At 67.1% G+C, this 110459-nt stretch carries 110 protein-coding genes and 1 pseudogene (2 of these 111 cut by a window edge); 56 read left to right on the plus strand and 55 right to left on the minus strand.

All coding sequences use genetic code 11. The features are described from left to right. Positions 1-354, minus strand: partial view of an ATP-binding response regulator gene (locus ACEN9N_RS19810; RefSeq protein ID WP_495656406.1) — the 5' end (the start) only. Its footprint begins 1476 nt before the window's first position; only the first 354 of its 1830 coding nucleotides appear in the window; its start codon is at positions 352-354; its stop codon lies beyond the left edge, outside the window. 2 nt (positions 355-356) lie between these two features. Continuing rightward, positions 357-1076 (minus strand): response regulator transcription factor, encoded by a 720-nt coding sequence (locus ACEN9N_RS19815; RefSeq protein WP_495654359.1) that lies wholly within the window; start codon positions 1074-1076, stop codon positions 357-359. Positions 1077-1258: 182 nt separating this feature from the next. Between ACEN9N_RS19815 and ACEN9N_RS19820 the strand changes: the two genes are divergently transcribed. Both ACEN9N_RS19820 and rpoH read left to right on the plus strand, forming a co-directional pair. Beyond that, complete coding sequence (locus tag ACEN9N_RS19820; RefSeq protein WP_495654360.1) at positions 1259-1723, plus strand: Mpo1 family 2-hydroxy fatty acid dioxygenase; 465 nt, start codon at positions 1259-1261, stop codon at positions 1721-1723. Positions 1724-1820: 97 nt separating this feature from the next. Beyond that, the gene (gene rpoH, locus ACEN9N_RS19825; RefSeq protein ID WP_007836332.1) at positions 1821-2762 is read left to right on the plus strand and encodes an RNA polymerase sigma factor RpoH; all 942 of its coding nucleotides are present in this window, start codon (positions 1821-1823) and stop codon (positions 2760-2762) included. Between the two features lie 43 nt (positions 2763-2805). Here the strand turns inward: rpoH and ACEN9N_RS19830 are convergent, their stop codons facing one another. From ACEN9N_RS19830 to ACEN9N_RS19855, 6 genes are read right to left on the minus strand one after another with little or no spacing between them, the layout of a single operon-like run. Beyond that, positions 2806-3633: a DNA alkylation repair protein gene (locus ACEN9N_RS19830; RefSeq protein ID WP_413314388.1), complete on the minus strand. Its 828-nt coding sequence runs from the start codon at positions 3631-3633 to the stop codon at positions 2806-2808. 10 nt (positions 3634-3643) lie between these two features. Then, positions 3644-4261, minus strand: a complete 618-nt coding sequence (locus tag ACEN9N_RS19835; protein ID WP_007836335.1) for an SCO family protein — start codon at positions 4259-4261, stop codon at positions 3644-3646. Between the two features lie 10 nt (positions 4262-4271). After that, positions 4272-5177 carry a heme o synthase gene (gene cyoE, locus ACEN9N_RS19840; protein ID WP_413314387.1) on the minus strand — a complete coding sequence of 302 codons (906 nt, stop codon included), beginning with the start codon at positions 5175-5177 and terminating at the stop codon, positions 4272-4274. Then, positions 5174-6394, minus strand: a complete 1221-nt coding sequence (locus ACEN9N_RS19845; RefSeq protein ID WP_007836346.1) for a COX15/CtaA family protein — start codon at positions 6392-6394, stop codon at positions 5174-5176. Before ACEN9N_RS19845 ends, cyoE begins: the two co-directional genes overlap by 4 nt. 17 nt (positions 6395-6411) lie before the next feature. Continuing rightward, positions 6412-7092, minus strand: coding sequence for a redox-active disulfide-containing membrane protein (locus ACEN9N_RS19850; protein WP_007836347.1), 681 nt, complete (start codon positions 7090-7092; stop codon positions 6412-6414). After that, positions 7079-7930, minus strand: a complete 852-nt coding sequence (locus ACEN9N_RS19855; RefSeq protein ID WP_413314385.1) for an SURF1 family protein — start codon at positions 7928-7930, stop codon at positions 7079-7081. The genes ACEN9N_RS19850 and ACEN9N_RS19855 overlap by 14 nt, the downstream gene beginning before the upstream one ends. Positions 7931-7957: 27 nt before the next feature. On the opposite strand from ACEN9N_RS19855, the gene ACEN9N_RS19860 reads away from it, so the two are divergent. Continuing rightward, positions 7958-8188, plus strand: coding sequence for a twin transmembrane helix small protein (locus ACEN9N_RS19860; protein ID WP_007836352.1), 231 nt, complete (start codon positions 7958-7960; stop codon positions 8186-8188). Between the two features lie 80 nt (positions 8189-8268). On the opposite strand, the gene ACEN9N_RS19865 is transcribed toward ACEN9N_RS19860, so the two are convergent. From ACEN9N_RS19865 to ACEN9N_RS19900, 8 genes are all read right to left on the minus strand, one after another. Next, entirely contained in the window at positions 8269-9150 is an 882-nt protein-coding gene (locus tag ACEN9N_RS19865) for a cytochrome c oxidase subunit 3 (RefSeq protein ID WP_007836354.1), read from the minus strand. A gap of 63 nt (positions 9151-9213) precedes the next feature. Further along, positions 9214-9429, minus strand: coding sequence for a DUF2970 domain-containing protein (locus tag ACEN9N_RS19870; protein ID WP_007836356.1), 216 nt, complete (start codon positions 9427-9429; stop codon positions 9214-9216). Then, positions 9426-10052: a cytochrome c oxidase assembly protein gene (locus ACEN9N_RS19875; protein WP_007836358.1), complete on the minus strand. Its 627-nt coding sequence runs from the start codon at positions 10050-10052 to the stop codon at positions 9426-9428. Before ACEN9N_RS19875 ends, ACEN9N_RS19870 begins: the two co-directional genes overlap by 4 nt. 29 nt (positions 10053-10081) lie before the next feature. Continuing rightward, positions 10082-10198, minus strand: a complete 117-nt coding sequence (locus ACEN9N_RS19880) for a cytochrome oxidase small assembly protein (protein ID WP_007836360.1) — start codon at positions 10196-10198, stop codon at positions 10082-10084. Between the two features lie 14 nt (positions 10199-10212). Beyond that, entirely contained in the window at positions 10213-11853 is a 1641-nt protein-coding gene (gene ctaD, locus ACEN9N_RS19885) for a cytochrome c oxidase subunit I (RefSeq protein WP_007836362.1), read from the minus strand. 43 nt (positions 11854-11896) lie between these two features. Further along, positions 11897-13075 (minus strand): cytochrome c oxidase subunit II, encoded by a 1179-nt coding sequence (gene coxB, locus ACEN9N_RS19890; RefSeq protein WP_007836364.1) that lies wholly within the window; start codon positions 13073-13075, stop codon positions 11897-11899. Positions 13076-13134: 59 nt separating this feature from the next. After that, positions 13135-13611 (minus strand): DUF2244 domain-containing protein, encoded by a 477-nt coding sequence (locus ACEN9N_RS19895; RefSeq protein WP_042673895.1) that lies wholly within the window; start codon positions 13609-13611, stop codon positions 13135-13137. A gap of 199 nt (positions 13612-13810) precedes the next feature. Continuing rightward, on the minus strand, positions 13811-14725 hold the full coding sequence (locus ACEN9N_RS19900) for a class I SAM-dependent methyltransferase (protein ID WP_478179987.1): 915 nt from the start codon (positions 14723-14725) through the stop codon (positions 13811-13813). Positions 14726-14778: 53 nt separating this feature from the next. Here ACEN9N_RS19900 and ACEN9N_RS19905 point away from each other — a divergent pair, with 53 nt between their 5' ends. Next, positions 14779-15474, plus strand: a complete 696-nt coding sequence (locus tag ACEN9N_RS19905) for a phosphoribosyltransferase family protein (RefSeq protein WP_495654361.1) — start codon at positions 14779-14781, stop codon at positions 15472-15474. A 31-nt stretch (positions 15475-15505) separates the two neighbouring features. Beyond that, entirely contained in the window at positions 15506-15967 is a 462-nt protein-coding gene (gene trmL / locus ACEN9N_RS19910) for a tRNA (uridine(34)/cytosine(34)/5-carboxymethylaminomethyluridine(34)-2'-O)-methyltransferase TrmL (RefSeq protein ID WP_007836375.1), read from the plus strand. A gap of 20 nt (positions 15968-15987) precedes the next feature. Here trmL and ACEN9N_RS19915 read toward each other — a convergent pair whose 3' ends face one another. Together ACEN9N_RS19915 and ACEN9N_RS19920 are read right to left on the minus strand one after the other, a co-directional pair. Continuing rightward, positions 15988-16449 carry a MaoC family dehydratase gene (locus ACEN9N_RS19915; protein WP_007836376.1) on the minus strand — a complete coding sequence of 154 codons (462 nt, stop codon included), beginning with the start codon at positions 16447-16449 and terminating at the stop codon, positions 15988-15990. Positions 16450-16529: 80 nt separating this feature from the next. Continuing rightward, complete coding sequence (locus tag ACEN9N_RS19920; protein WP_495654362.1) at positions 16530-17150, minus strand: ParA family protein; 621 nt, start codon at positions 17148-17150, stop codon at positions 16530-16532. A gap of 93 nt (positions 17151-17243) precedes the next feature. Between ACEN9N_RS19920 and kefF the strand changes: the two genes are divergently transcribed. From kefF to ACEN9N_RS19955, 7 genes are all read left to right on the plus strand, one after another. Further along, positions 17244-17963, plus strand: coding sequence for a glutathione-regulated potassium-efflux system oxidoreductase KefF (kefF, locus tag ACEN9N_RS19925; protein ID WP_495654363.1), 720 nt, complete (start codon positions 17244-17246; stop codon positions 17961-17963). Continuing rightward, positions 17964-19826, plus strand: a complete 1863-nt coding sequence (gene kefC, locus ACEN9N_RS19930; RefSeq protein ID WP_495654364.1) for a glutathione-regulated potassium-efflux system protein KefC — start codon at positions 17964-17966, stop codon at positions 19824-19826. A gap of 227 nt (positions 19827-20053) precedes the next feature. Beyond that, complete coding sequence (locus ACEN9N_RS19935) at positions 20054-21391, plus strand: MFS transporter (RefSeq protein WP_413333604.1); 1338 nt, start codon at positions 20054-20056, stop codon at positions 21389-21391. A 42-nt stretch (positions 21392-21433) separates the two neighbouring features. Next, the gene (locus tag ACEN9N_RS19940) at positions 21434-22489 is read left to right on the plus strand and encodes an aromatic ring-hydroxylating dioxygenase subunit alpha (protein WP_495654365.1); all 1056 of its coding nucleotides are present in this window, start codon (positions 21434-21436) and stop codon (positions 22487-22489) included. Then, a complete protein-coding gene (locus tag ACEN9N_RS19945; protein WP_495654366.1) occupies positions 22486-23451 on the plus strand; it encodes a PDR/VanB family oxidoreductase in 966 nt (321 codons plus the stop codon). The genes ACEN9N_RS19940 and ACEN9N_RS19945 overlap by 4 nt, the downstream gene beginning before the upstream one ends. A 72-nt stretch (positions 23452-23523) precedes the next feature. Next, on the plus strand, positions 23524-23991 hold the full coding sequence (locus tag ACEN9N_RS19950; RefSeq protein WP_413314376.1) for a MarR family winged helix-turn-helix transcriptional regulator: 468 nt from the start codon (positions 23524-23526) through the stop codon (positions 23989-23991). A 126-nt stretch (positions 23992-24117) separates the two neighbouring features. Further along, on the plus strand, positions 24118-24621 hold the full coding sequence (locus ACEN9N_RS19955; protein WP_007836387.1) for a MarR family winged helix-turn-helix transcriptional regulator: 504 nt from the start codon (positions 24118-24120) through the stop codon (positions 24619-24621). 64 nt (positions 24622-24685) lie between these two features. Here ACEN9N_RS19955 and ACEN9N_RS19960 read toward each other — a convergent pair whose 3' ends face one another. The 3 genes from ACEN9N_RS19960 to ACEN9N_RS19970 form a co-directional block, all read right to left on the minus strand. Next, the gene (locus ACEN9N_RS19960) at positions 24686-26257 is read right to left on the minus strand and encodes an acyl CoA:acetate/3-ketoacid CoA transferase (RefSeq protein ID WP_495654367.1); all 1572 of its coding nucleotides are present in this window, start codon (positions 26255-26257) and stop codon (positions 24686-24688) included. A gap of 61 nt (positions 26258-26318) precedes the next feature. Beyond that, entirely contained in the window at positions 26319-27566 is a 1248-nt protein-coding gene (locus ACEN9N_RS19965) for a thiolase family protein (protein WP_007836392.1), read from the minus strand. 3 nt (positions 27567-27569) lie between these two features. After that, positions 27570-28781, minus strand: coding sequence for a thiolase family protein (locus ACEN9N_RS19970; RefSeq protein WP_007836393.1), 1212 nt, complete (start codon positions 28779-28781; stop codon positions 27570-27572). Positions 28782-28937: 156 nt separating this feature from the next. On the opposite strand from ACEN9N_RS19970, the gene ACEN9N_RS19975 reads away from it, so the two are divergent. The 10 genes from ACEN9N_RS19975 (at position 28938) to ACEN9N_RS20020 (ending at position 41602) form a co-directional block, all read left to right on the plus strand. Beyond that, on the plus strand, positions 28938-29723 hold the full coding sequence (locus tag ACEN9N_RS19975) for a crotonase/enoyl-CoA hydratase family protein (protein ID WP_413314372.1): 786 nt from the start codon (positions 28938-28940) through the stop codon (positions 29721-29723). A gap of 28 nt (positions 29724-29751) precedes the next feature. Continuing rightward, positions 29752-31617: a feruloyl-CoA synthase gene (locus tag ACEN9N_RS19980; protein ID WP_495654368.1), complete on the plus strand. Its 1866-nt coding sequence runs from the start codon at positions 29752-29754 to the stop codon at positions 31615-31617. Between the two features lie 22 nt (positions 31618-31639). Next, positions 31640-32404, plus strand: a complete 765-nt coding sequence (locus ACEN9N_RS19985; protein WP_007836396.1) for an SDR family NAD(P)-dependent oxidoreductase — start codon at positions 31640-31642, stop codon at positions 32402-32404. A 43-nt stretch (positions 32405-32447) separates the two neighbouring features. Further along, positions 32448-33587, plus strand: a complete 1140-nt coding sequence (locus ACEN9N_RS19990) for an ABC transporter substrate-binding protein (protein ID WP_413315738.1) — start codon at positions 32448-32450, stop codon at positions 33585-33587. A 25-nt stretch (positions 33588-33612) separates the two neighbouring features. Next, complete coding sequence (locus ACEN9N_RS19995) at positions 33613-34653, plus strand: branched-chain amino acid ABC transporter permease (RefSeq protein ID WP_413315739.1); 1041 nt, start codon at positions 33613-33615, stop codon at positions 34651-34653. 333 nt (positions 34654-34986) lie between these two features. Next, positions 34987-36798, plus strand: coding sequence for a branched-chain amino acid ABC transporter ATP-binding protein/permease (locus ACEN9N_RS20000; RefSeq protein ID WP_413315740.1), 1812 nt, complete (start codon positions 34987-34989; stop codon positions 36796-36798). Position 36799: 1 nt separating this feature from the next. Further along, entirely contained in the window at positions 36800-37537 is a 738-nt protein-coding gene (locus ACEN9N_RS20005; RefSeq protein ID WP_007833162.1) for an ABC transporter ATP-binding protein, read from the plus strand. A gap of 35 nt (positions 37538-37572) precedes the next feature. Further along, on the plus strand, positions 37573-39312 hold the full coding sequence (locus ACEN9N_RS20010; RefSeq protein ID WP_413315741.1) for a tannase/feruloyl esterase family alpha/beta hydrolase: 1740 nt from the start codon (positions 37573-37575) through the stop codon (positions 39310-39312). A gap of 14 nt (positions 39313-39326) precedes the next feature. Next, positions 39327-41051 (plus strand): acyl-CoA dehydrogenase family protein, encoded by a 1725-nt coding sequence (locus ACEN9N_RS20015; RefSeq protein WP_495654369.1) that lies wholly within the window; start codon positions 39327-39329, stop codon positions 41049-41051. Between the two features lie 59 nt (positions 41052-41110). Continuing rightward, complete coding sequence (locus ACEN9N_RS20020) at positions 41111-41602, plus strand: MarR family winged helix-turn-helix transcriptional regulator (protein WP_007833157.1); 492 nt, start codon at positions 41111-41113, stop codon at positions 41600-41602. Positions 41603-41623: 21 nt separating this feature from the next. Here ACEN9N_RS20020 and ACEN9N_RS20025 read toward each other — a convergent pair whose 3' ends face one another. Further along, entirely contained in the window at positions 41624-42277 is a 654-nt protein-coding gene (locus ACEN9N_RS20025; RefSeq protein WP_495654370.1) for a TetR/AcrR family transcriptional regulator, read from the minus strand. 132 nt (positions 42278-42409) lie between these two features. Here ACEN9N_RS20025 and ACEN9N_RS20030 point away from each other — a divergent pair, with 132 nt between their 5' ends. The 5 genes from ACEN9N_RS20030 (at position 42410) to ACEN9N_RS20050 (ending at position 45791) form a co-directional block, all read left to right on the plus strand. Next, positions 42410-42847: a VOC family protein gene (locus ACEN9N_RS20030; protein ID WP_007833155.1), complete on the plus strand. Its 438-nt coding sequence runs from the start codon at positions 42410-42412 to the stop codon at positions 42845-42847. A 40-nt stretch (positions 42848-42887) separates the two neighbouring features. Further along, a complete protein-coding gene (locus ACEN9N_RS20035) occupies positions 42888-43415 on the plus strand; it encodes an SRPBCC family protein (protein ID WP_495654371.1) in 528 nt (175 codons plus the stop codon). A gap of 18 nt (positions 43416-43433) precedes the next feature. Beyond that, positions 43434-43853: a VOC family protein gene (locus ACEN9N_RS20040; protein WP_007833153.1), complete on the plus strand. Its 420-nt coding sequence runs from the start codon at positions 43434-43436 to the stop codon at positions 43851-43853. Positions 43854-43888: 35 nt separating this feature from the next. After that, positions 43889-45358: a DHA2 family efflux MFS transporter permease subunit gene (locus ACEN9N_RS20045; protein WP_495654372.1), complete on the plus strand. Its 1470-nt coding sequence runs from the start codon at positions 43889-43891 to the stop codon at positions 45356-45358. Between the two features lie 73 nt (positions 45359-45431). Further along, the gene (locus tag ACEN9N_RS20050; RefSeq protein ID WP_495654373.1) at positions 45432-45791 is read left to right on the plus strand and encodes a DUF1428 domain-containing protein; all 360 of its coding nucleotides are present in this window, start codon (positions 45432-45434) and stop codon (positions 45789-45791) included. A 100-nt stretch (positions 45792-45891) separates the two neighbouring features. Here the strand turns inward: ACEN9N_RS20050 and ACEN9N_RS20055 are convergent, their stop codons facing one another. Together ACEN9N_RS20055 and ACEN9N_RS20060 are read right to left on the minus strand one after the other, a co-directional pair. Then, entirely contained in the window at positions 45892-46650 is a 759-nt protein-coding gene (locus ACEN9N_RS20055; protein WP_007833149.1) for a sulfite exporter TauE/SafE family protein, read from the minus strand. 74 nt (positions 46651-46724) lie between these two features. After that, positions 46725-47564 (minus strand): intradiol ring-cleavage dioxygenase, encoded by an 840-nt coding sequence (locus ACEN9N_RS20060; protein WP_007833148.1) that lies wholly within the window; start codon positions 47562-47564, stop codon positions 46725-46727. A gap of 171 nt (positions 47565-47735) precedes the next feature. Between ACEN9N_RS20060 and ACEN9N_RS20065 the strand changes: the two genes are divergently transcribed. Continuing rightward, positions 47736-48665, plus strand: a complete 930-nt coding sequence (locus tag ACEN9N_RS20065) for a LysR family transcriptional regulator (RefSeq protein ID WP_495654374.1) — start codon at positions 47736-47738, stop codon at positions 48663-48665. 115 nt (positions 48666-48780) lie between these two features. Then, the gene (locus ACEN9N_RS20070) at positions 48781-49248 is read left to right on the plus strand and encodes a DoxX family protein (RefSeq protein ID WP_007833146.1); all 468 of its coding nucleotides are present in this window, start codon (positions 48781-48783) and stop codon (positions 49246-49248) included. 118 nt (positions 49249-49366) lie between these two features. On the opposite strand, the gene ACEN9N_RS20075 is transcribed toward ACEN9N_RS20070, so the two are convergent. Next, entirely contained in the window at positions 49367-50110 is a 744-nt protein-coding gene (locus ACEN9N_RS20075) for a Crp/Fnr family transcriptional regulator (protein WP_495654375.1), read from the minus strand. A gap of 29 nt (positions 50111-50139) precedes the next feature. On the opposite strand from ACEN9N_RS20075, the gene ACEN9N_RS20080 reads away from it, so the two are divergent. Together ACEN9N_RS20080 and ACEN9N_RS20085 are read left to right on the plus strand one after the other, a co-directional pair. Continuing rightward, positions 50140-51798: an adenylate/guanylate cyclase domain-containing protein gene (locus tag ACEN9N_RS20080; RefSeq protein ID WP_495654376.1), complete on the plus strand. Its 1659-nt coding sequence runs from the start codon at positions 50140-50142 to the stop codon at positions 51796-51798. A 111-nt stretch (positions 51799-51909) separates the two neighbouring features. Beyond that, positions 51910-52266, plus strand: a complete 357-nt coding sequence (locus tag ACEN9N_RS20085; RefSeq protein ID WP_495654377.1) for an alpha/beta hydrolase — start codon at positions 51910-51912, stop codon at positions 52264-52266. 27 nt (positions 52267-52293) lie between these two features. Here ACEN9N_RS20085 and ACEN9N_RS20090 read toward each other — a convergent pair whose 3' ends face one another. From ACEN9N_RS20090 to ACEN9N_RS20125, 8 genes are all read right to left on the minus strand, one after another. Beyond that, complete coding sequence (locus ACEN9N_RS20090) at positions 52294-53355, minus strand: maleylacetate reductase (protein ID WP_413315752.1); 1062 nt, start codon at positions 53353-53355, stop codon at positions 52294-52296. 136 nt (positions 53356-53491) lie between these two features. Further along, on the minus strand, positions 53492-54529 hold the full coding sequence (rtcA, locus tag ACEN9N_RS20095; protein ID WP_495654378.1) for an RNA 3'-terminal phosphate cyclase: 1038 nt from the start codon (positions 54527-54529) through the stop codon (positions 53492-53494). After that, positions 54522-55370 carry a nucleotidyltransferase domain-containing protein gene (locus tag ACEN9N_RS20100; protein ID WP_495654379.1) on the minus strand — a complete coding sequence of 283 codons (849 nt, stop codon included), beginning with the start codon at positions 55368-55370 and terminating at the stop codon, positions 54522-54524. The genes rtcA and ACEN9N_RS20100 overlap by 8 nt, the downstream gene beginning before the upstream one ends. A gap of 26 nt (positions 55371-55396) precedes the next feature. Then, a complete protein-coding gene (locus ACEN9N_RS20105; RefSeq protein WP_495654380.1) occupies positions 55397-56353 on the minus strand; it encodes a ribonuclease Z in 957 nt (318 codons plus the stop codon). Then, on the minus strand, positions 56353-57006 hold the full coding sequence (locus ACEN9N_RS20110) for a zinc-ribbon domain-containing protein (protein WP_495654381.1): 654 nt from the start codon (positions 57004-57006) through the stop codon (positions 56353-56355). Before ACEN9N_RS20110 ends, ACEN9N_RS20105 begins: the two co-directional genes overlap by 1 nt. A gap of 24 nt (positions 57007-57030) precedes the next feature. Next, positions 57031-58398 (minus strand): hypothetical protein, encoded by a 1368-nt coding sequence (locus ACEN9N_RS20115; RefSeq protein ID WP_495654382.1) that lies wholly within the window; start codon positions 58396-58398, stop codon positions 57031-57033. A 73-nt stretch (positions 58399-58471) separates the two neighbouring features. Next, the gene (locus tag ACEN9N_RS20120) at positions 58472-59695 is read right to left on the minus strand and encodes an RtcB family protein (RefSeq protein WP_007836187.1); all 1224 of its coding nucleotides are present in this window, start codon (positions 59693-59695) and stop codon (positions 58472-58474) included. 290 nt (positions 59696-59985) lie between these two features. Continuing rightward, positions 59986-61137, minus strand: a complete 1152-nt coding sequence (locus ACEN9N_RS20125; protein ID WP_495654383.1) for a slipin family protein — start codon at positions 61135-61137, stop codon at positions 59986-59988. 703 nt (positions 61138-61840) lie between these two features. Between ACEN9N_RS20125 and rtcR the strand changes: the two genes are divergently transcribed. The 7 genes and pseudogenes from rtcR (at position 61841) to ACEN9N_RS20160 (ending at position 67078) form a co-directional block, all read left to right on the plus strand. Continuing rightward, entirely contained in the window at positions 61841-63448 is a 1608-nt protein-coding gene (gene rtcR / locus ACEN9N_RS20130; RefSeq protein WP_495654384.1) for an RNA repair transcriptional activator RtcR, read from the plus strand. 16 nt (positions 63449-63464) lie between these two features. Continuing rightward, positions 63465-63884 (plus strand): annotated as a pseudogene (locus ACEN9N_RS20135) (2'-5' RNA ligase family protein); the annotation flags it as partial. 108 nt (positions 63885-63992) lie between these two features. Then, the gene (locus tag ACEN9N_RS20140) at positions 63993-64322 is read left to right on the plus strand and encodes a low molecular weight protein tyrosine phosphatase family protein (protein ID WP_413315771.1); all 330 of its coding nucleotides are present in this window, start codon (positions 63993-63995) and stop codon (positions 64320-64322) included. A gap of 6 nt (positions 64323-64328) precedes the next feature. Beyond that, positions 64329-64901, plus strand: a complete 573-nt coding sequence (locus ACEN9N_RS20145) for a 3'-5' exonuclease family protein (RefSeq protein WP_495654385.1) — start codon at positions 64329-64331, stop codon at positions 64899-64901. Beyond that, complete coding sequence (locus ACEN9N_RS20150) at positions 64898-65758, plus strand: alpha/beta hydrolase (RefSeq protein WP_413315760.1); 861 nt, start codon at positions 64898-64900, stop codon at positions 65756-65758. Before ACEN9N_RS20145 ends, ACEN9N_RS20150 begins: the two co-directional genes overlap by 4 nt. Positions 65759-65766: 8 nt before the next feature. Continuing rightward, a complete protein-coding gene (lhpI, locus tag ACEN9N_RS20155) occupies positions 65767-66714 on the plus strand; it encodes a bifunctional Delta(1)-pyrroline-2-carboxylate/Delta(1)-piperideine-2-carboxylate reductase (RefSeq protein WP_495654386.1) in 948 nt (315 codons plus the stop codon). 133 nt (positions 66715-66847) lie between these two features. Beyond that, positions 66848-67078, plus strand: coding sequence for a hypothetical protein (locus tag ACEN9N_RS20160; RefSeq protein ID WP_413315762.1), 231 nt, complete (start codon positions 66848-66850; stop codon positions 67076-67078). Positions 67079-67104: 26 nt separating this feature from the next. Here ACEN9N_RS20160 and ACEN9N_RS20165 read toward each other — a convergent pair whose 3' ends face one another. Both ACEN9N_RS20165 and ACEN9N_RS20170 read right to left on the minus strand, forming a co-directional pair. Then, entirely contained in the window at positions 67105-67467 is a 363-nt protein-coding gene (locus ACEN9N_RS20165) for a hypothetical protein (RefSeq protein ID WP_056595274.1), read from the minus strand. A 12-nt stretch (positions 67468-67479) separates the two neighbouring features. Continuing rightward, a complete protein-coding gene (locus ACEN9N_RS20170) occupies positions 67480-68181 on the minus strand; it encodes a TetR/AcrR family transcriptional regulator (RefSeq protein WP_007836204.1) in 702 nt (233 codons plus the stop codon). 102 nt (positions 68182-68283) lie between these two features. Between ACEN9N_RS20170 and ACEN9N_RS20175 the strand changes: the two genes are divergently transcribed. Next, the gene (locus ACEN9N_RS20175) at positions 68284-68796 is read left to right on the plus strand and encodes a DinB family protein (RefSeq protein ID WP_413315765.1); all 513 of its coding nucleotides are present in this window, start codon (positions 68284-68286) and stop codon (positions 68794-68796) included. Between the two features lie 42 nt (positions 68797-68838). Here ACEN9N_RS20175 and pcaF read toward each other — a convergent pair whose 3' ends face one another. The 3 genes from pcaF to ACEN9N_RS20190 are packed head-to-tail and all read right to left on the minus strand — an operon-like array spanning position 68839 to position 71438. Continuing rightward, positions 68839-70044 carry a 3-oxoadipyl-CoA thiolase gene (pcaF, locus tag ACEN9N_RS20180; protein WP_007836207.1) on the minus strand — a complete coding sequence of 402 codons (1206 nt, stop codon included), beginning with the start codon at positions 70042-70044 and terminating at the stop codon, positions 68839-68841. Between the two features lie 48 nt (positions 70045-70092). Continuing rightward, positions 70093-70740 (minus strand): 3-oxoacid CoA-transferase subunit B, encoded by a 648-nt coding sequence (locus ACEN9N_RS20185; RefSeq protein ID WP_007836208.1) that lies wholly within the window; start codon positions 70738-70740, stop codon positions 70093-70095. Beyond that, a complete protein-coding gene (locus tag ACEN9N_RS20190) occupies positions 70737-71438 on the minus strand; it encodes a 3-oxoacid CoA-transferase subunit A (protein WP_007836209.1) in 702 nt (233 codons plus the stop codon). Before ACEN9N_RS20190 ends, ACEN9N_RS20185 begins: the two co-directional genes overlap by 4 nt. A 130-nt stretch (positions 71439-71568) precedes the next feature. On the opposite strand from ACEN9N_RS20190, the gene ACEN9N_RS20195 reads away from it, so the two are divergent. Further along, positions 71569-72354, plus strand: coding sequence for an IclR family transcriptional regulator domain-containing protein (locus tag ACEN9N_RS20195; RefSeq protein ID WP_413315767.1), 786 nt, complete (start codon positions 71569-71571; stop codon positions 72352-72354). 124 nt (positions 72355-72478) lie between these two features. On the opposite strand, the gene ACEN9N_RS20200 is transcribed toward ACEN9N_RS20195, so the two are convergent. The 10 genes from ACEN9N_RS20200 to ACEN9N_RS20245 form a co-directional block, all read right to left on the minus strand. Further along, the gene (locus ACEN9N_RS20200; RefSeq protein WP_413333658.1) at positions 72479-73486 is read right to left on the minus strand and encodes a Bug family tripartite tricarboxylate transporter substrate binding protein; all 1008 of its coding nucleotides are present in this window, start codon (positions 73484-73486) and stop codon (positions 72479-72481) included. 147 nt (positions 73487-73633) lie between these two features. Beyond that, on the minus strand, positions 73634-74647 hold the full coding sequence (locus ACEN9N_RS20205; RefSeq protein ID WP_237726139.1) for a branched-chain amino acid ABC transporter permease: 1014 nt from the start codon (positions 74645-74647) through the stop codon (positions 73634-73636). 14 nt (positions 74648-74661) lie between these two features. Then, positions 74662-75525, minus strand: a complete 864-nt coding sequence (locus ACEN9N_RS20210; protein WP_495654387.1) for a branched-chain amino acid ABC transporter permease — start codon at positions 75523-75525, stop codon at positions 74662-74664. Beyond that, positions 75518-76234, minus strand: a complete 717-nt coding sequence (locus ACEN9N_RS20215) for an ABC transporter ATP-binding protein (protein ID WP_495654388.1) — start codon at positions 76232-76234, stop codon at positions 75518-75520. The genes ACEN9N_RS20210 and ACEN9N_RS20215 overlap by 8 nt, the downstream gene beginning before the upstream one ends. 130 nt (positions 76235-76364) lie before the next feature. Further along, on the minus strand, positions 76365-77084 hold the full coding sequence (locus ACEN9N_RS20220; protein ID WP_413316421.1) for an ABC transporter ATP-binding protein: 720 nt from the start codon (positions 77082-77084) through the stop codon (positions 76365-76367). A 12-nt stretch (positions 77085-77096) separates the two neighbouring features. After that, on the minus strand, positions 77097-78350 hold the full coding sequence (locus ACEN9N_RS20225; protein WP_495654389.1) for an ABC transporter substrate-binding protein: 1254 nt from the start codon (positions 78348-78350) through the stop codon (positions 77097-77099). A 44-nt stretch (positions 78351-78394) separates the two neighbouring features. After that, on the minus strand, positions 78395-79858 hold the full coding sequence (locus ACEN9N_RS20230) for an aldehyde dehydrogenase family protein (RefSeq protein ID WP_495656407.1): 1464 nt from the start codon (positions 79856-79858) through the stop codon (positions 78395-78397). Positions 79859-79991: 133 nt separating this feature from the next. Then, complete coding sequence (locus tag ACEN9N_RS20235) at positions 79992-80999, minus strand: hydroxyquinol 1,2-dioxygenase (protein WP_413314306.1); 1008 nt, start codon at positions 80997-80999, stop codon at positions 79992-79994. A gap of 14 nt (positions 81000-81013) precedes the next feature. Beyond that, positions 81014-81526, minus strand: coding sequence for a cupin domain-containing protein (locus ACEN9N_RS20240; RefSeq protein WP_413314307.1), 513 nt, complete (start codon positions 81524-81526; stop codon positions 81014-81016). A gap of 113 nt (positions 81527-81639) precedes the next feature. Further along, on the minus strand, positions 81640-82602 hold the full coding sequence (locus tag ACEN9N_RS20245; RefSeq protein ID WP_042673880.1) for a LysR family transcriptional regulator: 963 nt from the start codon (positions 82600-82602) through the stop codon (positions 81640-81642). A 127-nt stretch (positions 82603-82729) separates the two neighbouring features. Here ACEN9N_RS20245 and ACEN9N_RS20250 point away from each other — a divergent pair, with 127 nt between their 5' ends. The 16 genes from ACEN9N_RS20250 to ACEN9N_RS20325 all read left to right on the plus strand — a co-directional run bounded on the left by ACEN9N_RS20250 (position 82730) and on the right by ACEN9N_RS20325 (position 99189). Beyond that, positions 82730-83821, plus strand: a complete 1092-nt coding sequence (locus ACEN9N_RS20250; RefSeq protein ID WP_007836233.1) for a nuclear transport factor 2 family protein — start codon at positions 82730-82732, stop codon at positions 83819-83821. After that, the gene (locus ACEN9N_RS20255) at positions 83788-85257 is read left to right on the plus strand and encodes a L,D-transpeptidase family protein (protein WP_495654390.1); all 1470 of its coding nucleotides are present in this window, start codon (positions 83788-83790) and stop codon (positions 85255-85257) included. Before ACEN9N_RS20250 ends, ACEN9N_RS20255 begins: the two co-directional genes overlap by 34 nt. Before the next feature lie 421 nt (positions 85258-85678). After that, positions 85679-85864, plus strand: coding sequence for a Flp family type IVb pilin (locus tag ACEN9N_RS20260; protein WP_495654391.1), 186 nt, complete (start codon positions 85679-85681; stop codon positions 85862-85864). Positions 85865-85880: 16 nt separating this feature from the next. After that, positions 85881-86381 carry an A24 family peptidase gene (locus tag ACEN9N_RS20265; RefSeq protein WP_495654392.1) on the plus strand — a complete coding sequence of 167 codons (501 nt, stop codon included), beginning with the start codon at positions 85881-85883 and terminating at the stop codon, positions 86379-86381. A 73-nt stretch (positions 86382-86454) separates the two neighbouring features. Then, positions 86455-87468: a Flp pilus assembly protein CpaB gene (gene cpaB, locus ACEN9N_RS20270; RefSeq protein ID WP_495654393.1), complete on the plus strand. Its 1014-nt coding sequence runs from the start codon at positions 86455-86457 to the stop codon at positions 87466-87468. 42 nt (positions 87469-87510) lie between these two features. Beyond that, positions 87511-88839 (plus strand): type II and III secretion system protein family protein, encoded by a 1329-nt coding sequence (locus ACEN9N_RS20275; protein ID WP_413314312.1) that lies wholly within the window; start codon positions 87511-87513, stop codon positions 88837-88839. Positions 88840-88877: 38 nt separating this feature from the next. Continuing rightward, complete coding sequence (locus tag ACEN9N_RS20280) at positions 88878-90161, plus strand: histidine kinase (RefSeq protein ID WP_413314313.1); 1284 nt, start codon at positions 88878-88880, stop codon at positions 90159-90161. 4 nt (positions 90162-90165) lie between these two features. Next, entirely contained in the window at positions 90166-91479 is a 1314-nt protein-coding gene (locus ACEN9N_RS20285; protein ID WP_413314314.1) for a TadA family conjugal transfer-associated ATPase, read from the plus strand. Beyond that, positions 91472-92476, plus strand: coding sequence for a type II secretion system F family protein (locus ACEN9N_RS20290; RefSeq protein WP_413314316.1), 1005 nt, complete (start codon positions 91472-91474; stop codon positions 92474-92476). The genes ACEN9N_RS20285 and ACEN9N_RS20290 overlap by 8 nt, the downstream gene beginning before the upstream one ends. Further along, a complete protein-coding gene (locus ACEN9N_RS20295; protein ID WP_413314318.1) occupies positions 92473-93429 on the plus strand; it encodes a type II secretion system F family protein in 957 nt (318 codons plus the stop codon). The genes ACEN9N_RS20290 and ACEN9N_RS20295 overlap by 4 nt, the downstream gene beginning before the upstream one ends. Further along, entirely contained in the window at positions 93426-94316 is an 891-nt protein-coding gene (locus ACEN9N_RS20300; RefSeq protein ID WP_495654394.1) for a hypothetical protein, read from the plus strand. The genes ACEN9N_RS20295 and ACEN9N_RS20300 overlap by 4 nt, the downstream gene beginning before the upstream one ends. Continuing rightward, positions 94313-94669 (plus strand): DUF3613 domain-containing protein, encoded by a 357-nt coding sequence (locus ACEN9N_RS20305; protein ID WP_413314321.1) that lies wholly within the window; start codon positions 94313-94315, stop codon positions 94667-94669. The genes ACEN9N_RS20300 and ACEN9N_RS20305 overlap by 4 nt, the downstream gene beginning before the upstream one ends. A 34-nt stretch (positions 94670-94703) precedes the next feature. Continuing rightward, positions 94704-95177, plus strand: a complete 474-nt coding sequence (locus ACEN9N_RS20310; protein ID WP_413314322.1) for a TadE/TadG family type IV pilus assembly protein — start codon at positions 94704-94706, stop codon at positions 95175-95177. Then, on the plus strand, positions 95174-95707 hold the full coding sequence (locus ACEN9N_RS20315; protein ID WP_495654395.1) for a TadE family protein: 534 nt from the start codon (positions 95174-95176) through the stop codon (positions 95705-95707). Before ACEN9N_RS20310 ends, ACEN9N_RS20315 begins: the two co-directional genes overlap by 4 nt. 58 nt (positions 95708-95765) lie before the next feature. Further along, on the plus strand, positions 95766-97760 hold the full coding sequence (locus tag ACEN9N_RS20320; protein ID WP_495654396.1) for a TadG family pilus assembly protein: 1995 nt from the start codon (positions 95766-95768) through the stop codon (positions 97758-97760). A 10-nt stretch (positions 97761-97770) separates the two neighbouring features. Next, positions 97771-99189: a sigma 54-interacting transcriptional regulator gene (locus tag ACEN9N_RS20325; protein ID WP_495654397.1), complete on the plus strand. Its 1419-nt coding sequence runs from the start codon at positions 97771-97773 to the stop codon at positions 99187-99189. Positions 99190-99193: 4 nt separating this feature from the next. On the opposite strand, the gene ACEN9N_RS20330 is transcribed toward ACEN9N_RS20325, so the two are convergent. The 7 genes from ACEN9N_RS20330 to ACEN9N_RS20360 all read right to left on the minus strand — a co-directional run. Further along, positions 99194-100756, minus strand: coding sequence for a TolC family protein (locus ACEN9N_RS20330; RefSeq protein WP_495654398.1), 1563 nt, complete (start codon positions 100754-100756; stop codon positions 99194-99196). Beyond that, positions 100753-102069, minus strand: a complete 1317-nt coding sequence (locus ACEN9N_RS20335; RefSeq protein ID WP_007838298.1) for an HlyD family type I secretion periplasmic adaptor subunit — start codon at positions 102067-102069, stop codon at positions 100753-100755. The genes ACEN9N_RS20330 and ACEN9N_RS20335 overlap by 4 nt, the downstream gene beginning before the upstream one ends. Positions 102070-102114: 45 nt before the next feature. Next, entirely contained in the window at positions 102115-103929 is a 1815-nt protein-coding gene (locus tag ACEN9N_RS20340; RefSeq protein WP_495654399.1) for a peptidase domain-containing ABC transporter, read from the minus strand. A 75-nt stretch (positions 103930-104004) separates the two neighbouring features. Then, on the minus strand, positions 104005-104175 hold the full coding sequence (locus ACEN9N_RS20345; protein WP_495654400.1) for a hypothetical protein: 171 nt from the start codon (positions 104173-104175) through the stop codon (positions 104005-104007). Continuing rightward, positions 104172-107282 (minus strand): glutamate ligase domain-containing protein, encoded by a 3111-nt coding sequence (locus tag ACEN9N_RS20350; protein WP_495654401.1) that lies wholly within the window; start codon positions 107280-107282, stop codon positions 104172-104174. The genes ACEN9N_RS20345 and ACEN9N_RS20350 overlap by 4 nt, the downstream gene beginning before the upstream one ends. Positions 107283-107391: 109 nt before the next feature. Next, entirely contained in the window at positions 107392-107898 is a 507-nt protein-coding gene (locus tag ACEN9N_RS20355) for an OmpA family protein (RefSeq protein ID WP_007838288.1), read from the minus strand. 85 nt (positions 107899-107983) lie between these two features. Continuing rightward, positions 107984-110459: the 3' portion of a hypothetical protein gene (locus ACEN9N_RS20360; RefSeq protein WP_495654402.1), read on the minus strand. The gene runs 740 nt beyond the window's last position; the window shows 2476 of its 3216 coding nt (coding positions 741-3216); its start codon lies off the right edge, out of view — the gene reads right to left on this strand; its stop codon occupies positions 107984-107986.

Here is a 110459-nt window from a genome sequence, read left to right on the forward strand (position 1 = left end):
CAGGTTGTCGTACGGGACGATGAGCCAGGGCACCACCGCCGTGACCATGCTGACGAGTGTGACCATGCGCGAAATCTTGCGGGCCCAGTACGCGCTTTCGCGCGCTGGGCGCGAGGGGTTCCATCGCGGCGTGAAGAAGACGTAGACATCGACCATCAGCAGACCGGCCAGCCAGAACAGCAGGTTCGGGTTCTTCAGCTGCGAATAGATGATGGCGCCGAACACCACCACGAAGGCCATGTGGGTCAACGTCGAAGTGCGGTAGGTGTCGTAGACCGAGGCGACGTGCTCGCGCAGCACGCGCTGGGCGAGAGCGTGGTCGGCTGGCGGGTCGTTCGGCGCGACGGACTGCACGCTCAATGCAGGGTGCTGATCAACTGGGCGCGGGAACGCATGCCGAACAGCAGCAGGATGGTCGAGACATGGTTCTTCACCGTGCCCTCGCTCAGGTTTGCGAGCTGTGCGATTTCCTTGTTGGCCTTGCCTTCGAGCACCCATTGCAGCACCTGCATCTGCCGCGGCGTGAGCTCCCGCCAGGCGCTGGCGTGCGCGAACTCCGCATAGCCGGCGAGCGATTTGGGCATTGGCGGGGGCGGCAGTTCCGCCGCGTCGGGCGAAGCTGGATCGAGCAGGCCACAGGCGCGGATGAAGCTCACCACCTCCTTCAGGTCGGCCGACTTCGGCAGGAAGGCGGCAGCGCCCAGCGCGAGCACGCCCTGCGCCAGCGTGCTGCTGCCGGTGCCCGAGAGCACCACGATGCGCGCGGCCGGAAAGCGCCGGCGGAACTCCGCCAGCCCGCTCAGGCCGTGCGTGTCGGGCAACGCGAGATCGAGCAGCACCAGGCCGATGGAGGCCTGGTGGGTTTCGTACAGCGCGATCGCATCGGCGGCGTTGGCAGCCTCGAAGACTTCGATGCTCACGCCGGACGAGGCAGCCTGCGCCTGCACCAGCGCGCAGACGCCCAGACGCAGCAGGTCGTGGTCGTCCACGACAAGGATCGCCCCGGGTGCACGGGTGGAGGCGCCGGCCTCCGCGGCCGGTGACAGAGATGCGGATGGAGAGTCGAAGGACGGCACGTGCTGATCTTAGCGACGGGGCCTTTTGGCGACAGTGCACAAAGTCACGGCGTGCACGGCAGCCGTGGTTCCTGATGCTACATTTTTTATAGCAATTTCATGACGGGCGCGCTTGCCATCGGGCTTTGCCATGGGCACCATCGAATATCTCGCCGCATCCCACGGCGTCCCGGAGACCCGCCATGACGCACACCGCCGCCGCCGCCCTTGGATCGAGCGACCGCAAGGTCGACCGGCTGCTCGCCCATTACGAGGAGAGCCACCGCCATCCGACCAACGAACTGATCCATTTCGTGGCCATCCCGGCCATCATGCTGAGCATCGTCGGCTTGCTGTTCGCGCTCCATCCCTGGGTGGCCTACGGTTTCGTGGCCGCCAGCCTCGTCTACTACGCCTTGCTGCGCTCGCCGGCCTTCCTGCTGGCCATGCTCGCCCTGACCGCACTGGCCTTGGCGCTGGTGCATGCGATGGGCGGACTTGCATTGCCGATTTCAGCCGCTATCTTTGTGGTGGCCTGGATCTTCCAGTTCGTGGGCCACAAGATCGAGGGCAAGAAACCTTCGTTCTTCGAAGACCTCCAATATCTCTGGGTCGGACCGTTGTTCGTGCTGTCCAAGCTTTTCCTAAAGCTGGGGGTACGCTGGTAGCCCTGCTCTATCACGGCGATAGAAATTCAAGGGAACCCTTGGTTTAGCACTCCCTCTAATCGAGTGCTAATATGGCCCACACAAAGGAGTTTCCCTGATGACAACGCTGTCTGGAGTCTCTGCCAACCAGCTGGCCGTCGCCAACCCATGGTCGATGGTTCCCCCGCTGGGCAACCTGGACGCCTACATTTCGGCCGCCAACCGCCTGCCGCTGCTCACGCTTGAAGAAGAGCAGGGCTTCGCACGCAAGCTGCGCGACCACAACGACCTCGAATCCGCCGGCGCGCTGGTGCTGTCGCACCTGCGCCTCGTGGTGTCCATTTCCCGCCAATACCTGGGCTACGGGCTGCCGCACGGCGACCTGATCCAGGAAGGCAACGTCGGCCTCATGAAGGCCGTGAAGCGCTTCGACCCCGACCAGGGCGTCCGGCTCGTGAGCTACGCCATGCACTGGATCAAGGCCGAGATCCACGAGTACATCCTGAAGAACTGGCGCATGGTCAAGGTCGCGACGACCAAGGCGCAGCGCAAGCTGTTCTTCAACCTGCGCTCGATGAAGCAAGGCTTCAAGGCCGACTCGGCCGCGGCCGACAACGGCACGCACCGCGAGACGCTGAGCCCCGACGAGGTGTCGCAGATGGCGACCCGGCTGAACGTCAAGCCCGAGGAAGTGCTCGAGATGGAAACCCGCCTGTCGGGCGGCGACGTCATGCTCGATCCGGGCCCCTCCGACGACGGCGACGAAGCCTTCGGCCCGATCGCCTATTTGGCCGACGCCACGCAGGAACCGACCGCCCTGCTCGAATCGCAGCAGCGCGACCGCCTGTCGAGCGACGGCATCGCCACCGCACTCGAAGCGCTGGACGACCGCAGCCGCCGCATCGTGGAAGAGCGCTGGCTCAAGGTCAACGACGACGGCTCGGGTGGCATGACGCTGCACGACCTGGCCGCGGTGTACGGCGTGAGTGCCGAGCGCATCCGCCAGATCGAGGTCGCGGCCATGAAGAAGATGAAGAAGGCGCTCGCGGACTACGCGTAAGCCTTGTCCCTCCAGAAGAAAGCCCGGCACTCCCGGGCTTTCTTCATTTGGAGAGCGTTCGCAGCGCCCGCTTCGCGATGTAGCGGGTTTCGGCCGTGTCCGACTCTGCCACCCACCGCGCGCAGAGCTTGTCGACCCACTCGCCCTGGCTCTTGCTTGCGTCGTTGAGCCAGTTGGCGACCGAGTTCTGCACGTAGCGGCTGGGGTCGGCGCGCAGCGGCTCGATCAGCGGCAACGCCCGCCACGGCTCGGTCTTGAGCGCATCGATCTGCGCGCACCACACGCCGCGCGGCCGCGTGAGTTCGCTCGCAAAGCGGCGGATGTTGGGGTCGGCATCGGAGACCCACGGCTGCAGCAGCGCAAGCGCTTCGTCGAGCGACGCGATGACCTCGTCGCGCACCGCCATCCAGGCGATCTCGCGCACGCCGAAATGCGGATCGGCGGCGAAGCGGCGCACCGCCTCCAGCTGCGCCGCCAGCGGCAGGCCCGACAACGCGACCCATTGCGCGGCCCAGCAGCGGGCCACGTCGCTCGCGTGCGTGGCCAGCCGGTGCGCGACAGCGTCACGCTCGCCGTGCAGTGCCGCCATGTCGTAGAGCGCACGCGCGATGTGCCCGTGCCGCTGCATGGGCTTGAAAGCGCTCAGCATCGCGAGTGTGTCGACCAGCCGCTCGCCCTGCGCGTCGAGCCCGATGTGCCCCGCCACGCTGCGCGCCAGCCGGGGCAGCTCCAGCGCCATGAATTCGTTGAGGTTGACGGTTTCGAGCAGCCCGTCGTTGAGTGCGCTGAGCACCTCGGGCGGGATCAGCGCGATGCGGAAGGCGCCCTTGCGCCCTTTCAGGTGCTCGACCGAGTCCACGGCGGCCAACAAGCGGTCTTCCTCAGGAAGCCAGCAGCGTCTTCAGGTCCGACACCATCGACGGCACGCCCGCGCCATAACGCGCATAGAGCCGCAGCCGCCCCTGCGTGTCGTAGACATAGCTGGCGGCCGAGTGGTCCATCGAATAGCTGGTGGGCGTCTTGCCGTCGACCTTCTTGTAGTAGACCTTGTAGTCCTTCGCGACAGCGGCCAGCTCGTCGGGCGTGGGGATCAGCGCGACGAAGCTCGGGTCGAACGCGCCCATGTAGGCCTTGAGCACCTCTGCCGTGTCGCGCGCCGGATCGACCGTGACGAACAGCACCTGCAGCCTGTCGCCGTCCTTGCCGAGCTGCTGCTTGACCTGCGCCATCTCGGTCATGGTGGTCGGGCAGACGTCGGGGCATTGCGCATAGCCGAAGAACAGCACGACCACCTTGCCCTTGAAGTCGGCCATGGTGCGGACCTTGCCGTCGGCGTCCTTCAGCGAGAAGTCCTTGGCGTAGTCCGCGCCTGTGATGTCGACGGCGTTGAAGTTCTGCCGGGCCTCGCCGCAGCCCGCAAGGCCCAGGCCCAGGGCAGCGGCCACGCCCACCCAGCCGGCGCCCGTGGCCATCAGTCGAAGAGCGTTGCGCTTGTTCATGAAGACTTGGTCAGTGAAGGTAGTGATCGACGAGCAGCGCCAGGAACAGCACGCTCAGGTGGATCAGCGAGAAGCGGAAGGTCTTGCGCGCCAGCGCGTCGGAATAGTTGCGCCACAACGCGAACGCATAACCGGTGAAGCCGGCACTCACCGCGACGGCCACCGCCAGGTAGAGCCAGCCGCTCATGCCGTAGATGAAGGGCATCATGCAGGCCGCGAACAGAATGAAGGTGTACAACAGCACCTGCAGCCGCGTGAACTCGTTGCCATGCGTGACCGGCAGCATCGGCAGGCCGGCCTTGCGGTAGTCCTCCACGCGGTAGAGCGCCAGCGCCCAGAAGTGTGGCGGCGTCCACAGGAAGATGATGAGGAAAAGAATCCAGGCCCCGGGGTCGAGGGATCCCGTCATCGCGGCCCAGCCCAGCACCGGCGGCATGGCGCCCGACGCGCCGCCGATCACGATGTTCTGTGGCGTCAGCGGCTTGAGGATCACGGTGTAGATCACCGCGTAGCCGACGAAGGTGGCGAAGGTGAGCCACATGGTGAGCGGATTGACCGTGAACCACAGCAGCGCCGAACCCGCCGCGCACAGCAGCGCCGAGAAAACCAGCGCCTGCCTGTCGCTGAGTTCGCCGCGCGCCGTGGGACGCCACGCGGTGCGCTTCATCTTGGCGTCGATGCCCTTCTCGACGAGGCAATTGAACGCGGCAGCGGCACCGGCCACCAGCCAGATGCCAATGCAGGCCAGCACCGCGCGCTGTACGTCGGCCCACGAAGGCAGACCGGGGACGGCCAGCACCATGCCGATCAGCGCGCAGAACACGATCAGCTGCACCACGCGCGGCTTGGTCAGCGCGTAGAACTGGCGCAGCACGTTCGCGGTGCTGGTTTGCTGAACGGGGATCGGGGTGCTCACGCGGCGGCCTTCCTCTGGCTATTGTTGTTGGCGGACGCATTGTCACCGGCACGCACGATCAGCGCCGCGGGATCGCGCCGGCTCTCGCACAGCGCCCAGGTAAGCACCACGGCGAGCGCAGCGGCGCCGCCGGTGTGCAGCACCGCCGCGGCCAGCGGCCAGCCCAGCAGCACGTTGCCAAGACCCGTGGCGAGCTGAAGCAGCGCCAGCCCCGCGAGCCAGCGCGCCTGTGGACGCAACGCCGCGATGCGGCGCAGGTGCCATGCGAGCACGCCGAGCGCGACGAACACCGCATAGGCCATCAACCGATGCGCATAGTGGATGGCGGTGAGCGCGGAAAAATCGAGCGGTTGGCCCTCGCCGGTCACACCGAGGTGGCGCCAGATCTCGAAGCCTTGCGCGAAGTTCATGGCCGGCCACCAGCTGTCCTGGCAGATGGGGAACTGCGTGCAGGCCAGCACCGCATAGTTGGTGCTGACCCAGCCGCCGAGCGCGATCTGAAGCCCCAGCAGCACGGTGGTCGCAATGAGCCCGTTGCGCAGTGCAGGCGCTACGGCGGTGGGCAGCCGCTGCGCAGCCGTCTGCCGGTAGTGCACGGCCTGGATGCAGAGCAGCGCCAGCAACACCACGGCACCGAGCAGATGCAGCGTGACGATGGCGGGGAAGAGCTTCCAAGTCACCGTGAGTGCACCGAAGGCGCCCTGCAGGCAGACCCAGACCAGGGTAAATGCCGGCCACCACGCGCTGAGCGTGGCGTGGTGCTCGCCGTCTTTCGACGGCGGCGGCGCGCGGCGCTGGCGACGGCGCGCGATCCAGGTGGCACCCGCGAGCGTGAGGATCAGCACGCCGACACCCGTTGCCAGATAGCGGTGGACCATCTCCACCCATGCCTTGCTGTGCGTGACGGGGCCGGTCGGCTGCGCGGCCTGCGCCATCGCGATCTCATGGCGCGCGCCGGCCGGGCTGGCGTTGCCGTAGCAGCCGGGCCAATCGGGGCAGCCCAGGCCGGAGTCGGTGAGCCGCGTGAAGGCGCCGAACAGCGTGAGATCGAAGGTGAGGAACAGCGTGAGCACGGTCAGCGCATGCAGCCGCCGCGCCGGGCCTGCACCCGCGTTGCGCCGCCAGACCCACACCAGCGGGCCAAGCGCGATCAGGACGCCCGCGGCCATGAGCCAGGCGATGGGCGTCAGATCGTAGAGCGAGGTGGTCGTGTCCATGGGCAAGTCGGAGGCGGTCAGCGGCCCGGTTCGTCCCACGACGCCGAGGCGCGCAGCAGGCGGTCGAGGTCGCGCTTGGCGCGGCTGGCACCGGCCGCGTCCATGCGGGCGGGGAAACGCATCATCCAGTTGCCCATCGGATCGACCACGTAGAGGTGTTCGGCCAGCGAGTGGCCCGGCATGGGAGCAAGCCACTTGGCCAGCTGGTCGGCCGGCACGCGCAGCACCGTCGCGCCATGCAGGCCGTTGTTCAGGCGCTCGGGCACGGGCGCGGCGTCGCTCACGAGCCAGACACGGTCCATGCGGTCTTTCTCGCGGCCCAGGCTCTCGCGCAGCTGGCGCTGCAGGTAGAGCTGCTGCTCGCAAAGCGCGTCGCAGGCTGCATCGGCCACGGCCACCAGCAGCCACTGACCCTTGAGCGTGGCGATGTCCACCGGCGCACCATTGCGGTCGGTGGCCGTCAGCTTCGGCAGCTCGCGCTGCGGCTCGACCAGTTCGCCGTAGACGCTGCGGCCTTCGGGCCGGATCACGTAGTAGGTGAAGTACGAGGCAATGACGGGCGCCGCGCACATCAGCATCACGGCGATCATCTTCCAGCGCCCCATGACCGTGCGCCGGCCTTCCGCGCCGTCGAGCGCCTGGTTGGGCGACGGCATCGAATGCACCGTCAGGCCCAGCGGCTCGTCAGAAGCGGCCATCGCGCGCGCGGCGCCTCGAGCGGCGGAGGGGTGTGATGAATTGGAACCAGACATAGAGGATGACGACGAGGGCCGACAGGCCGAACCACTGGAATGCGTAACCGTAGTGCCTCTCCAGGCCCAGCGCCGGGGCCGGCCAGTCGCGCTGCAGGCCCTCGGAAGCCGGTCCGCTCTGCTGCAGCGACACGTCGGTGCGCAGCGGCAGCTTGGTTTCGGCGCGGAAGGCTTCCAGGTCGAGATTTTGCCGGATGGGCGAATACCCCTCGGCGGCCGATGCCGGAGCGGCCGGTGCGGAGGCCGCCGGGGCAGGCGCCGAAGCAGCCGCGGCCGGTGCGGAGGCGGGGGTGCCCAATTCCAGCAGATGGCTCGGCGGCGGCTCGACCAGGCCCGTGACCTCGACGATGCCGGCGGGCGTCTCGACCGCGCCCAGCCGCGTGCGGTCGACGAAATTTCGCTGGATCCAGCCGCGTTGCACCATCACCGTCTGTTCGGTGCCTTCCAGGGCGAAGGGCGTCAGCACGTAGAAGCCTGGCGTGCCGTGCATCTGGCGGTTGTCGAGAAATACGGTCTGCGGCGTCAGCCACAGGCCGCGCAGGCGCACCGGGCGATGCATCGCGTCGGAGGGCTTCTCCATCGCCAGGAACTCGGCCTGAGTCAGCGCCGGCTTCAGCTTCTGGGCCTCGATGTCGGCCTGCAGCGCTTCTTTCTGCGCGGCGCGCGACAACTGCCAGCGGCCCAGTGAAACGGTGGCTGCCACCGTCAGCACGGCAGCGATGGTGATGAGCCAGAAACGGCCCGGCCGGCGCCGGTCTTCGGAATACAGGGGTTCTGGAGTCACTGGAGGGAACGGGGCGTGCGGCCGATAATGTGGGTCATGAAATATTTCGTCGCCCTGGTGTTCCTGGGCATCTTCGCGAGCCTCGCGTTTGCCCTGTTCTTCATGCTGAAGGACGGGCGCAATGGGCGCGCCAAGAGCGGCGGCATGGCGCGCGCGCTCACCGTTCGGATCGGCCTCTCGGTGTTTTTGTTCCTCTGCCTGCTGCTGGCCTGGAAACTCGGCTACATCCAGCCCACCGGGCTCCCAGTCGGCAAGTAGATGGTGCTCGTTCCACGAGAACCATGAAAAAGGCGCCTTGCGGCGCCTTTTTTCTGGAATGCCGGGACGAGGTTCTTCGCTCAAAGCCAATAGACCAGCATGTAGAGGCCGAGCCAGACCACGTCCACGAAGTGCCAGTACCAGGCCGCGCCCTCGAAGCCGAAGTGACGTTCCGGCGTGAAGTGGCCCTTGCGCAGGCGCAGCGTGATGAACAGCAGCATCAGCATGCCGATGAACACGTGCAGGCCGTGGAAGCCGGTCAGCATGAAGAAGGTCGAACCGTAGGTGCCCGAGCTGAGCTTGAGGTTCAGCTCGGTGTACAGGTGGTGGTACTCGTAGCCCTGCACACTCAGGAAGATCAGGCCGAGCAGCACGGTCAGCCACATGAAGCGGATCGTCTGTGCGCGGTGGCCGGCACGCAATGCGTGGTGGGCAATGGTGAGCGTCACGCCCGAACTCAGCAGCAGCGCGGTGTTGATCGTCGGCAGCCAGAACGGGCCAACGGTCTGGAAGGGCTCGACGATGCCGGCCGGCGAGCCGGTGGCGCCGGCGGCGGCACTGGGCCACACGGCCTTGAAGTCGGGCCAGAGGATCGCGTTGTCCAGGCCGCCGAGCGACGGCAGCGCGTGGGTGCGGGCCCACCAAAGCGCCGTGAAGAACGCGCCGAAGAACATCACTTCCGAGAAGATGAACCAGCTCATGCTCCAGCGGAACGAGAGGTCGACCTTGTGGCCGTACTGGCCGCTCTCGCTTTCGCCGATGGCGGCGCGGAACCACACGAACAGCGTGCCGAGCCAGACCACCATGCCGGCCAGCAGGGACCATGCGCCCCACTCGTGGCCGTTGATCCATTGCGCGGCGCCCAGGATCACGAAGAACAGGCCGATCGCGGCCGAAACCGGATACGCCGATGGTCCGGGCACGAAGTAGTAGGGCGTGGTGCCGTGGGTGGTTGAACTCATATCAGCTCCTGGCTTTCTTTCTTCTCTCGATTCAATGGATTCTGCTTGTCGCGGGTTTCACCGTCAGGCTGCTGCGACCACGTGGCGCACCAGCAGCACCAGCCCGACCACGAAGACGATCACGGCAACGAACGCCACCGCGATGATGTGCAGCGGATTCAGCTTGCCCAGGTCTTCCTGGTAGGCGCTGTTCTTGCGAACGCCGAAGAACGACCAGCCCACCGCCTTCACCGTGTCCCACAGCGAAGCCTTCGGCCGGTTTGACGAGGGATCGGTCACGAGCGCGGCTCATCGGAAGTCCTGGAAACGGCGGCCACCGGTGCCGCAGGCGTCTTGCCGCCCACCTCGAAGAAGGTATACGACAGCGTGATGGTCTTCACGTCCTTGGAAATCTTGGGATCGATCACGAACGCGACCGGCCACTGCTTCTTCTCGCCCGGATCGAGCGTGTACTGGTTGAAGCAGAAGCACTCGAGCTTGTTGAAATAGGGTGCAGCCTGCTGCGGCGCGTAGCTCGGGATGGCCTGTGCGGCCATGCGGCGGTTCTGCACGTTCTGGAATTCGTACATCACCGTGTTGAGCTGGCCGGGGTGCACCTGGATAGTCCGCTCCGCGGGCTTGAAGTCCCAGAGGCCGCCGCGCACGTTGGAGTCGAACTCGACCGTGATGGTGCGGGTCATGTCGACCTGCGTGTTGTCGGGCACGCGCACGTTCTTGCCGCCGCTGGCACCGCCCGGCACCTCGAGCTCGGAGAGCGCGAGGATGTTGATGCCGGTCATTTCGCAGATCGCGCGGTACATCGGCACCAGCGCATAGCCGAAGGCGAACATGCCGCAAGCCACGACGGCCAGCTTGCCGACCATGCGCACGTTGGCGCGGCGAATGCGTTGGCCGAGGCTCATGGTGCGTGCTGCTCCCGTTCGGTTGGCGGTCAGCGGCCGCTGAAGAAGACCATGCGGACGATGAAGCCGATGAAGAAGATCACCGCGATGGAGGCCAGCGTGAGCCCCATGCGTCGGTTGTTCTTTCTTTGTTCAGGCGTCGTCATCGTCGTGCGGCCTGTCAGCCGATCACCTTGGTGGCGGTCGCGTCGAGCTTGGGCGGGGTCTCGAAGGTGTGGAACGGCGCCGGCGACGGCACTTCCCACTCGAGGCCTTCAGCGGCTTCCCATGGCTTCTGCGAAGCCTTCTCACCCTTGCCGCGCATGGTGGGCAGCACGATGAAAAGGAAGAAATACAGCTGAGCGAAACCGAAGAAGAAGGCACCGACCGACGCCAGGGCGTTGAAGTCTGCGAACTGCATCGGGTAGTCGGCGTAGCGTCGCGGCATGCCGGCAAGGCCCAGGAAGTGCATCGGGAAGAAGGTCACATTGAACGAGATCAGCGACCACCAGAAGTGCACCTTGCCGCGCGTTTCGTTGTACATCACGCCGGTCCACTTGGGCACCCAGTAGTAGAAGCCCGAGAACATGGCGAACAGCGAGCCGGCCACCAGCACGTAGTGGAAGTGGGCCACCACGTAGTAGGTGTCCTGCAGCTGCGTGTCGATCGGTGCGACCGCGAGGATCAGGCCGGTGAAGCCACCCATCGTGAACACGAAGATGAAGCCGACGGCGAACAGCATGGGCGTCTCGAAGGTCATCGAGCCCTGCCACATCGTCGCGATCCAGTTGAAGATCTTCACCGCCGTGGGCACCGCGATGAGCATGGTCGCGTACATGAAGAACAGCTGGCCGGTGAGCGGCATGCCGGTCGTGAACATGTGGTGCGCCCACACGATGAACGACAGGATGGCGATCGACGAGGTGGCGTACACCATCGAGGCGTAGCCGAACAGGCGCTTGCGGGCGAAGGCCGGCACCACCTGGCTGATGATGCCGAAGGCCGGCAAGATCATGATGTAGACCTCGGGGTGGCCGAAGAACCAGAAGATGTGCTGGTACATCACCGGGTCGCCGCCGCCGGCGGGGTTGAAGAAGCTGGTGCCGAAGTGGCGGTCGGTCAGCGTCATCGTGATGGCGCCTGCGAGCACGGGCATCACCGCGATCAGCAGGTAGGCGGTGATGAGCCAGGTCCAGCAGAACATCGGCATCTTCATCAGCGTCATGCCGGGGGCGCGCATGTTGAGGATGGTCACGATGATGTTGATCGAGCCCATGATCGACGAGGCACCCATGATGTGCATCGCGAAGATGCCGGCGTCCATCGAGGGGCCCATCTGCAGCGTGAGCGGCGCGTAGAGCGTCCAGCCGGCAGCGGGTGCGCCGCCGGGCATGAAGAACGAACCGACCAGCATCAGCGCCGCGGGAATCAGCAGCCAGAAGCTGAAGTTGTTCATGCGCGCGAACGCCATGTCGGAGGCGCCCACCTGCAGCGGGATCATCCAGTTCGCGAAGCCCACGAAGGCCGGCATGATGGCGCCGAACACCATGATCAGGCCGTGCATGGTGGTGAACTGGTTGAACAGCTCGGGGTTCACCAATTGCAGGCCGGGCTGGAACAGCTCGGCGCGGATCAGCAGCGCGAGCACGCCCCCCACCATCAGCATGGTGAAGCTGAACAGCAGGTAGAGCGTGCCGATGTCCTTGTGGTTGGTCGCGAAGACCCAGCGGCGCCAGCCGGTGGGCGCGTGGTGATCGTGATGCTCGTCGTGTGCGTGGTCGCCGTGGGCGGCGTGACCGTGGGGGTCGAGGACTGCACTCATTTCGTTGTTCCTTGCAATTTCTTCGTCGCGGGACGCTGTCGCATCACTTGCCGCGCAGGGCCAGCACTTCGGCCGGCTGCACCAGCTGGCCGGTCTTGTTCGACCAGCTGTTCTTGGTGTACGTGGCCACGGCCGCGAGGTCGGTATCGCTCAGCTGCTTCCAGGACGGCATCGCGCCGTTGTTCTGGCCGTTGAGCAGCACATGCAGTTGCACCGAGTGGTCGGCATCGAGCACCTTCGGGTCGCCGTCGAGCGCCTTGATCGGGCCCGCGCCCTTGCCGTTAGCCTGGTGGCAGGCGGCGCAGTTGGCGGCATAGACCTTCTCGCCACGAACGAGCATGTCGGGCAGCGTCCAGACCTTGGTCGGGTCGTCGAGCTTGGCGGCGGCTTCCTTGCGCTTGGCGGCCACCCAGGTCGTGTAGTCGGCCGACGAGACCACCTTCACGTGGATCGGCATGTAGGCGTGTTCCTTGCCGCACAGTTCCTGGCATTGGCCGTAGTAGTCGCCCACGGTCTCGGCACGGAACCAGGTGTCGCGCACGAAGCCGGGAATCGCGTCCTGCTTCAAGCCCAGCTGCGGCACGGCGAAGGCGTGGATCACGTCGTTCGCGGTGGTGATGATGCGGACCTTCTTGTTGACCGGCACCACCAGCGGGTTGTCGACCTTCAGCAGGTAGTCGTCGGGCATCGCGCCCTTGGCGCCGGCGTCGGACATCGCGCGCTGCGAGCTGTCGAGCGTGGAGATGAAGGCCAGGCCCTCGCCTTCGCCGTTCAGGTAGTCGTAGCCCCACTTCCATTGATAGCCGGTGGTCTTGATCGTGAGGTCGGCGTTGGTGGTGTCCTTCTGGGCCACCAGCACCTTGGTGGCGGGCAGCGCCATGACGATCACGATGAGGAAGGGCACGATGGTCCAGATGACCTCGACCACCACCGATTCATGGAAGTTGGCCGCCTTGTGGCCGACCGACTTGCGGTGCTTCCAGATCGAATAGAACATGACCGCGAACACGGCGACGAAGATGACCGTGCACAGGATCATCATGATCGTGTGGAGCAGATGCTGCTCCTGCGCGATCTTGGTCACGCCGACCGGAAGATTCAACTGGCGAACCGAAGGGCCGCCGGGCAGATCGTTGACTGCGTGCGCCGCGCTGCTGAAAGCCGCGCCGGCCGCCAGCAACAGATTCGCCGGCCTGTACTTATTGCGCCAAATGCTCTTCATCGTGTTCACGTTTCTTCAATTTATCGACAACCCAACCGTGCAGCACTGCGCGAGCCCCCTCAGGCGCCACGCAACGCCATGCGAATCTCGCGGGCCAAAGCCGCACGCAACTCCGGGCGTACATAGCGCCCCACCCTGACCGATCGACCCTGCCCCGAGACCTCGATCAGCGAGCGATCGCCGGTCTGCGGTTCGATCCGCACCTGATGCGGAAGAAATTCCGTGCGTTCGTAGTGCCCGCCGTTCTCGAGCTCCACGACGAGCCGCCCCTCCTGCAGCGCGATCTTCTCGCCGTCGGTCGCATGCCGTGCGTAGACCATGAACGCAAACCCGACAGCGGCCAGCTCGAGCCAGGCAAAAGGCAGAACCAGCGGCGCACCGTGCAGCCAGAACAGGGTGCCGGTGCCGAGCGATACCACGCACAGCGAGGCGTAGAGCCAGCCCAGCTGGCTCGGCGTCACCGAGCAGTTCCGCCTCAGGAACCAGTGGATGCTCTGGCCTGAAACGGTGGCAAATCGAAACACGGAATTCGACACGGGCGAGTTCAGCAAATCGGTGCGTCGATGGTCGCCCAATCCCTCGTACACCTTCGTACAAACAGGATCCGACACCCGTCGATCGCGGGACAATACCCGCGGGTTCCACGCAACGGCGGATTGTAGCGGGTAGATATCTGCGCCCGCGTTGCGTAGAGGACGCCTACGGGTCACTACTAACTAGGCAAAAAGGCCCGCATCAGGCACCCGGGCGGCCGCGCTGGAGCATCGAGCGCATCTCGCGCAGCGACACCGCGCTTTCGGCCGACAGCGACACGCGCGGCACCGGCTTGAACGCGTGGCCGTAGATGACCTCGAAGGTCAGCGCGATGCGCCCGCCGCCCTCTTCGGCCGGGGCGAGTTCGGGCAACGCCTTCTTCAGCGACCGGTGCCAGGCCTTGCCGCGCAGCGCCGGGAAGCGCGCCGGGTGCAGGTTGCGGCCCAGCGTGCGCAGTTCGGCCAGCGCCGCCTCGGGCGTGGCCCAGGTCAGCACGATGCGCTCCATGTCCATCACCGGTTCGGCGAAGCCGGCGTGCACCAGCATGTCGCCCCAGTCGTGCATGTCGGTGAACTCGTGGCCCGCGGCCGGCCAGCCGAGCCGGGCATGCAGCGCGCGCAGCTCGCGCACGGTGTCGGGCCCGAGGCAAGAGAACATCAGGAAGCCGTCGGTCGCCACCAGCTTGTGCCAGTGCGCAATCAGCGCTTCCGGGTCGGCCGCCATGTGCAGCGACATGTTGGCCCATAGCAGGTCGACGCCGTCTTCGGGCGGCGCGTCGAAGCGCGCCTTGCCGGCCTGCCAGCGGCGCGCGCTCCACCATGGGGCGGCCAGCGCCTGGCCGGTGGCGGCCGCGAGCGCGGGCTCCGGCTCGATCACGAAGGAAGCCGCGTCCTTGTAGCGGCGGGCGACGAGTTCATGCGCCTCGAGGCCGCTGCGCAACGGTGCCCAGTCGGCCCATGTGCGGGGCTGGGCCTTGATCCATTGCAGCCGGTCTTCCATCCGGCGGCCGATTTCCTCATGCAGCCAGGGGGAGCCGTCGGCAGGCGCGAGTTGGCGCCAGCGGGCGGCCGCCGTGGCATCGATGGTCGGCGGTCGTCGTGAGGGGTCGGTGGCCATGGGGCCGTGAGTATATTGAGGCCATGTCCAGCCATCGGGCCTTGTGGCCTTTCATGCCTTTCACCTCGCTGCTCGCACGGCTGCCCAGCCAGTGCGCGGTCTGCCGCGCCTGGCCGTCTCGCCCGGTGTGCGATGCCTGCGTGGCCCGCTTCGCACCGCCGACGGCGCGCTGCTGCAGTTGCGCCCTGCCCGTGCCCGAAGGCGTGAGCCGCTGCGGCGCCTGCGTGACGCACCCGCCGCCGCTGGACGCCTGCCTCGCGGCCTGCACCTACGCATGGCCGTGGCCGGACGCCATTACGGCATTCAAGTTCCGGGGCGAGGCCGGCTGGGCCGGCCCGTTCGCCACGCTGCTTCGCAGCACGCCCTGGGTGGAGCCGGCGCTGGAGGCTTGCGACAGCGTGCTGCCGATGCCGCTGGCGCCGGGCCGGTTGCGCGAACGCGGCTTCAATCAGGCGCACGAGTTGGCGCGGCGGCTGTCGCCCGCCAAGACCGACGCCACCCTGCTTCTGCGCACCCGCGAGACGCCCGCACAGAGCGGCCTTTCGCGCGCCGACCGGCTGCACAACCTGCGCGGCGCCTTCGCCGTGGAACCGCTGCGCGCCGAGAAGCTGCGCGGCCAGCGCCTCGTGCTGGTGGACGACGTGATGACCAGCGGCGCCTCGCTGTTCGCGGCCGCCGAAGTGCTGCGGCTGGCGGGCGCGGCCCATATTACGGCCGTCGTGCTGGCCCGGACCGATCCGCCGCGCTGAATCTCCAAGGCGGCCCGCCGACAATCGGCGCATGTTCCATATCGTCCTGGTCCACCCCGAAATCCCGCCGAACACCGGCAACGTGATCCGGCTCGCCGCCAACACCGGCTGCACGCTGCACCTGGTCGAGCCGCTCGGCTTTTCGATGGACGACCGCCTGCTGCGCCGCGCAGGGCTCGACTACCACGAGTACGCCGAAGTGAAGCGCCACGCCGACTGGCAGGCGCTGCTCGCCACGGAGCAACCGGCCGCCGACCGCATGTTCGCCCTCACCACGCGCGGCACGCGGCCCGTGCACGACGTGCGCTTCCAGCCCGGGGACTGGCTGGTGTTCGGCTCGGAGACCAGCGGCCTGCCGCCCGTCGTGCGCGACGGCTTCGCCGAGCCGCAGCGCCTGCGGCTGCCGATGCGCGAGGGCCAGCGCAGCCTGAATCTCTCGAATGCAGTGGCGGTGACGGTGTTCGAGGCCTGGCGGCAGAACGGCTTCGGCTGAAACGAAAAAAGCCCGACGCCTCAGCGGTAGCGGCGCACCACCGACTCGGCCACGCACGCCGGCTTGGCGGCGCCTTCGAGCTCGATGGTGACTTCCCAGGTCATCTGGAAGCCGTCGTCGGCGATCGGCTCCGAACTCAGCAGCTTCATGCGGGCGCGCAGCCTCTTGCCCACCGGCACCGGCGACATGAAGCGAACCCGGTTCATGCCGTAGTTCACGCCCATGCGCGACTCGACCACGTCGATCGCCGTCTCGAAAAAGCGCGGCAGCAGCGACAGCGTGAGGAAACCATGGGCGATCGGTCCGCCGAAAGGGCCGGCCTTGGCCCGCTCGACATCGATATGGATCCACTGGTGGTCGCCCGTCGCCTCGGCGAACTGGTTGACCTGCTCCTGCGTGATGGTGATCCAGTCGCTCACGGCGACCTCCTGGCCAACGCAGGCGGCGAGATCCTGAAGGGTCTGGAATGTCTTTTTGGTCATGCGGGCATTCTGGCGTGCGGGGTGTACGCCCGGCTGTCGGGCTCGCGACAACCGGGCTCAGGGAAAACCGGGAGCCTGGACTAGGTGTCGAGCCATTCGCGGATCGGCTGCCACTGCTCCAGGTCGCGCTGCACGCGGCCGGGCGCGATGTCGAACAGCGTGAGTCCGCGCGCCGCGAGCTGCACGTAGTTCTGCGTGTCGCGCAGTTCGCCGATCACCGGCACGCCGAGCCCGGCGATGAACTCGTGGAGCCGGTCGGCCGCCAGCGTGCGGGCGTTCACGCGCATGCCGACGAGGCCGATCTTCGTCTTTTCGGCGCGGCGGTCTTCCAGCAGCCGGTCGAGGAAGTCGCGCGTCGCGTAGATGTCGAAGATGCTCGGCTGCAGCGGCACGATCACCCGGTCGGCCAGCGCCAGCACTTCCTTGAAGCGCCAGCCGTGCAGGCCGGCCGGCGTGTCGAGCACCGCGTGCGTGGCGCCGCGCGGCGGCCGCACCACCGTGCTGTCGCCGATGGCCTCCCAGGTGGCGATGGGCCGGGCCATCGGCGGACGCAGGCCCAGCCAGAGCCGCGAGGATTGCTGGCGATCCACGTCGCCCAGCATCACGGCATGGCCGTGGCTTGCGAAGTAGCCCGCGACGTTGGTCGCGATCGTCGACTTGCCTACGCCACCCTTGGGATTGGCGACCAGAACCACCGGCATAGAAGCTCTCCTCCGGAACAGGGACAGCGGGAATGGTAGCCGCCGGCGCCCTTTCGCCCGGCGAACCGGCCTTGACTGCGCTATGTTCGCGGGATGACGACAACAACATCCACGGGAAATTCCGGCGGCATCTACGTGCTCGCGGCCCACCCGCACTGGCGCGACTCGCGCGTCAACCGCCGTATGCTCGCCGCCGCGCGGGCCGTGCCGGGCATCGACGTCAACGACCTCTACGGCAGCTACCCCGACTTCGCCATCGACGTCGAAGCCGAGCAGGCCCGGCTCGCCAAGGCCGACCTGGTGGTGCTGGTGCACCCGATCCAGTGGTACTCGATGCCAGCGCTGCAAAAACTCTGGGTCGACGACGTGCTCGGCTACGGCTGGGCCTACGGCCCCGGCGGCACGGCGCTGCAGGGCAAAGACCTCTGGCTGGTCGCCACCACCGGCAGCCCCGAAGCCGCGTACCACCCTCAGAACTACCACCGCTATTTCTTCGACGCCTTCCTGCCGCCCTACGAGCAGACCGCCGCGCTGTGCGGCATGCGCTTCCTGCCGCCGCTGGTCTTCTACGGCGCGCGCAGCGCCAGCGAGGCGGACGTGGCGTCGCACGTCGCAACCTTTGCCCAGCGCCTCGGCAGCTACCCCGACTGGCCCGAGATCGAGGAGATCGACGCCTGCGTGGCCTGCCCCGTGCCCGAGAGCGACCGGCCAGCCGACACCGACGACATCGGCCAGGTGGTCTCCAGCGCCCTCCAGGCTGCCATGGCCCACGGCCTCGCGGCCACGGCCGCAGACAACGGCAAGGCGGCCTGAATGGAACACGCACCCGCCTGGCTGACCAGCAGCCTGATCTACCTGGGCGCCGCCGTGCTCGTGGTGCCGCTGTCGAAGGCCCTGGGCCTCGGCTCGATCATCGGCTACCTCGTGGCCGGCATCGCCATCGGCCCCTGGGGACTGGGCCTCGTGTCCAGCGTCGAGGACGTGCTGCACTTCGCCGAGTTCGGCGTGGTGCTGATGCTGTTCCTCGTGGGCCTCGAACTCGAACCCAGGCGCCTGTGGAACCTGCGCCGCCCCATCTTCGGCTGGGGCACCGCGCAGGTGCTGAGCTGCGCCACGGTGCTGTTCGCCGCGGGCTGGGCCGTGGGCGCCGAATGGCGCGTGGCGCTGGTGGCAGCGCTGGGCCTCGCCTTGTCGTCCACCGCCATTGCGCTGCAGGTGTTCGGCGAGCGCAACCTGCTGAGGACGCCCAGCGGCCAGGCCGGCTTCTCGATCCTGCTGTTCCAGGACGTGGCCGCGATTCCGATCCTCGCGCTGCTGCCGCTGCTCGCGGGCGCCACCGCGGCCGAGCAGTCCATCACTGGCCTCGAACGCGCGCTGGAGGCCGCGAAGATCATCGGCGTGATCGGCGGCATCATCCTTGGCGGCCGGCTGCTGCTGCGTCCCATCCTGCGCTGGATCGCGCGCAGCGACACGCCCGAGATCTTCACCGCCGCCGCGCTGCTGCTGGTGGTGGCCATCGCCGCGCTGATGCAGGCGGTCGGCCTGTCGATGGCGCTCGGCGCGTTCCTCGCCGGCGTGCTGCTGGCCGAGAGCGAATACCGGCGCGAGCTCGAGACCGACATCGAGCCCTTCAAGGGCCTGCTGCTGGGCCTGTTCTTCATCGCCGTGGGCATGTCGATCAACTTCGGCGTGCTGATCGCGAGCCCCTGGGTCATGGCGATGCTGGTGGTCGGTTTCATGGCCGTCAAGCTGGTGGTGATCTACGCGCTCGCCAAGGCCATGGGCATTGCCTACCAGGAGCGCCCGGTGTTCACGCTGCTGCTGGCGCAGGGCGGCGAGTTCGCGTTCGTGGTGTTCCAGGCCGCGGGGCCCGACGTGCTGCCGCCCGAGATCACCTCGCTGCTGATCGGCGCGGTCGCGCTGTCGATGCTGCTGTCGCCGCTGCTGCTGGTGCTGCTCGACAAATTCGTGCTGCCGCGCTACAGCCGCAACGGCGGCACCCAGCTGGAAGAGATTTCGGAGCAGCAGGACGCCAAGGTGCTGATCTGCGGCTTCGGCCGATACGGCCAGATCGTCGGCCGCATGCTGATGTCGCAAGGCCTGCGCGTGACCGTACTCGACCACGACGCCGACACCGTCGAAGGCTTGCGCCAGTTCGGCTTTCGCGTGTTCTACGGCGATGCCACGCGGCTCGACCTGCTGCGCACCGCAGGCGCGGGCACGGCCAAGGCCATCGTGGTGGCGGTGGACGACATCGAGCAGTCGCTCGAAATCGTCGATCTCGTGCGGGAGAACTTCCCGCAGGCGCGCATCATCGCGCGGGCCCGCAACGTGACGCACCTGTTCCAGCTGCGCGACCGTGGCGTGATGGACGTGGAGCGCGAGGTGTTCGAGTCATCGCTGCGCAGCGCCCGCACCACGCTCGAAGCACTGGGCTGGCCGGCGCATGAAGCGCGCGAGTCGGCCATGCGCTTTCGCCGCCGGAATATCAAGCTCAGCGACGAGATCTATCCGCACTACAAGGACCGCGCCAAGCTGATCGCGGCCAACAAGGCGGGCCGCCAGCAGTTCGAGGAACAGATGGCGCGCGAGCGCGAGGAGCGACAGCGGCGCTCGGGGCGCGACTGGGATCGGATCGACGAAAACGAGGCAACGAAGGAAGAGGCGGACGCGTAGCGCCCTTCCGCTCGCGCCTCCAGGGGCCCCGACATCACGTCGGGCGTGGACCTGCCGCCCCAGCCAAGAAGAGCGGGACCCCATATCGATTTCCATCAGGGTTTCCCCTCAGCAAGCCCCGATCCTTCATTCAGTACACTGATTGTCATATTCAGTGTGCTGAATGTCATATCGCACTCAAAAAGACTTCGTGCGACCGCGCTTGTATTTCCCTTCAGGAGACAACGATGAAACACGCCTTGCGCCGTGACCTGGACGAAGGTCCCATGAGCAGATTCCAATGGAGCGCGATCGCCATCTGCGTCACGCTCATCATGCTCGACGGCTTCGACGTGCTGGTGATGGCATTCACCGCCGCCAGCGTCTCGGCCGAATGGAAGCTCAGCGGCGCCCAGCTCGGCGTGCTGTTCAGTGCCGGTCTGTTTGGCATGGCCGCCGGTTCGCTGTTTCTCGCGCCCCTTGCCGACCGATTCGGGCGCCAGGCCATCATCCTCCTGTGCCTCGTCGTGATCGCGCTCGGCATGGGGCTTTCGGCGCTGGCGCAGAGCAGCACCCAACTGGCGGCCCTGCGCGCACTCACGGGGCTCGGCATCGGCGGAATGCTGGCCAGCGTCGGCGTCATCACTGCTGAATTCGCCTCGAACAAGTGGCGCAGCACGGCTGTCGCCTTGCAGGCGACGGGCTATCCCATCGGCGCGACGATCGGTGGCAGCATCGCCGCGGTGCTGCTCGAGGCCTACGGGTGGCGCTCGGTCTTCGTCTTCGGCGGCCTCGCCACGGTCGCCATGATTCCGCTGGTGCTCTGGCGGCTGCCGGAATCCGTCGACTTCCTCACTTCGAGGCGCCCGGCTGGCGCGCTGCAAAAGCTCAACGCCCTGCTGCGAAAAATGCAGCGCACCGAACTGGCCGAACTCCCGCCGCTCCCGGCCGTTGGCGAACGCCCTTCCAACACGATCCCGGGCCTGTTCAACGGCGGACTGGCCCGCTCGACGCTGCTGCTCTGGGCCGCATTCTTCCTGCTCATGTTCAGCTTCTACTTCGCGCTCAGCTGGACGCCGAAGCTGCTGGTTTCAGCAGGGCTCTCGGCCCGCCAGGGGATCACGGGCGGCGTGCTGCTGAACATCGGGGGCATCGTTGGCGGCAGCCTGTTCGGGCTGCTGGCCGCCCGGCTGGACCTCGGCCGGCTGACGGCTGCCAGCCTGACGATGACAGCCGTCGCCATGGCTGCCTTCGGCGCCTCGACCGGTCACCTCGGTGCGTCGTTCGCGATTGCCTTCCTGATCGGCGCATTCATCTTCGGCTCGATGGCCGGCCTTTATGCGTTCGCGCCGGTCATCTATCCGGCGGCGGTGCGCACGACCGGCATGGGCTGGGCCATCGGCATCGGCCGCATCGGTGCCATCCTCGCTCCGCTGATTGCCGGCATGCTGCTCGACGGCGGCTGGCAGGCACCGAAGCTGTACTACGCCTATGCGCTGCCGCTGATCGCGGCGATGGCGGCAGTGCTGGCGCTGCGCCAAAGCGCCGCGCGGCAATCCACAGGCGCCGTGATCAGTGCGCACTGAGCCGGTTTCTTTTTCTTTCCCGGAAATCTCAAGGAGACACACATGTTCCCGAAAAATGCCTGGTACGTGGCCTGCACCGCCAACGAAATCGACGACAAGCCGCTGGGCCGGATGATCTGCGGCGAGAAGCTCGTGCTGTACCGTGCGGCTGAGGGCAAGGCTGCGGCGCTGGAGGATTTCTGCCCGCATCGGGGTGCACCGCTCTCGCTCGGCTCGGTCGTCGAAGGCAAGCTCGTGTGCGGCTATCACGGCCTGGAGATGGGCTGCGACGGCAAGACGGTCGCCATGCCCGGCCAGCGCGTGCGTGGATTCCCCGCGATCCGGTCCTTCCCGGTGATCGAGCGCTATGGTTTTGTCTGGGTGTGGCCCGGCGACCCGGCCCTGGCCGACCCGGCCAAGCTGCATCACCTCGAGTGGGCCGAAAGCCCGGATTGGGCCTACGGCGGCGGCCTCTTCCACATCCAGTGCGACTACCGGCTCATGATCGACAACCTGATGGACCTGACGCACGAGACCTACGTGCACGCGACCAGTATCGGCCAGAAGGAAATCGACGAGACGCCGACCAAGACCGTCACCGAAGGCGACACCGTCACCACCGCCCGCCACATGGAAAACATCATGGCGCCCCCTTTCTGGCGCATGGCGCTGCGCGGCAACCACCTGGCCGACGACGTCCCGGTCGACCGCTGGCAAATCTGCCGTTTCACGCCGCCGAGCCACGTGCTGATCGAAGTCGGTGTCGCGCACGCCGGCAAGGGCGGCTATCACGCCGACCCGGCGCACAAGGTCTCGAGCATCGTGGTCGACTTCATCACCCCCGAAACGGAAACCTCGATCTGGTACTTCTGGGGCATGGCACGCAATTTTCAGCCGCACGACAAGGCGCTCACCGCATCGATCCGCGAAGGCCAGGGCAAGATCTTCAGCGAAGACCTCGAGATGCTCGAATCGCAGCAGCGCAACCTGCTCGCGCACCCGCAACGGCAGTTGCTCAAGCTCAACATCGATTCCGGCGGCGTGCAGTCGCGCCGTGTCATCGAACGCCTGATCGCACAGGAAGACGAAGCTTCCAGCAAGCAGGGGGTCGCAGAATGAACGCCTCCGAACTCAACGTGCGCGTTGCACGCAAGCACGTCGAAGCGCTGGACATCTGCACATTCGAACTGGTGCGGGAAGGTGGAGGCGCCCTGCCGGCGTTCTCGGCCGGTTCGCACATCGACGTGCACATGCCGAACGGTGTCACGCGCCAGTACTCGCTGTGCAATGACCCGAGCGAGAGCCATCGTTATCTGATCGGCGTGCTGCGCGACCCGAACTCCCGCGGCGGATCGCAAACGATGCACGACCTCGTCAAGGAGGGCGACGCGCTTCGCATCAGCGCACCGAAGAACCACTTCCCGCTGGCGCACGGCGCCGCACACAGCGTGCTGGTTGCCGGCGGAATCGGTGTGACGCCCATTCTGTGCATGGCGGAGCGGCTGGCGGTCGCCAACGCGGCCTTTGAAATGCACTACTGCACGCGTTCGCAGGAACGCACCGCGTTTGTCGAGCGCATCGCGCGAGCGCCATTCGCTTCCCGGGTGCAATTTCACTTCGATGACGGGGATGAAACGCAGAAGTTGTCGCTTCCGGCCGTTGTCCAGGCTCCGAGGACGGGCGTTCATCTGTACGTGTGCGGGCCCAAGGGCTTCATGGACTGGGTGCTCGACGCTGCACGCGCCGCCGGCTGGCCGGTCGACCAGCTCCACTACGAATTCTTCTCGGCCGAGGTGGTCAAGTCGGACGCCGACGCAGCCTTCGAGGTCAAGCTCGCGAGCTCCGGCCGCATTGTTGCGGTGCCCAAGGACAAGACGGTGGTGCAGGCCCTTGCGGCGGCGGGTATCGAGGTCGCCACTTCGTGCGAGCAGGGCGTGTGCGGCACGTGCCTCACGCGCGTGCTCGAAGGCGAACCCGACCACAAGGACATGTATCTGACGCCCGAGGAACAGGCAGCCAACGATCAGTTCACGCCCTGCTGTTCGCGATCGCGTTCGCCGATCCTCGTGCTCGACCTGTAGGGCGCTTGGAGCGGGAGGGGCTCGGTAAGATCGCGGGCTTCTGCGCCGCCGAAGCCGATCTGTTTCTCCATCATGTCCCTCAGCAAGTCCAATACCGCCGCGATCGACATCAACGACCAGCCGGGTCACCTCATCCGGCGCGCCCATCAGATCGCAGTGTCGGTATTCCACGAGACGCTGGGGCGCGACGTCACGCCGGTGCAATATGCCGCGATGCGCGTCTTGCAGGACAAGCCGGGCATCGACCAGATCACTCTGGCCCAGCAGGTGGCCCTCGATACCTCCAGCGCTGCCGACATCGCCGCGCGCCTGGAAACGAAGGGATTGATAACCCGCAAGATGCTGGCGCGCGGACAGCGCGAGTTGCGCCTCACGACCGCCGGCGAGGATTTGCTTGCAGAGATGGTGCCCGCGATGGCGCAGATGCAAGACACTCTCCTGGGTTCGCTGAGCGAGAAGGAGCGCGCGGATTTCATGGCGTTGCTCAGGAAATTCGTCACCGTCAACAACGAAAAGAGCCGCGCGCCGATGCGCGCTTAATGCGGGCGACGGGTCCCTCTTCGGGATGGCGGGGTTGTCCACGAGCGCCGCGGCGGCTTCGCAAGCCGACTGTTGTAATCGGACATGGAACGCCGTGCGAACGCGTCGCCTCGGCACAATCACCCCATGCCCAGCGTCCAACCCATCAAGAAAAAGACAGCCCCTGCGGTCGCAGCCACCCCGGCGCCCATGACCGGGTCCGTGGACACCGCCTTCCTTCGCACGCTGGTGGGCTACAACGCGCGCCGCGCCTCGCTGGCCGTGATCGAGGTGTTCATGGAGCGCATGGCGGTGTATGGCCTGAAGGTGGTGGATTTCTCGGTGCTGTCGCTGATGGCGCACAACCCCGGCATCACCTCGCGCCAGCTGTGCGCCACGCTCGATGTGCTGCCGCCCAACCTGGTGGGACTGATCGCCGCGCTGGAGCGGCGTGGGTTGATCGAACGCCGCCCGCACCCGAGCGACGGCCGCGCCCTCGGCCTGCACCTCACGCCGGCAGGGATGGATCTGACCGCGCAGGCCGAGCAGACCGCCGCCGACCTGGAGGTGGACGCCACCGGGCGCCTGACGGCCGCCGAGCGCAAGACGCTGATCCGGCTGCTGCAGAAGGTGTACTCGCGGGGGGAATGAAGTTCCCTGTGGTTCTGCGTCCGCGCGCAGGGCCGAAGACGATGCGGGCGCTATCGGAGGTACTTCACTCGACGCGCGACCTTTCGGCCATGGCCTTGGCCAGGCCACCCCACTGGGCGCGGAACAGCCCTGGGTCCATGGTCTTCACGTCGCGCATCAGGGGCCTGAACCCCATGTGCGCCAGCACGTCGCGCTCCAGGTCGATGCCCGGCGCGATCTCGATCAGTTCCAGCCCTTCGGTGGTCAGGTGGAACACCGCGCGTTCGGTGACGAACAGCACGTTCTGCTGGCGCCGCGCGGCATCCAGCCCATTGAAGGTGATCTGCTCCACCTTCTCGATGAACTTGCGGGACTTGCCTTCCTTGACGATGGTGAGCTGCCCGTCGACCACCTTCACCTGCAGGCCCCCGGCGGTGAAGGTGCCGCAGAACACCAGATTCTTCGTGGAGCACGTGATGTTCACGAAGCCGCCGCAGCCCACGGGGCGGCCGTTGAATTTGCTCACGTTCACGTTGCCGTGGTTGTCCACCTGGGCCAGGCCCAGGAAGCTGGCGTCCAGGCCGCCGCCGTCGTAGAAGTCGAACTGCAGCGACTGCTCGATGATGGCGTCGGCGTTGTAGGCCACACCGAAGTCGCCGCCCTGCGCGGGAATGCCGCCGGTGATGCCGCTCTCGACACTCAGGGTCAGCTGGTCGGCCACGCCCTCCTCCGCTGCCACCGAGGGCACGCCGGCCGGGATGCCGATGCCCAGGTTGGTGATCGCGCCGGGCGCAAGCTCCAGCGCCGAGCGGCGGGCAATCACCTTGCGCTCGTCCAGCGGCATGGGCTCCAGCGAGTTCACGGGCACGCGCACGTCACCGCACAGCGCGGGGCTGAACTGCGTGGTGATGGTCTGCATGTGGTTCTCGGGCTGGCTGACCACCACGTAGTCCACCGACACGCCAGGCACCTTCACCGACTTGGGGTGCAGGCTGCCGGCCTGGACGATGCGCTCCACCTGCGCGATGACGATGCCGCCGCAGGCCTTGGCCGCATGGGCAATGTTGATCTGCTCCAGCAGCATGCCTTCCTTGTCCAGCGTGATATTGCCGTTCTCGTCGGCCAGGGTGCCGCGGATGATGGCCACGTCGATCTTGGGCGAGGGGTAGAACAACCATTCCTCGCCGTTGAATTCGACCAGCCTGACCAGGTCTTCGGTGGACTTGCCGTTGAGCTTGCCGCCCTCGATGCGCGGATCGACGAACGTGCCCAGGCCCACCTTGGTCAGCAGGCCCGGGCTGCGGCTGGCGATGTGCCGTGTGAGGTGCGACAGGCTGCCCTGCGGGAAGTTGTAGGCCTCGACCTCGCCTTCGAACACCATCTTCATCATCTCGGCGCCGGTCTGGCCGAAGTGGCCGGCCACGGTGCGCTTGATCATGCCGGGGTGGGCGAAGTGCACCATGCCCGCGTCCTTGCTGTTGCCGATGGCGCCGCAGGCCCAGGTGGTCACGTTGCGCGGGTGGCCAGTGTCCAGAAAGGTTTGCTCCACGCCCTTGAGCACTTCCTCGGGCAGGCTGGTGACGGCCAGGCCGCCCAGGAAGATGGTGGCGTCGTCGGGGATGAGGGCCCCGGCTTGGGCGGCGGTGATGATTTTCATGGTGTGTGGTTTTGTGTCGGGAACGGGTTCGGTCGTTCTGGCGTCTTGAGGCCGGCAGCTCTCAGGCTTCGGGGTTTTCGATAAGCAACGCCATGCCCTGCCCGCCGCCCACGCAGGCGCTGGAAATGCCGTAGCGCAGGCCGCGGCGGCGCAGTTCGCGCGCCAGCGTCACCGTGAGGCGCACGCCGGTGGCGGCAAGCGGGTGGCCCAGCGCGATGGCGCCGCCGTTCACGTTGAGCTTGTCGCGGTCGAGGCCCAGTTCGCGCTCCACCGCGATGGTCTGCGCGCCCTGGGCCTCGTTGATTTCGAACAGGCCGATGTCGTCCAGCGCGAGCCCGGTGCGCGCCAGCAGCGCGCGGATGGCGGGGGCCGGGCCGATGCCCATGTACTCGGGCGCCACGCCCACTGCTGCCGCACCGCGCAGGCGCGCCAGGGGCTTGAGGCCGCGCTGCTGCACATACGCATCGCCGGCCACCACCGCGCCCACGGCGCCATCGACCAGGGCCGAGCTGTTGCCGGCTGTCTGCACGCCACCGGGATAGACGGTGCGCAAGCCCGCCAGGGCCTCGATGGGCGAGGGGCGCGGGTGGGTGTCGCGGTCGAGCTGCGCCACCTTGCGCGGCAGCGTGATGCCCCGCGTGGCATAGCCTTCGAGCGCGAATTTTTCGCTCGTCACCGGCACGATCTCGCCGGCCAGGAAGCCATCGGCCTGGGCCTTGAGCGCTCGCTCGAACGAGCGGGCGGCGTAGGCGTCCACGTCTTCGCGGGTGATGCCGTATTTCTTCGCCAGGTTCTCGGCGGTCTCGATCATCGTGACCGGGCCCGCGGTGTCGATCAGCGCTTCCATCAGGAAGTCCTTGAACTCCACCGGCGCGCCCAGCTTGAAGCCCGTGCGGTGCGTGTAGGCGGCAATCGGGTTGCGCGTCATGGACTCGGTGCCCACCACCAGCGCCACGTCGGCATAGCCCAGCGCGATCTGGTCGGCCGCCTGGCGCAGCAGCTCAAAGCCCGTGCCGCAGATGCGCTGCACCAGGATGGCCGGCACACTCTGCGGCACGCCCGCGTACAGGCCGATGTGGCGCGGCAGCACGAAGGCGTCGAAGTCGGCCTGCGCCATCGATCCGGTGATGACCGAGTTCACGTCGGCGGCGGACACGCCGCTGCGCTCCAGCACCGCACGGGCGACCTTGATGCCCATGTCGGTGGGCGACACATGGCCCAGGGGACCGCAGTAGTCGACCATCGGCGTGCGCACGCCGTCGATCAGCCAGGCGTTCAGGGGAGCGGAAAAGGAATGTTCAGTGGTCATGGATCAAGCTTTCTGGGTTCTGCTGTCGGTCACGCGCAGCACGGTGGCATAGCCGCTGTCGCCTGCGGCGCAGCCGGTGAAGAGGCCCACGCCGCCACCGCGCAGCACCAGCTCTTCGATGAGTTCGATGATGGCGCGCAGTCCCGTGGGCGCCTGCGGGTGGCCCCAGATGATGGAGCTGCCGTAGTTGTTCATGCGCTCCCACGCGAAGCCGGTGTCGCGCGCCAGGGCGATGTCGTTCACGGCGAACGGGTTGTGGGTCTTGACGGCGTCCACGTCCTTCATGGCGAGGCCCGCGTGCTTCAGCGCATTGAAGGTGGCGGGCACCGGCGCCATGGGCATGTAGCCCGCCTCCACGCGCGCCATGCCGAAGCCCAGGATCTCGATCTCGATGCCGGGATCGATGGACGCAGCGCGCGCCCGGTCGCGCGTGGTGACGATGGCGCCCGCGTTGCCGTCGGCCGGATGGGTCTGCCCGCCGAAGGTGACGGTGCCGCCCTCCTTCACGGGCTTGAGCCTGGCCAGGCCTTCGGCCGTGGTCGGGAAGATGCCTTCGTCGGTGCCGAGCGTGCCGGTCTGCTTGCGGAATTTCGAGTCGGAGAGCGGTACGTCGGCCATGTAGCGCTTCTGGAACGCGCGGTCATCGGCCAGCGCCTGCTGGTACTGGGTGTAGCGGTGCAGCTTCAGCGCGTGCTGTTCCTCGGTGCTGATGCCATAGCGCGCGGCCACGTTCTCGCCTGTCTGCAGCATCGCGTTCTTGGCGTAGGGGTCGTGCGCCATGTTGTCGGGCACCCAGTGCTCGGTGATGCCATAGCCGCCGGTGCCACTCGAATCCGGGTAGTACACGACCGGCCCGTTGGACTGACGGTCGGCCATCACCAGCAGCGCGCTACCGGCCGTGCCGCAGGCCACTTCCTGCGCGGCCATCTGCAGTGCGCGCACGCTGGTGGCGCAGGCCTGCTGCACGGTGGGGCCGGCCACGCGATCGATGCCCATGAGCCCCGTGACCCACGGCAGTCCGTAGAAGCTGCCCTTCTGCGGATTGGTGATGCCCAGGATGGCCAGGTCCACCGCCGCGAGGTCGTAGCCGCGCGCCGCCAGCGCCTGCCGGCCCACCTTGGCCGCCAGCGGCAGTGCATTGAGGTTGGCCAGCGAGCCCTGCCACTTGGCAAAGGGAGACGACCAGTAGATACCGTAGGGGATGAAGGCGTTCACGGCGGGCTCCTTGTTCCTGAGGTCTGCATTTAGTTATTTATCATAACCATATGATCCACTGGAAAAGCTAGGGAAAGCACCTAGAAAAGAGCCCGGCTTCGACCTTGTTTTAGTTATCTTCAATAACCATAATTCCGCCAACTCACCCACATCACCATGACCCAGTCCACCGACATCTCCCTGGAAATTCGCGGCGAACGCGAGGAAATCGCGGTCATCCGCCTGACCCGCCCCGCCAAGCGCAACGCCTTGAACGACGGCCTGATCCTCGCGCTGCGCGAGTTGATGGAAAGCCTGCCCGCCACTGTGGCCGCCGCGGTGATCGACGGCCAGGGCGAGCACTTCTGCTCGGGGCTGGACCTCAGCGAACTCAAGGAGCGCGATGCCGGCCAGGGCCTGCACCACTCGCGCATGTGGCATGCAGCGCTCGATCGCGTCCAGTTCGGCCCCGTGCCCGTGGTGGCCGCGCTGCACGGTGCCGTGGTGGGCGGCGGACTGGAGCTGGCCAGCGCGTGCCACATCCGCGTGGCCGACGAATCGACCTTCTACGCGCTGCCCGAAGGCTCGCGCGGCATCTTCGTGGGCGGTGGCGGCGCGGTGCGCATCCCGCGCCTGATCGGCACGGCCCGCATGACCGACATGATGATGACCGGCCGCGTCTACAACGCCGTGGACGGCGAGAAGGTCGGCTTTGCGCAGTACCTCGTGCCCGCTGGCACCGCGTTCGACAAGGCCTTCGAGCTGGCCCAGCGCATCGCCCAGAACGCGCCGCTGACCAACTACGCGCTGATGCACGCGCTGCCCCGCATTGCCGAGCAGCCGTCCGACCAGGGCCTGATGACCGAAGCCATGATGGCCGCCATCGCACAGAGCGCACCCGAGGCCAAGGCCCGCGTGCGCGCCTTTCTCGACGGCAAGGCGGCCAAGGTCAAGAAGGACTGATGCACATCGCGCGCACCGAAAGCCCCTGATGACTGCAAACCCCTCCCCCCGCTACCGCCCCCTGCGTTTCGGTGTCACCGAAGTGCGCACCCGCGCAGCGGACAACGGCGTGGTCTATGTCGAAGCCGCGCAGGCCCTGCAGCCGCACCCCGTGCGCCTCACCGAGCGGCTGGCGCACTGGGCGCAGGTGGCGCCCGAGCGCACGTGGATGGCCCAGCGCGTGAAGAACGCCGATGGCAGCCTGGGCGAATGGCGCCACATCAGCTACAGCCAGGCGTGGGCCGCGGCCCGCAGCATTGCGCAGGCGCTGCTGGGCATGAACCTGGGCACCGAGCGGCCCGTGGCCATCCTGAGCGAGAACGACCTGGACCATGCGCTGCTGTCGCTGGGCTGCCTGGTGGCCGGCGTGCCGCAGTGCACGGTGTCCACCGCGTATTCCACGATCAGCCAGGACTACGACAAGCTGCGCCACGTGCTGGACACGCTGACGCCGGGCCTGGTGTTCGCAAGCGACGCCAAACGCTTTGCCCGCGCCATCGGCGCCACGGTGGCCTCCGATGTGCATGTGGTGCTGGGCAGTGGCAGCATCGAAGGGCGTCGCACCACGCCGTTCAGCGAGCTGCTGGCCACCCCCGCCACGCCCGCCGTGGATGCGGCGCACAGCGCGATCACCGCGGACAGCATCGCCAAGTTCATGTTCACCTCGGGCTCCACCAAGCTGCCCAAGGCCGTGATCGTCACGCATGGCATGTGGGCCGCCAACCTGCAGCAGATGAACCAGTCCATGCCCGTGCTGGCCGAAGAGCCGCTGGTGCTGGTGGACTGGCTGCCGTGGAACCACACGTTCGGCGGCAACCACAATTTCGGCATCGTCATCTACAACGGCGGCACGCTGTACCTGGACGAGGGCAAGCCCACGCCCACGGGCATGGCCGAGACCATCCGCAACCTGCGCGAGATCGCGCCCACGGTGTACTTCAACGTGCCCACGGGCTTCGAGGTGATCGCCCAGGCGATGAAGACCGATGACCAGCTGCGCAAGAACCTGCTCAGCCGCGTGAAGATGTTCTTCTTCGCCGCGGCCGCACTGTCGCAGCCCATCTGGGACGCGCTGTTTGAAAGCGCCGAGCGCGAGGTGGGCGAGCGCATCGTCATGAACACGGGCCTGGGCATGACCGAGGGCTGCCCCTTCTGCTTGGCCGTGAACAGCCCCGACGTGCAGGCCGGCGACATCGGCGTGCCCACGCCGGGGCTGCAGCTCAAGCTGGTGCCCGTGGACGGAAAAATCGAGGTGCGCTACCGCGGCCCCAACATCACGCCCGGCTATTGGCGCAACCCCGATGCCACGCGCGAGGCTTTCGACGAAGAGGGCTTCTACTGCTCGGGCGACGCGGTGAAGTGGATCGACGAGAACGACCTCAACAAGGGCCTGAAGTTCGACGGCCGCATCGCCGAGGACTTCAAGCTCAGCACCGGCACCTTCGTGAGCGTGGGCCCCATGCGCGCCAAGATCATCGCGGCCTGCGCGCCCTACGTGCAGGACGCCGTGCTCACCGGCATCAACCTCAAGGAAGTCGGTGCGCTTCTGCTGCCCACGGCCGCCTGCCGCACCCTGAGCGGCCTGCCCGCCACCGCCAGCCTGCAGGAAGTGGTGCAGAGCGCGCCCATCCAGCAGCATTTCCAGAAGGTGCTGAACCAGCTTGCGGCGCAGGCCACCGGCAGCGCCACGCGCGTGGCACGGGCCCACCTGATGGCCGAGCCACCGTCGCTCGACAAGGGCGAGATCACCGACAAGGGCTCCATCAACCAGCGCGCCGTGCTCCAGCACCGTGCGCATCTGGTGAACGCGCTGCACGACGGCAGCCTGCCTTTCACCATCGTTCCCCAACACTGAATTTCACCGGAAGGAATCCACCATGCACATCCAAGGACAAGCCGCCATCGTGACCGGCGGCGCATCGGGCCTGGGCGAAGCCACCGCACGCGAACTGGCGCGCCTGGGCGCGAAGGTGGCCGTGCTCGACCGCAATGCCGAACAAGCCGAGAAGATCGCCGCCGAGATCGGCGGCGTGGCGTGCGCCTGCGACATCACCGACGCCGCCAGCGTGACCGCCGCACTGGACAAGGCCGCCGCCGCCCATGGCCCCGCACGCATCCTCATGAACGTGGCCGGCATCGGCAGCGCCAAGCGCATCGTGCAGCGCGACGGCAGTGCCGCGCCGCTGGAAGACTTCACGCGCGTGGTCACCATCAACCTGATCGGCAGCTACAACGTGAGCCGCCTGTTCGCAGCCGCCTGCGCCAAGCTGCCCGCGCTGGACAACGGCGAACGCGGCGTGATGATGTTCACCGCCTCGGCCGCCGCGTTCGACGGCCAGGTGGGCCAGCAGGCCTACAGCGCCTCCAAGGGCGGGCTCGTGGGCATGACGCTGCCCATGGCGCGCGACCTGGCCCAGCACGGCATCCGCGTGTGCACCGTCGCGCCCGGCCTGTTCGCCACGCCGCTCATGAAGGAGCTGCCCGAAGCCGTGCAGCAGTCGCTGGCCGCATCGATCCCGTTCCCGCCACGCCTTGGAAAGCCCTCGGAGTTTGCCGAGCTGGCCTGCCACATCGTCACCAACGGCCATCTCAACGGCGAAGTGATCCGCCTCGACGGTGCACTGCGCATGGCGCCGCGCTGACTCTTCAAACCCGCTTCCATCCCGCTTCCTTCAGGAGACATCGATGACATTCAAGAAAAAGACCACCCTCGCCGCCGTGCTGGCGCTCATGGCCATGGGCATGGCCCATGCCGACATCACCATCGGCGTGGTGCAGCCCCTCACCGGCCCGGCCTCCGGCCTCGGCATTCCGGTGAAGAACGGCATCATGATCTGGCCCAAGACGATCGCGGGCGAGACGCTCAAGGTGGTGGTGCTCGACGACGCCACCGACCCGACCACCGGCGTGAAGGACACGCAGCGCCTGGTGACGGAAGACAAGGCCGACGTGATCATCGGCTCCAGCGCCACGCCGGTCGCCATTCCGATGGCCGACGTGACCGCCGAAGCCGGCACGCCGCAGATCGCGACCTCGCCCGCCAGCCTGCCGCCGGGCAAGGACAAGTGGTTCTTCCGCATGCCGCAGTCGAACGACGTGATGGCCTACGCAGTGGTCGCGCACATGAAGAAGCAGAACGTGAAGACGGTCGGCTTCCTCGGCTACACCGACGCGTACGGCGAGCTGTGGCTCAAGGCGCTGACCGCCGAGGCCGCCAAGAACGGCATCAAGATCGTCGCGACCGAGCGCTTCGCGCGCTCCGACACCAGCGTGACCGGCCAGGTGCTGAAACTCACGTCGGCCAACCCCGACGCGATCCTGATCGTGGCCTCGGGCAGCGGCGCAGGCATGCCGCAGAAGGCGGTGATGGAGCGCGGCTACAAGGGCAAGGTCTACCAGACGCACGCCGCCGCCACGCAGGACCTGATGCGCACCGCCGGCAAGGATGCCGAAGGCACCTTCGTGGTGTCAGGCCCCGCCACCGTGGCCGAGCAGTTGCCCGACAGCCATCCGTCGAAGGCCGCCGCAGTGGCCTTCGTGCAGGGCTACGAGAAGGTCTACGGCCCCGGCTCGCGCAACCAGTTCGCCGGCCACTCGGCCGACGCGCTCACGGTGCTCGAGAAGGCCGTGCCGGTTGCACTCAAGAAGGCCAAGCCCGGCACGCCGGAGTTCCGTGCCGCGCTGCGCGATGCGCTCGAAGGCATGGGCCGCACGGTGCTCGCGCACGGCGTGCTCAACTGGACGGCACAGGACCACTGGGGCTACACGACCGAGACCGGCGTGATGCTCAAGGTGGTGAACGGCGCGTTCAAGGTCGAGCAGTAACCTTCTTCAATCGCAGCCTCACGCCATGGACTTATCAATCGCCAGCATCCTGACGCTGGACGGCCTCACCAATGGCGCGATCTATGCCCTGCTGGGCATGGGCATCGTGCTCGTCTTCACGGTGACCCGCGTCATCTTCATCCCGCAGGGCGAATTCGTGGCGTACGGCGCGCTGACGCTGGCGATCTTCCAGACCGGCAAAACGCCGGGCACGGTGTGGCTGCTGCTCATACTGGCCGGTGTTGCCGCGCTGATGGATCTGGTCACGACCTGGCGCCACAGCGGCAGCGCGGCGGGCGGGCTGAAGGCGGCAGCGCGCACCTTCGTCCTGCCGGCCATCATCTGCGCGGTGTCGGCGTGGGCCGGCCCGCGCAACCTGCCGATCGGCGTGCAGGCTCTTCTCACGGTGTTCATCGTGACGGCCTTCGGGCCGCTGGTGTACCGCGTGGCGTACCAGTCGCTGGCCGGCGCGAGTTCGCTGGTGCTGCTGATCGTCTCGGTCGGCGTGCACTTCGCGATGACGGGACTGGGCCTGCTGTTCTTCGGCGCTGAAGGTTTTCGCAACCCGCCGTTCTGGGACGAGCGCATGGCGCTGGGCCCGCTGAACGTGAGCGGGCAGGCGCTGATCATCTTTGCCATGTCGGCCGCGCTGATCGTGCTGCTGTACCTGATGTTCGAGCGCAGCCTGTATGGCAAGGCGCTGCGGGCAACGGCCGTGAACCGGCTGGGTGCGCGGCTCATGGGCATTTCCACCCAGGCGGCGGGGCAGCTCACTTTCGCGATGACGGCACTCATCGGTGCGCTCTCGGGGCTGCTGATCGGGCCGACCACGACCGTGTTCTACGACTCGGGATTTCTCATCGGCCTGAAAGGCTTCGTAGCTGCCGTGGTTGGCGGGCTTGCAAGCTACCCGGGTGCACTGCTCGGTGCGCTGGCAGTGGGCGTGATCGAGTCCTTCGGTTCTTTCTGGGCGAGCTCGTTCAAGGAAGTGATCGTGTTCACCATCATCCTGCCGGTGCTGCTGTGGCGCTCGTTGCGCAGCGGGCATTCGGATGAGGAGCATTGATGAGCACACGTTCTTCTTGCCGCTCCAGGGGTCGTTCGGGGTGCGCTCACGCCGACGGGGTACCTTGCTCCGCGAATGTCCCCCGCCCTTCGGGCTCCTCCTTTATTTCGCTGCGCAAGGCACCCCGCCGGCGTGAGCGTTCGGCAGAGCGGTTGAACGGCCAGCACAAGCAGAGCGCCCATCGTGCACAGGGCACCGGGTGCTCCCCGCAGCGAAATAAAGGAGGAGCCGAAGGCGGGGGACATTCGCGGAGGGGAGTACCCGGTGGCCTGTGTACGCGCCCCGAACAAGCGCACCTGAAACAAAACAAACAACCCGCGATGGATCACTGAGATGGAAGCGCTTCTGACCCCTTCTTCGACCCCTGCGCCGGACAAGAGCCTGCTGCGCACCTGGGGCCCGCTCGCACTGATCCTGGTGCTCGTCGCGCTGCCATTCCTGCCGCTGCCCGACTTCTGGATCATCCAGCTCAACTACATCGGCATCTACACCCTGCCCGTGCTCGGCCTCGTGCTGCTCACCGGCGTCGGCGGCCTCACCTCCTTCGGGCAAGCGGCCTTCGTGGGCATCGGCGCGTACACCACCGCCTACCTCACGGTGAACACCGGCCTGTCGCCGTGGGTCACGCTGTTCATCGGCCTGGGGCTCACCGGCCTCAGCGCCGCGTTCATCGGCGCGATCACGCTGCGCATGTCGGGCCACTACCTGCCGCTGGCGACCATCGCGTGGGCGCTGTCGCTCTACTACCTCATGGGCAACCTCGATGCGCTCGGCAAGTACGACGGCATCCTGGGCGTGAAGGGGCTGTCGCTGTTCGGTTTCGAGTTCGGCCAGCAGCGGCTGTTCTACGGCGTGGTCTGGGCTTTCGCGATCCTCGCTGCGTTCGCGGTGATCCGCCTGCTCGATTCGCGCAGCGGCCGCGCCATCCGTTCGCTGGCCGGCGGCTCGCAGATGGCCGAGGCCATGGGTGTGAACACGCTGCGCTTCAAGATCGGCATCTTCGTGCTGGCGGCCATGCTCGCATCGATCTCGGGCTGGCTGTTCGCGCACTTCCAGCGCACGGTGAACCCGTCGCCCTTCGGCCTGAAGATGGGCATCGAATACCTGTTCATGGCGGTGCTCGGCGGCGCGGCGCACGTGTGGGGTGCCATTGCCGGTGCCGGCGTGGTCAAGCTGCTGGAAGACCAATTGCAGGTGCTGCTGCCCAAGCTGATCGGCACGGCCGGCAGCTACGAGCTGATCGTGTTCGGCATCATGATCGTGCTGGTGCTCAAGTACCTGCCCAGCGGGCTGTGGGCCTTCGTCGACCGGCGCCTGCCGCGTCCGCGCCGCAGCGTCGACTGGCAGAACGCCAAGGACCTGCCCGCACGCGCCAAGCCGGCCGCCGGCGAGGTGGTGCTCGACGTGCAGGCCATCCGCAAGACCTTCGGCGGGCTGGTGGCGGTGAACGACATCAGCTTCCAGACACGCGCCGGCCAGATCGTCGGCCTCATCGGGCCGAACGGCGCGGGCAAGTCGACCACCTTCAATCTCGTGACCGGCGTGCTCGGGCTTTCGGGCGGCGCGGTGCGCTTCCGTGGCGAGGCCATCGGCGGGCTGGGCGCGCGGCAGATCGCGCAGCGCGGCGTGTCGCGCACCTTCCAGCACGTGAAGATGGTGGCCGACATGACGGTGCTCGAGAACGTGGCGCTGGGCGCCCATCTGCGCGGCCACAAGGGCGCCATCGCCGCCATGCTGCGCATCGACCGCACGGAAGAGCGCGCACTGTTCCGCGAGGCCGAGCGCCAGCTGCAGCGCGTGGGCATGGGCGACTACCTGCACGAGATCGCGGGCAACCTCGCCATGGGCCAGCAGCGCCTGCTGGAGATTGCGCGCGCACTGTGCGCCGACCCAGCCCTGCTGCTGCTCGACGAGCCCGCGGCCGGCCTGCGCCACAAGGAAAAGGAAGCGCTGGGCAAGGTGCTGCGGCAGCTGCGCAGCGAAGGCATGAGCATCCTGCTGGTGGAGCACGACATGGGGCTGGTGATGGACATCTGCGACCACATCGTGGTGATGGAATTCGGTACGCACCTGATGGAGGGCACGCCTGCCGAGGTGCAGAACAGCGACAAGGTGCGCGCGGCTTACCTCGGAACGGAGCATTGAGATGACCACACCCCCCCTGCTCCACATCCGCGACCTGCACGCCGGCTACGGCCGTGCCGAAGTGCTGCACGGCATCGACCTGAAGGCCGGCCAGGGCAGCGTCGTCACCGTGATCGGCCCGAACGGAGCCGGCAAATCCACGCTGCTCAATGCGCTGATGGGCGTGCTGCCTTCGAAGGGCGTCATCGAGTTCAAGGGCCAGCCCATCTCCACGATGACGCTCGAAGAGCGCGTGATGCTCGGCATCGCGCTCGTGCCCGAGAAGCGCGAGCTGTTCGGCACCATGCCGGTGGAAGACAACCTCGTGCTCGGCGGTTTTCGCCAGGTGCGGCTGCGCAACAAGCAGTGGCGCGACCGCATCGACGAGGTCTACACGCTGTTCCCGCGCCTGAAGGAGCGCCGCACGCAACTGGCCGGCACGCTGTCGGGCGGCGAGCGGCAGATGCTGGCGGTGGGCCGCGCGCTGATGTCGCGCCCCACGCTGCTGATGCTCGACGAACCCAGCCTGGGCCTTGCGCCGCTGGTGGTGCAGGAAATCTTCCGCACGGTCGATGCGCTGCGCGCCACGGGCGTCACCATCCTGCTGGTCGAGCAGAACGCACGCGCCGCGCTCGAAGTGGCCGACCACGGCTATGTGCTCGAGATGGGCAGCGTGAGCCTCGAAGGCGAAGCGAAGAAGCTGGCAGTCGATTCGCGCGTGATCGACACCTACCTGGGCGCGGCAAGAAAAGCCGCCTGAAGAAAGTGCCGCGGCCTGCGCGGCAAGGAGACAACATGAACCGACAGCAGCGCCCCCTTTCCCTCGGCCTGTGCGCGACCGCGATCGGCGTTGCCGCCTTGCTTGTGGCCTGTGCGGGGCGTCCACCCGCAGCGCACGCACCGCTGGCCGCCGCGCGTCCCGGCACGCTGCAGGCCTGCACCGACCTCGCCGCGCGTGCCGCGCTGCCGGGCACGGCCTACACCTCGGCCACCGAGGTGCCTGCGGGCGCCGTCACGGTCGGCGGCGTCGCGATGAGCGCTCCCGCGCACTGCCTCGTGCAGGGCCGCATGAACGAACGCACGAGCCCGGTCGACAACCAGCGCTACGCCGTCGGCTTCGAGATGCGGCTGCCCGTGGCATGGAACGGCCGCTTCTTCTACCAGGCCAATGGCGGGCTCGACGGCGTGGTGGTGCCCGCGATCGGCGGCATCGGTGGTGGCGGCCCGCGCAGCAGCGCGCTGCAGATGGGCTTTGCCGTCATCAGTTCCGACGCCGGCCACGCGGGATCGATGGGGCCGCGCTTCGGGCTCGACCCGCAGGCACGGCTCGACTACGGCTACAACGCCGTCGCGCAGCTCACGCCGATGGCGAAGAACCTGATCGCCAAGGCCTACGGGCGCGGACCCGACCGCTCGTACTTCGGCGGCTGCTCCAACGGCGGCCGGCATGCGATGGTGGCCGCGGTGCGTTCGGCGCAGCAGTACGACGGCATCCTCGCGGGCGACCCCGGCTTCAACCTGCCGAAGGCGGCGGTGGCACAGCTCTACGGCGCGCAGCAATACGCGGCCGTGGCCAGCGCGAAGACACCGGCCGGCCAGCCCGATCTGCAGAGCGCCTTCACCCCGGCCGAGATGAAGCTCGTGGCCGACAAGGTGCTGCAGCGCTGCGATGCACTCGATGGATTGGCCGACGGCATCGTGTCGAACGTGCAGGCCTGCCAGGCACGCTTCGACATCCAGGCGGACGTGCCCACCTGCGCCGCCGGCACGCGCGATGGCATGTGCCTGAGCGCGCCGCAGAAGAACGCACTCGCCAACGTGTTCGTCAAGGGTGCGCGCAACAGCGCAGGCCAGCCGCTCTACAGCAGCTTCCCGTTCGACGCGGGCGTGAGCGGCAGCAACTGGCGCGAGTGGAAGTTCGCAAGTCCGCCGACGCGCGACGCGGGTGCCGTGGGCTTCATCTTCACCACGCCACCGCTGGCCGAGCGGCCGCAGGGCCTGCCCTTCGCGCTGGGCTTCGACATGGACCGCGACGCACCGCGCATCGCGGCCACCGACGGTGTGTTCCACGAGTCGGCGCTATCGTTCATGACGCCGCCGGACGCGGCCAACCTGGGCGCGCTGCGCGACAGGGGCGGCCGCATGATCGTCTACCACGGCACCAGCGACCCGGTGTTCTCGTCCGACGATACCGCCGCCTGGTACGAGCGCGTGCAGGCCGCGAACGGCGGCGATGCCTCTTCGTTCGCGCGCTACTTCCCGGTGCCCGGCATGAACCACTGCGCAGGCGGCCCGGCCACCGACCAGTTCGACATGCTGAGCGCGCTGGTCGACTGGGTCGAGCAGGGCAAGGCGCCCGCATCGGTCACGGCCGCCGCGCGCGGTGCAGGCACACCGGTGCCCAACGCCGAAGTGCCCGCCAACTGGTCGGCGCAGCGCACGCGGCCGCTGTGCCCTTACCCACAGGTCGCCACCTACACCGGCGGCGACACGGAGCGCGCGAGCAGCTTCGCCTGCAAGCCCCCTGCCCCTTAGATTTCCGCTCCCCGATGGACTATCAACCCCGCCCCGAAGACGTTCGTTTTCTGCTCAATGCCGTGCTCGATGCGCCCGCGCGCCTGGCCGCGCTCGCGCCCTTTGCAGAAGTCGACGAGGCGCTGCAGTCGCAGGTGCTCGAAGAAGCGGGCCGCTTCGTCGGCGAAGTGGTGGCCCCTATCAACCGTGGCGGCGACGAAATCGGATGCCGCTTTGCCGACGGCGAGGTCGTTTCGCCTCCAGGCTTTCGCGAGGCGTACCAGGCCTTCGTCGATGGCGGCTGGCCTGCGTTGTCGGCCGCGCCAGAAGACGGCGGCCAGGGCCTGCCCGCGATGCTCGAAGCCGTGCTCTACGAATGGCTGGCCGCCGCCAACCACGGCCTGACGATGGCGCCCGGCCTGTTGCACGGCGCGTATGCCTGCCTCAAGCACCATGGCAGCGACGAACTGAAGCAACGCTACCTGCCGAAGATCGCCACCGGCGAATGGCTCGCCACGATGTGCCTCACCGAGGCGCATGCGGGCAGCGACCTGGGCCAGGTGCGCACGCGCGCCGTGCCGCAGGCCGATGGCAGCCTGCGGGTGAACGGCGGCAAGATCTTCATTTCCGGCGGCGAACACGACCTGACGCCGAACATCGTGCACCTCGTGCTGTGCCGCGTGCCCGATGCGCCTGCCGGCCCCAAGGGACTGTCGCTGGTGCTCGTGCCCAAGCTGCTGCCAGACGGCTCCCGCAATGCGGTGCACTGCGAGCGCATCGAGGAAAAGATGGGCCTGCACGGCAGCCCCACCTGCACGATGCGCTTCGACGATGCCGTCGGCTGGCTGGTCGGCGAGCCCGGCCGCGGTTTGGCCGCGATGTTCGTGATGATGAATTCCGCGCGCCTGCACGTGGCGCTGCAGGGCATCGGCCTGCTCGACGCCGCATGGCAGAAGGCCGACACCTACGCCGCCGAACGCCGCCAGATGCGTGCGCCCGGCCCCGTGCCTGCCAGCCGCGGCGGCGAGCCGGCCGACCTGATCGCCGAGCACCCCGCGGTGCGCCGCATCCTCGACACGCAGCGCGCCTGGATCGACGGCGCGCGCACCCTCGCCTACCGCAGCGCGCTGATGCTCGACGTGGCCACGCACGACGCCGATCCCAAGGCCCGCGAACAAGCGCAGCGCTGGTGCGCGTTCGTCACGCCGGTGCTCAAGGCCGCATGCACCCAGCAAGCCTTCCACGGCGCGAGCGAATGCCTGCAGGTGTTCGGCGGCCACGGCTACGTTCGCGAATCGGGCATCGAGCAGATCGTGCGCGATGCGCGCGTGACCATGATCTACGAGGGCACCAACGAGATCCAGGCCATCGATCTGTTGGTGCGCAAGGTGCTGCCCGACGGCGCCGCCGCCATGTCGGCCGTGCTGCTCGAGCTGCGTGACATGCTCGATGCCTCGCGTGAAGCCGATGCCGACGCGCAGCGCCGGCTGGCGCAGCTGCGCTACCTGGGCACCACGGTGGCGATTGCGGCGCAAGCCGACACCGTGCTGCCGTACGAAATAGCCGACGACTACTTGCGCGTGACGATGCTCGCGATGATGGCGTGGGCCTGGGCCCGCATCGAGGCCGCCGCCCCGCAAGACGCCGCACGGGCGCGCACGGCCGGCGCCTTCCGCCGCTGGGTGCTGCCCGAGTTCGAGATGCGGCTGGGCATCGTCAAGCGGGCCTGCGAGGCCGTGGCGCACACCCAAGCGGCGTAAACGCAAGGTGTCGCACGGTAGGCACCCCGTACGCACGCAGGCGGTTACGCTCTAGTCCCATGGCTTCCTCCTCGAAATCCGTCTCCGCGAAAGGCGAGCAGGCCGCGGCGCCGCAGGGCAGGCCTGAGCGGCTCGATGCCCGCATGCTCGAAACGCTGGTCGGCTACAACGCCCGCCGGGCATGGCTGATCGTCAGCGCCTTCTTCGCGGAGCGCATGGCGCCCTACGGCCTCAAGCAGATCGATTTCTCGGTGCTCTCGCTGCTGGCGCACAACCCGGGCGCCACGTCGCGGCAGCTGTGCAACACGCTGGACATCCTGCCGCCGAACCTCGTGAGCCTGGTGGCCACGCTGGACAGCCGGGGCCTCATCGAACGCCGCCCCCACCCGCACGACGGCCGCGCCGTCGGCCTGCACCTCACGGCCGCCGGCGAAACGCTGATCCGCGAGGCCGAACAGACCGTGGTGCAACTGGAAGCCGACGCCAGCGCCAGGCTCACCTCCCGCGAGCGCGAGACGCTGATCAGGCTGCTGCAGAAGATCTATCTCTAGGCTTCCAAGGCCTCCGAGGCTTCAGAGACCTCGCCCGACCATATCGATCACTTGCTGTCCGAGCGCATAGGCCGCCTCGGCATCCATGCCGCGCAGCGGCCCGTCGATGATGAGCAGCGCCAGCCCATGCACCGCGCTCCATGCGAGGTATTCGGCATTCGGGCGCCGCGCCGGGTCGAGCACGCCCGCGTCCGCCAGCCGGTCGATGGCCTTGCCCAGCAGCTGGAACGGGTCCAGCCCGCTCGCGCCGGCTTTCCCGGCACCGAGTTCACCGCTGCCTTCATCGGAAAACACGAATGCCGTGCGGAACAAACCGGGCTCGGCCTGCGCGAAGCGCAGATAGGCCGTGCCGATGGCGCGCAGCTGTGCGCGCGCGAAATCGGCCGGAGGCTGGTCGCAAGGCAGCACTGCCAGTTCTTTCTCCATCGCGATCGCAGCCGCGGCCAGCGCGGCCGCGCGCACCGCCAGCAAAAGCTCCTGCCGGCTGCCGAAGTGCCGGTACGCCGCGTTCGGCACGACCCCCGCACGCCGCGTGGCTTCGCGCAGCACCACCGCACCCGGGCCGCCGTCGCGCGCCAGTTCGATGCCTGCGTCGAGCAGCGCCCGCCGCAGGTCGCCGTGCCGGTAGGTGCTGCGGGCGGGAGGCAGGCTCTCGGGGACGTTGTTGAGCTTCATTTCATTTCCATGTGGACACTGTCCATTATCCCTGCTATTCTTTGTGGACGGTGTACACAAAGTAATCCGATTGTTTGCGGCCCATGACACCGGGGGCTTTCCGAATCACCTCTCCAGTTCAAAGGAACCGCCATGAAAGTCCAGTCTTACCTCTCGTTCGAAGGCCGATGCGACGAAGCGCTCGGCTTCTACAAGAAGGCGCTCGGCGCCGAGGTCGTACAGCTCATGCGCTACAGCGAAGCGCCTGCCGGAGCCCCTTCGGGCAATGCGGACGCCAGTTGCGGCGGCGCGATGCCCGACGCCAGCAAGGTGATGCACGCGGTGTTCCGCATCGGCGACACCGAGCTGATGGCCTCGGACGGCCGCTGCTCCGGCCAGGCGAAGTTCGAGGGCATCATGCTCGCGCTCACCGCCAAGACCGACGCCGAAGCCGTCAAGTGGTTCAACGCGCTGTCCGAGGGCGGGCAGGTCACGCAGCCGCTGATCCCGACCTTCTTCACCTCGAACTTCGGCATGCTGACCGACCGCTTCGGCGTGGGCTGGCTGCTGGTCGTCGCGCACCCTGCCTGATCGCACTCGCTCGCACAGCCAATCTCCCGAAAGCCCCGCCATGCTAAAGAAAATCGCCCTCGTCGTCGTGCTCGCGATCGCCGCGCTGCTGATCTTCGCGGCCACCCGGCCCGACACCTTCCGCGTCGAGCGCACCGCGCGCATCGAGGCGCCGGCCGAGAAGATCTTTCCGCTGATCGACGACTTCCACCGCTGGAACGCATGGTCGCCCTACGAGAAGCTCGACCCCGCCATGAAGCGCAGCTTCGGCGGCAGCGCGAACGGCAAGGGCGCGACCTATGCCTGGGAAGGCAACGACAAGGCCGGCGCGGGCCGCATGGAGATCGTGGAGTCGGCGCCTTCGTCGAAGGTCGCGATCAAGCTCGACTTCATCAAGCCCTTCGAGGGCCACAACACCGCTGAATTCACGCTGCAGCCCCAGGGCAATGCAACGCAGGTCGCCTGGGCCATGTACGGTCCGAGCCCCTATGTCGCCAAGCTCATGGGCATCTTCTTCAACATGGACCAGATGATCGGCAAGGACTTCGAGACGGGCCTCGCCAACCTGAAGGCCGCCACCGAAAAGTAATTCCCGAAAGGAAAAATCATGCCCCACATCCACGCCTACCTCACCTTCGACGGCAACGCGGCCGAGGCCATGCGCTTCTACGAGAAGACGCTGGGCGGCACCATGCAGATGATGATGACCGTCGGCGAAGCGCCCGACACGGAGCAGTTCCCGCCCGAGGCGAAGAAGCGCATCATGCATGCCTCGCTCGCCTACGGCCAGGGCATCCTCATGGCCTCCGACTCCATGCCCGGCCAGCCGTACGAAGGCATGAAGGGCTTCGGCGTCGCGCTGACCATCGAGACCGTGGCCGAGGCCCGCCGCGTGTTCGACGCCTTCGCCGAAGGCGGCCACGTCGGAATGCCCTTCGAGAAGACCTTCTGGGTCGAAGGCTTCGGCATGGTGACCGACCGCTTCGGCACTCCGTGGCTCATCAACGGCGGCAAGCCGCTGGTCTGAGCCGTCCCCTTCCTGCTTCAAGAAACCCGCTTCCCATGACCAACCAACTCGACAGCCGCAAGCGCTGGCTCGCATTGATGGTGCTGTGCCTCGGCGTCCTGATGATCGTGCTCGACACCACCATCGTGAACGTGGCGCTGCCCTCGATCCGTACCGACCTTGGCTTCACCGAGACCTCGCTGGTCTGGGTGGTGAACGCCTACATGCTGACTTTCGGCGGCTTCCTGCTGCTCGGAGGCCGGCTCGGCGACCTGTACGGCCACCGCCGTGTGTTCCTCGCGGGCCTGGTGCTGTTCACGCTGGCATCGCTGGCCTGCGGGGTCTCGACCTCGCAGGGCCTGCTGGTGGCGGCGCGCGCGGTGCAGGGCCTGGGCGGCGCGGTGGTCTCGGCGGTGTCGCTCTCGCTGATCATGAATCTCTTCACCGAGCCCGCCGACCGCGCCAAGGCAATGGGCGTGTACGGCTTCGTCTGCGCGGGCGGCGGCAGCATCGGTGTGCTGCTGGGCGGGCTGCTCACGAGCACGCTGAGCTGGCACTGGATCTTCCTCGTCAACCTGCCGATCGGCGTGGCCGTGTACGCGTTGTGCGTGGCGCTGCTGCCGGGCGCGCGCGGCCATGCGCATGGCGAGAAGCTCGACGTGGCCGGCGCCGTCACCGTCACCCTGTCGCTGATGCTCGCGGTGTACGGCGTGGTCAACGGCAACGAGGCGGGCTGGGGCTCTACGCAAACGGTTGGCCTGCTCGGCGCGGCCGTGGTGCTGCTGGCGATCTTCATCGCCATCGAGGCGCGCGTGCGGCATCCGCTGATGCCGCTGGGCCTGTTCAGGCTGCGCAGCGTGTCGGTGGCCAACGTGGTGGGCGTGTTGTGGGCCGCGGCCATGTTCGCGTGGTTCTTCATCTCGGCGCTCTACATGCAGCTGGTGCTGAACTACACGCCGATGCAGATCGGCCTGGCCTTCCTGCCGGCCAACGTGATCATGGCGGTGTTCTCGCTCGGCCTCTCCGCGAAGATCGTGATGCGCTTCGGCATCCGCAAGCCGCTGGCGGCCGGGCTCTGGCTCGCGGCCATCGGGCTGGCGCTGTTCGCGCGCGCGCCGGTCAACGGCAGCTTCGTGGTCGACGTGCTGCCCGGCATGATGCTGCTGGGCCTCGGCGCGGGCATGGCCTTCAACCCGGTGCTGCTGGCGGCCATGAGCGAGGTGAGTCCAGCCGATTCGGGCCTGGCCTCGGGCGTGGTCAACACCTCGTTCATGATGGGCGGCGCGCTGGGCCTGGCCGTGCTGGCCAGCGCCGCGGCCGCGCGCTCCGCATCGATGGAAGCCGCCGGTGCGCAGATGCCGCTGGCACTCACCGGGGGCTACAACCTTGCGTTTCTCGTCGGTGCCGTGTTCGCGGCGGCGGCGGGTTTGATCGGGGCCCTGCTGCTTCGCACCGCCATGCCGGGGCAGGCGCAGAACAACGAAGAAGCAGCACCCCGCGGGACGGCGGGCGGCACGGCGTCGTGAACATCCGCACGCCATGCCGCAACCGCCGGTTTTCTTTCTCCAACGCTTCCACTCTTTGTTCAGGAGAACACTCATGGCTCGTTATGTAGACGGCTTCATCGTCGCCGTTCCCACCGCGAACGTAGAGGCCTACCGCAAGCTCGCGCGCAAGGCCGGCAAGGTCTGGATGGAATACGGCGCGCTCGAATACGTGGAATGCATCGCCGACGACGTGAAGCCCGGCAAGCTGACCTCGTTTCCGCAGAGCGTGAAACAGAAGCCCGATGAGACGGTGGCCTTCTCGTGGATCACCTACAAATCGCGCAATCACCGCGACGCGGTGAACGCGAAGGTGATGGCCGACCCGCGCATCACTGCGATGGACCCGAAGACGATGCCCTTCGACGCGAAGCGGATGATCTTCGGCGGCTTCAAGTCCATAGTCGAGTTTTGACCCCTTTCGGGAACACCGCGGAACCGGCTTTGCCGGGCCGCAGGTGTTGCCCCCTGCAAGGGGGGTGGCGCAGCGACACGAAGTGCGCGAAGCCTGGGGGTTAGCCAATGAACCCGTCATAGACGAGCTTCAGGCCCGTCAGCAGCATCCCCAGGTACACGAAGCGATAGAACCACGTCGCATCGATGCGCCGCGCAATGCGGATGCCGACCCACACGCCCAAGGGAGCGATCGGCATCAGCACCAGCGACGTGGCCAGCGTGCGGAAGTCGAGCAGGCCGAGCCACGCATAGGGAATCCACTTGCTGAGATTCACCACGAAGAAGAAATAGGCCATGGTGGCCGTGAAGATCACCGGAGAGAGCCGCAGCGGGATGACGTAAGCGTTGATAGGCGGCCCGCCCGCATGCGCGATGAAGCTGGTGAAGCCCGACACCGTGGTCAGCACCGCACCCACGCCGCGCGAAGGCAGCGGGTCGTCGGGCTTCGGCGGAAACAGCAGCCGCTGCGCCAGGAACAGCAGCGTGAACACGCCCACGATGCCCGCCACCGTGTGCGCCGGCAGTGCGCGAAACAACAGCGTGCCGATCACCGTGCCCAGCAGCCCGAACGGAATCAGGAACTTGAGCAGCGAGCGGTCGAAGTCGCGCCTGAATGCGGCAATGCCCAGCACGTCCATCAGCAGCAACAGCGGCATCAGGATGGCCGCCGCCTGCGGCACCGTGACGGCCAGCGCCATCATCGGCACCGCGAGCGAGCCGAAGCCCGCGCCGAAGCCGCTCTTGCTGATGCCGAGCAGCAGCACGGCGGGAATGGCGACCGCGTAGAAATGCGGGTCGGTGATCAGGGGAAAGGCCATGGGAAGGGAAAGCGCAGAAAAAAGCCTGCCGGGTGGCAGGCTTCGCGAGCGTAGCAGGACAGGGCGCAGCCTGGTCAGGCGGGCTGCTTCAACGGGTTGAGAACGAAATCGAAATCGAGCCGCCAGCGGCCGTTGGCCTGCTTCGTCCATGGCGCCACCAGCGACTGGCGCACCGCGAACACCGCGTCGGAGTCGAGCCACTCATCGCCGTCGCGGAACACATGGGTGATGAGCCGCTCGTAGCCCGGTGCCTCGATCTTGAAATGCAGGTGCGCGGGCCGCCACGGGTGGCGCCTGGTGGCACGCAGCAGGTCGCCCACGGGGCCGTCGACCGGGATCGGATACGCCACCGCCACCACGCTGCGGAAATGCAGCGAGCCATCGGGCCCGGTGCGCAGCGTGCCGCGGTTCTCGGCGTGGTCGAGTCCGGGGTGCTGCACGTCGTAGTGGCCGCCCGCGTCGGCCTGCCACACGTCGACCACGGCGTTGGGCACCGGCTCGCCATCGAGGCCGCGCACCGTGGCGAACACATCGCAGGGTTCGCCCTCGGCGCCGTTGGCCACGTCGTCGCCGTGCTCGTACTCTGGCGCGCCGTCGAAGTAGAAGGGGCCGAACACGGTGGCCTCGGTGCAGCCCGCCGGCTTGTCGTTGTTCATCGCGATGGTGAGCATCGACAGGCCCAGCACATCCGACAGCAGGATGAACTCCTGCCGCTTGTCGTCGCACTTCTGGCCGGTGGCGGTGAGGTACTGGATGCCCTGGAACCATTCTTCCTCGGTGAGCTTCACCTCGCGCGCGAAGGCGTGCAGGTGCTGCACAAGGCTGGTCATGATCTCGTGCAGGCGCGGGTCGGGCGTGTCGGCGAAGCGCGCGAGCACGGCCTGGGTGATGTTGTCCTGGTCGAGGTTGCGCATCGTGGTTGTCTCCATGGGGTCTGGTCGTCGGATACGACGCACTGTAGGCCGCGCACCGCTGCGCTGAAAGCATCTGGGCGCAAATGATTTTTCCGGCCAGCGGAACGGTCGCGCCCGCCCTGCGCCAAAATCGCCCGGCCCGACCAAAGACAAGCCCCGGAAACAACGCCCATGGACCGCTGGACCGAAATCGCCCTGCTCGTGCAGATCGCCGATGCCGGCAGCCTGAGCCGCGCGGCCGAGGCGCTGGGCCTGTCGAACGCCGCCGCGAGCCGCCACCTGGGCGCGCTCGAAGCCCGGCTCGGCGCGCGGCTGGTCGAGCGCAATACCCGCCGCCTGTACCTGACCGACACCGGCCGCGAGTTCTGCGCCCGCGCCCGCACCATCCTGGCCGACCTGTCGGATGCCGAATCGACGGTGAACGCCACCGCGCTCAACCCGACGGGCACGCTGCGCGTCACGGCCTCGCTCTCGTTCTCGGTCCACCACATCGCGCCGCTGCTGCGCGAGTACACCCAGCGCTACCCCGGCGTGAGGGTGCACGTGGAAGCCGCCAACCGCTACTTCGACCTGATCGACAACAACATCGACGTGGCGATCCGCACGCGCGAGTACGAACCCGACTCCAACGTGACGATTCGCCGGCTCGGCGAGACGCGGCGCATCCTCGCGGCCTCGCCGCGCTACTTCGCGCAGCATGGCTTTCCGAAGACGCTGGACGAGCTGAAGCAGCACAAGCTGCTGATCTACACCCACGCCAACAACCCGAACGAGCTGCGCTTCAGCCGGGACGGGGAAACGCACACGGTGCCGGTCACGGGGCTGCTCGAATCGAACGACGGCCAGGTGCTGCGCGCCGCCGCGCTCGACGGCATGGGCATCCTCGTGCAGCCGACCTACATCGTGTACGAAGACATCGTGGCCGGCCGGCTGGTACCTACGCTGGAAGACTGGGACCTGCCGCACCTGACGATCAACCTCGCGTATCCCAGCCGCAAGCACCTGTCGGCGAAGGTGCGCAGCTTCATCGACTTCATGGCCGCGCACTTCGCAAAGATGGAGTACGAGCGGAAATGGACCGGGCACTTCGGCATGCGCTGACGGGCCTTTCCGCCAAAACATGTGCGTAAACGCACATCCGGGTTTTCGGCAGCTCCGCACACTGGAACCGCAACCGTCGCATTCCGCGGCGGTCCTCCATTTCCAAGGACCAGCCATGAACACCCAGGCCGCCAACACAGCGCATGCGCCGATCGCATCGCCGCTGTCTGCTCTCTCTCCCTCCACGCTGGACGATTCCGGCAAGCTGCTGATCCGCGTGACGGTCGGCTTCCTGGTGCTGCTGCACGGCATCTTCAAGCTGTCGGCCGGCGTGGGCTTCATCGGCGGCATGCTGGCCAAGGCCGGCCTACCGGGCGGGCTGGCCTACCTCGTGTACGTGGGCGAGATCGCCGCGCCGCTGCTGATGATTGCCGGCGTCTTCACTCGCGCTGCGGCCGCCGTGGTGGTCATCAACATGCTGGTGGCCTTCGGCCTCGTGCACATGGCCGACCTGTTCGCAATGACCAAGCAGGGCGGCTGGGCACTGGAACTGCAGGGCCTGTACCTGTTCGGCGCGCTGACGGTGGTGCTGCTGGGCGCCGGCCGCTTCTCCGTCGGCGGACGCAACGGCCGCTGGAACTGAGCAAACCCGCGAATCATTCGTGGAATACCGCGGAACCGGCTTTGCCGGGCCGCCGGTATTGCCCCCGGAAGGGGGTTGGCGCTGCGGCACAAAGTGCGCGAAGCCCTGGGGGAGAGCACTAATCGCCCCTGACCTGCGAGACCATGGCTTCGAGGCGGGCCACGTCGACCACCAGCAGCGCCTTGTCGTCCTTGCGCAGCACGCCGCTGCGCACCAGCACATTGAGCTCGCGCGTCACCTGCTCGCGGTTGGTACTGATCTGGCTGGCCAGCGCCGCATGCCTGGGCGCCGGTTCGAGCCGAGCCTGGTTGTCCTCGACACCGGCTGCGCGGGCCAGGCGCAGCAGTTCGGCATGCAGCCGGTTCTGCACGCCGAGGGTGCTCAGGTCGATGACGCGCTCCGACAGCTGGCGCACCAATGACGCCAGCCTCAGCATCACCCGCTCGGCCACCAGCGGTTCATCGCGCAGCAGGGCCATGAAGGCGGCGCGGTCGAGGCTGGCGACCACGCTGGGCTCCAGCGTGACCACGTCGGCGGAGCGCGGGCCGCCGTCGATGGCGGCGATATCGCCGAAGTGCTCGCCGGCTTCGGAATCGCGGAAGGTGACCTGCCGGCCGTTGGCCGAATAGGTCGTCACCCGCACCCGGCCCGACACCAGCAGGAACACCTCGCCCTGCTGCTCGGCGCGCAGCAACAAGGGCTTGCCGGCCTCCACGCTGTGCCACAGGCATTGCTGGGCCAGCAGGTCCAGGCGCCGATCGGAAAGGCCTCCGAGCAGTGCGATCTGGCGCAGTGCAAGGCTGGAGCGGGGAGAGGAAGGTTCAGGTTTGGCCATGCCGGGGGTCGGTGGGGGCGCGCGCATTATGCTCGGGTGCCGCTTCGAACCCGTTCATGGACAGACGTTCCCTCCGCACCCCTTCGGGCCCCATTTTTCCGCTGAGACCGCCGACACGGCGCAATCTCCGCTGGGCGAGCGGGCTGGTGCTGATGGCCTACGTCACGGCTCACCTGCTGAACCATTCGCTGGGCATCTATTCCTTTGCCGCGGCCGAGACCGTGCTGCGCGGCGTGCAGAAGTTCTGGCACAGCCTGCCGGGCACGGTACTGCTGTATGGCGCGGCCGCCGTGCACCTGGCGCTGGCCGTGGTCGCCCTGTGGGAGCGCCGCACGCTGCGCATGCCGCCGCTCGAAGGCCTGCGCGTGCTGCTCGGCTTCGCACTGCCGCTGCTGCTGGCCACGCACCTCACGGCCATGCGCGGCGCCTACCTGGCCTATGGCATCGAGGGTTCGTACGTGCGTGTGGTCTGGGGGTTGTGGGACTGGCAAGGCGCGGCCGCACAGCTCGTGATGATGCTCGCGGCCTGGGTCCACGGCTGCCTGGGCCTGCACTTCGCGCTGCGGGTGAAACCGGCCTGGCGGCGCTTCTCTCATCTGCTGCTGGCCGTTGCGGTGGCGCTGCCGCTGACGGCGGCGATGGGCTTCGTGTCGATGGGGCGCGAGTTCCAGTGGACCGGCGTGCCGCCGGTCACGCTGCCGACGCCCGCGCAGGGCAGGGCGCTCAATGCGGCCGAAGGCGGCATCAAGTGGTTCTACGGCCTGGCGTTGGTCGCGCTGCTCGCGGCGCGCTGGGGACGCAACGGCTTGGCACGCTGGCCGCGGCAGCCCTCCGTGGCGCTGCGCTATCCCGGTCGCACGGTGCAGGTGCCGCGCGGCTGGAGCGTGCTGGAGGCAAGCCGCTCACACGGCATCGCACACGTCTCGATCTGCGGCGGACGTGCGCGCTGCTCGACCTGCCGCGTGCGCGTGGCCGGCCAGGCCGAGCACATCGGCGAGCCCGGCCGCGACGAGCAGCGCACGCTCGAACGCGTGCGCGCACCGGCCGACGTGCGCCTGGCCTGCCAGCTGCGCCCACGCGGCGACATCGAGGTCACGCCGCTGTTCGCGCCGCTGCCCAATGAAGGCCGGCCCGCGCCGGTCGGCAGCTTCGGGCGCGAGCGCGACGTGGCGATCCTGTTCGTCGACCTGCGGCGCTGGTCGGGCCTGTCGGAGCGGCAGTGGCCCTTCGACCTGGCCTACGTGCTCGACCGCTACTTCGCCACCGTGGGTGCAGCCGTGCGCGAGAGCGGCGGCGTGCCCAACCAGTTCATCGGCGACAGCGTGATGGCGATCTTCGGGCTCGAGTGCGACCTTCCCACCGCCTGCAGGCAGGCGCTGCGCGCCACCGAACTGATCAGCCAGCGCATGGACGCATGGAGCGAAGGCTTCGAGGCGCAATTCGGCCAACGGCTGGAGTTCGGCATGGGGCTGCATGCAGGCCGGGCCGCGGTGGGTGAAGTGGGCTACCTGGAGACCACGACCTTCACCGCCATCGGCGAAGTGGTCAATACCGCGAGCCGGCTGCAGGACCACTCGAAGACCGCGGCATCGCGCCTCGTGGTGTCGCTGTTCGCGGCCGAGCAAGCCGGCGCAGCGGATGCGATGGGCGCAGTCGAAACGCTCACCGTGCGCGGCCGCTCCGAACCGCTCGAAGTGCTCCGCGCACCTGCTTGATCGCCGAAAGCGGTGCGCAAACGCACAGCGTGAACCACGATGCGGTTTCACACTGCATCTCGTGGCAACGACGAATGTCCGCCGCCCACACAGACATCCAAAGGGACTCTCATGAACACCAGGCAATTCATCGCCGCTTCCGCCGCCGCTCTCGCCCTGCTGGGCGCCGCCGGCGCACATGCCGAAAGCTACGAAGGCGTGCAGGCCATCATCCCGTTCGCCAGCCGTGCCGACGTGAAGGCCGAAGCCATTGCCGCCGCGCGCGAGGGCAACCGCTACTCGGACAGCGCCGCCGAAGGCACCGTGGCCGTCAACTCCACGCTCGACCGCAGCGCCGTGCGCGACCAGGCCGTGGCCGCCGCGCACAACCCGCTGCAAAGCCTCGATCGCCGCGCCTTCTACCGCGACGAAGTGCCCTCGGCCTACAAGAAGCCGACGGTTTCGTTCACGCGCCAGGCCGGCCTGTAAACAGCAGCGCGGCCCTGCTCCGCCGGCTCAGGGCCGCGCACCTTCCCAGGCGTCCTGCAGCAAGGAGCGGATCGCAGCGCGCTCCAGCGGGCGCGGATTGGGATATTGGTTCTTGAGCGCGTGCTCGCAGGCCAGGTCGAGGTCCGATTCCTTCATGCCGATGTCGCGCAGCGCGACCGGCGCGCCGTTGTCGCGCGCGAGGTCGTACACGGCCTGCGCGGCGCTGCTCCCCCCCAGTGCCTTCGCGATGCGCGCCATGGCCTGCGGCGCCGCCTCGGCGTTGTAGGCAAGTGCGTGCGGCAGCACGATGGTGTGGGTCTCGGCGTGCGGCAGGTTGAAGCTGCCGCCCAGCGTGTGGCACAGCTTGTGGTGCAGCGCCATGCCGACGTTGCCGAGCACCGTGCCGCAGAGCCATGCGCCGTAAAGCGCATCGCTGCGGGCGCCCGGATCGTGCGGCGTGGCGCGGATGGCGGGCAACGCGCGGCCCAGTGCGGCAATGCCTTCCTGCGCCATCAGGTCCATGATCGGATTCGAATCGACCGCGTAGAGCCCTTCGGCCGCATGCGCGATGGCGTTGATGCCGCTGGTCACGCTGATGCCCACGGGCAGGCTCGAAGACAGCTCGGGGTCGTAGATCACCGTGCGCGGCAGCACCCTGAAGTCCTTGCCCGTCTTCTTCATGCCGGCTTCCGTGATGCCGTAGATCGGCGTCATCTCGGAGCCCGCGTAGGTGGTCGGGATGGCGAGGATCGGCAGGCCCGAATCGAGCGCAATGGCCTTGCCCAGCCCGGTGGTCGAACCACCGCCGATGGCCACGGCGCAATCCGCGCCCAGCCGGGCCGCCACCTCGCGCGCCTCGCGCGCGGTCTCGATGGGCACGTGCATCACGGCGCGATCGAACACACCGGCCGCATGGCTGCCGAGCATGTCGGCCACGCGCTCGGCCTGCGGGCGCTGCTCGGGCGTGGACAGCACGAGCGCCCGGCGCGCACCGAGCGCATCGATCTCGCGCGCCAGGTGCTGCAGCGAACCGGCGCCGAACACCACGCGCTGCGGCACGCTGTTGTAGACGAACGAGGGGATGGTCATGGCTTTGCTGTCTCTCGAATGTTCATGAGGCAACCGGTGCCGGCGGCCCATCGCGCGAGTATCCCGCCGGGCCGCTCCCCATTCAACAACAGGAGTGGAAAGGACTTTTCCGCTTACCCGATCGAGAAGCTCCTCCTCAGGCCGGCGAGACCCGCACCGTGCAGATCTGGCGGCTTTCGACGATCGCGAAGCGCACCGGCAGGAAGCGCTCGATCACCGCGCAGTTGGTGCGCGTGTGCTCCGTCACCTCGCTGCAGGTGAAGGCGCAGGCCTTCTTGCCCTGCCAGGCGGCGAGCGCCATCAGCAGCGCCAGCTGATCCGCGAGATGCGGGCCGACCGCGGCCTCGCTCTTCTGGAATTCGCGCAGTTCCTTCACCAAGCCATGCGCCACCTGCTCGGCGCTCAGCGACTTCTCGCCGAAGGCCGTGAACACCTCGGTGACGTGCTCGTACGCCAGCGTCGCCAGCAACGCGTTGCCGGGGCCTTCGTTCTGGCGCGCAGTGCCGAAACGCAGCTGCTCGCCGGACCAGCCCATCGCGCCGCCCAGCGTGTCGAGCTCGCGCGTCGGCACATGGCGCGGCAGCCCGGGCGCCAGGCATTCGGCATGGCTCGACCGATGTTCGCCGCGCGCCATCAGGTCGAAGGGCTGCAGCGCGCCGGCCGCAGGAACGATCGTCGCCTCTGCCTCGCCACCACCGGCCGGATAGAAGCCGCAGCGGCGCAGCGTCAGCTGCAGGTCGGCGCCCAGCCGGCGCACCAATGGCGCGAAGGCACGCTCCAGGAAATGGAACGGCGGTGCCATCGGGTTGTGCGTGCCACCGCTCAGGTGCACGCGGCTGGCCGCACCGGCAAGCAGCAGCGGCGGCAGCACGGTCTGCAGCACCAGCATGCAGCTGCCCGCGCTGGCGATCGAAAAGCGGTACTCGCCCGCGCGCACCGGGCCGGGCGCGAAGCGCAGCGACTGCGAGCCGAGCTCCGCGCCCTCCACCTTCGCGCCGCTGATTTCAGCGGCCGCGTTCACGCACGCGAGGTGCTGGCGCATCAGGCCCGGCTTGGCGCGGCCGGCACGGATCTTCTCGATGGACAGCGGCTGGCCCGTGGCCGCCGACAGCGCGAGGCTGGTGCGCAGGATCTGGCCGCCGCCCTCGCCCAGCGAGCCGTCGAGGTCAACCATGCGCAGCCTCCTGTTCTTGTTTGTCGAAGCGCAGCACCGTCTCGTGCAGGAACGCGTCGAGGCCGGCCTCTTCGGCCTGCGGCAGCGGCGTGACCGGCTCGGCCGCGTTGGCCGCCAGCTCCGACTCGATGAACGCATGGATGCCGGGCCAGCGCGGGCTGGTCGCGGCCTCTGCGGCGCGCATCTTCACCTCGAGCAGCGCGTTGATCTCGTCGATCAGCGTGGCGTCGCGTGCCGCATCGAGCGTGCGCTGCGCCAGGTCGGCGAAGCGCATCGGCGGCACGCCGGGCTGCGAGCGGATCCAGCGCGCGGCCAGCAGCGGGCGCAGCACGTAGAGATACTTCTTGTAGCGCACCTCGCCGGCCTGCAGATGCTCGCGGAAATTCTTCTTCGCCATCGAGCTGTAGTGGTGCCAGCCGCGCGCGTTGGAGAACACCGCCTCCGACAGCGCGCGGAAACGCGGCATCGCCACCATGTCGTCGCGGTACACGATGGGCGAACGCAGCCACTCGAGCAGCGTCGGGTTCGACTCGCGCATGAGGCCCAGCGCCTTGCGCAGATCCCAGCCATTGATGTCGAGGTCGCCGCTGATCGGCACCTCGATCACGTCGCGGCGCGGCTGCACCGTGAGGTACCACGGCAGCCGGTTGACGTAGATGAAGCGCACGTCGTAGTCGCTGTCGGGCGAGGCGAAGCCCCAGCCGCGGCTGCCGGATTCGCAGGCGAACAGCACGCTCACGTCGTTCTTCGCTTCGATGTCGCGCAGGGCGTCCATGATCTGCGCGCGCATGGCGGGCTCGATGGGGTGGGCGGAGCGCAGGAATTCCTTTTCAGTGTTCATGACTTTCTTCTTTTCTTCTTCTCTCATCAGGCTCGGGTGACGGCCACGTTGCCGGCACTGTCGAGTTCGTAAACGTCCAGGTCGTTGGCCAGGAACGCATGCCCGCGGTAATGCACCTGCGTCTCCGCCATCAGCGCCGCCATGCCCTCTTCGTTCTGGTGGCGTGCGCTGAAATGCGTGAGGACCAGGTTCGGCACCTCCACGGCTTGCGCGAACTCGGCCAGCATGCGCGCGGAACTGTGCATCGGCCCGGGGCCGACCTTGTCGAGCGCGTCCTGCGTGAAGGTGGCCTCGTGGACCAGCAGCTGAGCACCCTGGCAGGCATCGCGCAGCAGCGCGGGCTCTGCGTTGTCGCCGCCCAGCACGGCGACGGCCGTGTCGACCTGCGTTTCCGTGTAGTCGGCACTGCGCAGCACATCGCCGTTGAAGGGTACGTCCTCGCCGGTCTGCAGCGCGCGCCATGCGGGGCCGGGCGGAAGGCCGGCGGCCCGCAGCGCATCGGCCTTCAGCCGCACGCGCCGCGTCTCGACCTGCACGCGATAGGCGTGGCTCGGTACGCGATGCCGCAACAGGTGGCGCTCGATGCGCACGCCGGGCGCTTCGTACACCAGCGCCTGGTTCTCCAGATCGACGTGCTCCACCTCGTAGGGCAGGTGCAGGTCGGTCAGTTGGCGCGTGGCTTCGAACCACTCCCACACCGGCAGCGGCGCGATCAGCTTCAGCGGCTTCGTGCGCTTGTTCATGCCCGCACTCGCGAGCAACCCCGGCAGGCCATAGCAGTGGTCGCCGTGCACATGCGTGATGCAGACGGCGGCCAGGTCGTTCAGCGACAGCGGCGTTTGCAGCACGCGATGCTGCGTGCCCTCGCCGCAGTCGACCAGGAACCAGTCGGCGCCGAGCACCGTCTGCACCGCGAGGCCCGAGACGTTGCGGTGGCGCGTGGGGGTGCCGGAGGAGGTCCCAAGGAAAGTCAGTTTCATCATCACGCCTTGTCCTCCGCATGGCGAGCCAATGCCTTCGCCGCAGCGTCTGCCGCTTCACGCTCCCACCATCGGTGGTTGCTTCCGCCGGGGCGGGCAGCCACGAAGGCTTGGAGCCGCGCGATCTGTTCGGGCCCGCCCCAACGCCCCATGACCTCGATGGCGACCACGCGCAGGCTTCGCCACTTGCTCTGCAAGGCGGCATCCACTTCGGCGAGTGCGGCGGCGTCCGGCTGCGTCGCGGCGAGGGCGCGCAGCCGCGTCACCTCTTCGCGCAGCAGGTTGGCACCGGGGCGCTTCGAAGCTGCCTCGCGCAGCACGCTCCGAGCCTCGCGGCATGCATGGCACCGGACCGCCTGGCTGTGGACCGAGCCTTGGGCGACCTCGTACCACCACTTCTGCTGCTTGGCCGTCCATACCTCCTCGGCGCCGCAATCGCGGCAGGTGAAGGCGCGATCGAGATAGAAATCGAGCACCTCTCCATACATGACGTTGTAGCGCGCGAACTTCGACTTATCGGCCAGTTCCAGGCCCGGCACGGGCCCGCCGATCGTCAGCTTCCGCGCATCGTGCGCGCGCAGCCTGGCCTCCAGCGCCGCGGCGCGTTCGACGCGGCGTGCCTTGATCTCGGCGCGTCGCTGTTTGTTGCTTTTCATGGTCACAGTCTCGCCATTCTTCTTTCAGATCACGCGATAGGTACGCAAGTGATATTCGACCGCATCCGGAAAACCGCGCGGCAGGAGTCCCGGCGGGCGCTCTTGCGGAAGCAACTGGGCTCTCCGGCTCCATAGCCGGGTCAGCGCCGCTGCCTGTTTCGCTTGCGGTTGCACATAGGCGTTGTCCATCGCCTTGCCCCATGCATCGAGTTCGATAGTGACGGAACCGCACAGGCTGGCCGAAAGCCCCCCGCCCTCCAGCAGGCGCAGGACGAAAAGCAGGCGGTCCCACGGCGAGCCGCAGCCAAGCATCGCCATGACATCGCCTGCGACCTCGGGCCGCTCCAGCCCCATGCGCATCAGTACTTCAGGACTCGGCAAGGACGCACCGCGACGGACATGTTCCACCGCGACCCGGCGCACCTTCGGCGAACTGTCGGCGAGAAGGGCCGTCAGCTGCGCTTGCTGTTCTCCCTCGGCCGTGGCGGAGAGAACCAGCGAGGACGCCAGTCGTCGCAACGCCACCACCGGTGACCTCGCCAGCGATCGCGCGAGGACGGCCGTCTGCGGGTCCCTCAGCAGATGCAGCACGTGGAGCGCCGCAACGGCCGGATGGGCTTCGCCCGCGGGCCGCGCCAGGATGCTTTTCGCGCGCTCGGCGATGTCCTCCTTCCCGGCGGCCAGGGTGCCGACCGCCAGGGAACGAACGCCGGCGCTGCGGTCGAAACACATCGTGCGCACGAAAGCCTGGGCATCGGACTGCTGCAGCGCCAGCAGTTCGCGCATTCCCGTCATTCGCACGCGCGGCAATCTGGAGCGGCACGCGGCCTCGAACACCTTGCGGCGATCCGCCGGATCGGCGAACCGATCGACGGCTCCCAGGCAGAGCCGGGACATCGACAAGTCGTTCGAGTGCACGTTCCGGCACAGCAGCGCCAGAAGCGCCGACGCGTCGTCCGTTCGCCGCAGCCGCAAGGTGAAGATCCAACGCCGCGCCGAATCGTCCAGCGCAGGAGCATTTTTCTCGAGCGCATCGATGTTTCGGGCCAGGAATTCCTCGATGCTTCCTGTCAGTTCGCTCAGATCGGTTCGGCGCACGCGGTAGGTAAAAGCCAGCGCCGGCAGCGCACGCGCCCAGTGCGCAGCGAGATCGTCGCGCATGAAGGCGGCAAGGCCCTGCCTCGCGGCGTGGCGCACTTCGAAGACCCAGTCGCCGGCGCACACGAGCAGCACCGCGATGGCTTGCGGATCCACGCGACGCACCAGTTCGACGACAGCCGCTTCGCGCTGATAGCCGTCGGTCGAACGGGCAAGCGCCAGCAGCGCATTCGTATCCAGTGCCGACGCCTCGAGGCCCTGCACCGCTTCGGTCCTGGTTTTCCACCATTTCATCGCTCTGTCCTTTTCCCGGCGCCCCTCGGTGGCACCTCCTCCAGTTGCCGGGGCGACGATCGCACTTGGTTCTTTATCCCTTCACGCAAACAACCTGCTTGAGCGTGTAGACCACCTCCACCAGGTCCTTCTGCGCCTCCATCACCGCGTCGATGTCCTTGTAGGCCATCGGGATCTCGTCGATCACGTCGGCGTCCTTTCGGCATTCCACGCCTTCGGTCGCGGCGATCTGGTCGGCGATGGTGAAGAGCTTCTTCGCTTTGGTACGGCTCATCTTCCGACCGGCGCCGTGGCTGCAGCTCATGAAGCTCTCGGGGTTGCCCTTTCCGCGCACGATGAAGCTCTTCGCGCCCATGCTGCCGGGGATGATCCCCAGCTCGCCGGCTTTCGCGCTCACCGCGCCCTTGCGGGTCACGAGCACGTCTTCGCCGAAGTGCGTCTCGCGGCTCACGTAGTTGTGGTGGCAGTTCACCGCTTCCACGTGTGCCTCGAAGGGCTTGGTGATGACCCTGCGCACGGCCGCGACCACGCGCTGCATCATCACTTCGCGGTTCGCTCGCGCGAACTTCTGGGCCCAGCCCACCGCACGCACGTAGTCGCCGAAGTACCTGGCGCCTTCCTCGAAGTACGCCAGATCCTGGTCGGGCAGGTTGCGCTGGTGCAGCTCGGCATCCTTCTTCGCGAGTTCGATGAAGTGCGTGCCGATGGCATTGCCCACGCCGCGCGAACCCGAGTGCAGCATGAACCACACGGACCCAGCCTCGTCCAGGCATACCTCGATGAAGTGGTTGCCCGTACCCAGCGTTCCCAGGTGCTTGTGGTTGTTGGTGTTCTTCAGGCGCGGGTAGTCCTCGCAGATCGCGTCGAACTCGTCCACCAGCCCGGCCCAGGCCGCGTCGGTTTCGTTGGGAGGCGTCTCCCACGAGCCCTTGTCGCGGCCCATGCGCTTGGGGTTCGAGCCGTGCGGCACGGCCTTCTCGATCGCCGAACGCAGCGGGCCCAGGTTATCGGGCAGGTCGTTGGCGTGCAGCGTGGTCTTGCACGCCATCATTCCGCAGCCGATGTCCACGCCCACCGCGGCCGGGATGATGGCCTTGAAGGTCGGGATCACCGAGCCCACGGTCGCGCCGATGCCGTAGTGCACGTCGGGCATGGCCGCGATGTGCTTGAACACGATGGGCAGGCGGGCCGCGTTCTCGAGCTGCTTGCGCGCCTCGTCTTCCACGGGCACGCCGCGGGTCCACATCTTCACGGGCACGCCATTCTCGACTTCGTGCAGGTTGTAGTTCTTTTCCATTTCCATCTCTCTTTCTCTCTCTGTACTTTCTCACCAATGGTGGACACGGCGGGATTCGAACCCGCATCAATACGGCGACCGTGGTGTTTGAATCCAGCGGCCCAGTCGACGATTGGAAACGCGCGCCAGTGACAGACCCGTCATCGGAGCCAGCACCTGCATCCTCAACCTTGCTCGTCGACCGACTTTCCCGCCGCATCCGGTGCTACCCGGACTGCCGGCAATATCAACATTTTTGGCAGTGGCGCTCCCTTCTGTGCCTGCGTGCCCATATCCCTTTCCTTCAGAACTCAAGAACCGTTCGGCCGAAGCGTCACCAGTCCGTTGAGCACCTGGTCCAGACCGCCGACCACCGAGATCTTGTCGATCCGCTCGGCCACGCGTTCCAGCGTTTCGAGTTCCTTCATCCGCAAGGCGACGGGGTTGCCCTCCATCACCTTGGCGGTGTTCAACAGCGAGCGCGTGGCCGCGGTTTCCTCGCGGCGGCGGATCACGTTGGCCTGGGCCGATTTCTCGGCTTCCACCACCTGGGCGAGGATGGTCTTCATCTCGCCCGGCAGGATGATGTCCTTCACGCCCACGCTCTCCAGCGCAATGCCCGACCCCTCCAGCCGCTCGCGCACCTGCGCCAGCACCGTCTGGTCGATGGCTGCCTTGTTCTCCAGCAGCGCGTCGAGCGTTTGCTCGCCGACCGCGGCGCGCAGGCCGAACTGCAGCTCGCGGTACACGTGCTCGGCCGGCTTCGGCATCTGCGCCATGGCTCGCCGCACATCGGTGAAGCGCCACACCGCCGACAGGTTCAGCCGCAGCCCCACCTTGTCGCGGGTCAGGATTTCCTGGCCGCTCACTTCGGCGACCTGCGAACGCAGGTCCACGCAGGTCACCGACACCTGACGGTTGAAGCGCCAGAAGCCGTGGTTCCCCGGCGGCAGCAGCGCCCGCATCTGCCCTTCGAGCATCAGCACGCCGGCATGGAACTCGGGCACCTGCACCAGCAGCACGCCGTCGAGCCCCTGCACCGCACGCGGACGCAGGGCCACGCTCTGCAGCTTCGCCAGCAGGTCGGCCGGCAGGCGCGCATCGGCGGACACATCGATCACGTCGATGCGCTGCTCGCGCAGCCCGCGCCAGTACAGCTTGCGGGTCGAAGGCGGCAGGATCTGCACCAGCACGCCATCTTCATGACGCAGGCCGACTTGGGTTTCGCCCAGCGACACGTGCACGAACTCACGCTCGATCAGCTCAGGCTCACGTGCCAGGAAGTAGTCGGCCAGCTCGTGCTCGAACACCGGCTCGGCGAGCGAGAAGCGTTGCAGCTGGATGGTGTCGAAGCCCGCGAACACGCGGTGCTTTCCCGGGCCGAGCAGTTGCTCGAAATCGCCGTTGCGCAGCAGCAGCGCGCGTTCGTTCTTCTTGATGGTGTATTGGTTGAAGCCCAGCATTCTTTTTCTCCTTGTTGTCCGGTTCGGCTATTCGTTTCGTTCGTTCAGACGGTCATTCGATCCAGGCCCTCGAAAGGGCAGGCGGCGGACACTGCGGCGGCCAAGGCCTGTCGTGCAGCGGTCGCGCGGTCCGGCGGGTGCCTCCCTCGTTGCACTTGCAACGCCCTCACCTTTCCGGCCGTCGATGGCTGCACGCAATTCCTTGCCACGCACGCGGTGCGCAAGCCGCCTGCGCTTGGCACTGTGTCGCGCGCCGCAAGGTTTCAGGGCCTTGCGCCATCGCTCCGGTGTGCCGGGGCGGGGGGCTTTCGCCCCATCAGATGGCGATGCAAGCACCGCCAGGGTTTTTCGCGGGAATCGAACCCACAACGCCGTGTGGTCAGCACGGTGCTCAACCATGAGCAGAACTGAAACAAGTTCAGTTGCCAGCCAGTTCAACAGCGGCATACCGCGAGCCCAAGACAGGATCTGGCCTGCGGCACCGGACCGCATTCACGCGGCACCTGCGAGCGGATGAACTGCATCCGACGGGTTGTCTATTGCAGGCGCTATGCCAGGCCGCGCAAGACGAAGAAGAAACACGCGGTGGTAGCTCGCAAGTTGTTGATATGACTAGCGAAATTCTTTTTTCGACCTGCAGGTGCATGCCGTTCTCGACCTGCTAGCATTCATTTTTTTTATAAACTTAGCTAGCCTTTTATCCATGAAGCCAATAGTTGTCATCGGCTTCCTAGGCACCCAGCTCGACGCCGGCCAGGGGGCGGGCCGCTGGAACAAGTGGCGCCCCACGGTCTCGCTTGCGCAGCACGAGGACATGGTCGTCTCGCGCCTGGAGTTGCTCTACACGCTGCGGCACAAGGCGCTGGCCGAGGTGGTGAAGGCCGACATCGCCGCCGTGTCGCCCGAGACCACCGTCAACCTCGTGCCAATCGATCTCGCGGACCCGTGGGATTTCGGCGAGGTCTACACGCGCCTGTACGACTGGGCGCGCGGCTATCCCTTCGACACCGAGCGCGAGCAGTACTGGACGCACATCACCACCGGCACGCACGTGGCGCAGATCTGCATGTTCCTGCTGTCCGAATCGCGCGTGGTGCCCGGCGTGCTGGCGCAGACCTCGCCGCCCAAAAGGCAGCGCGAAGGCGAGGCCGGCAAGTGCACGCTGATCGACCTCGACCTGTCGCGCTACGACGTGATCGCGCGGCGCTTCGATGCGGAGCAGCGCGATGCGGTTGCGTTCCTGAAGAGCGGGATCGCCACGCGCAATGCGCGCTTCAATGCGCTGATCGACGAGATCGAGCGCGTGGCCGTGCGCTCGCGCGCGCCGATCCTGCTGGTGGGGCCCACCGGTGCGGGCAAGTCGTTCCTGGCGCGGCGCATGTTCGAACTGAAGCAGGCGCGGCACCAGATGACGGGGCCGTTCGTGGAGGTGAACTGCGCGACGCTGCGCGGCGACGGTGCGGCCTCGACACTGTTCGGCCACAGGAAGGGCTCATTCACCGGCGCCGCGGCCGACCGAGCGGGCCTGCTGCGCACTGCGCACCAGGGCGCCCTCTTCCTCGACGAGATCGGCGAGCTCGGACCTGATGAGCAGGCAATGCTGCTGAAGGCGATCGAGGAGAAGCGCTTCTTCCCAGTGGGCGCGGACAAGGAAGTGGAGAGCGATTTCCAGCTCATCGCCGGCACCAACCGCGACCTGCGCAGCGACGTGGCCGAGGGGCGCTTCCGCGAAGACCTGTTCGCGCGCATCAACCTCTGGACCTATGACCTGCCGGGCCTCGCGCAGCGGCCCGAGGACATCGAGCCCAACGTCGACCACCTGCTGGCGATTCACGCGGCGGAGAACCATCGCGTGGTCCGCTTCAACGCCGAGGCGCGCGCGGCCTACCTGCGCTTTGCGCAGAGCGGCGAGGCGATCTGGAGCGGCAATTTCCGCGATCTCTCCGCGAGCGTGACGCGGCTGGCGACGCTGGCCGATGGCGGACGCATTCCGGTGGCGCTGGTCGAGGCGGAGATTGCTCGGCTGCGGTGGCTGTGGAAGCATGCCGGTGCCGCTGCACCGGCCGAGGGCAACGACGTCGACCTGGATGTGCTGCTCGGCGAGGAACGCGCGGGGGCGCTCGACCTGTTCGATCGGTTGCAGCTCGAAGCGGTGGTGCGCGTGTGCCGGCAGTCGCGCAGCCTGTCGGATGCGGGCCGCCAGCTGTTCCAGGCCTCACGCGCGCAGCGCAGCGTGGTGAACGACGCAGACAGGCTGCGCAAGTACCTCGCCAAGCATGGGCTCGAGTGGGGCCGGATTGCCGACGCCTGAGCTATCCTCCGCCGCGATGGCCATCTCTGCATTCGCCGTGAAAGTCCCCGCCGCCGAGCCTCTCGTCGGGGACCTGCGCCGCCGCTACGACGCGACCGTCGCACTGGACGTACCGGCGCACGTCACGGTGCTCGTTCCTTTCATGGACCCTGCGCTGATCACACCCGAAGTGCTGGAGCACGCGCGGCAGGCTCTGAATCGGACGCCTTCGTTTGCCTTCTCCCTGGGCAAGGTCGGGCGCTTTCCCGAAACCGCGTACCTCGCACCGGAACCGGCTGCGCCCTTCATCGAGATGACACTGGCGCTCGCGGATGCATTTCCCGATTTCCCGCCGTATGGCGGCGAGCACGAAGGTGTCATTCCGCATCTGTCGGTGGCGCACGGCAACGCGCTCGATGCGGACGCGGCGGCTGCCGAATTGGAGGCACGCCTTCTCGCATCGGGCGCCGTGCATGCGAACTGCACCGAAGTCACGCTGATCGAAAACTCGTCGGGACGCTGGCAGGACATGCACGTCTTTCGACTGCCAAAAGAACCGGCCCCCATGCGCAACGTCCTCTTCATCTGCAGCCGCAACCAGTGGCGCAGCCCCACCGCAGAACGCATCTGGCGCAAGCACCCGCTGATCTCCGCGCGCTCCGCCGGCACCAGTCCGAATGCGCGGCATACAGTTTCCGTCGACGACATCGAATGGGCCGACGTCATCCTCGTGATGGAAGAAAAACACAAGTCGCGGCTGGTGGCCGAGTTCACGCGGATGCTCGAAGGCAAGCCGATCCACGTGCTCGACATTCCCGACGACTACAAGTACATGGACCCGGAGCTGGTCGAGGAGCTCGAACGCTCGGTAGGGTCCATCCTTGAAATCGACTAGCACCCCATGTCGGAAATCTACATAAGCACGGACGTCGAATCCGACGGCCCCATTCCCGGGCCGAACTCGATGCTCAGCTTCGGCTCGGCCGCCTACACGGCCGGCAAGCAGCTCATTTCCACCTTCAGCGCCAACTTGCACACCCTGCCGGGCGCCGAGGCCGATCCGAAGACTGCCGCATGGTGGAAGACCCAGCCCGAGGCCTGGGCTGCCTGCCGCACCGACCTGCAGGACCCGGCCCACGCCATGAAGAACTACGTGAGCTGGCTCAAGGGCCTGCCGGCGCGGCCGGTGTTCGTCGCCTACCCGGCAGGCTTCGACTTCCTGTTCATCTACTGGTACCTGATGCGCTTCGCCGGCGAGAGCCCGTTCAGCCACTCGGCGCTCGACGTCAAGTCGTTCGCGATGGCGATGCTCGGGCTCGACTACCGCGAAAGCACCAAGCGCGCGATGCCACGCCGCTGGTTCGACAAGCTGCCGCACACACACGTCGCGCTCGACGACGCCATCGAGCAGGGCGCCCTCTTCTGCAACATGCTCGCGGAAAATCGCGCGGCCGCCTCGGGCAAACAGCCATGACGAACCGCTCAGTCCGCCGATGGTGCAAAAGGCTGGCGCTGTGTGCGCTGCCGCTCATGCTGGCGGGCTGCGTCCAGTCGCTGTTCTATTACCCCGACAGCGTGCGCTACGAAACACCCGACGTGCTGGGCCTGCGCTACGAGAGCGTGCAGTTCGCCAGTGCCGACGGCACGCGCCTGAGCGGCTGGTTCCTGCCCGCGGAGAACCGCCAGAACCCGAAGGAAGCCAAGGGCACGGTGGTGCACTTCCATGGCAACGCGCAGAACATGAGCACGCACTGGCGCTTCGTGGCCTGGCTGCCGAAGCAGGACTACAACGTGTTCGTGTTCGACTACCGCGGCTACGGCCAGTCCGAAGGCAAGCCGGAGCCCAGGGGTGTGTTCGAGGACTCCCATGCCGCGCTGAACTATGTGCGCTCACGCGGCGACATCGACCCCGAGCGGCTGTTTCTCTTCGGGCAGAGCCTGGGCGGCACCAACGCGATCGCGGTGATGGGCTCGGGCAACAGGGCGGGCGTGAAAGCGGTGGCCGTCGAATCGACCTTCTATTCCTATTCGTCGATTGCCAACGAAAAGCTGTGGGGCGCGGGCATGCTGGTGAGCGACGAGTACGCGGCGTCGAAGTACGTGGCGGCCATTTCGCCCGTTCCGCTGTTGCTGATCCATGGCACGGCCGACCAGGTGATTCCGCTCGCGCATTCGAGGCGCCTGCTGGCCGATGCGCGCGAGCCCCGCCGGCTGATCGAAGTACCGGGCGCGGGCCACCTCGAACCGATGACAGCCCTGCGCTACGGCGGCGCCTACCGGAAGGCGCTGACCGCATTCTTCGAGGCCGCACAACATCCGCTGCAGCAATGACAACCGCCATGAAACACTTCGACGAGGCCGCCACCCGCGCTCCCCTGAGCTTCGAGCGGCTGGTGCCCGCACTGCACGCGGCCTTCGTTGCCGGAGCGCAGGTGCCGCCGCGCCATGTGCATGGCATCGAGACCGCCTCGGGCGGCGGGAACAGGGGCACGGTGCTCATCATGCCGGCATGGAGCGATGCGGGCTTCCTGGGCATCAAGACCATCAACATCTTTCCGGGCAACAGCGCGCGCGGCCTGCCCGGGCTGCATGCGACCTATGTGCTGTACGACGCGCACACCGGCGTGCCGCTGGCGATGATGGACGGCAACGAGATCACTGCGCGCCGCACTGCGGCGGCCTCGGCGCTGGGCGCGTCGTTCCTGGCGCGCGAGGACGCACGCCGGTTGCTGGTGCTGGGCACCGGCCGCATCGCGCGCATGCTTCCCGCCGCGCATGCGAGCGTGCGGCCCATCGACGAATTGTGGGTGTGGAACCACCGGGCCGAAGGCGCCGAGACGCTGGCCGCACAGTGGCGCGCCGAGGGCTGGAACGCGCGAGCCGTCACCGACCTGGAAGCGGCCGTGCGCCAAGCCGACATTGTGAGTTGCGCCACGCTGGCCACCTCGCCATTGGTGCGCGGCGAATGGCTGGCACCGGGCTCGCACCTGGACTTGATCGGCAGTTTCACTCCGGCCATGCGCGAGGCCGATGCGCAGTGCTTTGCGGGTGCCCGCACCTTCGTCGACACCGACGAGGCGCTGCAGAAATCCGGCGACCTGCTCGATGCGATCGCCGCCGGCACGCTGCGGGCGGAAGACGTCGGCGGCACCCTCGCCGCCCTTTGCCGCGCAGAGCGCCCGGGCCGCTCCGGCGCCGAGGAGCGCACCGTGTTCAAGGCCGTCGGAAGCGCGCTCGAAGACCTGGCCGCCGCCACCCTGGTGTGGCAATCGAGAGACATGGCCTAATCCTTATGGCTTAGTCTTTGGCGAAAAAACCCCTGTCAGGACGGATTTTTCCAACATCCGGATACGCCTTGTAGCCAATAGTAAATATTGTGCATTGCGGCTATCGTGCTCCTGAACTACCGACGGGGGCCACATGCTCAGCACCCAACACAAAGCCAACATCCTCCGCAAGGCCGGATACACCGTGCCGGCCGAACCGGGGAGTGCCGACTGCATCCACCAGACGGCCCAATGCTGGGAGAAGGCGATCGACACGCTCTACGTGTCGTACTCTGCCAGGCGCGCCGCCAAGAGCCTGCGGGACGCGGAGGAGGCGCGGATGCTGGCCTTGCTGCAATTGCGCTCGGCCAAGGCCTGCGCCTGACGGCCCGGCCAGGCACCCGCTCAGCTTCAGGGCTTTTTCTGCTTTTCCGGCGCGTCGTTGCTGCCGCCGCGCGAGAGCTGACCCGCCTTCATCGCTTCGCGGTTCGCCGCGCGACGCTTGGCCGCCGCGGCCCGGCGCTCTTCCCTCGACATCTTCGGCGCGGTCGTCGGGCGGACCTCGCCTTCCTGCATCTGCGGTCCGCGTGCGGCAGCGGCGCCGTCCGCGCGGCGTTCCTTGCGGGCCTCGGCGCGTTCCGCCTTGGTGGTGGGCGCAGTGGGCCGCGCCTTGCCCTGCGCCGGGTCGACTTCGCCGGAAGACTGGGCGGACGCCACCTGCACGACCATCATCTGAGCCAGGGCCAGGCAAACCGGCACGAGCATATTTTTCATCGCGATGACCTTTCAGCACCCGCGAAGGCGCGGGGTCGGGGCATTGTGGTCAGGGTCCGAGGCTGTGTCCACACCGGCAACCCGCATGCCGATGGAGCCTCGGCCCGCACGCTGGCGATCGCTCAGGTAGGCGAGAACCAGCCTGACGAGCTCGGTCTTCATCACGGGGGTCTCCAGGTCACCACGCCGTGCTGCCGCATGAACCGCGCCTTCGACCGCGGACGAGAGCATGCGGGCCGCGACCTCGGTATCGGCGCTTTCTCCCGGTCCCCGGCTTTCGGCGACAAGGGCCCGGTAGCGCCGCTGGTATTGCGCCTCGAACTCGGGGTAGCTCGAACGCGCGGCGAGCGGCACCTCGCCCATCAACACGCGGTGCAGCGCCTGATCGACCGAGTGGGCGGCGATGACGCCGTCGACGAAGCGCTCCACCCGACGCGGCAGCATGGCCACCGCATCGCCCTCTTGCTCGACTTCATCGTCGGTGCCGGACAGCGCCACGAGCACTTCGTCGAGGTGGCGCTGCCGGATCGCCTCGGCGATGGCCAGCTTGTCCGGGAAGTACTGATAGAGCGAGCCGACGCTGACACCGGCCACCGCCGCGATCTCGTTGGTGGTGAACCGCGCCCATCCGCGGTGCGCCAGAACGCGAGTTGCGGCCTCGATGATCGCGTCCACCGTGACGCGCGAACGCTGCTGCCGGGGCGCTTTGCGCATGGTCCTGCGCTGTGGGGGAATGCGAGTACCCAAGTTCGAGGCTCCACTCAAGAATAGGACCGCACGCAACGCGTGCATTCAACCGTTCAAGGGGAGATTGTGATGAGTACGCAGACGCTTCTGGCTTCGCTGTTCCGGTACAAGGCCTGGGCCGACGAAGGGCTCCTGGCAGGTCTCGCAGGCCTGGCCGCGAAGGGCCCGGCCGACGAGTACCGCTGCGCAATGCGCGTGTTCAACCACGCCTGCATCGTCGACCGCATCTTCGTTGCGAATCTCCAGCGCAAGGCGCACGCATACACGGCGACGGGCTCGCGCGAGCCGCCAGGCCTGGAAGCGCTGGCCGAATCGGTCAGGGAAACGGACCGCTGGTACGTCGACTACGTCGCGCGCCTGAGTCCGGAGGAGCTTGCGGAAAGCATCGAGTTCACGTTCACCGACGGCAGCCCGGGCCGCATGTCACGCGAGGAGATGCTGGGCCACGTGGTGGCCCATGGCGGCTATCACCGGGGCGAGGCCGGCCAGATCATGACCCGGCTCACGGGGTCGTCGCCACCCGACACATTCACCGGCTATCTGCACCAGGCCGAGCCCGCGCGCCGCGAGCGGAATGCGTAGCGGCGCGGGATCGGGGCATCGCGTCCGCGGTGGGGTTGCCGGTCAGACGCGTTCGAGAATCACCGCAATGCCCTGCCCCACGCCGATGCACATCGTGCACAGCGCATAGCGGCCACCGCCCTTGTGCAGCTGGTTGACTGCGGTGGTGGCCAGGCGCGCACCGCTGGCACCCAGCGGATGGCCCAGCGCGATGGCACCGCCGTTGATGTTGACGCGCGCGTCGTCGTCCTTCAGGCCCAGCAGGCGCAGCACGGCAAGGCCTTGTGCGGCGAAGGCTTCGTTGAGTTCGATGACGTCGATCTGGTCGATGGTGAGGCCGGTCAGCGCCAGCACCTTCTGCGTGGCGGGCGCGGGGCCGATGCCCATCACGCGCGGCGCAACGCCGGCGGTGGCCATGCCGACCACGCGGGCGCGCGGCGTCAGGCCGTGCTTGGCGGCACTGGCTTCGTCGGCCAGCAGCAGCGCGCAGGCGCCGTCGTTCACGCCGCTGGCGTTGCCGGCGGTGACGGTGCCGTCGGGGCGCACCACGCCCTTGAGCTTGGCGAGCGATTCGAGGCTGGTCTCGCGTGGATGCTCGTCCTTGTTGACGATGATCGCGTCGCCCTTCTTCTGCGGCACCGTCACGGGCACGATCTCGGCGTCGAAGAAGCCGGACTTCTGCGAGGCCACGGCGCGCAGCTGCGAGTTCAGCGCCATCAGGTCCTGCGCCTCGCGCTCGATCTTGTAGTCGGTGGCCACGTTCTCGGCCGTCTCGGGCATGGAGTCGACGCCGTACTGCGCCTTCATGAGCTTGTTGACGAAGCGCCAGCCGATGGTGGTGTCGTACACCGCGTTGTTGCGGCTGAAGGCGCTCTCGGCCTTGGGCATGACGAAAGGCGCGCGGCTCATGCTTTCCACACCGCCGGCGATCATCAGGCCGGCTTCACCGGCGCGGATGGCGCGGGCCGCGGTGCCCACGGCGTCGAGGCCCGAGCCGCACAGGCGGTTGATGGTGCCGCCGCCGATTTCGAGCGGCAGGCCCGCGAGCAGCGCCGACATGCGCGCCACGTTGCGGTTGTCTTCGCCGGCCTGGTTGGCGCAGCCGTAGAGCACGTCGCTCACGGCTTGCCAGTCGACGTTCTTGTTGCGTTCCATCAGCGCGCGCAGGGGCACGGCGCCGAGGTCGTCGGCACGCACGCTGCTGAGCGAGCCGCCGTAGCGGCCGAAGGGGGTGCGGACTGCGTCGCAGATGAAGGCGTGGTTGGTCATGGTCTGTCTCTTTTGGAAGGATGTTGATTCGGGTACCGGAAATCCGCCTCAGGCGGCGATCGGCAAGCCCACGAGCTTCTCGAGTTCCTCGCGGCTCAGGCCATCGACCAGGTCGACGAGCTTCAGGCCTTCGGGTGTGCATTCCAGCGTGGCCAGGTCGGAGTACACGCGCTTGACGCAGCCGATGCCGGTCAGCGGATAGGTGCACTCCTTCACCAGCTTGCTCGCGCCCTGCTTCGTGAGCAGGTCCATCATGACCCAAGTCTGCTTGGCGCCGATAGCCAAGTCCATCGCACCGCCCACCGCGGGAATGGCGTCTTTCTCGCCGGTGTGCCAGTTGGCGAGGTCGCCGGTGGCCGACACCTGGAACGCGCCGAGCACGCAGATGTCGAGATGGCCGCCGCGCATCATCGCAAAGCTGTCGGAGTGGTGGAAGAACGAGCCGCCCGGCAGCAGCGTGACGGGCTGCTTGCCGGCGTTGATGAGGTCGTAGTCTTCCTCGCCGGCCTCGGGCGCAGGACCCATGCCGAGGATGCCGTTCTCGCTCTGCAGGATGACCTCGCGGCCCTGGGGCAGGTGGTTGGCCACCAGCGTGGGCTGGCCGATCCCGAGGTTGACGACGGCGCCGTCGAAGATGTCTTGTGCCACTCGCGCTGCGAGCTGGTCCTTGGTGCGACGTGTGTAGCTCATGGTCATGCTGCCTTCTTGAAGCCGCCGGCCTGCGTGGCCACGCGTTCGATGCGCACCACCTGGTGCACGAAGATGCCCGGGGTCACGATGGTCTCCGGGTCGAGGGTGCCGAGTTCGGCGATGTCGTGCACGGTGGCGATGGTCTTCTTCGAGGCCATGGCCATCACCGGGCCGAAGTTGCGCGCGGCCTTGCGGTAGACCAGGTTGCCCCAGCGATCGCCGCGCTCGGCCTTGATGAGCGCCACGTCGCCGCGGATGGGGTACTCGAGCACGTACTGCACGCCGTCGATCTCGCGGGTTTCGCGGTTGCCGGCGAGTTGCGTGCCGTAGCCGGTGGGGCAGAAGAAGGCGCCGACGCCGGCGCCCGCGGCGCGGATGCGCTCGGCCAGGTTGCCCTGGGGCACCAGTTCGAGCTCGATCTTGCCGCTGCGGTAGAGGCCGTCGAACACCTGGCTGTCGGCCTGGCGCGGGAAGCTGCAGATGATCTTGCGCACGCGCCCTGCCTTGAGCAGCGCCGCAAGGCCGGTCTCGCCGTTGCCGGCGTTGTTGTTGACGACGGTGAGGTCCTTGGCGCCCTGTTCGACGAGGCCCTCGATGAGTTCGTTGGGAATGCCGGCGGTGCCGAAACCGCCGATGAGAACCGTGGCGCCGTCTTGGATGCCTGCCAGGGCATCGGCGACCGAGCGCGCGATCTTGTTGATCATGAAGCCTGTCTCCGGGAGTGAGGAAAAGAAACCGAACCACCTGAACACGCCGATCGATTCTGCGAACCGCCGATTTGTTCGTCTAAAGAACATTTGTTCGTATAATGAATTCTAAAGAGGATCGACCACCATGGCAACCCACCCCGCACAAACCGACACACCCGCGCCCGGCGACAGCTACGTCCAGTCTTTTGCGCGGGGGCTGCAGGTGATTCGCTCTTTCAGCGCGAATGCGCCGCACCAGACGCTCAGCGAGGTGGCGGCCGGCAGCGGGCTCACGCGTGCGGGGGCGCGGCGCATCCTGCTCACGCTGCAGACGCTGGGCTACGTGGTGACGGACGGCAAGCTCTTCACGCTCACGCCGCGCATCCTCGACCTCGGCTTCGCGTACCTGTCGTCGATGCCGATCTGGAACCGCGCCGAGCCGGTGATGGAGGCGCTGGTGCAGCAGGTGCAGGAGTCGTGCTCGGCCGCCGTGCTCGATGCAACGGACATCGTCTACGTGCTGCGCGTGCCCACGCAGAAGATCATGCGCATCAGCCTGGGCGTGGGCTCCCGCCTGCCGGCCTACTGCACGTCGCTGGGCCGGCTGCTGCTGGCCGACCTGGAAGACGACGAGGTGCGCGCACGGCTCGAAGCCTCCGACATCCAGGCGCTGACCAAGCACACGGTGACCGACATCGAGGTGCTCATGGCCAAGGTGGCGCAAGCGCGCAGGCAGCAGTGGTGCCTGGTGAACCAGGAACTGGAAGAAGGCCTGATCTCGGTGGCCGCCCCCATCGTCGACCGGCACGGCCGCATGGTGGCCGCACTCAACATCAGCGGGCAGGCGAACCGCACCAGCGCGAAGGTGATGCAGGAGACGATGCTGCCGGCCCTGGTCGATGCCGCGAAGAAAGTCTCGCAGCTTCTTTAGGCAACCGCACGCAGCCGTTGGCCCTTTCCAGGAACACCGCGGAACCGGCTTCGCCGGGCCGCTGGTGTTGCCCCCGGTAGGGGTAGGAGAAGCGACACGAAGTGCGCGAAGCCTGGGGGCGAGCTCAGCCCTCGGAGTGAATGCCCTTCATGAGGATCACCCCGCCCAGGCGCGTGGTGTCGGCGCGCATGCGCTTGGCCAGCGTGTCGGGCGAGCCGGGCTGCGCCTGCCAGCCGGTCTTGAGCAGGGCCTGGCTCACGTCGGTCGAGCTGATCACCTCGACCAGCGCCGCGTTGAGCTTGGTGACGGCCGCGGGCTTCATGCCCGCGGGCGCGGCCAGCGCGGTCCAGATCTCGAGGTCGGCGCCGCGCACGTCGGCGTCGCGGATGCTGGGCAGTTCACCGGCCAGCGGACTGCGCTCGGGCGAGGTCACGCCGATGGCCTTCACCTTGCCCGACTTGATGTGCGGCAAGGCCAGGCCGGGCGGCAGCAGCGCCAGCTGGATCTCGTTGGCCAGCAGGCCCGCAATGACCTGCGGGTTGCCGGTGTAGGGCTTGTGCTGCGCGGTGATGGCGGCGCGGCTCTTCAGCAGCTCCATGCCCAGGTGGCCCACCGTGCCCACGCCCGGCGTGCCGTACCTGGCGCCGGTGCCGAGGTTGCGCACCCACAGCAGTTGTTCGGCCGCGGTCTTGCCGGAGGCGCTGCCCGACACCACGAGCACCAGCGGTGCGGTGCCGATGAGGCCGATCGGCGCGAAGTCTTTCTCGGGGTCGAAAGGCAGCGACGGATTGAGCAGCTTCGCGATGGTGAGGTTGCCGTTGATCAGCGCGCCGACGGTGTGGTCGTCGGTGGCCTTGGCCACCAGGTCGGCCACGGTGTTGCCGCTGGCGCCGGGCTTGTTTTCGACCACCACCGGCTGGCGCAGGATTTTCGACAGGGGTTCGGCGATGGCGCGGGCCGCGAGGTCGGGCGACGCGCCGGCGGGAAATCCCACGAGGATGTGCACAGGCTTGGTCGGCCAGGCGGCTTCGCCGGCGGGAGCGGTGCGTTGGGCCCACGAAGCTTTCGCGAAGAACGAGGCGGCAACGGCTGCCGCGCCGCCTTCGAGGAGGCGGCGTTTGGTGATTGTCAAGGTGACTCCAGAGAGAGTGAAAACCAGGAAATGCGGAACGCTGTCTGAACGCCAGCTGACCATCGCATTTACAACACGTTACAGGACCGGGCTGCGTTGCGCAAGTCCCAACGGACACGACGCTGGGGTTTTCACATCGGATGGCGTCTATCGCGCGGGCTTGCCGGGCGCGTGCAGCAGCTTGCGCTGCGTGGGAAACAGCGACCAGCCCCAGCGGTGCTGCGCGTAGCCCCAGAGTCCCTGCTTGAAGAACAGGGTCACGAGAATGGCCATCAGGCCGAGTCCGAGCAGATACCACGTGCCGTAGTCGCTCAGGAACTTGTTGAGCGCCCAGAAGATGAGCGCTCCCACCAGCGGCCCTTCGATGCGGCCAATGCCGCCGATCACCACCATGAAGATGGCGAAGGCGGTCCAGTTGACGCTGAAGGCAGCATCGGGGCTGATGCGCAGGTTGCCCACGAAGTACAGCGCCCCCGCGAGGCCCGCGCCGAAGGCCGCGACCACGTACACCGCGAGCTTCATGCGCGCGACCGGAATGCCCTGCGACTCGGCCGCCACTTCGTTGTCGCGAATCGCCAGCAGCGCCAGCCCGCGCTTGCTGCGCAGGAACAGATACACCAGCGCGACCGCCGCAACCACGCAGGCCAGCGCCATCCAGTAGGTGGTGCTTTCGCGTGTCGCCTTGTCGATGCCGCGCAGCGCGGTGAGCGTGGTGCCCGAGCCGCCGCCCACCGCCGACACGTTGGCGAAGCTCAACCGAAACACCTCCGCGATGACCCAGGTGCCGATGGCGAAGTAACCGCCCGAAAGCCGGAACGCGACGAAGGACACCGGTATCGCCACAAGCCCTGCCGCCAGCGCCCCCAGCGGTATCGCCACGAAAGGATTGACGCCCGCGAAGTTGCCGAGCATCAGCATCACGTAGCCGCCGAAACCGAAGAAGGCCTGCTGCCCGATGCTCACCATGCCGCCGTAGCCCGCGAGCAGGTTCCACATCATCGCGAAGATGAAGTAGCAGGCGATCTCGACGAACTCGCGCATCCAGCTCGACTCGCCCCACCACGGCAGGCTGGCGGCGACGAGCACGAGGGCGATGCCGGCGAAGAGTGCAGCGCGGCTCGCAGCGGTGGCGCGCTCGACGGCAATGAGGGGTGGGGGCATGTTCGTCATCCGCTTCATCCACGTGTCTTGGGGAAAAGGCCTTGCGGCCGCAGCACCAGCACCACCAGGAAAACGATGTGCCCGAACCAGATGCCCCAGCCCGGGTCCAGCCTGAAGCCGATCTGCTGCGTGATGCCGAGGATCATCGCGCCCGCCAGCGTGCCCCAGAAGGAGCCCATGCCGCCGATGATCACGGCCTCGAATGCGAAGAGCAGCAGCAGCGGGCCGTCCGAAGGAGAAACCGTGGTGCGCATGCCCTGCAGCGCACCTGCGATGGCGATGAGCACGAAGGCAATCGCCGTTGCCAGCGCATAGACCTTCTTCGCATTGAGCCCCATGAGCTCCGCGATCTCGCGGTCGTCGGACACGGCGCGGAACGAACGCCCCAGCGCCGTGCGCGCGAACAGCCACTGCAGCGCCCCCGTCGCACCGACCGCGATGGCCAGCACGATCAGCGGCAGCACGCCCAGCGACATTGCATCGCCCAGCGCAATGCCCTGCGTATTGAGCCCGCCGGTCTCTATGGCGCGCGGATCGGCCGAGAACAGTTCGAGCAACAGGTTCTGGATCACGATCGACAAACCGAAGGTGACGACCAGCGAAGGCAGCGGGTCCTTCCCCAGCGTGCCGTTGAGCACGTAGCGCTGCAGCGCGTAGCCGAAGCCGAAGGCCACCGGCAGCACCGCGAGCGCGACCAGCCACGGCGCCGCATCTCCCGTCAGCGACACGCCCGCGATGACCGCGAACGCGCCGAGGATGATGAAGTCGCCCTGCGCCGTGTTGGTGAGCCGCATCACGCCGAACATCAGCGACTGGCCCAGCGCGAACAGCGTGTAGAGGCCGCCGAGCAGCACGCCCTGAACGAGGGTCTCAAGCATGGGCAGCCTCCATGCCGAAGTAGGCCTGCGATATCTGCTCGCGCGTGAGGTCGGCGGAGTTGCCTTCGAGCGACACGCGGCCTTCCTGGAAGCAGTAGATGCGCCGCGAGACCTGCCGCGCCATGGTCACGTCCTGCTCGACGATCACGACGGTCATGCCTTCCGCGGTGATGGCCGGCATCGCCGCGTAGATCTCGCGGATGACGATGGGCGCGAGGCCGAGCGACAGCTCGTCGCACAGCAGCACCTCGGGGTTGCTCATGAGCGCGCGGCCGAGCGCGACCATCTGCTGCTGGCCACCCGACAGCGAGGTGCCCGGCTGGTGGCGCTTTTCGGCGAGGATGGGGAACAGGGCGTAGAGGCGCGGCAGGTTCCACGGCCCCTTGCGCGCGGCGGTGGCGCCCATGAGCAGGTTCTCCTCGACGCTGAGGCTCGGAAACAGCCTGCGGCCCTCGGGGACCATGGCAAGGCCGCGGCGCACGATATCGCCGGGAGGGAGCCCGCCGATGGGCTCGCCCTTGAAGCGGATCGCCTCACCGGGCGCACGCACCAGGCCCGTCAGGCTCTTGAGGAAGGTCGACTTGCCGGCGCCGTTGGCGCCGATGATGGCGACGAGCTCGCCCTGGGTCAGCGAGAAGTCGATGCCGAACAAGGCCTGGGCGTCGCCGTAGAAGGCCTTGAGTACGTGGGTGTCGAGCAGCGCGCTCATGGTCTTTGCTCCCTCCCCCTCTGGGGGAGGGTTGGGGTGGGGGCAAGCTGCGATGAAATGGTGGCGCCGTCATGCCCCCATCCCGGCCTTCCCCCAGAGGGGGAAGGAGCAATACAAAGTCGACGCGCACTCATGCTTCCATCCCCATGTACACCCGCCGCACCTCCGGGTCGTTCATCACCGCCCGCGGCGCGCCCTCGGCCAGCTTCTGCCCGAAGTTGATGACGAACAACCGGTCCGCCAGCGACAGCAGCGCATGCACCACATGCTCGATCCAGATCATCGTCACGCCGCGCGCCTTGATGCGCTGGAGCTCGCCGACCAGCACCGCGGCCTCGGGCTCCGTCAACCCGCCCGCGATCTCGTCGAGCAGCAGCAGCTGCGGCCGCGTCGCCAGCGCGCGCGCCAGTTCCAGCCGCTTGCGGTCGAGCAGGGTCAGCCCGCCCGCCGGCTTGTTCGCATGCGCCATCAGGCCCGTCTGCTCCAGCACCTCGTGCGCCGTGTGCCAGGCCTCGCGCTCCGTCTGCTGTCCGCCGAAGCAGGCAGCGGTCACCAGGTTCTCGAACACGCTCATGTTGCCGAAGGGCTGCGGCACCTGGTAGCTGCGGCCGATGCCCGCATGGCAGCGCTGGTGCGGCTTCAGCCGCGTCACGTCGCGGCCCGCGTACTCCACGCGCCCCGCGTCGACACGTACGTCGCCCGAGATCAGGTTGAACAGCGTGGTCTTGCCCGCGCCGTTGGGCCCGAGAATGCCCAGCGTCTCGCCCTCGGTCACTGACAGCGTGATGTCGTCGGTGACCTTGAGCGCGCCGTAGGACTTGCTCACGGCATGCAGTGCCAGCAGCGTCATTGCGTTCGCTCTTCAGAGCAGCCGCAGCTTGCCGCCGGTGGGAATGTTCGTCGCCGCCTCGTTGTTCACGATGGTCAGTTCCACCTTGTACTTGCTGCCCTTGCCCCACTGGCCGAGCACCAGCGGCGTCTTGCTGACATTCTTGAACGGCCCCTGCCCGCCCCACTTCACCGGCCCGACCACCGAGTTGATCGACGTCGACGCAACCGCGTCGCGCACGTCGGCAGCCTTCAGCGACTTTGCCCGCCCGAGCGCATTCGCCGCCACCTCGAACAGCGCATGCGCGAAGCCGATCGGCTGCGTCCACTGCTTCTTCGTGCCGGCCTCGTACGCGTCGGCCAGCGCCTTCGCGCTCTGCTGCGTGAGGCTCGAAGTGAAGGGATGCGAAGGGCTCCACCACACCTCGGTCGAGAGGCCGTCGCCCAGGTCGCCCAGCGCCTCGATCGCGCCCGGGAACAGCAGCGCCTTGCCCAGCGTGATGACCTTCGGCCTGAAGCCCTGTTGCCGCGCCTGCGTGAGGAAAGTCTTGGCGTCGGGCGGAATCACCACGCCGGTGACGATCTCGACACCCTCCTTCTTGAAAGCCGCGATCTGCGCGCTGAAGTCCTGCGTGCCGTTCTGGAAGCGGCCCGGGTCGGTGAGCGTAAAGCCCATTGCCGCGAGCGGCTTCGGAAAGCCCAGCTCCTTGTCGCCCCATGCATTGCCGTCGCCATCGTTGGGGAACAGGCCGCCGACCTTCTTGTTGGTGGCCACGGTCTTCCAGCCGTTGGTGAAGTTGGCGATGACGTCCTCCAGCCCCCAGAACATGTGGTACGTCCAGTTGAAGCCCTTCGCCGGATCGCCCTTGCGGCCGAAGAACCAGGGCTGCCACGGCACCACGCTGGAGATGCATGGCACCTCGTTGAGCTCGCAGGCATCGCTCACCGGGTTGGCGGTCTCGGGCGTTCCGGCGGTGAGCACCAGCGCCACCTTGTCCTTCAGGATCAGGTCGTTCGCCACCTCGCCCGCGCGGTTGGGGTTCGACTGGCTGTCCTTCAGCACGATCTGCACGGCGTACTTCTTTCCACCGAGGCTGATGCCGTCCTTGAAGGCGGTCTTCATCTGCTCGATCACCCATTTGTCGGCCTCGCCGAAGGGTGCGAGCGGGCCGGTCTGCGGCGAGACATAGCCGATCTTGAGCGTGTCGGCCGCGAACACCAACGGGCTTGCGCCCGAGGCGACCAGCGCGGCCGTGGCCTGCGTGAACTGTCTGCGATTGAATGCCATGGTTGTCTCCGTCTCTTGTGTTTGTATTGCCGCAACGACCGGGATCAGCGCACGAAATGCGGCGGTATCTGCGCGTCGACATTCACCCACACGCTCTTGACCTGCGTGTATTCGCGCATCGCGTCGAAGCCCATCTCGCGGCCGTAGCCGCTCTGACCCACGCCGCCGAAGGGCGAGCCGGGATTCACGCGCTTGTAGCTGTTGATCCAGACCATGCCGGCGTGCAGGTCGCGCGCCACCTTGTGGGCGCGCTGCAGGTCGTTGGTCCACAGGCCGCTGCCGAGGCCGTAGTCGGTGCCGTTGGCGATCTGCATCGCCTCCTCGTCGTTCTTGAAGGTGAGCACGGTGACGAAAGGGCCGAAGACTTCTTCCTGCGCGACGCGGTCCCTGTAGGACTTCGCACGCATCACGGTCGGCTCGACGTAGCAGCCCTTCGCGAGATCGCCGCCAGGCGATTTGCCGCCAGCGAGCAGTTCACCGCCCTCGCCTTGCGCCACATCGACATAGCTCAGCACGCGCTCACGATGCTGTGCGCTGGTGAGCGGCCCCATCTCCGTCGCGTCGTCCAGCGGGTTGCCGAGGCGGATGGACCTGGCGAGCGGAATGAACTGCTCAAGGAAGGCATCGGCGATCTTCTCGTGCAGCATCAGCCGCGAGCCCGCGATGCAGGCCTGCCCCTGGTTGTGGAAGATGGCCCATGCACTGCCATTGACGGCCGCCTGCAGGTTCGCGTCCTCGAACACGATGTTGGGCCCCTTGCCGCCGAGTTCGAGCTGCACCTTCTTCAGGTTGCCCGCGCTGGCCTGCACGATGCGCCGCCCGGTGGCGGTGCTGCCGGTGAAGGCGATCTTCGCGATCTCCGGATGTTCGGCGATGTACTGGCCCGCCACGCTGCCCAGGCCCGGCAGCATGTTGACCACGCCGGGCGGCAGGCCCGCCTCGGCCATCAACTCGGCGATGCGCAGCGAACTCAGCGGCGTGATCTCGGCCGGCTTCATCACGATGCAGTTGCCGGCCGCGAGCGCGGGCGCCATCTTCCAGCTCGTGAACATCAGCGGGAAATTCCACGGCACCACCTGGCCGACGATGCCGACCGGCTCGCGCAGCGTGTAGTTGAGGAAGCCTTCTTCGACCGGAATGGTTTCGCCCTGGAACTTATCGGCCATGCCGCCGAAGTAGCGGAAGCACGCGGCGGTGCGCGGCACGTCGAGCCGGCGCGAATCGCGGATCGGGTGGCCGGTGTCGAGCGATTCGAGGCGCGCGAGTTCTTCGCCGTTGGCCTCGATGAGGTCGGCGAGTTTCAGCAGGATGCGGCCGCGGTCTGCGGCGGCCATGCGGCTCCATTTGGGGAAGGCGCGCTTCGCAGCCGCAACCGCTTTGTCGACGTCGGCCTTGCCGGCGAGCGCGACGTTGGCGATGGGCGTGTTGTCGTGCGGGTTCAGCGTGGCGAGGGTTTCGCCGGACTCGGCGTCGACGAAGCGGCCGTCGATGAAGAGCTGGTGGCGGATGGTAGAGGCAGGCATGGATTTCCTCTCCCTCCCCCGCTGGGGAAGGGTTGGGGTGGGGGCTTCTTCAAAGAGGGCGCGGGCTCGCAGAGCCCCCACCCCTGTCCTCCCCCGGAGGGGGAGGGAGCAAGACAGTTCAGAACTGCACAGGGATCTCGGGCGACTCGCCCTTCTGGATCTCGAAGACCAGGCTCGGCGACCCGTTCTCCCACACCAGCAGCATCGACCGCTTGGGGCTGAAGCCCTGGTGGCGGCAGTACGCTGGCATGGCCGCCATGTCGCCCGCCTTCATGATCACGCGGGCCATGGGCTTGCCGGTGTTCTTGTCGCCGCAGTCCCAGTGGATCTCGTCGGTCATCTGGAAGAACCACTCGACGCGGTCGTTGCCATGGATGATCGGCAGGATGTGCTCCTCGGTCGTCGGGCACATGTAGCTGTGCTTCACCACCGAGGTGAAGCTCGGGTTCCACGTGACCTGCGAACGGCTCAGGAAGCCGAAGAGATTGAAGGCATGCACCTCGTTCTCGAAGCCGGGCTCGGGGTGCAGCTCGGGCTGGCCCTGCGGCACGTCGGCAAAGGCGCGGTTGACCGGTGCGCCGCGTTCGTCGCTGCGCAGGTCGAGGTCGCCCTTCAGGCCCACGCAGCGTTTGGCCAGTTCGCGCGCCCTCGTGATCTTGGCGGTGTTGTTGCCCTTCTTGCGGCCGTAGGGCGAGCCGGTTTCCTGCGGCGCTGCGAACGGGTCGAAAGCCTCGTTGGTCCAGTCGTCGAGCATGGCCTCGAAGGTGGCGCGGATCTGCGCCGTGGGGAAGTTCTCGAGCAGGTCGATGCCCGCATCCTTCATGGTGCCGTTGAAGCTGCCGGCGTACAGGTCGACCGACTCGTAGTGGTTGACGGTGCCGAACACGTCGTCGAAGTTGACCCAGCCGTAGAAGAAGCCCCAGGCCACGTCGCGCATCAGCGCACGCAGGTAGCTGCCGGCGTCCATGGTGTGGCTCATCGGGCGGCCGTCGCGGGTCTTCCAGCCGATGTGCACGAAGTATTCGTCGCGGTGGAAGCTGAAGCTGCCGAGCGAAAAGTCCTTGTAGCCGAGTGTGGCGTCGGGCTGCGACGCGATCACCTTGGCGAGTTCTGCGGGTGCGTTCATGGTGTGGCTCCTGTTCAATGGGTTTGGCAGATGTCAGCCCACTTTTCCACGGAGAGATCGCCCTTGCAGCTCTGCAGCACGATCACGCCCGGCTCGCCGGCACTGCGGAACTGGTAGGCGGTGTTCTTCGGCAGCAGGCCCTGGTGGCCGCGCGAGAGCTTCATCCAGCCCATCTTCCTGCCCTGCGGTTCGCCCTTGACCAGCACTGCGCCGTTCTTGTCCTTGTCAGCCACCGCCTGCGCGGCGTCGAGCTGCACCAGGTGCACTTCGACATCGCCGTCCATCACGAGCGCGAACTCGTCGTGTGCGCAGGTGTACCAGGGCGAGGTGCCTTCGGCGCGCAGCGTCTCCAGCACGTAGATCTGGTTCTGGCCGAACACGACCTTCTCGTAGGGCTGGCTGATGCTCGCGATCTCGAAGCAGTTGGAAAACGCGTAGTGGCGCACGTCGTCGTCGATCGGTTCGACGTGGCCCTTCTCGAAGTGCTTGAGCGACCCGAAGCGGGTTTGGTAGGCGGTTGCGGTCATGGCGGGGTGTCTCCTGTGATGAGCGAACTCTAGGAGTCAACCGACGCCGCCGGTAGGGATCAGTTTGGAAGAGGATTATTCGGCGCTTCCGAATAATCGCTGGGGTTTACCCCCTAACCGCTGGCCCGGCTGAACTCGATGAGTTCCGCCGGGATGAGCCCGCGCTCGATCAGCGCCGCGTCCCACGGCGGCACGCGCGTGAAGCGGGTGGCGATGTGCTCGATGAACAGGCGCAGTTTCAGCGCATTGCGCGAGGTGCCCGCATACACCGCGCTGAGCGAAAAGGACGACAGCTGGTGCTCGGCCAGCACCACGCACAGCTCGCCGCGCGCAATGGCATCGCCCGCCACCAGCGTCGGCAGGCAGACGATGCCCGCATGCTCCAGTGCGTATTCGCGCAGCAGATGCACGCTGTTGGTCAGCAGCGCGGCGGACAGGTAGATGGTGGTCTGCTCGCCCTGGTGGTGAAAAGTCCAGCGGTCGCGCGTGGGGTAGCCCGAATACAGGCCCAGCTTGTGGCGATGCAGTTCGCGCGGCGTGGCGGGCATGCCGTGCGCCTCGAGGTACGCCGGCGTGGCGCAAAGCACCCGCCGCACCGGAAACAGCGGCCGCGACACCAGCTCCTGCGAGGCGGCGGGAAAAATCTGCAGGGCGCAGTCGACGCCGGCTTTCACCGGGTCGGCCACCGCATCGCTCACGATCAGTTCGAGGTGGATGTCGGGATAGGTCGTCTGGAACTCGCGCAGCAGCGAGGCAAAGCGGCCCAGCACCATGCCCGTCAGCGCATGCACGCGCAGCGTGCCCGAGGGCGTGCCGCGCGCTTCGCGCATCTGGTCGACGATGCTCTCGGCACGCACGACCAGCTCCGTGCAGTCGCGCAGAAAGGCCTGGCCCATGTCGCTGAGCCGCACCACGCGCGTACTGCGGTGGAACAGCGGCGCACCCAGGAACTCTTCCAGCTGCTTGACCCGCGTGGTGACGACCGAGTTGGCCACGCGCAGTTGCCGAGCGGCTTCCGCGAAGCTCTGGGTCTGCGCGACGCGAACGAAGGTTTCAATGCTTTGGAGACGGTCCACGGCCGCACTGTACTGCGCGAGCCCGGTGTTGCGGCCAGGTCGAAAGACCGTCATCACTGTGTCTGAAGGTTAACCACCCACTTACAATGCCTGCCGCATCCCCCACCCCTACGAGGTCTTGTCCGCAATGCCCAAGAGCCCCCGGCCACGCGCCCGTTTCAGCTTCTCTCCCGCCGTTCGCGCCCTGTTCCTGGCTGCGGCAACCTGCGGCGCCGTGCTGCCGGCACTGGCCGCCCCCGAGCACGAGGAAGTCGACAAGCTCATGCAGGCCGGCAAGCTCGACGAGGCCATGACAAAGGCCGACGCCTTCCTCAAGGACAAGCCGCGCGACCCGCAGATGCGCTTCCTCAAGGGCGTGATCCAGCTCGACACCGGCAAGCGCGCAGAAGCCATCGCCGCCTTCACGCAGCTCACGCAAGATGCGCCCGAACTGCCCGAGCCGTACAACAACCTCGCGGTAATCTACGCGAGCCAGAACCAGTTCGACAAGGCACGCGGCGCGCTCGAAAGCGCGATCCGCACCAATCCCAGCTACGCCACCGCCCAGGAAAACCTCGGCGACGTGTATGCGCGGCTGGCCAGCCAGGCCTACAGCAAGGCGCTGCAGCTCGACCAGAACAACACCGCCGTGCAGCCCAAGCTGGCGGTGATCCGCACGCTCTTCACGCCGACGCCGGTGGGTGGCAAGCCTACGGCCGTAGTCGCTTCGGCGGCGCCAGCACCGGCACCCGTGGCCAAGGCACCTGCTCCCGCGCCAGCCCCTGCTGCCCCGCCGCCGGCCAAGGTCGCGGCCGCTCCTGCACCGGTAGCCGCCGCGCCCAAGGCGCCCGAGGCAACGCCGGCGCCAGCGCCCGCACCGGCGCCTGCGGCCAGCACCGCGTCCAATGCCGAAGTCGAGTCGGCCGTGCGTGCCTGGGCTTCGGCCTGGGCCAGCCAGGACATGGAGCGCTACCTCGCGGCCTACGGCCCCGACTTCGCGCCTGCGGGCGGCCAGAGCCGCAAGAGCTGGGAAGAAGACCGCCGCGCCCGCATCGTCGGCAAGACGAGCATCAGCGTGAACATCGAGAACCTCGCGATCAAGGTCGACGGACAGACCGCGACCGCCAAGTTCCGCCAGATCTATCGCGCGGACAACCTCAACGTCTCGAGCCGCAAGACGCTGGACATGCAGCGCTCCGGCAATCATTGGCACATTCGCAAGGAAAGCGTCGGCGGCTAGTGGCAGACATCGTCCGGCACGGCCGGCTTCAGAATCCCCCGTTCCGTCTGCGCAGCGGACAGCTGCTCGCAGCCCTGATGACCGCTTCCGCGCTGATGCTTGCAGCGCCCGGTGCGGCACTGGCGTCGAACAACACCAAGACAGGCAGCAGTGCCAAGGCCAAGGCCACGGCAGGCAGCCATGCAGGCAACCGCTCCGCCGGCCGGTCTTCGGCCAAGGCACAGCCCAAAAGCAGGAAGGGCGCGGTTGCAGCAGAGGCCCGAACGGCTGGTGCCACGGCAAGGCCCGCACGAAAGCCCGCCTCCAACGCGGCCCCCATCCAGGAAGCCGGCAACGCAGAGGCACGCCTGATCGCGGTCTACGAAATGTTCGGCCGCGGCCAGGCCCGCCCCGCGCTGGCCAAGGCCCGCGACCTGGTGCGCGACTATCCGAACTTCCAGCTCGCGCAGCTCGTCTACGGCGACCTGCTCGCGGCGCAGGTGCCCCCGTCGAACGCGCTGCCCGACACCGCCAGCATCGCGAAGATGCGCGGCAGCCCGGCCATGGCCGAGCTGCACGAGGAATCGAAGCGCCGCCTGCAGGCCCTGCGCGAGCGGCCGCCGGCCAACACCGTGCCGTCGCAGTTCCTGGCGCTCTCCACCCGCAGCCGCTATGCCATTGCCGTCGACGCCTCGCGCTCGCGGCTGTACCTGTTCGAGAACTCCGACAAGGGCCTGAAGCTCACGGCCGACTACTACATCTCGGTCGGCAAGTCAGGCACCGACAAGGCCACCGAAGGCGATGCGCGCACTCCGCTGGGCGTGTACTACATCACCAGCAGCCTCGACCCGAAGTCGCTGAAGGACTTCTACGGCGCGGGCGCCCTGCCCATCAACTACCCCAACCCATACGACCTGCGGCGCGGCAAGACTGGCGGCGGCATCTGGCTGCACGGCACCCCACCCCAGCAGTTCGCGCGGGCGCCGCTGGCGAGCGACGGCTGCGTGGTCATGGCCAATCCCGACCTGAAACAGCTTTTGCGGAAAGTGCAGATCGGCGCCACCCCGGTGGTGACCGCGCGCAGCCTGCAATGGATAACGCAGCCTCAGGCGGAAAAAGAGTCGCAATCGATTACCGGCGCAATCAATGGCTGGAAAGATGCGCGGGCCAATGGAAATGAAGCGCAATTGAAGAAATTCTATTTGCCCGATTTCCAGCGCAGCAGCAAGAAATCCACCGAAGGAATTTCGGCTGTCGACGACGAAGTGAAATACGCGCAGGGCAAGCGCGTACAGCTCAAGGACATGTCTTACCTCCACTGGCGGGACGGTGACGACACCATGATTGTTACCTTCGGCGAGGTGTTCGAAGGCGAAAAGAGTGGACGCTCCCGGCGCCAGTACTGGTTACGCCAGGGTACCGACTGGAAGCTATTTCACGAAGAAATCCTGGGCTGAGGCCCGGTTGAAGCCCTCCCGGCGGCGAGGCCACCCCGCGATCTCGTGACTTTTTGCTCACGAGATTGTCCTTTTTTCAATGTTACATCTGACCCGCCGAGGGCCTGCGCTACGTAACACGTAACGCATTTGTTCCCGTAACGTTTCCCATTCGCGCGTTCCCGGCGACGTAACGACACATCCCATCTTTATGGGAGGTGACATGTGTCGTACAGAGGGAAATATTCGTTTCCAAACTGTCAATCGGTTGGGCAGGCCGTTTCTGATTCCGGGCGGCAGAAGGCTGGCCGCCATCCTGCTTTATCTCTTTCGCTCAGTACCCGTTAGACAAAAGTACTAGTCACTTCCTTGTTGATACACAGAGTTACGCTGTATAACATTGACCTGCAAGTCTTTGTTAACACTCCTGGAAAGGGAAATCATGCTTGGATCTATTGCTCGTTTTCTGCGCGATGAAGAAGGTGCTACCGCAATTGAATATGGAATTATTGCGGGGTTGATGGCAATTATCTTGATCGGCATCTTTTCCGAGACAACTGGCATCGGCAAGGCACTGATCGACATGTTCAATTACATCGGCGGCAAGTTGCCCAAGGCGACTACCTGAGGTCTTCGGTTTGCGTTTGGAATCCCTCCTGCTCTTCTGGCTGGCCTTGATTGCCGTCCATGACTTCCGCAGGCGCACCGTCTCCAACTGGCTGGTCTTGTCGGGCGCCGCCACCGCGCTCGTACAACTCGCCCTCGGGTTTCAACCCGTGGGAATCGGCTGGTCGGAAGCGTTGCTTGGCTTTGCCGCCGGATTCGGCGCACTCCTGCTTTTCTATGCCACAGGCGTCATGGGAGCGGGCGACGTGAAGTTCGCTGGCGCTCTCGGTCTATGGGTTGGCCCCATGGCACTCCTCCCCATCTGGATCGGCGGCAGTCTGCTCGCCGCCCTCCACGGCATTCTTTGGCTGGCGCTGCTGCGCTGGCCCGTGCTTCCCCGGCTCGCGTTGATGCTTGCGCACCAACGCTCTGCTGCCGACGGCATGGCGCCGTCCGGACGCCGGCCTCGTGTTGTTCCCTATGCAGCCTATCTGGCACTGGCCACCGCGGTATGGCTGATCTGGGGGCGACAGAGTTGATCGCACACATGGCGGCGAAGCCGCCAGTCGTCGATTTTCCGGTTGCGCACATTCCTTCTTCTAAATGCCGCCCATGATCCATCTCACCAAGATAGTCGCCGCCATTCTCGTGCTGCTTGCCATTGCGCTCGGTGGCTATGCATGGATGCTCAGCAGGCAGGCTCCCCCTGCAAAAGCAGCCACCGCTCCGATAGCCGCGCCAGCAAAGGCGCCGGTGGTGATGACGTATGCGGTGGTGGTCGCATCGAAGCCCTTGCCGGCAGGACAAGCCATTTCCGCCGACGCGATTCGCGTCGAGCGCCTGCCCATCAACCCCGCGGGCGCGTTCCAGGAAACGGCGGATGCCATCGGACGTGTGCCGGTGATGGACCTCGGCGAAGGCACTCCGCTGCTTCAAGGCCAGCTCGTCTCAGGACTCGCATTGCGCGTGGCGGAGGGCGAACGTGCGGTGGCGGTCAAGGCCGACGAGCTCATGGGCGTCGGAAACAAGGTCCAGCCAGGCGACTTCGTCGATGTCTTCGTGATGTTCAAGTCGGACAACAAGGACGTCGACCGGAGCCAGGCGCGGCTGCTGCTCGCACGCAAGCGCGTGCTGGCATTCGGCAGTGCCTCCGTCGACGGTTTGCCACCCAAGGGGGCGGACGGCAAGGCCGGAACGGCACAGCCGCAGGCCCAACGCGCGGAAGCGGCGAGAACCGCTGTTCTGGCGGTCGCGGTCGACGAAATCAATCGCCTGACGGTGGGCGAATCCAGTGGGCGGCTGTTGCTGGCGCTGCGCAATCCGACTGACTCGGCCGAGCCCGATCCCAAGCTCTTCGCAGAACTTCCGACCGCATTGCAACCCGCGCCGGCCAAGCCCGGCGCGCCGCGTCGAGCCCCGCTCGAAGGGCTGGACAAGGCTCAAGCAGGCTTGACCGCGGTGGATTTCGTTTCTGGCGGCACGACCGACAACACCCGCCGCGCGAACGCAGTGGCACGCAATGCGCCGGCTGGAAACGCAATCTCCCGCAGCGGCCCACCGACCGCGCGGGGAGGCAACGAAGTTGAAGTGATCCGCGGCGAGCGAAGCGAAACCATGCGCTATTGATCGGCCAAGCCAATGACCGTCCAAGTTCAAGAAAGAAGACACATGCCGCATTTGCCCTGCCAGTTCACAAGGAATCGGCGGCCTCCATTTCGCCTTGCGCTCGTCGCGCTGTGCCTGGTCTCGCTCGGTATCGTGCCGCCCGCTTCGCAGGCAGCTGGCCCGGAGACAAAGACACCTCCCGCGCGGCAGCCCATTGCGCTCGTGATGCAGGCGGGAACCCAGCAGGAACTGCTGGTCGACAAGGGCATCGATCGCATGGCCATCGCCGACGAGGCCGTGGTCGGCGTCACGCTGACCCGCAAGGCCGCGGGATCGCCCGGTGCGCGCCTCATCATGACGGGTAAGGCGGCAGGACGCACGACCTTGATGGTTTGGGAAAAGGGCAGCCCCGCAGCCACCACGTATGCCGTGGAAGTCCGTCGCCGCGCGGCGGTGCTGACCGGCTCCACCGACAGTCTCCCCGCGCATCAGCAGGCCACGGATATCGCCCTTTCAAGCGCCGATGAAAAGACTGCGCTGCAGGACCGGTCGGTCGTGAACGTCCGAAGCCACACCGTCCAGGTCGAAGTCAAGGTCGTCGAGTTCAGCCGGAGCGTGTTGAAGGAAGCGGGATTCAACCTTTCCTCCTATGGCCCCAACAGCCATGGCTTCAGCTTCAGCAACACCACGCCGGGCGGCGTTCTGGCGGATGCATTCGGTCTTGCCTTGGGCTTTGGCAATGCCAACAAGGGCCGCGGCATGAAGCTGACGCTGAACCTGCTCGAAGGCAACGGCCTCGCGCGAGTACTTGCAGAGCCGACGCTGGTGGCCATGTCGGGCCAGAGCGCTAGCTTCCTTGCTGGTGGGGAGTTGCCGATTCCAGTACCGCAAAGCCTTGGGGCAACAACCATCGAGTACAAGCCTTTCGGCATCGGCCTGTCGGTGACCCCTACGGTCCTGTCGAACGACCGCATCGTCCTGAAGGTCGCTCCGGAGGCGAGCGACCTCGACTACACCAACGCCCTGAGCATCGACGGCGTCGCGGTTCCCGCGATCACGACGCGCCGCGCGGACACGACCGTCGAACTCGGCGATGGCGAGAGCTTCGTCATCGGCGGTCTGGTGAGCCGCACCACGTCGTCCAACGTCGACAAGGTGCCGCTGCTCGGCGACATCCCCGTTCTCGGCTCCTTCTTCAGGCAGAACAAGTACCAGATGAGCGAGAAGGAGCTGGTGATCATGGTGACGCCGCATCTGGTCAAGCCGATCGCACGCAACACCGATCTCGCCCCGTTCCTGCCGGGCACCGCCGAACAACGCGACGGCGCGGTGTGGCGCTCGATCTTCCTGGGCGGCGCAGCCAACACCGCGCTTCCCGGCTTCTCGCGTTGAAGAAACAGCAGTGTGAACGCCAGAAAAATGCTGACCTCATGAACGCACCACGCGACGGCATTCCCGAAACAGGCGCGGAAACCTACCTGTTCGCATCGAGCAACGGCAGCCACATCACGTGGTTGACCGATGCGCTCGGGCGGGTGGGCTCCGTAGTCGTGCTTGCTCCGGACGCGAAGTCAATCGACGAGCGCATCGCCCTGCTCGGCCCGGCCGCGATATTCATCGACTTCTCATCCGACCAGGTGACTGGTGCGAGCCAGCTTCACCAGCGCTTGAAGAGAGATTGGCCCGCCTTGCCAGTGCTTGCCATGGGAACGTCCGCGGAGCCCGCCGCGATGCTTGCGGCACTGCGCGCAGGTGTCGACGATTTCGTCGACGTCGCGGCGGCGCCGACCGAGGCAGTGACCACATTGAAAACACTGCTCGAGCGCCGCAGCAGCCTGCAAGGCGGTACCCGCGGCAGCACCCTTGCGCTGCTTGGCGCGCGTGCCGGGTTGGGAGTGACCACACTTGCGACCAGCCTGGCCCTGATGCTGCACACCCAGTTGTCCAACGCGCCCGCGAGACCGCAATCGCGCGCAACGCGACACGGCGTGGCCTTGCTCGATCTCGGTCTTCCTGCGCGCGACGGACTGCTTTACCTGGACACCCAGAGCGGCTTCAGCTTCGTCGACGGCGTACGCAACCTGCGACGCCTGGACCAGACGCTGCTGCACACGGCTCTTGCACACCACACCAGCGGCGTCGCCGTGCTGCCGCTGCCCGCGAGCCTGTCGCAGGTGCGCGAGATCTCGCACGCCGATTCCGTAGCGCTGATCAGGAGACTCTCCGACTTCTTCGACTTTCAGATCGCAGACCTCGGCGGCTTCTCGACCATCGACTTCATCGCTCAAACCCTGCACGAAGCACAGCAGACCTGGGTCGTGTGCGACCAGAGCATCGGCGCCATCGTCTCCACTGCCAACCTGCTGAAAGAGCTCCGCGCGCGAGGCATCGAGACCGAGCATCTTTCCCTGGTCGTGAACAAGTTCGACAGTCATGTCGGCCTGTCGGCGAAGGACATTGCCGAACGTCTCGAATTGCCGCTGCTGCACGTGCTGCCTGCGCGCAGCGCTGCGCTGCTGGCCGCGGCAAGCCGCGGGGAAATGCTGGTACGCACCGCGCGCAGCGATCCCTATTCGCAAGCTGTCACAGGCCTCGCTCGAAGCCTCCATCAGCAGTACATGTCCGTGTCGGGCCGACCGCCGGCCAAAGATCAGCGCTGGGTTGCACTGATGTCGCAAATCACCGGGCTCTGGAAGAGTTCAAACGAAAGTTGAGCCAATGTCCACCGAAATCGAATTTGCCGACGACGATCAGGCATTCATCAATTCGCAGCAGTTCCAGGACATCAAGAGCTGGACGCACGACCATCTGCTCAGCCGCATCGAGGAGCTCGGCGCGGAATTCGGCCGCTGGTCGCGCGCATCGATCCAGCAGTTCGTCGAGCTGGAAGTCGACAGCTTCGTACGGCTGCGGCGGGTGCCGATCAACGACCGCGAGATGCAGCTCATCTCCGATGCGCTCACCAAGGAACTGGCGGGATTCGGGCCGCTGGAAGACCTGCTCAACGATCCCGCGGTGGAAGACATCCTCATCAACGGGCACACGAACGTTTACGTATCGCGCAATGGCGTGCTCGAACGCGAGACGCTGCGCTTCGCCGACACCGAGCATGTGATGCGCATCGTGCGCCGCATCCTCGCACCGCTGGGCCGTCGGCTTGACGAAGCCAACCCGATGGTCGATGCGCGGCTGCCCGACGGGGGACGCATCAACGTCATCATCGAACCGCTGGCCATCGACGGGCTTTCTGTATCGATCCGGAAATTCCGCAAGGAGCCGCTCACACCGGCAGACCTGGTCAAGCTCGGTACCTTCGACGCAGGCATGGCCCAGTTGCTCGAGATCGCCGTGCGCGCGCGCTGCAACATTCTCGTCAGCGGCGGCACGAGCTCCGGCAAGACCTCGCTGCTCAACGCCCTCGCGAGCTTCATTCCGCCCGCCGAACGGGTGATCACGATCGAAGACACGGCGGAACTCTCGCTCGGCCACACTCATGTGGTGCGCCTCGAAAGCCGCCCCGGCGGCTTCGACGGCACAGGCGTGGTTTCGATCCGCGACCTGCTGCGCAACAGCCTGCGCATGCGGCCGGATCGCATCATCGTCGGCGAAGTCCGGGGCGCCGAGGTGATCGAGATGCTGCAGGCAATGAACACCGGCCACGAAGGCTCGATGGGCACCATCCACGCCAGTTCCCCGCGCGAATGCCTCTACCGTCTCGAGATGCTCGCGGGCTTTGCGGGCTACCAGGGCAGCGAAGTGAGCTTGCGCCGCCAGATTGCCAATGCCATCGATTTCATCGTGCAGATCGGGCGCATGTCGGGCGGCCAGCGGCGCATCGTCTCGCTGAGCGAGATCACAGGCGTCAACGACAACGTCGTGGCGATGCAGGAGCTTTACCGCTACGACCCGATCGTGTCGCCCGACGGCGAAGAACGCGACCGATGGATATCCCTCGGCATCGCGCCTCACTCGCCCAAGATCACCCGCTTCCGTCAGATGATGACGCGTGCGCAAGGGGACCGCCGTGGATGAGATCCTGCTGGGCATGGCGTGTCTTGCGCTGCTGCTCGCGGCGGCAGGCATCCTGCTTTGGCAATGGGCGCGCGGGCGCCAGGAGCGGCGAGCCGCCTACCGCCACCTGGCACAGCAACTCGAGGCCAAGGCCGTGGCTGTCGCCGTGGAAGCTTCGCTATCAGCTTCGCCGCGCACCTCGTTCATCGACACGCCTGGCAGCGGCATCGCGGCAGACCCGTGGATGAATGCTGGCGGCGAGCCGCCACCGGAGCCGACGCACAAGGCACGCCTGCAGGCGCTGTTGCCCTCCTGGCTGGAAGGCGCCGTTTCGGTACAGGCGATCGCGCTGTGCGCTTTCGCGATCGTGGCACTTAGCGCGGTGGCCGGCCTGTTCGCCGGCTGGATCAGCGCCGCTGGGACGTTCGTCGTGCTACTGGCCCTGTCTCTGTTCGGGCTGTGGCTGCGCCTTCAGAAGTTTCGCCGCCAACTGGTCGGGCAGCTTCCCGCATTCATCGATTCGATGGTGCGCCTCATAACCATCGGCAACTCCACGCAGGCCGCGTTTCAACTGGCGATTTCATCCACGCAGGCGCCGCTGCAAAACTATCTCGAGCGCGCGGCCAACCTGGTGCGCGCCGGTGTGGACCTCGACCGTGCGCTGCACCAGACGGCAGCCAGCGTGCGCGTCGAGGAGATGTATCTCCTGGCATCCATCCTCGGGCTGGGCGTGCGCTACGGAGGGCGCGCGGACCTGCTGCTGGAGCGCGTTGCGAACTTCATGCGCGACCGGGAGCAGGCCCAACACGAACTCGTCGCAATGTCGGCCGAAACACGGCTGTCGGCGTGGATCCTCGGTCTCCTGCCATTGGGCGTGGGCGGCTTCATCATCATTTCCAACCCGGGCTACTTCCTGCGGATGTGGCACGACTCCACCGGCCAGATGATGATTTTCGGCGCGGTGGGCCTGCAGCTGCTTGGCACCGTTTTGCTCTATCGCCTGGCGAGGTTGACATGACGTTCACTCCCACGCAGCTCGCCGCATGGAGCCTCGCGCTGCTGGCGCTCGGTCTTTGCACCGCGGCGGCGGGCCTGATGGTCAACGAAGCGCGGCGCGCGCGGCGCGGCAAGGCCATCGGCCGCGCACTCCATCGCGACGATGCGGTCGTCTCGCCGGTCGTCGATGGCCTGTCGGAAGTCGAGGCCGCAAGGCGCGCCGGTGCCGACCTCCCGCTGCATTGGCTCAACACCCGGATCGGCAAGGCCCTGGTGGCCGACGAAGACCGGCGGCTGATCGACCAGTGCGGATTTTCCTCGGCGCGGGCGCAGCTCGTCTTTCTGGTCACACGGCTCGCGCTGGCCATTCTGTTGCCCACGCTGGCGCTGCTGTTCTGGCCCGGAGCGGTCTCGACGAGAAAGCTCACCATCATCGCGGCGTCGGCCATCGGCATCGGCTTCATGGTTCCGAAGTGGCTGCTCGGCCGACTGGCCGCCAAACGGCGCGAACGCGTGGCGCATGAGCTGCCGCTCTTCATCGATCTCCTGCGGCTTCTTCAGGGTGTGGGCTTGAGCCTCGACCAGAGCCTGCAGATCATGGCCAACGACTTCTCGCACGTCATGCCGGTGCTGGGTTACGAGCTGAATCTCGCCAACAGCCAATACAGCCGCGGCCGCACACGCGAGCATTCGCTGGCACGCCTGGGCACATTGCATGCGAACGACAACCTCGCGGGCATGGTTTCCCTGCTCGTGCAGGTCGATCGCCACGGCGGCGCCGTCCAGGAACCCCTGCGCATATTCAGCGACCGGTTGCGCGAACACCGCAAGTCGGAGATGAAAGCGCGCATCGGCAAGATCACCGTGAAGATGACCGGTGTGATGGTCAGCACGCTCCTGCCGGCGCTCGTGATCGTGACCGCCGGCCCAGGCTTCATCGCCATCATCCGTTCACTGGGAGCCATGTCCAAATGAACATCGCCTTGCATGACTCGAAGTGCGCCTGCGCGCTGCTTGCGTCCCTGATGATGCTGGCCGGCTGCGGCGGGCCCAAGGGCCTGTATCCGGCTGCGGCCGATGCGCAACAGCGGATGGCCGCAGAGGCTGCCGCGACGCAAAAGAACGCGGCGAACATCGACACCGCCGCAACGTACATGAAGCTCGTCGAGCAGATGCAGACGGACGGCCTGTGGTTCGCTTCGCTTGCACACATCGATGCGCTCGAACAGCGCTGGGGTGCCTCTCCTGATTCGAGCCGCATGCGCGCCGACGCGCTGCGCCAGACGGGCGAGACTGCAGGGAGCGAGGCAGCTTACAAGCGCCTGATCGGCACGCCGCTGGAGGGCGCCGGCTACCACGGCCTCGGACTGCTGGCGGGCGGGCGCAGCGACTATCCCACAGCCGTTGCGCTGCTGAAGGAAGCGCAACGGCGCAATCCGACCGATGCGGTGCTCCTGAGCGACCTGGGTTACGCCAGCCTCCGCGCAGGGCTCATCTCGCAGGCGCGCCTGCCGCTGATGCAGGCACTGCAACTGCGCTCCGACAACCCCCAGGCACAAGCCAACCTTGCGCTGTACCTCGAAGTCACGCAGCAAAGAGCGCAAGCCGACGCGTTGATGGAAGCCCACCGCATGTCGCCCGCGACGCGCGAAGCGATTCGCGAGAGTGCACGGCAACTGGGCGGTGCGCCGCTCTCTGCCGTGCAGCCGCTCCCCCGAGCGGCGACCATGGGGACATCGATCTACGACGACAGCACGGCGCCGCTCAAGCTCAAGGCGGCGCGCTGGCCCGGCATGGGCGGCCAGCAGGCCAATGCAGGCGCAATGACTTCCCGCAGTTCGATCTCACGAGGCACAGAATGAAGAACCCTTTTTCCCGCCTAAGGGCCGCCGGGCCGATGGTCGGCCTTTCTCTCTCACTGGCCGCCGCCATCGCCTCTGCACAGAACGCGCCCGCACAAGACGACACGGCCAAAGCCGCACCGCAGGAAGAGGCCGAGTACGACGAAGCACCGCCCCTGCAAGTTGGCGATGCCGCGACGAGCCTGCTCGCAAGGCAGCGAGACGGCAGCTTCGCATCGCCCACGGCGCGCCCCATTGCGGGTGATGTCGCACGCCGAAGCTATGAACGCTATCTGAAGAGCTTCGAGTATCCGATTCCCGAGCGCCTGAACTCGACAGTCAAGACCGGCAGCAGCGCAGGCGGCGGCAGGTAGCCGCCGGGCTTCGCTTTTCGAACGACGGCACACCATGAAGCTCTCGCGCTCCAGGACGAATCCGCGTACCCAACGTGGCGTCTATGCGCTCGAGTTCGCCATCGCGTTCCTGCTCTTCTTCACCCTGCTCTACGCCATCATCTGCTACGGCGTTCTCTTCGCCATCCGCTTCGGATTGCAGAATGCCGCCGAGGATGGTGCACGGGCAGCGCTTCGGTATCCGGTCGGCGCGACCACCAGGGCTGCCAAAGCGCACGACGTCGCGCGCGACCAGGCCAGCGGCCTGCTGCCTGTCGCGCCCACCGTGGATGCGAAGATCTGCCAAGTGGCCAGCAACGATTGCTCGGCCACCCGCGTGTGCAGCATCCTGTGGGAACAGCGGTGCCAGATCGTGGTCACGATCACCGCATCGGGCCTCAAGGACATGCTGCCGCCGCTGCCCGCTTTTGCCGTGCCCGACACCCTGGTTGCCAAGGCGAGCATGCTGCTCGACGGGAGAACACCATGACGAAGCGCATCGCAACGGCGCGGGAACGGCTCCGGTCCGCTGCCGGCCACCGATGCCGCCAGCGTGGCATTGCAGCGATCGAGTTCGCATTCGTCTTCACATTCCTGTTCCTTGCCATCTACGGCATCGCTACGTTCGGGGCGGTCCTGTACGTCCAGCAGACCGTGTCGCGAGCCGCCGAAGACGGCGCACGCGCGCTATCGCAGCCTTCCATGATGGGTCTTTCGGATGACGCCCTGCGCAGGCAGAGGGTCCAGGACGCCATCCACGAATCCCTGGCGGGTTCGCTGGTCGTGCCGGAAGCCAGCAGTGCAGACATGGCGAGCCGCCTAGGCTGGATCAAGAGCCACGTGAACGTGAATGTGGTGTTGACGGGTGCAGGCGGCTCCGCGCCAGCCACGGGAGCGGTCGTGACCGTGGCCTATCCCTACAGCGCCAACCGCCTGCTGCCTACGCTGCCTCTTCTGGACACCAGCCGCTGGATGCCGGACACGCTGACGGGCCGGACAACCGCCGTGCTTCCGTCGTGAAAGGCACACCATGAGACACGCATCGAAATCATCCCGCCAACGGTATCGCGGATCGATCATGGTCAACACGGCCATCGCGATGAGCCTGATACTGATCGTTCTGATCGGCACGGAACTCGGCTACCTGTTCTTCATGAAGAGGGAGCTTCAGAAGACGGTCGACCTAGCCGCACTGGCAGGCGCCCAGGCACTCAAGCCGTCCGCATGCGGCGTTGCTCAGCAGGCTGCAAAGGACAACGCCGCAAAGAACTTTCCGGTCGGCATCGACCCGCTGACGGATGCCGAGGTGGTATGCGGCAACTGGGACCCGGTGTTTCGCGCCCCTCCGCTTTACTTCGGCGCGCCGAATGCCGGGGAGAAGTTGAATGCAGTGCGCGTTTCCATCACGCGGAGCCCTTCGATGCTGCCGCTCTCGTTCACCGGAAACGCCCAGCATTCGATCGTCGTTTCCGCCATCGCGTACCAGTCGATACCGCAGGCGGTGCTCAGCATCCGGAGCACGCTGCTTTCCGTCGACTCGACCCAGTCCGCGCTGCTGGACACGGTCTTCGGAAAGCTCCTGGGTGGCAATGTGGCCCTCACAGCAGTCGGCTGGCAAGGTCTCGTGACCACGCAGATCAACCTGCTGTCATTCCTGGATGCCATCGCGCTTCAGGTCGGCTTGCAGGCCGGTCAGTACGAGCAGGTGCTCAACTCGAACATCACCGCGGGAAAGATGTTGAAGGCGCTGGCCACGGTTCTCGAGAAAAATGGCGCGCTGACGGGGATAGCGCTCAACGGCTTCAACGACATGACCGGGCTGACGACACAGGTTTCCAATGTCCAGCTCAGCGTTGCCGAGATTCTCGGGGTTGCCACGGGTACGCCCAGCAGCGCACTGGACCTCAATCTGCAGGCCTTCCAGCTGACGCAGGCCTTCGTTCAGCTGGCCAATAGCCAGAGTGCAGTGTCCCTCAGTGCCCCGTCAAACCTGCTTGGCCTTGCCAACGTGGTCACCACCGTCAAAGTCATCGAACCGCCGCAAACCTCGGCCATCGGAAACCCCGAGTTGGCCATGCTGGACCCCTTGGGGGCAAACGGCATTCGCGTTCGGACGGCGCAGGTGCGTGCGTTGATATCGGTGGACTTCACGACCGCACTTACCGGCGTCATCAACCTGCCCAATGAGGTCTTCAAACTGACGCAGCCGGTAACCGACCTGCTCAATAACCTTCTTCACTTGAACCTGTTCGGCGTCGTCGAAAACTTGATCTGCATCGGATGTGAGTCACAGGTGACAGACCTGCGCCTAGTGCCATCCCCATTTCGCATTGATATCAACCTCGAGGTAGCAGCAGGCAAGGCTCACGTCGACAAATACAGCTGCCCTGCAGACGGCAGCAAGACGCTGTCTGTGATTGCGGACACCTCGGCCGCCACCCTAAGCGTGGGAAAGATCGGCAACAGTGCCGCGGAGGCCGCCACGCAAGCCTTCGCCAGCAAAGATCCCCCGAAAGTAGAGCCCATTCCTCTGGTTGATATCGGTTCGATGACCGCCAAAAAGACTTGTCTTTTGGGTTGCGTCTACACCTGGAAAAAGGGAAACACGTGGGTCAGCGATGACAAGAGAAGTACGGCCGATCGGCAGGCCTTTACCGGCGGTGGCATCGGCTTGGCGATCGACAAAGCGCCCGTAGCAGGCTCAAGCGACACCCTCGAATTCGTAGCGCCCGCAAACAGCAACCTGCCAGACATCTCTGCCAGTCAGATTCCTACGCCGTATCAACCCGTCGCTGCGAGCAATTTCGTGGGTAGCCTACGCCAGACGCTGGCACAGCTCGACATCCACATGTACAAGCCATCGGTCGACAGCCCCCTGGGCGACCTCCTGGCGGGCGTGGGAAACACCATCGACGTGGTCGCCGGTTTGCTTCGGCAGGCGATCTCCGCGGTTCTCTCGCCTCTCATCGACCCCTTGGTGAACACCCTGCTTACTGCGCTCGGCATCGATCTCGCAAAGACCGAAGTTGGAGCACGGCTGTCGTGTCAGGGCGGCGCACAACTGGTTTATTGAATCGATTCTCATGAGTGCCCCCAACTTCGACGAACTCGACCTCTTTGTCTGGGAAGGCAAAGCCGACATCCTCGACCGCATCGCGCGGTGCATGGCGAGCTTCGACGTGGAGGTGATCCGGGCCGACGGCATGCCGCCTCCGCCGCAGGACCGCGGCACGGCGCTGCGACCGTCGGTGGCGATCATCAGCGTCACCGTCATCGACAGCGGCGGGCTGGCGCATGCGACCGAGCTGCTGCAGGGCATGCCGGTGATCTGGGTCGCGGCGGGGTCGCGCGAGCGCGACTCGCGCACCTATCCGCCCGAGTACCTGCACGTGCTGCCTTACGACTTCACCTGCGCCGAGCTGCGCACGATGGTCGCGAAGCTGGTGCGGCAGCTGCGCGCGCGCGAAGTGGCGCCGCAGGCGCCCGACGTTCTTGTTGCGCACTCGGAGGCAATGAAGGCGCTGCTGGCCGAAGTGGGCGCCTTTGCCGACTGCAACCACAGCGTGCTGGTGCGCGGCGAGACGGGCGTGGGCAAGGAGCGCATCGCGCAGCAGCTGCACCTCGGGCACCAGCACTACAGCAAGGGCGCGTTCGTGGCGGTGAACTGCGGCGCGATTCCCGACGGGCTTTTCGAGTCGCTGTTCTTCGGCCACACCAAGGGCTCGTTCACGGGCGCGGTGCACGCGCACCGCGGCTACTTCGAGCAGGCCACGGGCGGCACGCTGTTTCTCGACGAGATCGGCGACCTGCCGCGCTACCAGCAGGTGAAGCTGCTGCGCGTGCTGGAAGACAGCGCGGTCACGCGCCTGGGCGCGACGGCGCCGGTGCGGGTCGACTTCCGGCTGGTGGCGGCCACCAACCGCAACCTGCGCGAGATGGTGGCGAGCGGCGAGTTTCGCGCCGACCTGTTCTACCGGCTCGCGGTGATCGAGCTGCACGTGCCCAGCCTCGAGGAGCGCGGCGAGGTCGACAAGATCGCGATCTTCAAGGCGCTGCTGGGCAACGTGCTCGGCGACGAGCTCGAAGCGCTCGGCGAAACGCCGCACTGGCTCAGCGATGCGGTGGCCGAGACCTACTTTCCAGGCAACGTGCGGCAGCTGCGCAACCTCGCGGAGCGCGTGGGCGTGATCGCGCGGCAGCTGCACGGCTGGGACCAGAACCTGATCCAGCGCGCGATTGCGCTCACGCGCGGCACGCCGGCACCGGCGACCCCGAGCGAGCGCAACGGCATGGGCAACGGCAACGGCTCGCTCGATGGCAGCGGCGACCGCAAGGGCTGGAACAGCAGCGAGCGCAACCGCATCATCGCGGCGCTGGAGATCAACGACTGGAAACGCCAGGACACCGCGCAGCATCTGGGCATCAGCCGCAAGGTGCTGTGGGAGAAGATGCGCAAGTACCAAATTCTCGACGGCGAGCCAGGCATCCCCGAGGACGCCTGATCTCTCAGCGCGTCGACAGGCGCGAGGCCTTGCGCAGCGGCGGGTTCGCTCCTGCCGCGCCCACGGTGCGTTCGGCAACGGGCTCGCTCGCACACGCCGTGTTGCTCGAGATGCACAGCGCACCCAGCAGCCCGTCTTCCGTCAGCACCTGCCGCCTCGGCGCGCCAAAGAGGCGGTCGATCCAGCCGTTGGGGCCGGCCGGGTCGATGCGCAGTTCGCCGGTGGTGCGTGCCAGGCGCAGCTCGGAGATGCGCAGGTCGAACACGCCATCGATGTAGTCGAACAGCAGGGTGTAGTAGTCGAGCTGCGCGTCGAGCACCTTGGGCAGGGTCTCGCGGCCGAACTCCATGAGGCGGCGGCGGCCGCGGAAGGCCTGGCCGGCCGTGCTCACGGCTTCCATCAGCTGGCGCTCGCGCTCGCGGCCCGACACGGTGCGCGCCCACGATGCCGATGTGAGCTCGAACAGGTTGAGCTTCACGCTTTCGAGCTTGGCTTCCTGGTTGGCGACTTCGGCCAGCGCCGACTTCAGGCGCAGCTGCCGGTCGAAGCCGTTGCCGAAGTTCCAGCTGAGTTCGAAGGCGGCGCGCGTCGGGTCCTGCGGCGACACGCCGCGCGGGTCCTTGCTTTTCACGAGCACGGCGTCGAGCGAGGGGTAGAGGCTCGCGTCCTGCTGGTCGGCCAGCGCCTTGGCGCGGTCGATGCGGCCCTGCGCCTCGGCGATCTCGGTGCTGCGCGACTCGGCGCGGCGCAGCGCCTCTTCCTGCGAGGAGATGCGCCACTGCGCCGGCGCCGCGAGCACGGGCAGCGACTCGGCATTGGGCGAGAACTTGAAGTAGTTGCGGAACTTGGCAAGGGCCTCGTCGCGCTGCGCCTCGAAGTCGGACTCGCGCGCGGCCACCAGCGCGCGCCGCGAGGCCGCCATGTTGAGGTCGTTGTCGCCACTCACGCCCAATGCCACGCGGCGGGCTTCGGCCTTGGAGATTTCGGCCACCACCTCGGTGGCCTTGTGCGCGATCTGCTTCTTCAGGTCGAAGCGCTGCACCTGCAGGTAGGCGGTGAGCGCATCCAGCACCACCTTCTGCGAGGTGGTGACGACGGCCTCGTCGTCTGCCTGGTTGGCCGCTTCGGCGGCGCGCTGCGCCGCGCTCATGGCGCCGCCGTCGAGGAGGCTCACGCGCGCCTCGGCGGTGAGCACGGTGTAGCTCTGCGTCTTGGCATTGGCCGCGCCGCTGTTGTAGTTGCCGGACGAGGTGCCGAACTTGAAGCGCGGGTAGCGCGCCTGCCTGGCCGCGTCCACGCCGTAGCTGCTGGTGTTGGCCGCGGCCTGCGCGGTCTGCACTTCGGGGTAGTCCTGCGACAGCGCGACCAGGGCCTGCTTCACCTGCTGGGTGTAGCTCGCGGCGCCGAGCGAGGGTGGAGACAGCCGGCGCGCGAGCAACAGCCGGGTACCCGCCTCCTGCTGCTCCTGCGCGAAGGCGACGGGCGGCAGGACGAAGCTCGCGCACAGCGCTGCACAGACAACGCCGGCGCCCATGCGGCGTCGGTCGGCCGGTTGGCGGTACTTCATGGTTCGCGGAAGGCTTCGCGCCGCAGCTTGAGCACAGGTCGCAGGATGTACCAGATGAACGGATCGGTGCCCACACGCAAGTCCACTTCGGACTCCATGCCGGGCGTGATGCGGTTCTCGTCGCGGCCCACATGGGACTGCGACATGCTGATGAGCAGCCGGTAGTACGGCGCGCCGCTGGCGATGGCGGGGTCGCGGTCGGCGTCGGCCGCCACCAGCTTGACCTTGCCGTCGACGGCACCGTAGCGCAGGTAGTCATAGGCGGTGATCTTCACTCGCGCCGGCTGGCCCACTTCGATGAAGCCGCGGTCGTTGGGGTTGAGCCGCGCCTCGACCATGATCTCGTCCTCGTCGGGCACCACCTCGAGGATGGATTCGCCGGGCTTCACGACCCAGCCGGGGCTGGAGTTGCGCAGGCCCTTGACGATGCCGTCCGACGGCGCCTTCACCACGGTGCGCGAGCGCTGGGTGCGCGCGCGCGCCAGGTCTTCGCTCAGGCTCGCGAACTGTCGCTCCACCGTGGCCAGTTCGTCCGACGCGCGCCGGCGAAAGCGCCCTTCGGCCTCGGCCATCTTGGCCTGCGCCTCGGTGATGGACGCGTTGGCGGAGATCACGCCCTGGCGCGCCACGGCGAGTTCGCTGCGCACGCCTTCGGCCTGCCGGCGCTTCTCGAGCACCTCGACCTGGCCGACCAGTTTCTCGCTGAACAGCTGCTCGGAGATTTCGAGCTCCTTCTGCATCAGCGCCAGCCGGTCGCTCAGGCCCTTGACCTTGGCCTGCTGCTCCAGCTGCTTGCTGCGCGCCTGCTCCAGGCCCGACACGGCGCCGGCCATGACACCGCGCTGTTCGAGCGCGCGCGCCTGGTAGGCGCCGGTCTCGCCTTCGAACACGCTTTCGTCGATGTCGGCGGCGAAGGATTCACGCTTGAGCGGCTGGCCGCGGCTCTCGGCCATGAGCCGCACGCGCGTGGCCTGCGTGGCCGCGTAGCGGGCCGAGAGCTCCTCGAAGTTGAGGCCGCTGCCGCCAAGATCGATCTCGACCAGCGACTGGCCCTGCTTGACCTTCTCGCCTTCCTTCACCAGCACGTTGCTGACGATGCCGCCTTCCAGATGCTGGATCGACTTGACGCGGTCCGAGGGGATCACGCGACCGGGTGCGACAACCACGGTTTCCATCGGAAAACCGAGGCCGACCAGCGCCAGCACGCCGATTGCGCCGCCGATGATCCATTGCCGCCGCCGCCCCTGCGGCGAGGCCTGGGCCGCGCGCCTGTCGTTCTCGTCCTGAAGAATCTGCGGCAAATCTGATTTCAAGTCGCGTCCCCGATCACTCGTCATTCGCTCTTCGTTCGTTCTTCGTCACGCCATCGAACGGGAGGCAGCGGCGCCCGCGCCGTCTTCCGCATCGCCCAGCGCCACCAGCGGCTTCTTCACGCCGAACAGCTTCGGCACCATCACCGCCGCCGCGCCCTGCTCCACGTTGCCCTGCCCCGTTACGTGATAGACCACGTTGGCGGCGGAAACGATGCGCAGCGAATGCGTGACCACCACCACGGTGCGCACCTTGGCCACCGCGAGCAGCGTGGCGAGCAGGTTTCGCTCGCTCTGAAAGTCGAGGTCGTTGCTGGGCTCGTCGAGCACCAGCACCGAAGGTTTGCGCAGGAAGCTCATGGCCAGCGCGAGCTTGCGCCGCTCGCCCACCGACACGCCGGTGCCGCCTTCGCCGATCATGGTGCGGTAGCCGTCAGGCAGCCGCGAGATGAAGTCGTGCGCGCCCGAGAGCTTGCAGGCCGCGACGATCTGCTCGTCGCTCTGGCCGGGCGCCGTGCGGCGCATCACGTCGATCAGCGAGCCGCCGAACCAGTAGACCTCCTGCGAGAGGTAGCTGATCCAGCGCGACAGCTCTTCACGGCCGAACTGCGAGAGGTCGTACTCGCCGATGCTGACGATGCCGCGCGTGGGCGTGTACAGGCCCGACAGCAGCTTCACCATGGTCGACTTGCCCGCGCCGTTGCGCCCGACGATCACGTGCAGCCCGCCCGGGCCGATGTCGAGGTCGACGTTTTCCAGCACCGGCTGCGCGGTGTCGGTGAAGCTGAAGCTCACGTCCTTCAGGGTGATGCGGCCGAGCGGCTGCGGCAGGGTCATGCCCGTGGGCGGTTTCTCGACCGGTTCGCACAGCACGCTCTCGAGCCGCTTGGCGGCTTCCTTGGCGGTGGCCAGCGAACGCCAGTTCGACACCAGCCCGGCCACCGGCTGCAGCGCCTTGAGCGCCAGCATGTTCGAGGCGACGAGGCCGCCCACCGTCATCCACTGCTCCATCACCGAGACGGCGCCCACGGTCACCACGATGACCGAGAACACCGTGAGCAGCACGGTGGTGCCGTCGCGTGCGGTCTCGATCTGGCCGTTCTTGCTGAAGCTCTCGGTGAGCCAGGCGTTGTAGGTCTGGCGCCACATGTCGCTGATGGGGCCGTCGTTGGCCTGCGTCTTCAGCGTTTCGCGCGCATGGCAGATCTCGGCGGTCATGCGGTCGAGGCCGCGGCCGCGCTGCACTTCTTCCACGCGGCCGGCGCGGACCTCGTCGGCCCACCACCAGGCCAGGAACGACATGATGGCGAGAAACGCCGCCACCACGGGCAGCACCGGCAAGGCGACGATGCCGATCACGGCGAGCGCGAAGATCGCCATCGGCAGGTCGAAGATCGATTGCGCGAGGCCGCCGGTGACGGTGCCGCGCACCGAGCCCACGTCGCGAAAGTATTGCTGCCACACCGAGGCGGGACGTGCCTCGAGCGCGCGCAGCGGCCGGGCCAGCATCGATTGCAGCAGGGCACCGGAAACGCCGTGGTCGATGATGGCGCCCGCGTTGCGCAACAGGCGCGAACGGCGTGTGCGCAGCCAGAACTCGATGCACAGGAAAAACAGGATGCCGCTCACCAGCGCAGCGAGCGTCGAGAAGCCGCTGCGCGACAGCACGCGGTCATACACCTGCAGCAGGAAGATGGAGGGCAGCAGCCCGAACAGGCTGATGGGAAGCGAACGCCATGCCGCGCTCTTCACGAGCGGGTAGGCCGCGCGGAACGCGGCGTTCAGTGCCCCGGCATAAGGACTGGCACCCGGCTCGTCCGGCGTTTCGGCAACCAGCTGGCTGGGCAAGAGAAACTTGATCATGGGAAAAAGCCGATCCGTCGTGCAATGACGCCTGAGCCATTATCAACTGTTACCTCACTGTTACAAGGCAATAATTCACGCTCCGGCCAGCACCAGTGCGATGTTGGCGCACAGCAGCATGCAGAGCACCCAGGCGCATAGCAGCTGCGCCCAGCCCAGCCACCAGCGGCGCATCCGCGGCCGCCGCCGCGGCGGCGCCTCATGGTCGAAGGGCGATTGCGGAAGTACATCCCATCTCGTGCTCATGGCAGTGCTTTCAAAACCCGGGCCAACCGGGACAGGCCTACGCCTGCGGAACTCTTCGCCAACACCCAGTCGCCGGGCTGCAGCAGCCCGCCGAGCGCGGTCGACAGGTCGGACACATCGACGAACCAGTGCGAGCGAACCTTTGTACGAATGCGCGCGTGCAGTGCCCGCATCAGCGGGCCGCACAGCAGCACGCGGTCGGGCTGCGAGGCCAGCAGCTCGGCCTCGAGGTCGAGGTGGTGGCGTTGCGCGGCGGGGCCGAGCTCCTGCATGTCGCCGAGGATCGCCACGCGCCGTGCCGGCTCGCAGGGGGCCTGCGACAGCATCTCGAGCGCCGCGCGCATGGAGCTCGGGTTGGCGTCGTAGGTCTCGTCGATCAGCTTGAAGCTGCCGCCGCCGATGTGAATGGTGTGCAGCGCACCGCGGCCGCCCGGCGGCTCGAAATGCGCGAAGGGCTCGACCGCCGCGGCCAGCGGCAGGCGCATGGCCTGCAGGGCCGCAAGCGCGGCGATGGCGCTTGCGCCCATGTGGCGCCCCGGTGCATTGAGCCGCAGCTGGAAGGGCTCGCCCGCCACCAGCGCCTGCACCTCGCCGTGGTCGAAGGCGAGCAGGCGCACGTCGGCATCCTCGTGCTCGCCGCAGGTGACGATCTGCAGCTGCCGCGCCGTTGCCGCTTCGGCGAAGGTCGCGAACTCGGGCATGTCGCGGTTGAGCACCACGCTGCCGCCCGGCGCCATGGCCTGCAGGATCCGGCTGTCGAGCCGCGCGGCGGCTTCGGTCGGGCCGCGGTGCTTCTGCGACGCAGCCGAGAGCCCCGTCACGACCAGCAGCGAAGGCCGCACCAGCTGCGCCGAGGCCGGCATGTGCGAGGTGCCCATCTCCAGCACCCAGTAGGCGGCGTGCCGTGGCATGCAGGTCATGTTCCAGGCGATGCCCGATGGCAGGCTGACGTTGCCCTCGGGTTGGCCGACCTCGCCCCACACGGTGAGCGCGCCGGCCAGCATGGCGGCCACGGTGCCACTGGCGACGCCGTTCGCCGCGCCGCTGCCGAGCACGCCGCACACGCGGCCGGTGAACTCGGCGCGCGCATGATCGCCCAGCTCCAGCACGGCCTGCAGCACGTTCGGCACCTTGAGCACGGGCACGCGCTTGTCGAGGTGCGGCTTGGGGTCGGTGCACAGCACGGCGGCGGCCGGCTGCAGCACGCCCTTGAGCGTGACGGCGGCCAGCGGCGTCTTCGACGGCCGCGCCTGGTGGTCGAACACCACGCGGCCCTTGCGCATGAACGAGCGCTGCGCCACGCCGGTGGCGCGCCAGCCGTCCTCGGGCTTGACGACCCATTCGCCGTCGGTGACGTGCGCCATCTCGCTCGCGGTCCAGGCGGCGCCGTCGTCGCGCACGCCGCCCACGCCGGCACTCCCGCCGCCGCCCGCACCGGGCAAGGTGCGCCGCTCCACCAGGTAGCGGTGGTAGGCGGCGAAGCCCGAAAGGTAGTGCTCCACGTCGTCGATGCGCACGCGAAACGAGTGATGGCGGATGAAGAACGAGCCGACGATGCTCGACGGCCGGCGAAAGTACATCGCCATCTCGGGCCAGAAGAAGCCGTTGAGCAGGTAGTGCGCGCGGTAGTCGAGCGCGCGATAGAACTTCTCGGTGTCGAGCTCGTCGAGCAGGTGCCGCATCGCGGGCATGCCTTCGAGCCGCTGGAGCATCTGCTGCGCGGCCAGCATGAGCTCGAGCAGCGTCGGGAAGGTGGTCTTCCGGTCGAGCACGAAGTCGAGATACCCCGCCACGTTCTGCAGGCCGAAGCGGAAGTACTTCTCCTGCGGGCTCCAGTGCGTGAGTTCGTGGACGCAGCGGCTGAGCCAGTGGTCATGCACCTGCCAATGCTGGCTGGCGATGAAATGGTCGAAGGCCTTCTCGACCGCGGCCAGCCATTGCGGCTCGCGTGTGAGGCCGTACAGGCGCATGAGGCCGTAGGCCGCCTCGCCGTCGTAGCAGACGATGCGCGAGGCCTGCTTGAGCGTGAGGTCGGCCGCGTGCAGCACGTGGTTGAAGCGGCCGGTGGACGCATCTTGCAGCGACACGATGCCGAGCGCGAGCTTTTCCAGCAGCGGCAGCCAGTGGCGCGTGTCCATCAGCTCGCTGTACTTCACCAGCGCGAGCACGCAGGCCGCATTGCCGCCGAGCTTGATCTCGCCGCCGGTGTCGACCAGGAACGCCACCGCGCGCCCATCCGCCAGCGTGTAGTCGCGGATCAGCGAGGCCGTGAGATGGTCGAGCGAGCGGTCGATGGCCGCGCGCAGCGTTTCGTCGCGCGTGAGCTCCCACGCCTCGAGCATGGCGTGGAGCGCGCTCGCATGGCGCGCCGCGTCGTAGGTCGGGATGCGGCGATCGAAGCACGGGAAATAGCCGTACACGAAGAGGCCGTCGCTCTGCACCTGGCGCGCGAGATACGAAGAGCCGCTGCGCACGAGGTCGAGCACCGACTGCGGGTTCAGCGCCGGCAGCTGCCGGCGGCCCGCATCGAGCCCCGTACCCACGAGCTTGTGCACCACGCCGTCGGGCTGGCAGAACACGCCCACCGTCGCCAGCAGGTAGACCGGCTGCTCCGAGGGCATGCTGTCCAGCGGCGGCGAACACTGGAAGCGCTCCTGGCCGTAGACCTCGAAGTTGCGCGGGTTCACCACCGAATGCGCAATGGTCGAGTCGCCGCACAGCATGGCGTTGGCATTGAGCTCCTGCTCGGTGAAGGCGAGCGCGAAGTCCTGGTCGAAGGCCAGGCCGAGGCGGAAGTAGTTGCGCTTGACGGCGGTGAGCTGCGTCTTGAACTGCACCCACTCCATCGGGCTCGCGCCCTCGACCCAGTCGATGCGCAGCCACGGCGACACGACGCCGCGCTCGCGCACCCAGCGCTCGACGCGCCCGGCGCCTTCGCGCCAGGCGGTTTCGAATTCGGCGGCCCGCGCGTGCACGACGTGTGCGCGCTGCGCGCCATCGCTCACGGAGAAGAACAGCGTGAACGCCGGATAGGGGGGCGGCAGCGCCGCGCACAGCGAAGCCAGGCGTTCGTGGCAGGCGTGGAGCTGGTCTGTGAAGGACATCATTCGGCCCCGATCCAATGCGGGAGACCGGCCGCGCCCGTCATCTGCTCTCGCTTCGATGGCGTGTGCGCAGACCGGGAACTGCCGTCGAAGTCATCGCGGTGATCCGGCTTCAGCGGTAGCTGAATTCGGCTCGGCGATTGAGCTGATAGCCCTCCTCGGTGGTTTCGGTGGACGCGGGTTTCTCCACGCCCCAGCTGATGGCCTCGATGCGCTCGGCGGGCACGCCCAGTTGCGTGAGCGTGCGCTGCACGGAGTCGGCGCGGCGCTGTCCGAGCGCGAGGTTGTATTCGCGCCCGCCGCGCTGGTCGGTGTGGCCTTCGATCACGATCCGGCTCGCCGGCCGGTTGCGCATGAAGCCCGCGTGTGCCTCGACGACGTTGCGGTCGCCGGGCCGGATGTTGTACCTGTCGAAGTCGAAATAGACGATCTTCGCCACGCCGGCCGGTCCGTTCTGCACCGGCGGCGGAGGGGGCGGCTCCACCTTCGCCACCGGGGCGGCCGCGCCCTTGTTCGAGTAGTAGTAGGTTGCGTCGTCGCGGCCCGTCTTCGGGGCCGCGCAGCCCACGAGGACTGCGCCGAGGGCGACGATGGCCAGTGTCTGGAAATTCTTCTTCATATCGATCCTTTCGGGGGACAGGCCGGTGGCGGCCTGTCCCTGGTGCTGCGCTCCCCCACTGCTCCTTCTGCGTTCTTGTTGCCGTTCAGCCCAGCAGGCCGTGCAGCACGTTCGTCACGGGCGACAGGGCGGTGCCGGTCGGGCTGTGATCGACCAGGCTGGTGATCGGGGTCACGACGTCGGTCACCAGCGGAGTGACCGCGTGCGTGACGCTGCCCACCAGGTCGCCGGCCGGGGAAGCGGCCCCCGAACCGGCCAGGATGTCGGTCACCGGGGCGAGCAGGTCGGAAACCGCGCTCGTCGGGTTCGATGCCACCGGAGCAGCATCGGTCACGCCGCTCACCACGCTGGTGACGGGCTCCAGGATGTTTGCCACCGGGCTGCTGCCACCCGACAAGCCGCCGAGCAGGCTGCCCACCAGGCCGTCCTGGCCCAGGAGGCTGCCGACGAGGCCGTCGTTGCCGACCACACCATCGAGCAGGCCGCCGGTGCCGCCACCGGTCGCGCCGCCGAGGACACCGCCCAGAAGGCCGTCGCTGCCGAGCACGCCGTCGAGCAGGCCGCCCGTGCCGCCATCGGTCACGCCGCCAAGGACGCCGCCCAGAAGGCCGTCGCTGCCGAGCACGCCGTCGAGCAGGCCGCCCGTGCCGCCATCGGTCACGCCGCCAAGGACGCCGCCCAGAAGGCCGTCGCTGCCGAGCACGCCGTCGAGCAGGCCGCCTGTGCCGCCATCGGTCACGCCGCCGAGAACGCCGCCCAGAAGACCGTCGCTGCCGAGCACGCCGTCGAGCAGGCCGCCCGTGCCGCCATCGGTCACGCCGCCAAGGACGCCGCCCAGAAGGCCATCGCTGCCGAGCACGCCGTCGAGCAGGCCGCCTGTGCCGCCATCGGTCACGCCGCCGAGAACGCCGCCCAGAAGACCGTCGCTGCCGAGCACGCCGTCGAGCAGGCCGCCCGTGCCGCCATCGGTCACGCCGCCAAGGACGCCGCCCAGAAGGCCATCGCTGCCGAGCACGCCATCGAGCAGGCCGCCCGTGCCGCCATCGGTCACGCCGCCGAGCAGGCCGTCGCCGGACACGAGGTGGGCCACGCCGTCGGTCAGGTAGTCGACCTGCGCCGTGACACCGTTCAGCAGTGCTGTCGTCGTGCCCTCACCGAGCAGTTGATCGGTCAGCGGGCTCAGCAGGCCACCGGCGCCGGCCGCCACTTCGCCCACGACGCCATCGACCGGGTCGAGCACGTTGGGGTTGTTCTCCGAGAAGCTGCTGCCGAGCACCGGAGCCAGCAGGCCGCCGGCGGCGTCGGTCAGACCGTCCGCGAGGCCGACCACCGATCCGAGCGTGTTCGCGAGACCAAGCTCGCCCACCAGGCCGGTATTCAGGCCATCGACCAGGTTGCCGGCCATGCCGTCGGCCGGGTCGAACAGGCCAGCGCCCGTGCCCGGGGTGCCGCCGTCGCCGAGCACACCGCCGAGCAGGCCACCTTCGCCGCCGAGAACGCCGCCCAACGGGCCTTCTTCGCCGAGCACGCCGCCCAGCACGCCGTTTTCGCCGAGCAAGCTGCCGAGCAGGCCGGTGGTACCGAGCAGGCCGCCCGCGAGGCCGTCTTCGCCCAGCACGTCGGAGAGCGTGCCGTTCGTGCCGAGCAGCGAGCCAACTGCGCCGTCCGGACCCAGCAAGCCACCCAGGGGCGTGCCTTCGCCGAGCAGGCTTCCGACCAGGCCGTCCTCACCCAGAACGCCGCCGAGCAAGCCACCGGAAAGACCGTCGTTGCCGAGCACGCCATCCAGGGCTCCGCCGTCGCCGACCACTCCGCCAAGCAGGCCGTCGAGGGCGCTGCCCTGGCCGATCAGGTCGCCGACGAGGCTGCCTTCACCGAGCAGGCCTCCAACCAGGCCATCGTCTGCCAGCAGGTTGCCGACCAACCCGTTGTCGCCGAGCAGGCCGTCGAGCGTGTTGCCGACCACACCGCCGTCAGCCAGCAGGCTGTCGAGGCCCAGGCTGGAGGTCAGGCCACCGAGCGGGCCTTCATTGGAAAGGAGGTTGTTCAGGCCGTCGGTCAGGTAGTCCACCTGGCCGTTCAGATGACCGATCAGCGCATCGGTCACGCCCTCGCCGAGCAGGGTGTCCACGATGGGACTCAGGCTGTTGCCGAGCGGGTCGGTGATGTTGCCGACGACCTCGTCGACCGGGTCCAGCGCGTTGGGATCATCGCGGGTGAACTCGGAGCCGAGCAGCGGTGCCAGCACGCTGTCGACCACGTCGGTCACGCCGTCGACCACCGGGGCCACGGGAGCGAGCGCGCCGCCCAGGCCAGCGGTGCTATCGACCGCGCCGACCGCGCCACCGACGAGGCCGTCGCCCGGATCGAGCAGGTGATCGCCGTCTGCATCTGCATCTGCATCGGCATCGGCATCTGCATCTGCGTCGGCATCTGCATCTGCGTCGGCATCGGCATCGGCGTCTGCGTCTGCGTCTGCGTCGGCATCGGCGTCGGCATCGGCATCTGCGTCTGCGTCTGCATCGGCATCTGCATCTGCATCTGCATCTGCATCTGCATCT

This window comes from Variovorax sp. Varisp46, assembly GCF_059491885.1.

Bases quoted from the DNA above. Each gene is read 5' to 3' on its own strand.
- ACEN9N_RS19845 (WP_007836346.1), bottom strand. From the start codon at position 6,394: ATGGACACGACCACCTCGCTCTACGATCTGACGCCCATCGCCTGGCTC.
- ACEN9N_RS19820 (WP_495654360.1), top strand. From the start codon at position 1,259: ATGACGCACACCGCCGCCGCCGCCCTTGGATCGAGCGACCGCAAGGTC.
- ACEN9N_RS20185 (WP_007836208.1), bottom strand. From the start codon at position 70,740: ATGACCATGAGCTACACACGTCGCACCAAGGACCAGCTCGCAGCGCGA.
- ACEN9N_RS20120 (WP_007836187.1), bottom strand. From the start codon at position 59,695: ATGGAAAAGAACTACAACCTGCACGAAGTCGAGAATGGCGTGCCCGTG.
- ACEN9N_RS20010 (WP_413315741.1), top strand. From the start codon at position 37,573: ATGAACCGACAGCAGCGCCCCCTTTCCCTCGGCCTGTGCGCGACCGCG.
- ACEN9N_RS19875 (WP_007836358.1), bottom strand. From the start codon at position 10,052: ATGAGCCTCGGCCAACGCATTCGCCGCGCCAACGTGCGCATGGTCGGC.
- ACEN9N_RS20320 (WP_495654396.1), top strand. From the start codon at position 95,766: ATGGTCAACACGGCCATCGCGATGAGCCTGATACTGATCGTTCTGATC.
- ACEN9N_RS19990 (WP_413315738.1), top strand. From the start codon at position 32,448: ATGACATTCAAGAAAAAGACCACCCTCGCCGCCGTGCTGGCGCTCATG.
- ACEN9N_RS19865 (WP_007836354.1), bottom strand. From the start codon at position 9,150: ATGAGTTCAACCACCCACGGCACCACGCCCTACTACTTCGTGCCCGGA.
- ACEN9N_RS20240 (WP_413314307.1), bottom strand. From the start codon at position 81,526: ATGACCGCAACCGCCTACCAAACCCGCTTCGGGTCGCTCAAGCACTTC.
- ACEN9N_RS20005 (WP_007833162.1), top strand. From the start codon at position 36,800: ATGACCACACCCCCCCTGCTCCACATCCGCGACCTGCACGCCGGCTAC.
- ACEN9N_RS20055 (WP_007833149.1), bottom strand. From the start codon at position 46,650: ATGGCCTTTCCCCTGATCACCGACCCGCATTTCTACGCGGTCGCCATT.
- ACEN9N_RS19995 (WP_413315739.1), top strand. From the start codon at position 33,613: ATGGACTTATCAATCGCCAGCATCCTGACGCTGGACGGCCTCACCAAT.
- ACEN9N_RS20065 (WP_495654374.1), top strand. From the start codon at position 47,736: ATGGACCGCTGGACCGAAATCGCCCTGCTCGTGCAGATCGCCGATGCC.
- trmL (WP_007836375.1), top strand. From the start codon at position 15,506: ATGTTCCATATCGTCCTGGTCCACCCCGAAATCCCGCCGAACACCGGC.
- ACEN9N_RS20070 (WP_007833146.1), top strand. From the start codon at position 48,781: ATGAACACCCAGGCCGCCAACACAGCGCATGCGCCGATCGCATCGCCG.
- ACEN9N_RS19945 (WP_495654366.1), top strand. From the start codon at position 22,486: ATGAACGCCTCCGAACTCAACGTGCGCGTTGCACGCAAGCACGTCGAA.
- ACEN9N_RS19915 (WP_007836376.1), bottom strand. From the start codon at position 16,449: ATGACCAAAAAGACATTCCAGACCCTTCAGGATCTCGCCGCCTGCGTT.
- ACEN9N_RS20150 (WP_413315760.1), top strand. From the start codon at position 64,898: ATGACGAACCGCTCAGTCCGCCGATGGTGCAAAAGGCTGGCGCTGTGT.
- ACEN9N_RS20165 (WP_056595274.1), bottom strand. From the start codon at position 67,467: ATGAAAAATATGCTCGTGCCGGTTTGCCTGGCCCTGGCTCAGATGATG.
- ACEN9N_RS20045 (WP_495654372.1), top strand. From the start codon at position 43,889: ATGACCAACCAACTCGACAGCCGCAAGCGCTGGCTCGCATTGATGGTG.
- ACEN9N_RS19835 (WP_007836335.1), bottom strand. From the start codon at position 4,261: ATGAACAAGCGCAACGCTCTTCGACTGATGGCCACGGGCGCCGGCTGG.
- ACEN9N_RS20090 (WP_413315752.1), bottom strand. From the start codon at position 53,355: ATGACCATCCCCTCGTTCGTCTACAACAGCGTGCCGCAGCGCGTGGTG.
- rtcR (WP_495654384.1), top strand. From the start codon at position 61,841: ATGAAGCCAATAGTTGTCATCGGCTTCCTAGGCACCCAGCTCGACGCC.
- ACEN9N_RS19905 (WP_495654361.1), top strand. From the start codon at position 14,779: ATGCCTTTCACCTCGCTGCTCGCACGGCTGCCCAGCCAGTGCGCGGTC.
- ACEN9N_RS20305 (WP_413314321.1), top strand. From the start codon at position 94,313: ATGAAGAACCCTTTTTCCCGCCTAAGGGCCGCCGGGCCGATGGTCGGC.
- ACEN9N_RS20015 (WP_495654369.1), top strand. From the start codon at position 39,327: ATGGACTATCAACCCCGCCCCGAAGACGTTCGTTTTCTGCTCAATGCC.
- ACEN9N_RS20145 (WP_495654385.1), top strand. From the start codon at position 64,329: ATGTCGGAAATCTACATAAGCACGGACGTCGAATCCGACGGCCCCATT.
- ACEN9N_RS20030 (WP_007833155.1), top strand. From the start codon at position 42,410: ATGAAAGTCCAGTCTTACCTCTCGTTCGAAGGCCGATGCGACGAAGCG.
- ACEN9N_RS19940 (WP_495654365.1), top strand. From the start codon at position 21,434: ATGTTCCCGAAAAATGCCTGGTACGTGGCCTGCACCGCCAACGAAATC.
- ACEN9N_RS20275 (WP_413314312.1), top strand. From the start codon at position 87,511: ATGCCGCATTTGCCCTGCCAGTTCACAAGGAATCGGCGGCCTCCATTT.
- ACEN9N_RS20310 (WP_413314322.1), top strand. From the start codon at position 94,704: ATGAAGCTCTCGCGCTCCAGGACGAATCCGCGTACCCAACGTGGCGTC.
- cpaB (WP_495654393.1), top strand. From the start codon at position 86,455: ATGATCCATCTCACCAAGATAGTCGCCGCCATTCTCGTGCTGCTTGCC.
- ACEN9N_RS20085 (WP_495654377.1), top strand. From the start codon at position 51,910: ATGAACACCAGGCAATTCATCGCCGCTTCCGCCGCCGCTCTCGCCCTG.
- ACEN9N_RS20280 (WP_413314313.1), top strand. From the start codon at position 88,878: ATGAACGCACCACGCGACGGCATTCCCGAAACAGGCGCGGAAACCTAC.
- pcaF (WP_007836207.1), bottom strand. From the start codon at position 70,044: ATGACCAACCACGCCTTCATCTGCGACGCAGTCCGCACCCCCTTCGGC.
- ACEN9N_RS19980 (WP_495654368.1), top strand. From the start codon at position 29,752: ATGACTGCAAACCCCTCCCCCCGCTACCGCCCCCTGCGTTTCGGTGTC.
- ACEN9N_RS20215 (WP_495654388.1), bottom strand. From the start codon at position 76,234: ATGAGCGCGCTGCTCGACACCCACGTACTCAAGGCCTTCTACGGCGAC.
- ACEN9N_RS19850 (WP_007836347.1), bottom strand. From the start codon at position 7,092: ATGGCCGCTTCTGACGAGCCGCTGGGCCTGACGGTGCATTCGATGCCG.
- ACEN9N_RS20000 (WP_413315740.1), top strand. From the start codon at position 34,987: ATGGAAGCGCTTCTGACCCCTTCTTCGACCCCTGCGCCGGACAAGAGC.
- ACEN9N_RS19920 (WP_495654362.1), bottom strand. From the start codon at position 17,150: ATGCCGGTGGTTCTGGTCGCCAATCCCAAGGGTGGCGTAGGCAAGTCG.
- ACEN9N_RS20105 (WP_495654380.1), bottom strand. From the start codon at position 56,353: ATGATGAAACTGACTTTCCTTGGGACCTCCTCCGGCACCCCCACGCGC.
- ACEN9N_RS20050 (WP_495654373.1), top strand. From the start codon at position 45,432: ATGGCTCGTTATGTAGACGGCTTCATCGTCGCCGTTCCCACCGCGAAC.
- ACEN9N_RS20035 (WP_495654371.1), top strand. From the start codon at position 42,888: ATGCTAAAGAAAATCGCCCTCGTCGTCGTGCTCGCGATCGCCGCGCTG.
- ACEN9N_RS19975 (WP_413314372.1), top strand. From the start codon at position 28,938: ATGACCCAGTCCACCGACATCTCCCTGGAAATTCGCGGCGAACGCGAG.
- ACEN9N_RS20190 (WP_007836209.1), bottom strand. From the start codon at position 71,438: ATGATCAACAAGATCGCGCGCTCGGTCGCCGATGCCCTGGCAGGCATC.
- lhpI (WP_495654386.1), top strand. From the start codon at position 65,767: ATGAAACACTTCGACGAGGCCGCCACCCGCGCTCCCCTGAGCTTCGAG.
- coxB (WP_007836364.1), bottom strand. From the start codon at position 13,075: ATGAAGAGCATTTGGCGCAATAAGTACAGGCCGGCGAATCTGTTGCTG.
- ACEN9N_RS19950 (WP_413314376.1), top strand. From the start codon at position 23,524: ATGTCCCTCAGCAAGTCCAATACCGCCGCGATCGACATCAACGACCAG.
- ACEN9N_RS20060 (WP_007833148.1), bottom strand. From the start codon at position 47,564: ATGCGCAACCTCGACCAGGACAACATCACCCAGGCCGTGCTCGCGCGC.
- ACEN9N_RS20080 (WP_495654376.1), top strand. From the start codon at position 50,140: ATGGACAGACGTTCCCTCCGCACCCCTTCGGGCCCCATTTTTCCGCTG.
- ACEN9N_RS20160 (WP_413315762.1), top strand. From the start codon at position 66,848: ATGCTCAGCACCCAACACAAAGCCAACATCCTCCGCAAGGCCGGATAC.
- ACEN9N_RS19880 (WP_007836360.1), bottom strand. From the start codon at position 10,198: ATGACGACGCCTGAACAAAGAAAGAACAACCGACGCATGGGGCTCACG.
- ACEN9N_RS20100 (WP_495654379.1), bottom strand. From the start codon at position 55,370: ATGAACACTGAAAAGGAATTCCTGCGCTCCGCCCACCCCATCGAGCCC.
- ACEN9N_RS20225 (WP_495654389.1), bottom strand. From the start codon at position 78,350: ATGGCATTCAATCGCAGACAGTTCACGCAGGCCACGGCCGCGCTGGTC.
- ACEN9N_RS19985 (WP_007836396.1), top strand. From the start codon at position 31,640: ATGCACATCCAAGGACAAGCCGCCATCGTGACCGGCGGCGCATCGGGC.
- ACEN9N_RS20040 (WP_007833153.1), top strand. From the start codon at position 43,434: ATGCCCCACATCCACGCCTACCTCACCTTCGACGGCAACGCGGCCGAG.
- ACEN9N_RS20210 (WP_495654387.1), bottom strand. From the start codon at position 75,525: ATGCTTGAGACCCTCGTTCAGGGCGTGCTGCTCGGCGGCCTCTACACG.
- ACEN9N_RS20285 (WP_413314314.1), top strand. From the start codon at position 90,166: ATGTCCACCGAAATCGAATTTGCCGACGACGATCAGGCATTCATCAAT.
- ACEN9N_RS20235 (WP_413314306.1), bottom strand. From the start codon at position 80,999: ATGAACGCACCCGCAGAACTCGCCAAGGTGATCGCGTCGCAGCCCGAC.
- ACEN9N_RS20025 (WP_495654370.1), bottom strand. From the start codon at position 42,277: ATGAAGCTCAACAACGTCCCCGAGAGCCTGCCTCCCGCCCGCAGCACC.
- ACEN9N_RS19965 (WP_007836392.1), bottom strand. From the start codon at position 27,566: ATGACCACTGAACATTCCTTTTCCGCTCCCCTGAACGCCTGGCTGATC.
- ACEN9N_RS19900 (WP_478179987.1), bottom strand. From the start codon at position 14,725: ATGGCCACCGACCCCTCACGACGACCGCCGACCATCGATGCCACGGCG.
- ACEN9N_RS20140 (WP_413315771.1), top strand. From the start codon at position 63,993: ATGCGCAACGTCCTCTTCATCTGCAGCCGCAACCAGTGGCGCAGCCCC.
- ACEN9N_RS20110 (WP_495654381.1), bottom strand. From the start codon at position 57,006: ATGAAAAGCAACAAACAGCGACGCGCCGAGATCAAGGCACGCCGCGTC.
- kefF (WP_495654363.1), top strand. From the start codon at position 17,244: ATGACGACAACAACATCCACGGGAAATTCCGGCGGCATCTACGTGCTC.
- ACEN9N_RS20175 (WP_413315765.1), top strand. From the start codon at position 68,284: ATGAGTACGCAGACGCTTCTGGCTTCGCTGTTCCGGTACAAGGCCTGG.
- rpoH (WP_007836332.1), top strand. From the start codon at position 1,821: ATGACAACGCTGTCTGGAGTCTCTGCCAACCAGCTGGCCGTCGCCAAC.
- ACEN9N_RS20205 (WP_237726139.1), bottom strand. From the start codon at position 74,647: ATGCCCCCACCCCTCATTGCCGTCGAGCGCGCCACCGCTGCGAGCCGC.
- ACEN9N_RS19955 (WP_007836387.1), top strand. From the start codon at position 24,118: ATGCCCAGCGTCCAACCCATCAAGAAAAAGACAGCCCCTGCGGTCGCA.
- ACEN9N_RS20300 (WP_495654394.1), top strand. From the start codon at position 93,426: ATGAACATCGCCTTGCATGACTCGAAGTGCGCCTGCGCGCTGCTTGCG.
- ACEN9N_RS20195 (WP_413315767.1), top strand. From the start codon at position 71,569: ATGGCAACCCACCCCGCACAAACCGACACACCCGCGCCCGGCGACAGC.
- ACEN9N_RS19935 (WP_413333604.1), top strand. From the start codon at position 20,054: ATGAAACACGCCTTGCGCCGTGACCTGGACGAAGGTCCCATGAGCAGA.
- ACEN9N_RS20220 (WP_413316421.1), bottom strand. From the start codon at position 77,084: ATGACGCTGCTGGCACTGCATGCCGTGAGCAAGTCCTACGGCGCGCTC.
- ACEN9N_RS20330 (WP_495654398.1), bottom strand. From the start codon at position 100,756: ATGAAGTACCGCCAACCGGCCGACCGACGCCGCATGGGCGCCGGCGTT.
- ACEN9N_RS20325 (WP_495654397.1), top strand. From the start codon at position 97,771: ATGAGTGCCCCCAACTTCGACGAACTCGACCTCTTTGTCTGGGAAGGC.
- ACEN9N_RS20345 (WP_495654400.1), bottom strand. From the start codon at position 104,175: ATGAGCACGAGATGGGATGTACTTCCGCAATCGCCCTTCGACCATGAG.
- ctaD (WP_007836362.1), bottom strand. From the start codon at position 11,853: ATGAGTGCAGTCCTCGACCCCCACGGTCACGCCGCCCACGGCGACCAC.
- ACEN9N_RS20250 (WP_007836233.1), top strand. From the start codon at position 82,730: ATGCCCAAGAGCCCCCGGCCACGCGCCCGTTTCAGCTTCTCTCCCGCC.
- ACEN9N_RS20350 (WP_495654401.1), bottom strand. From the start codon at position 107,282: ATGATGTCCTTCACAGACCAGCTCCACGCCTGCCACGAACGCCTGGCT.
- kefC (WP_495654364.1), top strand. From the start codon at position 17,964: ATGGAACACGCACCCGCCTGGCTGACCAGCAGCCTGATCTACCTGGGC.
- ACEN9N_RS20315 (WP_495654395.1), top strand. From the start codon at position 95,174: ATGACGAAGCGCATCGCAACGGCGCGGGAACGGCTCCGGTCCGCTGCC.
- ACEN9N_RS20340 (WP_495654399.1), bottom strand. From the start codon at position 103,929: ATGATCAAGTTTCTCTTGCCCAGCCAGCTGGTTGCCGAAACGCCGGAC.
- ACEN9N_RS20170 (WP_007836204.1), bottom strand. From the start codon at position 68,181: ATGCGCAAAGCGCCCCGGCAGCAGCGTTCGCGCGTCACGGTGGACGCG.
- ACEN9N_RS20115 (WP_495654382.1), bottom strand. From the start codon at position 58,398: ATGAAATGGTGGAAAACCAGGACCGAAGCGGTGCAGGGCCTCGAGGCG.
- ACEN9N_RS20295 (WP_413314318.1), top strand. From the start codon at position 92,473: ATGACGTTCACTCCCACGCAGCTCGCCGCATGGAGCCTCGCGCTGCTG.
- ACEN9N_RS20260 (WP_495654391.1), top strand. From the start codon at position 85,679: ATGCTTGGATCTATTGCTCGTTTTCTGCGCGATGAAGAAGGTGCTACC.
- ACEN9N_RS19960 (WP_495654367.1), bottom strand. From the start codon at position 26,257: ATGAAAATCATCACCGCCGCCCAAGCCGGGGCCCTCATCCCCGACGAC.
- ACEN9N_RS19860 (WP_007836352.1), top strand. From the start codon at position 7,958: ATGTGGGTCATGAAATATTTCGTCGCCCTGGTGTTCCTGGGCATCTTC.
- ACEN9N_RS20125 (WP_495654383.1), bottom strand. From the start codon at position 61,137: ATGCTGGGCTTCAACCAATACACCATCAAGAAGAACGAACGCGCGCTG.
- ACEN9N_RS20020 (WP_007833157.1), top strand. From the start codon at position 41,111: ATGGCTTCCTCCTCGAAATCCGTCTCCGCGAAAGGCGAGCAGGCCGCG.
- ACEN9N_RS20075 (WP_495654375.1), bottom strand. From the start codon at position 50,110: ATGCGCGCGCCCCCACCGACCCCCGGCATGGCCAAACCTGAACCTTCC.
- ACEN9N_RS20355 (WP_007838288.1), bottom strand. From the start codon at position 107,898: ATGAAGAAGAATTTCCAGACACTGGCCATCGTCGCCCTCGGCGCAGTC.
- rtcA (WP_495654378.1), bottom strand. From the start codon at position 54,529: ATGGTTGACCTCGACGGCTCGCTGGGCGAGGGCGGCGGCCAGATCCTG.